The sequence below is a fragment of the Mucilaginibacter sp. L3T2-6 genome (genome assembly GCF_030519355.1).
Lineage (GTDB): Bacteria > Bacteroidota > Bacteroidia > Sphingobacteriales > Sphingobacteriaceae > Mucilaginibacter.
Genome location: NZ_JAUMKC010000001.1, coordinates 113,138 through 228,480, shown reverse-complemented (window position 1 = coordinate 228,480; position 115,343 = coordinate 113,138). Strand labels below are relative to the sequence as shown.

Here is a 115,343-nt window from a genome sequence, read left to right as displayed (position 1 = left end):
TATCAGGAGGCGGCACAGAGGCCCGGGGCACAAGCCTTATGGTCTGAAGCGCTATATTGTTCCCTTCCACGTCTACTTTTTGGTTGTAAGTAGCAAACCCTGGCGCCGCAATTACCAGATCATAATGACCCGGCCTGATATCTTTCAGGGCGAAGATTCCGTTTACAGGAGCCGCTTTGCTGCCAATGGTGGTATTGCTCAAAAATACCGCAGCCCCGGCCACAGGCTTATTTCCAGCCTGACTAACTACCTTACCGGTTATTGCGACCTGGCTGAAAACCGTAAACGGAAAAAAAACTATAAACAACAACAAGGCTTTGCCCATAAATTCAACATTATTGTAACGGCAAGCAATTGGCACCGCCTGCCCACAGTCAAACATCACCATCAACAGATAAGGGAGTAATAGTTAATAGCTTCTTCTCGCTGTACCCAAATTTAACTATATGCATTTGAATTAACAATTTAGGTAAGTTAATTTCCGGGGGGCGCCGGCTTATCATCACGCCCGGCACAGGTCAGTTAAATGGGTTGATTTTTAGAATTTAGGGCAACAGTACATAACCTAATTGTCCCAACTCCTCCAATGTTTTGGCTGGGTATGTCCGGCCATCTTTCAGCAGATAAACCTCGTCGCTTATATCAAGCAGATGATTGTACATATGGTCGGTTATCAGGAAGCCCTTGTTCCTTTTCTCTTCCAATAAAAATTGCTTTACATTTTCTATCTGGATGGGATTGAGATGGGTAAACGGCTCATCGAGCATGGCAAACAATGAGGAGGCTTTCACAATGATGTAAAGTTCAAGTGTTCGCCATTGCCCGCCGGATAATTGCTTTACTTTCAAATCATGCCGACCTTCAAATTCGGGAAAGCGGTTGTTCAACTCGTCAGTGCTTAGCCGGAAATCGCCCAACACCTGTTTCACTGTTAATTCCTTGGGGATGAAATTGAATTGAGGCAGGTACAGCAGCAGATCGGGCCGCTTATTAACTTTTCGCGTCACAACTCCATCAAACCTGACAGAGCTGATTGAAGATTTGAGCGAACCCAATATGATGTTCATTAAACATGTCTTACCCTGTCCGTTACGCCCCAGCAGGCCGGTTATCTTGCCGGTTTCGCATTTCAGATAAATATCACTCAAAATGCGGCGTGTGCCGAAATCAAGCTGAATACCGTCGGCTTCGAGCGTATGTATCATTTCTTATAATATGCGTAAACGTGTATTAATAGAACACCCCATAATATATAATTAAACACAGCGGCAGATATGCCTGTTATCAATTGCAGCAGTACGAATATCAGCCAAACCAAAAAATCAAATCCTGAGGTGGTAAGTACGAGCCTAAGTTTAGTGACGCCCAGGTTTTGATAATAGTACAGTTCGTTCTTTTTATAATAGATGGCTGTATAAAATATAAACATCATGCTGATTATTTTATACCAAAAAAAAACAAATACCAGCGATTGAGCATTTTTCCCCGCTAACCCCAATAAATATATACAGCTGAGCGTAACGAGAAAATTCGCTAAAAATATGTTGCCGTAAAACCTCGTGATCAGCTTGATTGTGCGTGTAAAGTACATCCCTGGTTACTTATATTTTAATCGTGTCTATTGTAAATAAGATATTACTATGAACACCAACCACAACCCGAAGTCAAAAAGCCCGATGGTGAACGCGAGCTTTTGCTTTGAAAGCCCAAGGTTTTGATAGTAGTATAACTCATTTCTCCGCGATGCCATGGCAAAAAAAATCATTAGCGCCAGGGTAATAATTTTTCCCCAGAAATAGGTACCGATTAGCTTATTGGCCTGGTCGCGGTGGGATGCAATGGCATAAACGCTGACTATCGTCACCAGAAAATTAACCGGGATTATACCTCGTGAAAAACGTTTGATCAGCTTTAAGTTGCGCATCGGTTGTGATAACGCAAATTCTGATAATAACTTATATTTTAGTTGAATTAATTTTCCTGTATAATGGTGCTTTCTTCAGCGGGGTGGCTGTCTCCGGTTTTCAGCTTCGACACCAGCCAAACCATCATCACTCCAAAAAAGGCAATGATGCCGAACGACCAGCGGATACTCGATGCATGTGCGATATAGCCCACAAACGGCGGAATCAGCAAAAAACCGGTATAACCCACGGTAGAAATTGAGGCTAACGCTGATGAGCTGCTCATGTTTTTTGATTTGCCGGCAAGGCTGAAAATCATAGGTACTACGCACGATACCCCCAGTCCGACCAGCACAAAACCCAGCATGGCTGTGACAGTAAAAGGGAGCAGCACAGCCGCCATCAATCCCGCGAAAATAAATATACCGCTAAATTTCAATACTGTTTTTATCCCGATGCGGGTTACCAGTTTATCGCCCATCAATCGCCCCGAAGTCATAGCCACCATATAGACCACAAAGGCTGCTGTTGCAGTCGCTTTTTCCGAGTGAACAGCTTTCTGAAAATAAATGGCACTCCAGTCGTACATGGCATTCTCGCAGGCCATGCTGGCAAAGCATATCAGCGAAAATTTAAGCAGGTATTTGTCGGGCAGCGAAAAAACCGGCCTTTTGCTTTGCACAATAGGTTTTTGGTCTATTGTATCCTTGATGAAATAAAGCGTAAGCACAAGCAGTGCGATGCTGGCAAATAAAAAATGGTAATGTATACCTACGCTGTAATATACCATCAGATAGCCTACTCCCGCTCCTGCAAAGCCAGCCAGGCTCCATACACCGTGGAACATGGCCATTATGGATTTGCTGTACAGCGCCTGCACAGCAACACCCTGGGTATTTATGGAAAGCGTCATAAGGTTGCGCGCCGAACCGAAACAAAACAACATCAACGCCAACTGCCAGGCGGAATTTGAGTAGCCTATTAATACGATGATAACGCATAACCACAACGAACCGAAAAGCATTACTGCCCTGCTGGTATACCGGGAAAGCAGTTTATCTGTTACAGGCATAGTAAGCATTAAACCAATGGGCATGGCAAATAATATAGTGCCTAACTGAGCCTCGTTTAAATTGAGTTGATGCTTAATAGTGGGGATGCGCGATGCCCAGGTGGAATAGCCAAAGCCGGAGATAAAATAGAAAATAGCGCACCCAATGCGCAATTGCAAAGGCGTTTTGGTAAGATTTTGCTGTCCGTCCACTTAGATATTTAGCGTTTGCTAAAATACTGTTTTGTGTCGGGATGAAAAATTTTGAAACTGCGGTGGCGTTGTAACGATGTAGTTATTGAGCAGCCAGCACCACGTCGTCAGGCTTTATCAGGCGTACTACCTGCACAAAGCGTCGCTTATAGGTCGAGTCCATTTCCGTTATTGTTACGCCATGTTCTTTGCCGGATGTGGAATGGATAAATTTAAAATCTTCTCCATTATTGCTTACAACAATGCCCACGTGGCCAATCCTGTGCTTATGCGTCGGACTGGTAAAAATGATGATATCACCCGGACGGGCATCTTCATAGCTCACCTTCTCTCCAACTCCCATAAACTCCGGCGAAGAACGCGGAACCTTGAAATTGAAATTTTTGAACACATAGTTTACAAAGCCGGAACAGTCGAAGCCTCGCTCAGGATCTGACGTTGCAGAGCGGTACCGGGTACCTATAAGCGTTTCTGCAAAATTCACAAGGCTATCAGCCGAAACGCTATCAGCAACGGCAGAATTATCGTATTGCACAATTGCACGCGGCTGCTCGTATGCAACCTCGCGGTGATGTTTTTTTGAAGATTTGCGCGCTTTAGTCGCCTTGCCTGACTTACCAGTTTTGGCGTTACGCGGCTTGCTTGCATATGCATTGCCTGCCATCAGGGCAGCCAGTAATAGGAGAGTAATCAGGGATAATTTTTGTCTCATATTTACGGCTGCAAGATATTAGAATTATCCTAAAGCCCGCAACATTTGTCAAAAAAATGTAAGCAAAACCCTGTTTAAAATCAAATAAGGTACACCGACGCTCAAAAAATAAGCACAACGCTACCACCAATAATCATCAAAGCCCCTATAGCCTGCTTCAAGCTAAGCGACTCTTTTAAAAATACCACAGCCAATACAATCGCCAGCGCCACGCTAAGTTTATCGATCGGCGCCACCAGCGAAACCTTGCCCAATTGCAACGCTTTAAAATAGCATATCCATGAAAGCCCGGTTGCGCAGCCTGACAATACCAGGAAGAACCAATTAATTTTATTAAGACCGCCTATAGCACTGGCGCTGCCCTTAAAAAATACGATTGCCCAGGCAATTAATAAGATAACTACCGTACGTATAGCAGTCGCCAAATCGGTGTCGACTCCTTTAATACCAACTTTTGCAAATATTGCAGTTAAAGCCGCAAACAGGGCCGAAAGTAAAGCATATATCCACCACATAATAAAACGATTAAGATTAACTGATAGGGCTAAAGTTAAGTGACAAACCTGTTTTAAAATTGAATAAGCGTAAAATTCCGCAATATTTACCATCCATTACAGTATCCTGCGGTTCTTATCAGGCATTTTAACCATTGAGTGGGCTGTAACTCCAAATTAATTCAGAATTATATTATAATTTAGCTAAAAATACCCTTATTGATATCTTAATGAGATTGCTTTTTGGCATAATTTTGAGTCTGCTTACGTGCTCCGTTTCTATGGGGCAAACGCAAACGCTCAATCACTTTCTTGAAATTGCCCAAAATAACAGCCCTTTATTGAAAGACCTGCGCAATCAGGTAACAGCTAATCAAATTGATAGCCTCCGCATCCGCGCCGGGCTTAAGCCACAGGTAAATCTGAACAGCACCGGGCTTTATGCACCCGTTGCCAGTGGTTACGGATACGCACCAGCTATCACCAATGAGCATACCCTAAATGCCCTTATGGGGATTAGCCAGGCTATCGTAGGTAAGAAAAATATCGATGCCCAATTGCAAGCCATTACGCTACAATCTCAATCGTTGAATAACACGGCGAAAATATCTGAGCAGGATCTGAAAAAACTAATAATCGGGCAATATCTAACAGCGTACGGCAGCCTGCAGCAGTTAAAATTTAACCAGGAGCTTATCGACCTGTTGAACAAAGAAGAAGCCCTGCTTAAACAACTGACGCGCAGCAACGTGTACCGCCAAAGCGATTACTTAACCTTTTTGGTAACATTAAAACAACAAGAGCTTACGCTCGCTCAGTCGCGTCTTCAATATAAAACCGACTACACTACCCTGAATTATCTTGCCGGTATTACCGATACGGCGACCAGTGAGCTGAGCGAGCCGGATATCCATCAAAACATTTTACCGAACGAGGCCAGCAGTATTTTTTTTGCCCAATACCGTATCGATAGCCTTAAACTCATTAACAGCCGTCAATTGGTTGATTTTAGCTATAAGCCTAAGGCAAGCATATTGGCAGACGGTGGCTACAATTCAGATTTTTCCAGCCAGGCGTATAAGAACTTTGGTGTAAGCGCGGGCTTTACTTTTACAATGCCGATTTATGACGGAGGGCAACGAAAGATGCAACACCGGAAGATTTCGCTGGAGGAACAAACCCGGCAGAGCTATAAGACATTTTTCGACAGCCAGTATAAACAACAGATCGCGCAATTAAAGCTGCAGATAAATGAAACAGAAAATCTGCTAAAAAAAGTAGATGAGCAGCTTAAATATTCTGAAAGCCTGATTAAGGTTGATAACAGGTTGCTTCAAACAGGCGACCTGCGCATTGCAGATTTAATACTCGCCATAAGCAACTACTTTACTATCCGAAACTTGCGCACGACCACCAATATCAATAAACTACAGCTGATTAACCAGCTCAACTATTGGAATAAATGATATGAAGCATACCCCTCTCAAATATTTTATGTATGGCCTCGCTGCCTTGCTCTTATCCTGTCATGACAAAGACAAAGGAGCCGATGACGAAGATACTAAGGTAGCCTCACAAACGCCTGTAACGGTTACTACGATCAGCGATAGTACGCTTACTGACTACATAGACCTGAGCGCCACATCAACGATCCTGCAAAAAAACTTTGTTAAATCAAACGCCAATGGGTACATCGAGCAGGTGAATACACAGCTTGGTCAAAATGTAAGCAAAGGCCAGTTGCTTTTCACTGTAAAAACGAAGGAAGCGCAGGCTATAGGCAATAGCATTAACGTGCTGGACACAGGTTTCAAATTCTCAGGAGTTAATCGCATTAAGGCGCCCGCCCCAGGATATATTTCGCAATTAAGCCATCAAAAAGGCGACTATGTGCAGGATGGAGAAGCACTGGCCACTATTAACGACCGCGGCAGTTTTGTTTTTTTAATGCAACTGCCATACGAACTGCGTCAATACGTAAAACAAGGACAGACAGTAGACCTAACGTTACCTGGCGGCACTGTGCTCCAGGCAATTGTAAGCTCTTTTATGCAGGCTGTCGACACCGTGGCGCAAACACAGGGCGTAGCGTTAAAGGTGAAGACGGCTCAGCAGATACCCGAAAATTTAATTGCCAAAGCCAGGATTGTAAAATCAGCCAAAACGAATACCCAGTCCCTGCCAAAAACGGCCATATTAACCAATGAGACACAGACCGAATTTTGGGTAATGAAGCTAATTAACCCGACAACTGCCATAAAAGTGCCGGTTAAGGAAGGGATACAGGCCGGAGACAGGGTGGAGATATTGTCGCCAACCTTCACCAAGAATGACAAGATCGTTGCTACGGGGAACTACGGCCTGCCGGACACTGCAAAAGTTAAAATTATAGCCCGATGAAGCCCATTAAGGAAACTTTTTTGCAGCACAGTAAGCCCGTAAGCCTGGTGCTCGTTATTATCCTGCTGGCTGGCATTTTCGCTTATTCAAAACTCCAGTCATCTTTATTTCCTGAGATCACCTTTCCGAAAATTAAAGTGATTGCCGAAGAAGGTCTGCAACCGGTAAATAAGATGATGGTTACGGTTACCAAACCCTTGGAGAATGCCATTAAGCAGGTGCCCGGACTGCAAAACGTTCGCAGTACTACCAGCCGCGGCAGCTGCGAGATATCGGCTTTTATGGACTGGAATGCTGACATTGACGTAAGCATGCAGAAAATACAGGCCAGTATCGACCAGGTAAAAAACGACCTCCCTGCCGATGTGAATATCACGGTGGCAAAAATGAACCCGTCGATATTGCCGGTAAGCGGTTATACGCTGGAAAGCCACAGCCGCGATCCGATAGAATTGAAGCAACTGGCTACTTATACTGTTAAACCGTTTCTGTCGCAGGTGGATGGCGTTTCCGAAATAAGGGTAATCGGCGGTAAAGCCAAAGAGTATTGGCTAACGCTGAATAAGCAGAAAATGAGCGCGCTGGGCCTAACGCCTGATATCATCAGCACCACATTGGGTACTACCAATTTTGTAAAATCAGAAGGGTACCTGTCTGACTATAAACGCATGTACCTTACGGTAACGGATGCCACCATTAACGCCAAAGATCAGCTGGAAAACCTGGTTATCAGCAATAACAAAAAACGTGTCGTACGCCTGAAGGACTTTGCCGATGTAGCCATACAGCCAGGCATTGAATATACCCGCATAAACGCCAACGGGCGTGACGGTGTTTTGATCGCCGTAATTAAGCAGCCGGATGCCAACCTGGTGTCGTTATCAGCTGACATGGACAGCAAAGTGGCTGAACTGCAAAAGATATTACCAAAGGATGTTACCATTAAACCGTACTATGAGCAAGCAGACTTTGTAAACGATTCTATAAAAAGTGTTAGCGACAGCCTTTGGATAGGCTTGCTGCTGGCGATTATCGTAGCAATTATTTTCCTCCGCTCAATTAAGGCCAGCGCAGTTATTTTGATAACCATACCAGTTACACTTTGCTTTAGTCTTGCAGTTATTTATAGCGTTGGATACACTTTAAATATCATGACCTTGGGAGCGATAGCGGCTGCTTTGGGCCTGATAATCGACGACGCGATAGTTGTGGTTGAGCAAATACATCGCACGCATGAAGAGCATCCGCGTGAACGGGCATTGAAGCTGATTAAAACCGCCATCGATTATTTATTTCCCGCCATGCTGGGTTCGTCTATCAGCACGATAGTAATATTTATCCCTTTTTTGCTGATGACCGGGGTTGCCGGGGCATACTTCCATGTGCTGACCAATACGATGATCATCACGCTGGCATGCTCATTTTTTGTAACCTGGATTGGCTTGCCTGTAATTTATGTATTGCTGAGCCGGCGCAAACCAAACAACACCGCGCAACAAAAAACCGGGGAACATCACATAAAGAAACAACGCTGGGTAAACTGGTTCATCCTGCGGCCATTAGTAAGCATCATTATCATTGTTGCTGCTGTATTGGCAATTATATTTGTTCCTCCTCTCCTGGAAACGGGTTTTTTGCCCGAAATGGATGAAGGCAGCATTGTGCTTGATTATACCTCCCCTCCAGGAACTTCCCTCGATGAAACCGATCGGATGTTGCGGCAAATTGAACAAATCATTGTAAAACAACCCGAGGTAGCGGCCTACTCCCGCCGTACCGGTACAGAAATGGGTTTTTTCATCACAGAGCCCAACAAGGGCGACTACCTCATCAGCCTGAAAAAAAGCCGCGATAAATCAACTGAAGAAGTTATCAGCGATTTGAGGAAGAAAATAGCGGCCAACCAACCTGCGTTAAGAATAGATTTCGGGCAGGTTATCGGCGATATGCTGGGCGATTTAATGACCTCCGTACAGCCTATCGAAATAAAGATATTTGGCGATAATCAGCAGCGGTTGCAAAGTCTCTCGAAGCAAGTGGCGGGCGTTGTAGAGGGCGTAAAAGGTACTGCGGACGTGTTCGACGGGATTGTCATTGCGGGTCCGTCCGTAAGCATCGACCCGCATTACAGCCAGCTTGCCCAATATAATATTACCCCGGCCAGCCTGCAATTTCAACTCCAAACAGCACTGGAGGGCAACATCATCGGCAATATGCTGGAGCGGGAACAGCTGTCGCCTATCCGCATGGTTTATCCGGGCAATCGCGCCCTGAACGTTACAGGCATCCAAAACCAAACTGTATTTGTACCAAGCGGTAAACTGATACCAATAAGTGAGCTTGCTAATGTGCAGCTCAAACCGGGTGAGGCGGAGATAAATCGTGAGAATCTGCAGTCTATCGGTATAGTAAGCGCCCGTTTGGAAGGGGCCGATCTGGGCAGTGTGATGCCGGCTATACAACGAAACATCGCCAAAAATGTAAGCCTGCCACAAGGCTACCATGTAGAATATGGAGGGGATTACGCCCAGCAGCAACAATCCTTCAAAGAACTATTAATCATACTTATAACAAGCAGCCTGCTAGTATTTGCTGTCATCCTGTTCCTGTTTAAACAGTTCAGAATAGCTTTTTTGATATTGATAGTAGCTGTACTTGGTATTGCAGGAAGTTTTCTTGCATTGTACATAACCCAAACGCCGCTAAATGTAGGCAGCTATACCGGTCTGATCATGATTGTCGGTATCATTGGCGAGAACGCCATCTTTACCTTTTTACAATTTAAAGAACGCGCGCTGGAGAATGCCGATAAAGGCGTTGAAAACGGCATAGATGAAGCCGTTGTATTTTCAATTTCCACCCGGCTAAGGCCAAAGTTAATGACAGCCATCGGAGCTATTATTGCCCTTATGCCGCTTGCTTTGGGCATTGGCGCCGGCGCACAATTGCACCAACCGTTGGCGATTGCTGTTATCGGTGGTTTTTTAGCCGCCCTGCCGCTGCTGCTAATTGTGTTACCAAGCCTCATGCGGATTCTTTACCGCAACGGCAGGTTTCACGAAAATACCAGGCATGAGCTGATTGAAGGCGCAGAAGGTTAGAGCTACATGGCACATGCGCAGATCGTGCGGCAGGAGATGGCAGGGATGACTTCGATCCATGACGCGCATGTGGTTGACACTTACGCGGGGAAGAATCGGTAAAATCAATCAATAAAAAAAACCGGCCACGGATAATACACGCAGCCGGCTCAAACTAAATTATATGCCGAAATGAATTATAATGCAGCGAAATTGCCTGTGGTATCTTTAGCCTGGTTGTTAATGCCTTTCTCTACTAACGTTGCATAAGCAAGGTTACCTGTATGGATGTTGGCCGGCAAATCGTACCTCAGCTCGCAGTCGTTCACATTACCCGAAAGATTTACTCTTGCATCATCATTCACAGTAACACAAGCCTGGAAAACATCCATATTCAATTTAGCCGATGCGTTGTTGAAAAGCTTTACGTCGAGCTCGATAGCTGAAAGTTTACCGAATGATCTAACCTGGGCATTGTCATAAGCTGAAAGGCTGCGCAGATCGTTGGCAGTAACCCACACTACCAGTTTTTCATTTTTATATGAGGAAATGCGGAGCGTACCGTTTTGGTTTTGCACCATCGCGCTCTCTTTATAGTAGCTGTTGTAAACTTTAACATTATCGGTATCACCGCCAGATACATACAGCTCAACATTGCCGTAAACTTCAATCTTATTGATAGCGCCGGTTTCCGTTAAAACGGTATAAGTTTGGTCGGTGTCCTGGGGTGCTGCTGAAGCGGTATTATTTATGCCGATTACTGTTGCCAGTAAGATTGCTGTGGTTAAAAATATAGTTTTCATTGTTGTAATATTTATGGTAAATTATTTTTGTTATTAATTTACTACCCTATGCCAAAATTAGCACCATATTTTTAACTTACTGATTATCAGTGATATAATTTTTAATTTGTTTTTAAAGTGTTCGATAGCGTACGCTGACTGCACGGTTGTGGCCATTAATTAGAGATCGCTGATTCAAGGATAAAGCTTAGGTTTTTATATAACAAAAAGCGCCCCGTATCTCACCCCGGGACGCCTTCAACTAAACCTCAGATCCCATGCTGATGGATCTAAGTTCTTTCCAGTAGCTAACATAGCCTTATCGCGTGATGCTTTCGCAGGGAACCAACACAGCCAACACCCTTAAAAGACCGAATCATCCCGTTAACTGTCACTGCCAACTACTACTTCTTATTTACTCGCTTCGCAAACTCTTTGCCGGGTTGGCAATTGCTGCTTTGATAGACTGAAAACTAATGGTAATAAGTGCGATCAGTATCGCAACAAGACCCGCCGCAATAAAAATCCACCATTGTACCGGAGGATGGTAAACGAACCCCTGCAGCCATTCGTGCATACCCCACCAGGCTATTGGCGAGGCGATGAGAATAGCTAACAAAACTAGCTTTACAAAGTCGAAGGATAAAAGGCGTGTGATGCCACTTACACTTGCGCCAAGCACTTTGCGGATGCCGATCTCCTTGCTGCGTTGCTCGGCCATAAACGCGGAGAGGGCAAACAAACCCAGGCAGGCGATGATAACGGCCAATATGGCAAACGTAGTAAAAATATCACCCATGCGCTGCACATCGGCATACATGGCGGCAAAGTTTTCATCCAGGAAAGTATAACGGATAGGCTGATTTGGCGCAAACTGTTTCCAGGTAGCGGTAATAGCCTGCAGGGCGCTTTTCATGTTCCCGCCTTGAACTTTTACGCTGACCATTGATGGGCTCAGCCCAAAGTGCAGCACCAGGGGCTTTATCCCCTCGTGCATCGAATCAAAATTAAAGTCCTCTACCACGCCTATTATGGTAGCCGCATCGCCTTCAGTAATGCGCACGCCTACCGGGCTTTCAAGGTTCAGCCGTTTAGCCATCGTTTGGTTAATGATGACCGTTTTGCCCTTAACATCGTCGGATCTATCGTAAGAAAAATTGCGCCCCTCCACCAATTTCATGCCGAGCGTTTTTAAATACGTATCATCTATCTGCCACAGTTCTCCATTTACGGCGGCATCGAGTTTTTCCCTGCCCTCTATATTAAAATCGTTGCCGTTACGTTTTGTACCTGCGTAAACAGGCAAGTAATCGCTGATGGACGCGCTTTTAACAGTAGCTAGTTTCAACAGCTCGTTCTTAAAGCTCACTACATTCGTGTCGCTCAATGTATTTGTTCCCTGCACAATTATTACCTGGTCTTTGTTAAAACCAATTTTCTGGTTCAATATATAATGCATCTGGTTATTGACAACCAAAGTGCCGATAATGAGCATAATAGATGCCGTAAACTGAAACACTACCAAACTGTTGCGCAATACCGGACTTTTGCTGCCGGTGCTGAGCGTACCCTTTAATACCTGCACAGGTCTGAACGCCGACAGGTAAAAGGCCGGGTACAAACCTGCTACAATACCTACAATAAAAGCGGAAAGAAGAATTACCGGCAACAGCCACCATTCGCCCCACGGCATGGTTAAGGTTTTAGATGCAAGCATGTTAAAATAGGGCAGTAACAGGCAAGCCAGCAATAAGCCGATGATAAATGAAATACTGCTATATAGCAGCGACTCAATTAAAAATTGCCTGATGAGCCCGCTACGGTCAGAACCTACCACCTTGCGCAAACCAACCTCTTTAGCCCTGTTTGCCGATTTGGCTGTAGCCAGGTTAACAAAGTTGATACAGGCAATAACCAGTATAAATGCAGCTACCCCTCCAAACAGCCATAGAAAACGGATGTCGCCATGCTGCAAACCATCTTTGATATCGTATGAGTATAAGTTTATGTCCTTGACCTGCTGCAAGACCATGTGATATTTAGCAGCCCGTTGCTCAGCATCCTTTGTGCCACCTTTCCTGATGCTGGGCGCAAAATAATTCTTTACCATATCCGCCGTTATCTTCTTTTCGAAAGCTTTAGCATCCACGCCGGGCTTTAAGCGCACATAGGTAGGATAATTAAAAGCACCCCAGTTATTCTGCTCGCCCTGCCAAAATTCCTGTCCGGTTAGGGTAATCCAAAAATCGTAACTCAAATGCGAGTTCGCAGGTAAATTTTCTATCACTCCTCCTATTGTAAAAGGCCTTTTTGTATCATTATTAAAATAGATTTGCTTACCTACCGGATTTTGGCCGGGAAAGTATCTTTCGGCTTTTTTCCTGGTTATAACCACGGTATTAGGGCTGGTTAACGCATGTGCGCGATCGCCGTAAACCATGGGAAATTGAAACAAGTTCAGTATGCTTTGGTCGGCAAAGGTAACGCCCTCTTCGTAACTGTTATCGGTTTTGCCGGCGGGCCGTACCTGGGCATTTCCGGCACCCATAAGGGTATTGGGCATCAGACGGCCTGCATATTCGATCTGCGGGAAATTACTTTTCAAGGTCCGGGCCAGCGGGGCCGGCCATTCCGGGCCTTTACCGGTAAAATTGGCATCCTTATAAACCAGTACCACCCGATAAATACGGTCGGCATCAGGATAAAATTTGTCATAACTCAGCTCATTGCGGATATACAATGCTATCAACAAACAGGCAGCGATACTGAATGCAAAGCCCCCGATCTTTATGGCTGCATACATCTTTTGTTTGCGGAATTGCCGTATGGCGATTTTTAAATAATTCTTAAACATAAGCCTGCGATTAAATTTCTTTTCCGACCATTTGGGGACGGTTTCATGAAACGAAATTATCGCAGCGCGGGGCGAATAAGGTCTCAATTCAGAAATTGGGAACTCTTTTTTAAGGTTATCTTTGAACTCTGCCGGCGTTTTACCGGTCATCTCGCGGAAGGTGCGGTTGAAAGTGGATTTGGAGTTAAAACCAGAGTCATAAGCGATGCCGAGCAGAGTCAAACGATCAAAAGCTTTGTCTTTCATTTTCCGGGTAACTTCCATGATGCGATATTCACTAATGAAATCGCTGAAGTTTTTGCCAAGGGCGATATTGATAATGCGCGACAATTCATAAGCGGGAATTTCCAATATTTCGGCCAGGGAACTTACGGTTAGTTCAGAATCCAGGTAAAGCTGTTCGTCCTGAACAACTTTTTTAAGCCAGGTTGCTTTTTGCTGGAGTTGTGCCGAGGGGGCCGGCTTTGATATGGCGGGCGAAACAATCTGTACTTCTGGTTCCGGTTTCAGAAACGCAGCAGCCCCAACCCGAATGAGCAATACCGCCGAAAGCAGGTACAAAAAACAATAAGTATGTAGCCTTGGCTCGTGGTGATAGTAAAAATAATTGATGGTGATATAGGATATCAATACCAGCCATAAAATGCTGAATACAGCCAACATCCGGCTGAGCCACGCTAATCCATACCGCGACTTATACCTCAAACTTCCTCTAAGTCGCTTTTGAAAACGCTGTATTAGCTTGCGGGACAGTTGGCAATAAATAAGAATTGAAATTGCCGCAAGGCAGTGCATTAACAGGTTCAATTGCGTAAAGGCAATTCTATCGTCGGTCACAATTCCGCTACTCTTCCCGGACTGTAATATAAAAGCCACCTGTTCAAGCAATAACGGGATAAAATTGAGCAGATGTTTCCAATTAAACTTATAGCCCGACCGGATTTTCTTTAATACATAAAAATAAATCAAGGGACCAACCACCAGCGAAAAATGCACCGGCAGCCTGCTCCAATGGGCAATGTGAGCGTTTAATCCGATATCGATACCCAGCGCCCAAATCATCCATAAAATAATGGCCATTAAAACGAGGCTGAGAAAGCGATTTGCCGCTAAATCTTTGTGTTTTGCAAATGCTAAAAGCAAGGCAAGGGTAAGCCCGGCGGCTATTGCTGCTGAGAGGATAAGGTCGATATATATGCTATTCGTATCCAAACAAATTGACTACACTGCTCGTCTTATTAATATGTTTCGTGCCGACATCGCTTATTTTTGTTTGCATTGCAACAACGGGTTGAACCCGTTGCTACAATACGCGCCGGGCCGATGGCCCTCTATTATTACAAGCCCCCAATTCTAATTGGCACGTCGCTTAAGACAATGTGGCAACAACAATTTTTTATCTCATTGAAAAAAGTAAAAATTAAATTTTAGAACGATGCTCCTGCATCATTTTTCATCATGGCAATATTTTAACATCTGACAGATTTTCAACTGTGGTATAAGGCTCACCACCAAGCTTAATAAGCCCGGCTATCTTCATAATTTTTCCTTTTTGATTTTCGTTAAGTATCTTCGACTTAGTCCAAATTTCTCTGGGAACAATAACACCTATCCCAACTTCAGTGCTATCCGTTACCAGGTAGAACGACATAGATGAAAGGTAGCCCGGCCCGGCTATTGATTTTATTTTACCGATTACAGTGACTTTTTTGCCAATATAATTATGGGCATCCTTTGCCTTTATTACCTCCTGTGCTAATGTTGCCGATGCAAACAGAATAACACCGAGGAATATCAAAACTATTTTTTTCATAATTTTAAAGTATCCCAATTCACTCTCCTCAACCTCCCCTCGCAAGCCATAGCTCATTCTGAGCGAAGACTTTTTACCGGGTTTGCCGTTGCCGATTTTATCGCATGTGAGCTAATCGTTAGCAGCGCAAACACAATCGCCAAAACACCCGAAATAACAAATGCCCATATACTCACATTTATCCGGTAGCTGAAGGCAGTAAGCCATTTATTCATCATAAACCAGGCTATTGGCGAGGCAATAACTATCGAAATAATCACAAGCTTCAAAAAATCACCGGTTAATAATTTCGCAATACCCGGTACACTTGCTCCCAACACTTTGCGGATGCCTATCTCTTTTGTCCGCCGCTCGGCAATAGAGGCCGCTAACCCAAACAGGCCAAGACATGCCACAAATATCGCCAGCAATGAAAATACGGTTGCAGTGCTGGCCGTATATTTTTCAGATGCGTACAGGTTTTGAATATGTGTATCCAGGAACTCGTAATCAAAGCTGGAATTGGGCATATCCTTTTTAAAGGTAGCCTGCACCTGTTGCATAAAATCTGGCAGGTTGCGCGTATTATACCGGATAAGTAAGGTGGTTGTCGTTTCGTTACTTTTGTTGGCAATGTAATACAAATAACCGCCTATCTCATTTTTCAGTGATTCGTAATTAAAATTCCTCAAAACGCCCGAAATGATGGCGCGGTGATGCATCTCGGTGTTAGCATACCTGCCTATAGCCTCCTGCGGTGTTTTATAGCCCAGGTATTTCCGCACGGCGTCATTAATCAGCAAATAGCAATTCGTGTCTTCCACGGCTAGCGTTCTCGGGATAGAGGTTCCTGCAAGCAAGCTTAGCTGCATTGTTTTTATAATAGAGCCGTCGGTTCTGCATGTCAGTACCGGGTAGCCGTTTTTATCATTTTCCAGTTTCCTGATGCTTTTTCCGCTTTCAATATCGCCTGGTATGGATTGCGAAGGCGATGCGCTTTCAACACTCGCCATGTTTCCCAAGTCGTTTATAAAAGCCGCAGACTGCTGTTTATTCTGCGCAGATTTGATAGAAACGGCGACAATACCTTTTGGATTATAACCCAAATCTTTGTCCCTGATGTAATTAATTTGCTGCAGAATGATGATAACTGAAATAATAAGTATAATGGATGAAGCGAATTGAAATACAACCAGCGCCTTCCGGATAAAGTCCGCAGCAGAATGTTTTAATTTCAGCTTATTCATTAATACCAGCGGTGAAATGCCTGAGATGGAGATCGCCGGGTAGCTGCCGGCCAGCAATGTCACTAATACCCACGTTGCCAGTAAGCTAAACAGTATGGGTGCCGTCAGCAATGCTGAAGCCTGCAGCCTGATACCGGTAATATTTTGAAAGAAAGGCTGTAAAATAAAGCATGCTCCATAGCCAATTACGATGGCAATTAAAGCGAGCAAGGCTGTTTCAATATAAAATAGCGTAAGCAGGTGGTGCCGTTCCGCACCTAATACCTTGTTAACCCCTACGCCTTTCGAGCGTTTTTCGGAGCGGGCGGTAGCAAGGTTCATATAATTGATACAGGCTATACCCAACACCAATAACGACAGGAACAACAAAGCCTTTACCGTGCCGATACTACCAATCCTTGCCGAAAATCCCGCCCGTATATCGGCAGAGTACAAATGAATATCTGCCAGGGGCTGCAGTATAAAGCCGGTAAAAAATTGGTCTTTTTTGGGGATATATTTGTCTACGAGCGCCGTGGCTTGCTTTTGCACTTGCGCTGCGTTGGCATCTGGCTGCAGCAGTAAATAAGTTTCATAGCTCGAATTACCCCAGTAAGCTTCTTTTCCCGCCCACGAATCCATGATGTTGTAAATCATGTCGCAATCGATGGTACTGTTTTCGGGCAGATCTTTGTAAACACCCGATACATGGAGGGTGCCCCGGTTGTCAATAACAATAAGCTTGCCTATAGCCGCCTCGTTACCAAAAAATCTTTGCTTCGCCGACTCGGAAATAATAACAGAGAATGGCTGATTAAAAGCTGTCCGTGCGTTTCCTTCGGTAAAGCTAAAATCAAATATTTTTAAAATAGCCGTGTCCGCCATGTACAACCCTTTCTCACTGAAATTCTTTTCAGCGGCTTTTAACGATGCCACAGCCCCGAAGCTGTATTTAAGCAGCCTGGTCATTGCCTTTACCTGCGGAATATCTTTCAGTAAAGTCGGCCCGGCGATACCGGGCAGTTGGGCCCAAACTTTGTAGTCGAACTGTGCGCCCGATTGCAGGTTGACACGGTAAATATCCTTCGAGTTTTTGTACATGCGGTCGAAGCTAAGCTCGTGCGAAGCGCATGCAAATAAGGTAATGCAAACGCAGATACCGATAGCCAGGCCGGCGATATTCAACGTTGCGAAAAGCCTGTTGGCCACAATATTTCGCCAGGCTGTTTTAAAATGGTTTTTGATCATATAGTTGCGGTTTAATTTGTTCTGAGACCATTCAGGGATGGTTTCATGGAACGAAATTACCGCCGGGGTATAGGCGTAGCGTCTCAAATGATAAGTTGGGCGCTCTTTTTTCAGGCCTTTTTTATATTCTGCCGGGCTTTTGCCGGTCATTTCTTTAAAAACGCGGTTAAAGGTCGATTTTGAATTAAACCCAGATTCAAATGCAATACCCAGCAGGGTGATATGATCATAGGCCGGGTCTTTTATTTTACTGCCCACCTCGCGGATCCGGTATTCATTTATAAAATCGTTGAAGTTTTTACCAAAAGCCGCATTCACTATTCGTGATAATTCATGGTGATGGATATCGAGTTTTTCAGCAAGCGAGTTTAAGGTTAATTCGGCATCCTCATAAAGCCGCTTCTTCTCTATAGTTTCGCGCAGCCAGGCGCCTTTTTGTATTAAGTCTGCCGATGGTAACGGCTTTACAGCTAGCGGTATAGCCACAGGCAGGTCTACTTCCCTGCGCAATAAGGCAGCAATGGCTATCCAGATCATTATTATTGCGGAAAGCAGGTAAAACAGGTAACCAGGCGATAAGAACGCCGAATGATAAAGAGAATTCGCTACAGTAAATGACAGCCAAAACAAGCATATCACTTTGTAACCTGACAGTAAGCGGTACAGCCAGCGCAATACATAACGCGACCTTTGGCTTACATAAGGCATCAGCTGCCGGTGAAAATTATTGATAAGGCGGCAAGACAAAACCAAATAAATTACAATCGAAATTAGCGCCACACACTGGATCACCGGATTCAAATGTTGGAAAACGATAGTTTTATAGGTATCTGTACCTGTCCTGATGCTCTCGTCAACCTGCAATCCAAAAACGCAAAGTTCAAATACCAGAGGGCTAAAATGCAGCAAGTCCTTCCAACGAATTTTATATTCCGGCCGGGTTATTTTTAGCACATAGAAATAGATAAGGGGGCCAAGTGCCAGGGAAAAATTCAGGGGCAGCCTGCTCCAATGTGTGTAGTATACTTTAAAGTTAATATCCATTCCCAGTACCCCAACCAGTCTTAAGATAACAACAGCCAGCGACAAGGAAAGAAAGCGGTTTGCGGCACGGTCGGCCCTGTTGGCGAACGCTAACAACGGCATAAATAACAACCCAATAGCCATAGCTCCGATCAGGATACAGTCATAGAGAGTAATATGGAATATATACGGGCCCAAGCTATGCAGAATGCCTTAAATTAGTTCTTTTTGCTGCTATAAGACGCATCAATAAGTATTGTTGTTGCAAAGTGCTCCGCAATTGCTAAAAACAGATTAAATGGTAATATGTTCATCAACTCTAACTATCGGCCCACAGCCCCTGGCACTATGTCATCTTATCAATCCATCCATCCCTAAATTTCTACAGATTTACCGTTGATTTTTGGCACTAAACAGAGCTATGAAAATGCGGTGATAAATAAACTAAATAATATATACCTTGAAAAAGATTATTTGTCAAAAGAGAAGTGACAATATATTTCTTTTAATGATAATAATTTACCATTAGGTTGAGTTTATTTATAATAAATCGTACTTTCGTAAAGAATAAAATTTACAATAAAATTATAATTGCGCATCATATTATTATCTTTACCCCTGATGCCCCCTAAAAAGATCTAAATGATAAAAAAAACTGATTTCGTTTATTCCCAAGAATCTGAACCACATCGTATCAGGACCAAAAAGATTTTAAAACAGTTTCCACAACTGCGTAACCTGATTGGAAAAAACCCATTAACATTTTTTGCTATACTTGGGCTCGTGGCATTCCAGGTTATACTAGCCTGGTTTGTACGCGACCAGTCATGGTGGTGGGTATTTGGAGCTGCGTACCTTTTGGGTGCGTTTGCCGACCACGCCCTGTTCGTAATGATACACGAGTGCACGCACAAGCTGCTCTTCAAAAACCCCAATGCCAACCGCTGGGCTTCCATGCTGGCTAATATGCCCCAAATTTTCCCAAGCGCTATCTCATTTGAGAAATATCATATCAAGCACCACGCCTTCCAGGGCATTCATGAGCTGGACGCAGACCTGCCTAACCGCTGGGAAGCAAAACTGATCAACAACTCTTTTTTTGGAAAAGCCTTATGGCTGCTATTTTTCCCGGTATTTCAAATTACCAGGGTATCGAGATTAAAAGAGATTGCCCCGGTTGACGGCTGGATTATTACAAACTTTGCGATACAAATTGCCTTTACTACCGCCATCTGGTATTTCATGGGCTTTCATGCCGTAGCATTTTTATTCCTAAGCTTTATGTTTTCCATCGGCCTGCATCCCCTTGGTGCCCGCTGGATACAGGAGCACTATCTGTCAATCAGCGAAGAACAGGAAACGTACAGCTATTATGGCGTGTTAAATACTGTAGCATTTAATGTAGGTTTCCATAACGAACACCACGATTTTCCATCAATACCATGGAATAAACTTCCGGAAATACGTAAAACTGCGCCCGAGTATTACGATACCCTGCACTATCATACTTCATGGACAAAATTATTTTTTAAATTTTTATTCGACCGTGAGATATCTTTGTTCAGCCGTATTGTACGCAAAGACCGCGGCCGTGTAGCGCTTACTGACGTATCGAAACCTGATACCGATTTGCTGGTGAAAGAAAAGGAAGCTGCAACGGTATAATAAGGTCAAAGTAACACTTAAATTATAAGACGCCCGGCCAAAACCGGGCGTCCTCGTTTGCAAAAAACTTTTCTAACTACTTGCTGTCCCGCTTCAAGGTCGTATGAAATTTCGTGCCGTTATAGTCGATATTCATACTAACCGAGTCTCCCTGCGCGTAATATCTGCCGCTGTGAGGAATTACTACACCATCGGTGTTGGTTACTTTGAAGGTGAAGTCGTCTCCTTTCAGGCTGCCTTCGTCAATATTAACCGTGTTTCCGTTCGATTCACCTGTGCCCGTCAGCTTTTCTCCGTCAACTTTAATATTATAAGTCAAAGTGATCTCCTGTCCATCAGGTGTAGTAATCTTACCAGACCATTTTCCATTAAGGCCCGCAAATACAGCGGCTATGCAAATTGCGAGGCTGCAAACCAATGCTGCGGTTATTGATAGTTTTCTTTTCATCGTGATTTCCTGTTTTTACGTATGCTGCTCGCAAAGTATTTATTTAACGCGTCTTAATATGGTATGAAATTTAGCGCCGCCATAATCCATATTCATACTAACCGAATCTCCTTCCGGGTAAAATTTGCCGGTATGTGGTATGATAATATTGTTGTTATTGGTTATGCTAAATGTAAAATCATTACCAGTAACCTTCCCATTCTCTATTGTTAAAGAATGCCCAAACGTTTCAGCCACCCCTGTGACTTTATCGCCTTCTATATTAATAGTATAAGTAACCTGTACATTCTGTCCGTCGGGAAGCTGGAGATTCCCCTGCCACTTACCAGATAAATCGCCCAGCAGTAAGGCTATTGCAAAACAGCTTGCGAGCGCGGTTGTTAACAATTTGGTGCGCATTTTTATTTTTTTAGATATGTGACGCATTTGTTTTTATAAAGGTTACAGTAATAAATTGAAGTAAGTCACACAAAGACCTGACGCTTGGCCTGCATCCGCATATCTCTAAAAAATGTCGTAAATTTGAATTATAACCTATGAAGTTCAGAAGCGCCCGGCATACAAAAGACTTAAACCGTATGATAGATTTTTACGGAAGAATATTAGGTTTAAAGGTATTGGGCGAGTTTAAGGACCATCATAATTACGACGGTGTTTTTTTGGGCATCCCCGGTTCAGACTGGCACCTTGAATTTACCACTTCGAATTTAACGCCCGTACATTATCCGGATGCTGATGACCTGCTGGTATTTTATGCGGAATCAGTTGAAGAATTCAATGCTATCAAGCAAAAATTCATTGCTAACCGGATACAGCCTGTTGCGCCGAAAAACCCCTACTGGCAAAATAACGGTATTACTTTTTTAGATCCGGATGGTTTCCGGATCGTACTATCCGTATTGAGGATTGTCCCTAAAAGACTTAAACCCTGATCGCCCCAAAACAATTTCGCTGATTTTTTCTTACTTCATAAAACTTTATTTATGAATAAAACAATCGGTATTGTACTCATTGTAATAGGCGCCGCCATGTTGATATGGTCGGGCTTTACGTACACCAAAAAGGAAAAAGTTGTTGACGCCGGCCCTTTACAGGTATCTGTCGATAAGAAAAAGTCTGTAAACTGGCCACCTTACGCGGGCGGAATATTATTACTAGGCGGAGTTATAATTGTAGCGACAGCTAAGAAAAGCTAAATTCAGCTGGCCTAAAAGCCAATGTCAATAAAAGCTTTCTGCTTTTAGCTATCTTCGCAATAATGATATTCGATTTCCGGTTAAAGGTGTTTTACACGGTGGCTACCCGGCTAAGCTTTACTAAGGCCGCCACAGAACTGTTTATTACCCAACCGGCGGTAACCAAACATATTAAGGAACTGGAGCAACAGCTTAATGTGCAGCTTTTTTATCGCAACGGCAACAATATCCTGCTTACGCCTGGCGGTAAAATTATGCTGCGCTATGCCGAACGCATATTCCAAACCTATACCGAACTGGAAACAGAGCTGGCGCAGTTGAACAACATAGAGGCCGGTACATTACATATCGGCGCCAGTACTACCGTCGCGCAGACGATATTACCCAAAATCCTGGCGCTTTTTAAAAAAAACTACCCCGCTGTAAATTTCACTTTTATCCAGGCAAATACAGATGTGATCACTCAGCAAGTGCTGGCCGAAAAAATAGATATTGCTATAGTTGAAGGAGCTGCCCACTATCCGCAAATTGCATACGCCCCGTTTGCCAAAGACGAAATTGTGTTGGTTACGCGAGCCAATAATCAGCTTTCCAAAAAAGCCGAGATAACGCCAAAGCAGCTGTTAAACATCCCCTTGATATTACGTGAGGCAGGTTCCGGCACACTGGATATTATTTTTAATGCTTTAAGTGATGCCGGCGTCAACCCGAAAGATCTACAGGTGGAGATACGCCTGGAAAGCAGCATCGCTATCAAACAATACCTGTTATATTCTGAAACCGCTACTTTCCTTTCCATTCAGTCTGTTATCAGCGAGCTGAAATATAACGAATTGAGCATCATTGATATCAAGGGCCTCGAAATATTCCGCACGTTCCAGTTCATACAGCTGCACGGAAAAAATTCAAAATTAATCGACCTTTTCAAAAGGTTCTGCCTGGCAACCTATAACTTAAAGTAATCAAAGATTACTATTTCTCATTAAATTTAGGTTATACTAATATCGACCTTTAGTTATTATTTCATTCTGATTATATGGAACCGATAACTACAGATATTTGCATTATAGGGGCCGGCCCGGTTGGCTTGTTCGCCGTTTTTGAAACCGGCTTACTAAAAATGCGTTGTCATTTAATAGATGTTTTGCCGCAGGTTGGCGGCCAGCTTTCTGAAATATATCCTCAAAAGCCTATTTACGATATCCCGGGCTTTCCCACCATTAATGCCCAGCAGCTGGTTGACGGCCTGATGGAGCAAATAGCGCCATTTAAGCCTACCTTTAGCCTTGGCGAGCGTGTAAACGAATTAGTGCAGCTTGACGATGGCAGCTTCGTAACTACTACTAACGATGGCACTGAAGTGATCAGCAAGGTGGTTGTAATTGCTGGCGGACTTGGCTGCTTTGAGCCACGTAAACCAGCTATCGACAGGTTAGAAGAATTTGAAGGAAAAGGCGTGGCCTACATGGTAAAAAATCCTGAAGCTTACCGCGGCCGCAAGGTTGTACTGGCCGGCGGCGGTGATTCTGCGCTGGACTGGACCATTTTCCTCGCTGATATCGCCGAACAGGTAACGCTCGTTCATCGCGGCGATACATTCCGCGGCGCGCCAGACAGTGCCGAAAAGGTGTTTGAACTCGCGAAACAGGGACGAATTAATTTGATACTGCAGGCTCACATTAAGGCCATAGGCGGGGAAGGCCACTTGCAATACGTGGAAATTGTGGACAGGGACAGCAAAACATCTGTAATAGAGGCCGACCACCTGATCCCGCTGTTCGGGCTTACCCCAAAGCTTGGGCCCATTGCCGACTGGGGACTGAATGTAGATAAGTCGGCCATTATGGTTGATACCTTTGATTATAGCACCAATGTTCCCGGTGTATATGCCATTGGCGACATAAATATTTATCCCGGCAAATTAAAACTCATACTCTGCGGCTTTCATGAAGCCGCCCTGATGGCTCAAAGTGCATTTAAGTATGTATACCCCGAGCAAAAATTGAGTTTTAAATATACGACAGTGTACGGGGTGACGGCATTTTAAGCTGAAAAAGGAGGCGAAAGGTAAAAGGACAAGGCGAAAGGTTTTAATGCTTTATCGACCAGCCTGTAGACGGTTGCATCGCGTCTCCCGCTACCAGGCAAACGAAAACCCCTGCACCACATATTGCTCTTCAGAGACGCAAGTATTATATCTCTACATAAAAATGAATCATGATTAATCTGACAATAGAAGACCGCGATGGCACCCGTCGGCCGGTTGAAATACCTGAAGATATAAATCTGAGCCTGATGGAAGTGCTGAAGGCATCAGACCACCACATACTGGCTACCTGTGGCGGCATGGCCCTATGTGCTACCTGCCATGTTCAGGTTGTAGAAGGCCCCGAAAAATATTTTCATCCCAGCGATCTGGAAATGGATTTACTGGACACATTACCAGATGCTTCCTTTGATAGCAGGCTGGCTTGTCAGCTACGGATAAATGAGGATATGGACGGTATGGTGTTTAGGATCAGAGGGGAGGAATGATGAGTTTGAAGTCTTTAGTCTTAAGTCAAAAACAATCAACTCAAGACTAAAGACTTTAGAGCTAAAAACTACCCCCACAAATTAGCCGGATAGGTGCCATTGGCTACCAGCTCCGAAATGCTTTTTTGTACGATAGGTTTATCTTCCTTATAGGTTACGCCGAACCATTTTGATGCAGTTGGAATTACTTTAAAAGATGCCTGCCCGCTTTTTATCAGGTTGTCGGCAACAATCGGTATAAAAAATTCTGATTTGGGATTTTCGGCATTTGCGGCAACAAATTCTTTAAACATCGGTTCGCTTTGTTTAAAAACGGCCGGTGTAAAGCCCCAAAAGTTCATGGAAACGCGGGTATCGCTGCTGAGCGGGTGTTCCCCGGTTGCATCTTTATAGGCAACGCTGCCATCTTCTTTAAAATAAACTTCGGTGCGCTCATTAATTTCAACCATGTTGCCGCTGTCATCCACTTTACAAACGCCACGAGATACGGTACCATAGTCGGATAAGGTTCTGTCAATCTGGTAACCAATCAGCGAATAAGTATCGTCGCTTACTTCGGTTGTCAGAAACTTCGCCATTTTCTCGAACGAATCATACCCGTAAAAGTCGTCGGCGTTGATAACGCAGAACGGTTCGTGTACCTGGTTACGTGCTGATAAAACCGCATGGGCCGTGCCCCATGGTTTAGCACGTTCTATCTCCTGCTCTATACCGAAGGGTTTTAAATCGAAGCTTTGGAAGACGTAATCAGTTTCTATACGGCCTTTTAGTTTCGGCTCGAAAATCGCTTTAAAATTATCCTGGAATTCTTCTTTAATGATAAAGCTTACTTTTCCGAATCCGGCCTTGATGGCGTCGTAGATTGAATAGTCGATAATAGTTTCGCCGTTAGGGCCAAAGCCGTCAACTTGCTTCATGCTGCCATAGCGGCTGGCCATACCTGCGGCCAATATTAGTAATGTAGGTTTCATAATTCTTTCGGGCACAATTTATAAATGTAAATATGACATTTTTATATTAACATTCCCGATAAATAATGCAGTAACCGGGTAAATGTTTTTCAACAGGCGTTAATTATTTTATATACCTGAAATCCTGGCCGGCTTTAATGTTCAATAAAGTTTCATAGATCAACCGGATTACGTTATCTACATCCTCTTTATGAATCATTTCCACGGTGGTGTGCATATAACGTAAAGGCAATGAAATTAAGGCTGAAGGCACACCATCATTAGAATAGGCAAACGCATCGGTATCAGTACCCGTTGAACGTGACGACGCCTGGCGCTGGAAGGGTATATTCGCCTTTTGTGCAGACTCGATCAGCAATTTATTGAGGTTGTTTTGAACCGCCGGAGCGTATGACACCACCGGACCTTTACCACAGGCAAGATCGCCCTGCGTGATTTTGTTGATCATGGGCGTCTGGGTATCATGGGTAACATCAGTTACTATCGCCACGTTCGGTTTGATATGATGAGCGATCATTTCGGCGCCGCGAAGACCGATTTCTTCCTGTACTGCGTTAACGATATACAGGCCGAACGGCAGTTTCTTTTTGTTTTCTTTTAATAAACGAGCTACTTCCGCAATCATAAAACCGCCCGCACGGTTATCCAGCGCACGGCCTACATAATAACGGTCATTAAGCACCATGAATTCATCCTCGTAAGTAATTACGCAGCCCACATGGATACCCAGCTTTTCAACTTCTTCCTTGGTGGTGCAGCCGCAATCCAAAAAGATGTTTTTTAAAGTCGGGGCTTCTTCCTTTTCGCCGGCGCTACGGGTGTGTATAGCAGGCCAGCCGAATACCGCTTTAACCACACCGTTATCGGTATGAATGTCTACACGTTTTGATGGCGCTATCTGGTGGTCTGAGCCACCGTTCCGGATAACATATATTAATCCATCATTAGTGATGTAGTTTACAAACCACGAAATTTCATCGGCATGGGCCTCGATAACCACTTTATACGGTGCATCTTTATTAATAATACCTACCGCGGTGCCGTAGTTATCAACGTAGTGTTCGTCGATGTATGGTTTGATATAATCAAGCCACATTTGCTGTCCTTTCCACTCAAAACCGGTGGGCGAAGGATTGTTTATATAGTTCCTGAAAAATTCGAGAGAAGCGTCATTTACAACAGCGATATGCTTTGGAGCATCGGCTGTTTCAGAAGTTTTTTTAGCCATATTATAATTAAATACCTCTGTTTGAACAGGGAAGGCAAATATAGTATTTAGTCGGGAAAGTCCGAAAGTCAGGTAAAGTCTGAATGGGACCGGATTAAACCCAACTCCTAACATTTATCAATTTCTTAACACAAGCTTTATATTACAACCTCACCTTTGCAGCGAGTAAATTTTTTCAATAATAAGGTCAGTTTAGTTAGTTAGATCAGCCCGTTTGAGCGACGGGCTGATTTTTTTGTTCCCGGGCGCTACTTTTTTATGAAGAATAGTTAAGCGCCCGTTTAAACTTTTCGCCGTTATTTGCATCCAATTAGATCATGAAGCTATTATCGCCGTTACTTGTCGTCTCCCTGTTATTCCTGGCCTCCTGCGAGACCCCGCTATATGTTTCTGTACCGGTTAAGTATACGCCGCGCTATTATTTTAACAAAGATACCACAACCATAGCCCTGGTTAACCAATTTGATGCAAATGCGCTAAAAATCGGAAATAAGAAAAAGCTGGCGGCCATTAAAGCGGGGGCCTACACTGCTATTAAATCAGCTGGTATTCAGTTAGAGCAGCTACAGCATGTTAAAACTATAAACCTGGCTGACTCAGCAGATTTGAAGCCCGATACCGGTTCGGTAAAGCTGATCGCCAAAAAATACAAGGCTGACTACGTACTGGTGCTGAAGAATTTCAGCGCCGGCATAGGAATAAGCGATATCAGCAACTCAACTACTTACTACGATACTAACGTCAGCGTAAATTTCCTTCTGTATGAGAGCAATGGGGTGTATTATAAAAAGCTAAACGGCGCGGCAAACGATCCCAAATCTGACGAGCCTTATAATGGTTTATTGGCGGCCATTATTTTTCAGCCTTCAGTCGGCCGGAATAAGGCGGCCATTAATGGAGCCACTGAACATGCCGTGCAAAATGCCCTGCAGGACTATTTCCCGTACACCATCACCAATAACAGGCCTTTATATAATGATGACTTTTTGATACCGGCAGTAAAGGAAATACTGGCGCAAAACTTTGATAAGGCCGACAGCCTGCTTCAACCATTTTTACAGGACAAGGATAAACACCGCGCCAGCAAAGCTGCTTATAACCTGGCGGTAGTTTATGAAGCCGAGGGAGATATTGATGCTGCTATGGACTTGGCGCAGCAATCATCCGATTTATATGTTAACCAGTTTGCTACGGCTATTCTGTATGACCTGAAGCGGGAGTGAGCGGTTTTTCCACTATTTCATAATCAATACCTCTCCGGGTGAAGAGGTTACCGGTTTGCTTAAAGCCCTGCTTCAGGTAAAAACCGGTTGCTTCCAGGCGGGCATTACACCAAATGCGTGTGCCTCCGTTTTCTTTTGCGTAATTAATAACATAAGCCACCAGTCTGCTGCCTATACCCGCGTGCTGCATATCGGCAGCCACGGCAAGCTTGCGGAATTGGAATTCAGTTCCGTCCTGGAATAACGAAACGACTCCAGCCAGCCTGTTATCCCTGAATGCACCAAAATGGATGCCGTCAATGTCTTCCGGCATCTCCATGTCGTGCCTCATAGCTGTAGGATACAGCAAATCCCGCCTTAATTGCCAGGTAGCTTCGGGCCTGATCTGCTCAATTGAGATTTCAGAATGATCTTCCATCTTGAAATAACTAATCTCTGGTCTTTTTAACCTCTAATTAACTATAACGGGATATTCCCATGTTTCTTCTTCGGGTTATTTACCACTTTATTTTCCAGCATTTTAAATGCGTGAATAAGCTTAATCCTTGTTTCCGCCGGCTCAATCACCTCATCTATAAAACCGCGCTCGGCAGCGCGATAAGGGTTAGCAAAGATGTCGGCATATTGTTGTTCTTTTTCGCGCCATTTGGCTTCCGGATCTGCTGCGGAGCTAATTTCTCTTTTAAAGATAATTTCCGCGGCGCCTTTCGCACCCATCACCGCAATTTCCGCAGATGGCCAGGCAAAGTTCATATCCGCTCCAATGTGCTTTGAGTTCATCACATCATAAGCGCCGCCATAGGCTTTACGGGTAATAACAGTAATACGCGGCACCGTAGCCTCGCAAAACGCATAAAGCAGTTTCGCACCGTTGGTAATAATGGCATTCCATTCCTGATCGGTGCCCGGTAAAAAGCCAGGGACATCCTCAAACACCAGCAGCGGGATATTAAAACTATCGCAAAAACGCACAAACCTCGCTCCCTTGGTCGATGAATGAATATCAAGCACACCTGCCAGGAATGCCGGCTGATTTGCTACAATACCAATGCTACGGCCGGCGAGCCGTGCAAAGCCCACTACTATATTTTCCGCGAAATCTTTGTGCACCTCCATGAAAGAGCCTTCGTCTATCACGTTATTAATGACGTCCCTGATATCATAAGGCTGCGAAGCATTTTCAGGCATGATGCTATTAAGCCCTTCTCTCGATTCGTTTTTTATTTCATAAGGCAATCGCGGCGCATTGTCCTCGCAATTTTGCGGCATGTAGCTTAACAGCCTTTTTATATTTTGTATGGCTTCAATCTCGTTAGCGCAGGCAAAATGCGTAACGCCCGATTTGGTGGCGTGGGTATCAGCGCCGCCGAGCTCCTCGCTGGTCACTATCTCGTGTGTAACGGTTTTTACCACATTGGGGCCGGTAACAAACATATAGCTGGTATGCTCTACCATCAGTATAAAATCGGTAATGGCAGGTGAATATACCGCACCGCCTGCACAAGGGCCGAGAATTGCCGATATCTGCGGTACTACGCCTGACGCCATCGTATTGCGGTAAAATATATCTGCATAGCCGCCCAGCGATACCACCCCTTCCTGTATGCGCGCGCCACCGGAATCGTTCAGACCGATAACGGGTGCGCCGTTCTTCATGGCAAGGTCCATTATTTTACAGATTTTCTCTGCATGTGTCTCTGAAAGGGAACCGCCAAATACAGTAAAATCCTGGGAGAAAACGTACACCAAACGCCCATTCACGGTTCCGTAGCCGGTTACTACGCCGTCGCCCGGGTATTTTTCCTTTTCCATGTCAAAATCAGTCGACCGGTGCGAAACCAGCATACCGATTTCCTGGAACGATCCCTCATCTAATAAAAAATGCAGACGCTCACGCGCTGTAAGCTTTCCTTTTTTATGCTGACTTTCGATGCGTGCCTGACCACCGCCCATAAGGGCCTCGCTACGCTTTTGATTTAATAAGTTGATCTTGCTATCCACAATTCAGATTTATGAACGCAATATGGGAATTTTAATTTTTGATTCCATCGATTTAAGTATGATTACACTGATTTTAGATCGCAGATGTTTGCTGATTTCGAGGATGACGCTGATTTAATACAGCAAGGCCATCCAAACGGTATCATTATATTCATCATTGAATCATAAAAAATAAAACTATTTTATGCCTGCCCGCTTTTATAGATAAACCCAACGCCATGAACCCATATCAGCAAAAATGGATTGATCTTTTAAAAGCGGCAAACATTCCCGGCTGGAAAATAGTGCCGCAAAATGAAAACATTTACGTCGAAATGCCGCATGTAACCGATCTGAAACTGATAAAGGACAACCTGCCATCGACATTAGCAGCTATGTCATAAGACATCAATGAACCGCACGAGCGACTGAAATTCTGTTTTCATAATGGTCACGAGAATTTTGAATATGTTTTAAATCCGGAAAAGAAAGATCTGGAAGGCGGGGATTGACGGCTATTCAGCAGCCCGTGTGTTAAATCAGCTAACCTGCACGCTCAAAATGGATGAATTATAGCTTAGCGCGTGTAGACAATATCACTACGCTCATGCCCATAATGGCGATAAACACGAAAGATGCCCTTAAAGTGGCCAACCCGGCTATGAACCCAATTACCGGCGGGCCAACCAGGAAGCCGATAAAGCCTATTGTAGAGACTGCAGCAAGTGCAACTCCCGCCGACATAGTCTTCGACCTGCCTGCAGCGCTGTAAACCATTGGCACTACCGATGACACACCAACGCCTACCAGCATAAAGCCAGCCATGGCTGTATATAAGTGAGGAAAGATAACAGCTATAAGCAAACCGGTCAGGGTTAATGAACCGCTTACCTGCAACGTACGTTTTAAACCGAAACGACCTGCAAATAAATCAGCTACGAACCTGCCGCTTGCCATGGTGAGCATAAATGCAGTAAAACCCGCACCCTGTAAAGCTATGGGGGCAACAACTACCTTTTTGAAGTAGATAACGCTCCAGTCGAACATAGCGCCCTCGCAGATCATGGAACAAAAAGCAATGCTGCCCAGCGTGAGCAACGGCATCATCTGCTTCAGACGTTCGCGAAGGGAGATACTGACCGCCTTTTTATCCCGGGGGGCTACTCCGGTATCATCAACCAGGTATCTGGAGGCAACAGCCACTCCGGTTGCCAGGATAACCAGCACGGTAATAAAATGACGAAAAGGATTGATATGGTTGGCAATCATCGCTGTGCCGATGCCCGCCCCGACAAAACCGGCCAGGCTCCAAAGACCATGGAACGATGCCATAATAGGCCGTTCATACATGCGTTCCGTGGCGACGGCCTGCGTGTTAACCGAGATATTGACCGCATTACTTGCAAAACCAAAACAAACCAGGCAGATTATCAATTGAAAAGTATTTTCTGCTAAACCAAGGCAGCTAAGGAATATGCCGTATACAACGATGGCGCTCAGCAGCACTTTTTTACTGCCTATTTTCGTAATGGCCCAACCTGAGAAAGGCAGGGATAACATCAATCCTACCGGTAAAGAAAACAATACTGCGCCCAGGGCAGCATCAGTTAAGCCCAAATTTTGCTGTACAGTTGCTATACGCGATGCCCAGCTGGAAAAGCATAATCCGGCCATAAAAAACAAAACTCCTACAGCTATGCGGAGGGTTCTGCGGGTATGGACAGGTTTTATACTTATCGTTTCAGCCATGTATTTAAACAATACTAAGTGTAAAATATACACTTAGTATTGTTAACACAAATGTAGGCTAATTTATAATGATTTAAAAGGTCAGTGATAATCTTTACTTAAATATTAAATAACAAGGCTGTAGCAGGTATATTATTTATTGATGTTGAACGACCCAAGGCAGTGAGTGTAGACTTTATTGCTGCTTTTATCAACCATATCGCAGCTAAAGGTGCCCTGGGTATTGGTTTCGCTTAGCGCTGTAACCTTTATTTTAGCCTGAGCGGTAAGGTCGATTTTAAAATTACCGGCTTCCATATCTGATAAATCAAAAGTTCCCGTGGTGGCAGATGGAAATACCAATATGCCTTTGTCTTCAGCCGTTTGGCCTTCAGCAGCCAGCGTTGTTTGTCCGTTGGCAAAGCCCGGCGTACCAACCGGGAGCACATTATAGGTAGCTGCATTGTTAAAAATGTAGGTAATATTGCCGATCTTAACCTGGATATTGCTGGCTGCGCCAATCGGAAGGCCATTGCCATCATTTCCCGGCTGCGTATTCCCGTTACTACCACTTTGTGCCCCCGATGGATAAACAGGCGCATCCAGTTTGCACGAGGCAATAGTGCAGGCTATAGAAAATGCAAAAAACAGCTTAAGGTAAAATGTTCTCATATGGTCGTATCAATTGTCCGGGTTAAGATTCCCCAATACGAATTTCGGACATCATAGGTTACATTCCGGAGGTTATTTGCAATCACCATCCGGCGTACACGACGGGCCCCCGATGATCTCTAACCGTGGTTTTTGATTTTCCTGCTGCCATTCGCCAAATGCCTTTGCCAGTGATTGTTCAAAGACCGGCACCGCCTGTGCGCCCGACACCGCATATTTATTATTCAGCACAAAAAACGGCACGCCCTGTACGCCCAGGTATTGCGCAGTATCAATATCATGCCGTACATCATCGGCATACGCGTCGCTGTTTAAAACATGCTCCACTTCGGCAGCATCAAGACCTATTTGTTTTCCCAGCTCCGCCAGCACTTTATTATCATCGATGTTTTTGCTATCGGTAAAATATGCTTTAAACAATGCCTCCTCAGCCTCAACACCCAGTCCGTGCTTTTTAGCCAGGTGGCTAAAGCGATGCGCCTTAAAGCTATTGGCCACTATAGCCTTATCCAAGTTATAAGTCAAACCGGCCTCCGCTGCCATTTTGGTAACATGGTCATTCATCTGGCGGGCATGATCTACGGTCCAGCCTTTCCGGTCGGCCAGGTATTGGTTTATGCTGATGTGGGGATCTGTCTCTAAATCCGGGTTAAGCTGAAAGCTTTTCCATTCTATCTCAATCTCGTTTTTGTGCTCAAAATGCTGCAACGCTTCTTCAAACCTGCGCTTGCCGATATAGCAGAACGGGCACATTACATCGCTCCAAATTTCAACTTTCATAGCTTTTGTTTTATAATAACAAAGTTAATTCGCTACTTTAACAACGGCGTAAGCCAAAAAGTAAACTTTGCTCAATTCATACACCGTACATGAAATTAACTTTTAAGCTTATCCCTGCCCTGTTTCTGTTTTTTGTTAGCCTGAGTGGATCTGCCCAGCAAAAATCCGCATCAACGAATGATAACCTGTACAGCGCCGGCTACGCATCCGCCTTTATTGGTGGATTATATGATGCCTGGTACCCCTATCAAGCCTTGCACCGGCACGGCGATTTCGGCCTGGGCGCTCCGGCAAAGCTGGATGGCGAGTTGATTATGCTGAATGGCAAGCTTTATAAAACCCAATATACCGGCAAAACCACTCCGGTTAGCGATGCTGACCAAACGCCGTACGCAGTTGTTTGCTTTTTCAAGGCTAAACAGTTTTTTAAGCCTGACCGGCAGTTAAATAAAGCAGCACTTTTTAAATATATGGATAGCGTGCTGACCAATCAAAATGGCATCTACGCCATTCACATCAGCGGCAATTTTAAATATTTAAAAACACGCGCCTTCCCTCCTGTTGAACAAAAGCCGTACCTGCCGCTGGCAGCTATGCTGGACAGGCAGCATTTTTTTGAGTTCAACACCATTAAGGGCGATTTAGTAGGTTACAAGCTTCCCGCCTTCATGGAAGGCCCGCATATCAGCGGTTATCATTTTCATTTTTTATCGGATGATAAGCAATCAGGCGGGCATATTATTGACTTGATTGCTAATAACATAACAATTGAAGTTGATACGCTGAGCAGCTATACCATGGAGTTGCCCCCAACAGCTGATTTTAATAATTTCGATTTTAAAAAGGACAGGAAGGAAGAGATTAAAAGTGTTGAGAACGGGAAGAAGCAGTGAACAGAACATTCAATTTTCGTCATTGCGTTCTTTAATCTTAGATGATCGGCCTTTGATATGATGGAAGTAAAGCCGGTATGCCTCTTGATACCTTTATATATTCTTTTATCTTTTCGCACCAACTTTACAAAGCCTGTTACAGAATAATAAAAATATACAAAAAAGCCTGCTCATCGCAGGCTCCCGTAATATTATCCGTAAACTATTTAAAATCCTCGGCTGTTACGCCTGTGTTCATCTTCACATCGGTTACAGTCATTTCAAAGGTCTGTTCCTGCCCGCCGGCTGATTGAGTGATCGTTTGTTTGTATGGCATAAGTACATTGCCCGCTTTCCGGTAATCACCAAGTTCAACAGTGGTATTTATCGTGTTAGCGCCCTGCACAGTTGAATTTTCAACCTTAACCAGCAATTTGCTTTTTACATCGTAATATTCTGTTGAAGTTTTGCCGGTCGGGTCGGTTACACTTACCTGGTAAGCATCAGCGCCATTAACTTTTTGTGTGCCTTTAACCGCCAGCTTGAATGCGGGATTGCTAAGGTAATCCAATTGTTCGGTCAGCTGGGTAAACGCTTTTTTCTTTGCTATTTCATCAGCGCCTAAGTCTTTTTTATTGGGGCCCTGTTGCTGGTAGCCTTTTTCGCCGTCGAACGCTTCTTTCATCACCACATTTCCACCCATGGTAATTGACATCGCTTCCTTGTTAGGTGCCATCTTCTTCTGTACCACATTAAGCTTCATGCCCTGCATGGCCATATCCATAGTTATCACCGCCGAAGTTATCTTTTTCAGTTCCGCCTCACCGCCAACAGCGCTAATGTAGCCTTTTACAATATCAGCAGCGCTTATTGCCGGAACTGCCGCGGCCGATGTATTTTCGGTTACCGGGTTAGCATACTTATCGTACATATGCACGGAATAACCGCTTTTCTTCAAGCCATCAAGCATTTGTGAAGCAGCGCCAACCACCACCACACGGGTATTATCATAATTGAAATACTTTTGGGCCACGCGAAGGATGTCGTCGGCGGTAACGGCGTTTACCTTTTGGAGGTAGGTTTTATAAAAGTCAGCAGGAAGGTTATTGATCAGAATATTACTGGCAAAAGTAGCCGTACGCGCCGGGTCTTCCAGCCCTAAGGCAAATGAGCCGTTATAAAGCGCCTTGGCAATATTCAGTTCCTCGTCTGATACTTTTTCGGTGCGTATGCGTTTTACTTCGTTCAGCATTTCGGTAACCGCACTATCTACCTTGGCATTACGTACCGAAGCCGAAGCATCAAAAGTCTCCTGGAACCGGCCGGTGCCTAATGAAGAATAAGAGCCATAGGTAAAACCATGCTTTTCGCGCAGATTCATAAACAACCTGCTTTCAGGGCCGCCACCCAAAATATAGCTGGCCAAAATAGCCGGGAAATAATCCGGGTTATTTTTCTTAAGGTCTACCAAATTAATAACGTTGATTTCTGACTGAACAGCGTTTGGCACATCAACCACATCAATTTCGGTTTTTGCAGGATTAGGAACTTCGGCAAGCTTTGGCAAGCTCAGCGCAGCGCCTTTCCAGTTGCCTAAAACTTCAGTTGCAAGCGCTTTGGCAGCCTCCGGCTTTATATCGCCAACAATGGTTAAATATCCGCGTGAAGGTGTAATATATTTAGCATAAGCATCTTTAACATCCTGCAGGGTAAGCGCCTGTATGCTTTCTTCCGTTTCAAATTCGCCATTAGGATGATTCTTACCGTAAGCAAGCGCGTTATTCACCCTGTTGGCTATAGCCGGCGCGCTTTTGGCTGAAGATTTTAAACCGGTAATGGTCTGGCTCTTCAGTTTATCGAACGACTCCTGGGTAAATGCGGGCTCTTTTAAAGCAGTTCCCATCAGGGTAAAGGCTTCTTTAAAATAGCGGGTGAGTGCCGAAGCATAGCCTCCGGTAGAGCTTAATCCTACATTAGCGCCAAGTTTTTCACTGGCTTCGTCAAACACCGCTTTAGGCATTGTTTTGGTGCCTTCATTCAGCATCTCGCCCATTAAATTTACAACACCGGCTTTACTGCCTTCCGTTATCGGGCCCGCGTCAATCAGGTACGTTGCCGATACTTTTGGTAAGGTGTGGTTTTCAACCACCAGCAAGGTGATGCCGTTGGGCAGGATATATTTTACCGGGTCTTTTATAGTTAAAACCGGTGCAGGCCCGGGTTTAGGCTGTTTGGTGCGATCTATAGTTTGTGCCTGCGCATATTGCATCAATAATGCCCCGGCAGCTATCATTATATATTTTTTCATGATTCTTTCGTGATATGGTTAATTATTGAGCTTTTCCTTTCCCGGGTAGATAATACAACACCAGGCGCTGATTTGGATTAAGATATTTGCGCGCGGCATCCCTTATCTCCTCCCTGGTGACCGACCGTATCTCGTCAAGTTCTTTATTTACATGACCTGTATCTTTATGATAGAAAGTATAACCGTTGCTCAAGCTTTCAGCAACGCCCAGCATCCGGGTATTTGCACTCACAAAATTATTCTCGAACTGGTTTTGAAGCTTTTGGTATTCCTCGGGACTGATCAGATCAGTTTGCAGCTTTTTAATTTCCTCGTCCATGTCAGGCAGCAGCGTGGCCGGATCAGCACCGCCATTTGGCAAAGCACCTAAAATGTACATGCCATAGTCTTCAAGTGCATAGTTAAAGGCCACCACCTGCAGCGCGTTCTTTTTCTCGTCTACCATTTTCTTATACATACGCGAACTAGCCCCGCCTGACAAAAGGGTTGATATCATCTGCATCACTCTTGAATCGTGCGTATCTCTTCCCGGCACGCGGAATGCCTCGATCATAAATGGCAATTGTGCATTTGCATCATAAGCCGTGTCGGTAATTTGTTTGGTAATGGGCTCTTCTTCTATCTTTTTGTAGATTACATCAGCGCCTTTGGGTATATCGCCGAAATAAGCTTTTACCAGGTCCTTTGTTTTTGCAATATCGATATCGCCGGCTATCGTGAGCACAGCATTGTTAGGAACATAATATTTTTTAAAGAAATCTTTGAACTCGTCCAGCTTTGCCGCGTCAAGATCCTTCATAGTGCCTATTACACCACGATGGTATGGATGTTTCGGAAACAGGTCGGCACTAATGGTGGTGATCAGGTTACCGTAAGGCCGGTTGTCAAAACTCTGGCGTTTTTCCTCCTTCACTACCTCATTCTGCGTTTTTACACCGATTTCGTTAATTACCGGGTGCATCATGCGCTCGCTTTCAAGCCACATGCCGGTTTCCAACTGATTTGAGGGGAATACCTCGTAGTAAAAGGTACGGTCCTGCGTGGTGTTGGCATTGTTTTGACCGCCGCTGGCCGATACTATTTTAAAAAACTGACCGCGCTTAATATTGTCGCTGCCTTCAAACAACAGGTGCTCAAAAAAGTGCGCAAACCCTGTACGGCCTTCCGCTTCGTTTTTTGAGCCAACATGATACATCACGCTCACCACAGCTACAGGCGCTTTCTTGTCCTGGTGCAGAACTACGTGCAGTCCGTTAGGAAGGTCGTATTCTGTAAATTCAACTTTTTGCGCGTTAACCCGCAAGCCAATCAGGGAAGCGACCGCGGACACAAAAAGAACTTTTTTCTTTAATTGCATAGTTAACATTGTTTATGACTAAAGTATTAATTGATTTCGGATTTAGGAATTTCGATTTCGGATTATTTCAAATTCGGATGCGGAATATTGATTTCGGAACTGGACGACTAGGTTTATGTTTGTTTGTATTCAGAGACCGGAATGCCGGTTTCTGAACTGTTTTGATTTTTCGTTTGGCGCTAACGCAGCCGGCTGGTCTCTGACTAACTAATCTCTAATCTTAATCCTTCCTTCACACTAAATTCGTTAATTTGCGTTATAATAGGCTTTAAAGATAGTGAATAACAGAGTTAATGAGCCGTTCCTTCAAAATAAAAATAATTGTGCCGCTGGCGATCGTGCTTTTTGCGGGCGCTTATGGCCATCATAAGCGGGTAGCGCGCGAAACAGACATCACCGGAAAGATGGAGAACAAACTGCTGGATGAAACATCGGGCATAGCCGCTTCGGGGATAGACCCGGCGATATATTATGTACATAACGACAGCGGCGATACCAGCCGTTTTTTTGCGATTACCGCCGATGGCAAGCTTAAATCTACCCTGTATTTTAAAGGTGATAAAAAGGCAAAACAAGGTGTTTTTGATTGTGAAGACATTGCTGTTGGCCCCGGTCCGGTTAAACGTAAAAGTTATGTTTATCTGGGTGATATCGGCGATAATGATGGTAAACGGCCATTTATTACAGTTTACCGTTTTGAAGAGAACGCCGGCTGGTTGAAAAATGAAGTAAATAACGTGGATGCTGTACCGCTTCACCTTAAATACCCGGACGGGCCAAAGGACGCCGAAACATTAATGGCAGACCCCACCGACAACTTATTATACATAGTTTCCAAAAGACAAGACTCCGTAACCGTATATACTGCACCGCTTAAGTACAAGGCGAACGATACGGTCACCCTGACTAAACGCTGTAAGCTTTTTTTCGCAGGGCTTAAATTATTTAAATGGATTACTGCCGGTGATATATCCAAAGATGGCAGCCAGGTAGTGCTGAAGAGTTACGAAAAGGTTTACTACTGGAAACGAAACGGTAATGAGCCCGTCTGGAAGACCATGCAGGCAAAGCCACAGATACCATTCTATGTCCCCGAAAAACAGGGCGAAGCAATTGGATTTACGGCTGATGGCAAAGGCTATTATACCACCAGCGAAGGTGTTTACGCGCCTATCTATTATTATAAGGTACCGTAGGTTAGAGATTGGGAAGAGTTTTTGACTTCGGACTAAAGACTTTGGACTCCGGACTCCTATTCTACCGTATTCGCATAGCTGCTTATATAATCACGTGGCGATACACCGGTAATGCTTTTGAAAACATAATTAAAATTGGTGATGCTATTAAAGCCACAACTGTAGGCGATGGTAGCAATGCTTTTGGCCTGGCCGTTTACCAGCATTTTGCAGGCCTCGTTTATCCGCACCTTGTTGATAAAATTCACCAGCGTATGCCGTGTGTGTTTTTTAAAATACCGGCAAAAGGCCGTTGGCGTAAGGTGCGCCTGTATGGCTACGTCTTCGAGTGTTAAAGGGCTGGCATAGTTTTGCATGATGTAGTTATATACGGATGCAATGCGCATGCCTTCAGGATCCGTCATGGAGAAAGCATAGCTGCCTGATGATAGCGGCTGCGGATTATGGACGGTGGTTATTACATTCAATAATTCAATAAAACGGTAAAGCTGCTCAGCGCCCGCAGCGTGCTGTATGGTAGTAATTTTTTTAACGATATCAGCATACATCGCGTCCGGAATTTTAAACCCACTTGGGTTTTGATGGATGAACGCCAGTACCGATTTCATTTCGGGCATCGCAAACAGAGCCGATAATGCTCCGGATGGATTAAAAAAAATGGTTATCGCCCTTACCTCTTTATCGCTTTCAGGCTCAAAGTAGGCAGGGTCGCTTTTGAACAGATGGGGCAGATTGGCGCCGATCATATAAATTTCGCCTTCGCGAAAAACATGCATATTGTTTCCGGCCAGCAGCGTGCCTTCTCCTTTTTGGATCCAGGTTATCTGTATTTCGGCATGGCGGTGCAGGTACGTGTAAAAATGAGGCAGCACTTCTTCCTGCACCATAATGGAATGGTCGTGCGGAACAGGAATGGTGAAGGGCAGTACTTTCATTTGGTAAATTTAGTGATTAAGTTGATTGGGTGAGCGGTTGATTGAGTTTAGCTTTTAATAGCTATATTTAAGCTATTAAATCCATCACATGACCGCCCGATTGAAAAAAGACATCCGCACGATTATTGAAGTGTCGCTCTTCTTGGTATGGATTTTTGCCATCTCGGCCATTTACAGTATTTCGTCGTGGTTTTTACTTATTTTCGGCATCATTGGAATTACTGCTGGGGTTTACCGGAGATTTTTCATGCGGTATCACAGAGATATTATAATGCTGCCAACCCAAAATGACGAATCATCAAAAATGGGCCTGGTCGCATTTGGCTTAATAGTATTATTTTTTTCTTCGGTGGGACATTTTGCATTCGACATGGAGATTTACCAGGTTGCAATCGGATTGGCCCTTGGCGGCGTGTTAATTTGGCTTGGCCTTCATGAATCGCCAAAGGGCTGGCTGGCTGTGCAGGGCAATATGATTGAAATGCAGGGTTTGCCAGAGCAGATTGATTCCAGGCTGTTAAAAGGGATTTCAATTTATAACGACCGCATTATCTTAACAAATATCTACAACGAACGGCAGCAAGGTTTGATGTTAAAGTTAACGCCAAAAACAGCACAAAACATCAAAGTATTCCTTGATAGTAAGATCGGAAGGGCGGATATATCAATAACCGATTATGTCTCAAACGCTTCGGTGCGAAATTGGAATAATTGTTGATTGTCTTATCGCAATTCAACTACAATTACCGCCTATGCCAACCCCAAAAATAGAACTTACCAAAGGCGACATCACCAAATTAGCTGTTGATGCCATTGTAAACGCGGCGAATACCTCGCTTATGGGAGGCGGCGGCGTTGACGGGGCCATACATCGTGCAGGCGGGCCAGCTATATTGGAGGAATGCCGCCAGATAGTTGCCCGTCAGGGCCGCTGCAATACCGGCGAGGCTGTGGTAACTACCGCAGGCAAAATGCCATCAAAACAAGTGATACATACCGTTGGCCCGGTTTGGAATAACGGTAAATATCACGAAGATGAAAAACTGACCAATTGCTATAAAAACTCCTTACAATTAGCCGTTGATAATGGTTGCAGGACTATCGCTTTTCCGAATATCAGCACCGGCATTTATCACTTTCCTAAAGAGCGGGCGGCAAAAATTGCGGTTGACACAGTAAAGCAATTTCTATCAAAAACGGACAAAATTGAGAAAGTGCTTTTTGTATGTTTTGATGAGGAGAATTACAAGCTATACGACGATTTGCTGAAGTAACACTCTGATTAAAAAATGTCATCCTATGTTTGTGCGGGGTATTTTAATTATACCTGTCCGGATCAAATAATCCCGCCTCTATCGCCGGCTTTTGCTCATTAAACGAATCAGCTATTATCTTACCCGTAGCAGGAGCCAGGCCCAAACCAATCATAGCGTGGCCGGTGGCAATAGCCAGGTTGTCGTATTTTTTGGTAACGCCTATGTAAGGTAAACCATCCGGTGAACATGGCCTGAAGCCAAACCAAACGTCCCTTTCATCAGGCACCGCCAGCTTGAACTCAGGGAAATATTTCGGAACCGATTCAACAATGCCCCGTACACGGTTCATGTTTACACGATCGTTGATCTTGCCGATCTCCATGGTGCCGCCAAAGCGAATGCCGCCGTTCATTGGTGTGATGGCTACGCGCGCCTCGCAAAGAATGGAAGGAACGGTCATCTTTTTAACGGGATTATTTACCATAAACGAGTAACCCTTTCCCGGCATTAACGGGATGCTCAAACCGGCAAGTTTTGCAATACCCGGCGACCATGAGCCTCCGGCGACAAGATACTTATCGCCAGTAAAGTCTTTGTCCCTGGTGCTTACCGAGCTTATCTTACCACCATCATGATTGATCCGGGTAACCTCTGTATGGCGATGTATGCGCACGCCGGCGTCTTCCAGGTATTTAACCAGGCCTTTCATCAGCTTATTTGGCGACATGTGCGAATCGCAATGATAATGTACCGCACCCAAAATATCCAGCTCTATCTCCGGCTGCAGCTTTCGTGTTTCTTCCGGGGTTAAATATTGTGCATCAAGGCCAAGGTTAGTGGCCTGCTCTATCATGTGCCGTTCTTCTTCCTCAACCTTTTGTGATTTAAAAAGCATCAGGATGCCATTATCTGTTAAATCGAAATTTAGACCTGAATCTTTTTCAAATTCATGATAGAGCTTGCTACTGTATAGCGAGATATCCCTTAGCCCCCCGGCCGAACGGTCCACGTGTTTTTTGGTGGCGCTCTTCATAAATTTTAAGCCCCAGCCAATCAAGTCTTTATTTAAAGATGGCTTTACGTAAAACGGGCTCTTGCTGTCAAACATCCACCTGATGCCCTGCTCTATCATGCCTGGCGATGCCAACGGCACAAAGTGACTGGGCGTAACCATACCCGCATTGCCGTGTGAACAGTTGTCGGTAAGGTCGCCCTGTTCAAGGATGTCCACTTCCCAGCCCGATTTGTGCAGGTAATACGCTGAGAACAGCCCTATTACCCCGCCGCCAATTATTATTGCTTTACTCATATTCTTTTACAATCATTACCCATTTTGTCGTTGCGAGCGAGGAACGAGTGCGGCAACCTCATCATCGTGCATAGCCGATTTGCATTTTAGAAACGCGTATCGACGAGATTGCTTCGTTCCTCGCAATGACAAAGTTTGTTTTTTTATTCCATTTCAAGTAAACTCACCCTTTTGTCATTGCGAGCGAGGAACGAGTGCGGCAATCTCGTCGATTTGCTTACCCATTTATGCATGTTTGCTATGCATAGCGAAGAGATTGCTTCGTTCCTCGCAATGACAAAGGTTGTTTTATCCATAGCCCCTCTTGTCATTGCGAGCGAGGAACGAGCGCGGCAACCTCGTCGATTTGCTTGCCCGTTATGCATGTTTGCTATGCATAGCGACGAGATTGCTTCGTTCCTCGCAATGACAAAGTTCCCTTTATCCATAGCCCCTCTTGTCATTGGAGCGAGGCAACCTCATCGACATAATTGCCCGCTATGCATGTTTGCTATGCATAACGAAGAGATTGCTTCGTTCCTCGCAATGACAAAGTTTGTTTTTTTATTCTATTTCAAGTAAACTCACCCACTTGTCATTGCGAGCGAGGAACGAGCGCGGCAAACTCGTCGATTTGCCTGCCCGTTGTGCGTGCTTGCTATGCATAGCGAAGAGATTGCTTCGTTCCTCGCAATGACAAAGTTTTTTAGTTTGTCTTATTAATCATACCAATCATCACTCAAATCCAGCCAACTAGGATTTGTAGACACAATCAAATCTATCTTTTTTTGCCTCGAACCACCTTTCAATTGTTTTTCGCGTACAATCGCATCATGTATCCATTGATATTCTTCATAATAAACTAATTTATTCAAATTGTACCTTGATGTAAATCCGTCAAAAGTTTTGTTTTTATGTTGCCAGATCCTTCCGGTTAAATCACTGGTTACCCCTATATAAAAAACAGTATTAGCCCTATTTGTTAAAATGTAAGTGCAATAATCATGTTTCTTAAGAGATGGCATGTTTAAATATTATTCGGTTAGTTCATTTTGTCATTGCGAGCGAGGAACGAGCGCGGCAACCTCGTCGCTTTACCTGCCTGTTATGCGTGCTTGCTATGGATGACGACGAGATTGCTTCGTTCCTCGCAATGACAAAGTTTCCTTTATCCATAGCCCGTCTTGTCATTGCGAGCGAGGAACGAGCGCGGCAACCTCGTCGATTTGCCTGCCTGTTATGCGTGCTTGCTATGGATGACGACGAGATTGCTTCGTTTCTCGCAATGACAAAGTTTGTTTTTTATTCTATTTCAATATAAACTCACCCACTTGTCATTGCGAGCGAGGAACGAGCGCGGCAACCTCGTCGACATACTTGCCCGCTATGCATGTTTGCTATGTATAGCGAAGAGATTGCTTCGTTCCTCGCAATGACAAAGTTTCCATTATCCATAGCCGCTCTTGTCATTGGAGCGCGGCAACCTCGTCGACCTACTTGCCCGTTATGCGTGCTTGCTATGGATGACGACAAAATTGCTTCATCCCTGGCAATGACAAAGTTTTTTAAATTATCTTCAACTATATCACCTGGAACCCAAACGCGTAGGGGTCATCGTCATCAATTTTGATGGTGTTATAGCCATACACCTTGGCCCAGCCTTCGATGCCGGGAATTATTGCCGGTTTATCCCCTATCATTACTTCGTCTTCAACAGTGCCGGTAAATTGGCTGCCGATAATGCTTTCGTGTATAAACTTATCGCCTTTTTTCAGCTTGCCTTTAGCGTGCCATTGCGCCATGCGGGCCGAGGTACCGGTGCCGCAGGGTGAGCGGTCAATCGCTTTATCGCCATAAAATACGGCATTACGGGCAGTAGCATCAGGCGAAAGGGTTTTACCGCCCCAAAGGATATGCGAACAGCCATTGATGGTCGGGTTTTGCGGATGTACGAATGTGTATTTTTCGTTTATCCGCTTGCGTAATACCCTGCTCCACGATATCAGCTGGTCAGCAGTATAGCTTTCCAGGCCGCTAAAGTTTGCCTGCGGGTCGACTATCGCGTAGTAATTGCCGCCGTAGCTTACGTCAACAGTAAGCATGCCTAAATCCGGGCATTCAACTTCAAGGTTTTCGGCGGCAAGGTATGAAGCAACGTTGGTTAGTTTTACTGACTTTACTTTATTGCCTTCCTGTTTGTATTCAATCAACACCAAGCCAGCAGGCGCTTCCATACGAATAATTCCAGGTGTTTTTGGTACGATCAAGCCTTCCTCAACTGCAATCGTAATAGTACCAATAGTGCCGTGACCGCACATAGGCAGGCAGCCGCTGGTTTCGATAAATAATACCGCAACATCGTTGGCGGGGTCGTGCGGCGGGTATAAAATACTCCCCGACATCATATCATGGCCCCTCGGCTCAAACATCAGGCCTTTGCGTATCCAGTCGTATTCCTTTAAAAAGTGCTGGCGCTTCTCGCTCATATTGTCGCCCTGCAAATTAGGGCCGCCACCAGCCACCAACCTTACCGGGTTACCGCACGTGTGAGCATCAATGCAGAAGAATGTCTTATTCATTATTAGTCTTAAGTCGGGAGTCTTAAGTCTTGAGTCTGAAATCGCTATTGACTAACGACTAAAGCCTTCGGACTATTTTTTCCATTCATTATTAAACAACCGCCAAATATTCAGCGGGTTGCTGGTTTTTAACTCGTCGGGCAGCAAGTCTTCGCTCCAGTTTTGCCAGCATACCGGGCGCACAAACCTTTTGATGGATGAGGTGCCCACCGATGTAAACCGGCTGTCGGATGTTGCCGGGAAAGGACCGCCATGCTGGATTGCATTACCAACCTCAACCCCTGTGGGCGGACCGTTTAGAATTACCCTGCCTGCAATATCGGCCAGTTTATCGGTGACGTTTTTATATCCGGCCAATTCATCGCCATCTGCATAAATGCTTGCGGTAAGCTGTCCATGCAGCGAGTTTACTACCTGCTCCAACTCCCCGCGGTTTTCGGCAACAATCAGCATAGAATACGGGCCGAAAACTTCCTCCTTAAATTTCTCATCCAACAGGAATTCAGCTGCACTGATTTCCGTTACTAGGGGCACACCCTGGTTGTTTTTGGTGGTGTCAACCTTTTCTGATTTTGCGATAATTTTAACTGCATCTTCAGCCAGCATATTGCCGGCTAATTTGTTGAAGTTAGCGCAGATACCTGGCGTGAGCATAGTTGACGACATAATTTCTTTAATTTCGCCGGCAAGCGCAGTTTTAAACTCTGCCAAACCTTCGCCGTTTATGGTGATCAATAAACCCGGTTGCGTACAAAACTGCCCGGCGTTATTGGTTATCGGGCCGGCCAATTTTGCCAGTTCTGCAGGACGATTTTTCAATGCCCCCGGCAATAATATCAGCGGATTAATGCTGCCCATTTCAGCAAAAACCGGGATAGGCTCATCACGCTCACGGGAGATTTTCACCAAAGCCATCCCCCCCTTAAGCGAGCCTGTAAAGGTTACTATTTTGGTTTTGGGATGTTTTACCAATGTTTCGCCAATGGCATAGCCATCATCGTACAATATCGAAAAAACACCTTCGGGCATAGCAGTCGCTTCCGCAGCCTTCCTGATTGCTTCAGCAACCAACGCACTTGTACCGGGATGGGCCGGATGGGCCTTAACCACTACCGGGCAACCGGCAGCCAATGCCGCGGCCGTATCGCCCCCTGCAACGGAAAACGCCAGCGGAAAATTACTTGCACCAAATACTACCGCCGGACCCAGCGGCACCATCATTTTACGGATATCCAGACGCGGCAAGGGTTGCCTGTCAGGAATCGCTGTATCGATTATTGCTTCCACCCACGAACCTTCCTCCAGTAAATCGGCAAACATTTTAAGCTGATTAGTGGTACGGGCACGCTCGCCCTGTAAACGGGGGACCGGCAAGCCGCTTTCTGCAGACGCACGCTCTAAAAGCGCGTCGCCTATAGCGATTATTTCATCAGCAATGCTGCGTAAAAACGCTGCTTTCTTTTTAGGGCCGATATTACGATAAGCAGTAAAGGCTTTATCGGCTAAATCCATTGCGTTGTTAGCTTCAGCTACGCTGGCTGCATAAAACTCGCCGGGCAAATCAACGCCATGCGCAGGATCGACCGCTTTAAATTTATTTCCGTTTCCGGGCCTGTAGCTATTGCCTATTAAGTTTCTTGTTTCCATAATAATGTATTATAAGTAGAAAAAATTGTCATTGCTGTAAGGAGGAACGACGAAGCAACTTCGTCATTTGCATAGTCGTCATGCATATCTGTTAAGCATGGTGACGAGGTCGCCTCGTTCCTTGCAATGACAAATTTTGTTAAAGCCGGTGAGTTTTTAACTCACCCCGGTCACATCCACCTCTGCTTCTACGCCCCAGCTACCCACTGGCAACTCCGGGCGATTCGCAATGGCCTTATCAATGATAGCCAGGATGCGTTTGCGTTCATCGCCAACCAATGGTAAACGCGGTGCGCGAACGGTTTCAGTACCCAGGCCGGTTTGTTTTTCGGCCAACTTTATATACTGAACCAGCTTGGGGTGAATATCCAATTCCAATACCGGTAAAAACCAGCGGTAAATAGCCAACGCTTCCTGGTGACGGCCCTGTTTCGCCAGGTTAAAGATCGCAACTGTTTCGCGTGGAAAGGCGTCAACCAAACCGGCGACCCAGCCGTCGGCGCCCATAAACAAGCTTTCCAATGCTAAGGTATCTACACCGCACAAAAGTTTAAAGCGATCGCCGAAACGGTTTATCATCCTTGTTACATTGCTCACGTCACGGGTGGACTCCTTCACCGCCTGGATGTTTTCGTATTGAGCCAGTTCTTCAAACATGTCCAATGTCACCTCGATCTTATAATCATAGGGGTTATTATAAATCATGATTGGCAGCGGGGTACTCCTGGCAACTGTTGCGAAATATTCCAATGTTTCGCGCTCATCTGCTTTGTAGCGCAACGGCGGCAACATCATTAAGCCATCGGCGCCATATTTCAGGGCGTTTTCGGCACATTTTAAGGCTGCCCTGGTAGTTTGCTCGGCAATGTTCAATATTACGTACGCGCGCTTATTTACCGTTTTTACGGTCTGCTTCAACAGCTCAATTTTTTCCTCGTCGGTTAAAACGCTTGCCTCGCCAAGCGAGCCGCCGATGATAATGCCCTTTGCGCCGGCTTCCAGCTGCGATTCGATATTTTTATCAAATGCGGCAAAATCCATTTCATCATTATCGTTGAATTTTGTGGTTACCGCCGGGAATACCCCTTTCCAGATTACGCTCATGTTGCCCCCTCTAAATCTCCCCCTAAAGGGAGGAGACTTGATTAAATTGTTAATATTTATGTTACTACTCTATTAATTACTTTTTAAAGCCCTCTCCCTTTAGGGGAGGGTTTGGGCGGGGCTGTTATCTGCTCAACCTCACCAGCATCACCCCGTGCGGCGCTACTTTTGCCGAGTAGGTGCTGCCGCTGCTGATGATGTACTTCTGCTGCCATACGTCGCGTATTTTGGTTAGCCCTTTAAAATCTTCATCGTCGCGGTTGAGGGTGATCGTTTGATACTTGTCTGACGTATTGAACAGTCCTACCGCTTTGCCGCCATCGGCCATTTCTTTTACCCATATTTGGTAATCGGCTGTTTTGGCAGCCTGGCGAGCACCTTTGCCCAGGGCATCCTGGTCAATAGCCAGCACTTCGTCATTGGTCAGCAGGTTTAATGTAAACCTGTCCAGTTTACCCATATCGCAGCCAATGAGCAGCGGCGACGAAATCAGGCACCAAAGGCTTATATGGGTGTACTGCTCATCAGGGGTAAGTCGCGTGTTGTGCTGGTTATCCCCCCAGCCCACTTTACCCACTACCAGCATATCAGGGTCGTTAAAGTGGCCGGGCTGCGCGTATGGCGCATCGGCAACCTGGTTAAAGCCAATGGTGCTCATGCTTTCCCAGGTGTCAGTAATGTCACCGGTTGACCGCCAGCTGTTACCGCCTACCTCGGCGCCCCATTTCCAGACCTCGCCCATACCATACTGGCAAAAACTAAACATAATATCGCGCGGAACCTTGTTTAGTGCTGCGCGCATTACCTGGTAAGGTTTTTTCATGTCGTCGAGGGTAGGGTTTTTGGCTGTCACTTCGCTGTATGAACACCAGTCGTATTTTAAATAATCAATACCCCAGTCGCCGTATGATTTTGCATCCTGCTCCTCATGCTGCCAGCTGCCAAGGTACCCGCCGCAAGTACGCGGGCCGGGCGAAGAATAAATCCCCATCTTTAAGCCAAGGCTATGTACAAAATCCGTCGTCGCCTTCATATCCGGGAACTTTTGGTTAGTCACTATCTGACCGTTTTCTGCACGCTTTTCAGCTTCCCATCCATCATCAATATTAATATAATTCCACCCATGGGCACTCAGCTTTTCAATCATGGTTTTGGCTGCCACACGTACCCTTTCATCGTTCACACTCAATCCAAACGCATTCCAGCTGTTCCAGCCCAAAGCGGGCGTAAGGCCTATTAAATCGCCGATTTTTATAGTCAGTTTTTTTGATTTTGTGCCCAGGCTATTTTTAACTGTAAGTGTTACCGGGTAATCTCCGGCCTGGCTTACAACGCCTGAAATAATGCCTGTAGCGGCATCCAGCTTTAACCCTTCAGGTAAGCCGTCGGCTGCATACGTTAATGGTTTTTGACCGCTGGCAGGTATTAAGTATAAAAACGGGTTACCCGGTCTTGCACCATAAACATCAGCGCCGTTAATCTTCGGTTTGGCGCTGGGGTATGGGGTTAATATGTATGGTGTGCCGTCGGTCTTAGTTACTGATTCGCCCGACTTTTCTTCCGTAAAAGTATAGCTTACTACATACGATTTTTTTTCGAGCCGTGCTATGGTGAACGTGTAATTAAACGGTTTGTGAGCCGTGAAATCCACCTGGTTGATCTTTTGGTATAGTACCGAACCATTTTCCGGGTCGGTTACCTTAAAGGCCAGCTTACCTTTATAATTATAATTACTGTTGGCCATCAGCTTTATGGTTTTGCTTAAGCTGTTGTTTTCGCCGAATGCAAATGCCGCGTCAGTATTGATCACAACCGGGTCCATCAAACCGGCCATGCTGAGTGTAAATTTATTGCCATACATGCCCCCGGCGCCGCCGGTATCGAATATACGTATCGCCAGCACATTGTCTTTATCCCAATGTATAGCGGGGTTATTTGCAGCAATGGTATACCTGCGCGGGCCGTAATTACCGTCTTTTATAGTACCTTTTTGACCGCCGTATTTAGCTATCAGCTGGCCATTAAGGTAAACTTCGTCGTTATCATCAACGTCGTTTAAAACTAAACGCAGGCTATCTTTTAAAAATGATTTTTGTTTTAATGATGACGGAATATTTAAATGCAGCCGATACCAGCCGAAGCCGTCAACGCCTTTATAACCCTGCGCTTCCCAGTCATGAGCCAGGTCGATTGGTTTCCAGTTGCTGTCATCAAAACCGGGTGCAGCCCAGTCCATCGAATCACCAATAGAGAATTTCCATCCTTTGTCGATAGCAATTTCCTGTGCTGAAGCATTAAAAATGAATGCCGCAGCCAGGCAGATAAGCAGTAATAGTTTTTTCATGCTGATGTAGTTTAACCGGCTCAAAAACACGCCGTCTGCAACAAACTTACGAAAATCAAAATTACGGGTTCCGTATTTTTTTATTGGATGTTTTTTAGCTGATTATAGCAATATATTAACTTATTATCCTTTCTATTTTATTCAATAAGGATAGGATAATGTCAAAATGCACATAAACTGGTATTAATAACCGTAGTGAGAGCATAATAATTCGGTTTATCGCAAAATAATCAAATGTGGAGATGTTAATAAATTATCAACAAGAATAAGTCAGTCTATTTAAAGTTAACACATACTTCACGATAACGTTCAATGCCGATCCTACTTTTGCCGCTATAAATTAAGCTCTTTAAATGAAACATCGAAACAAAAATTAAAGCTATGAAGACCAGGAAACTAATTTTTACTGCTTTGTTAATGTGCTGCTTTTTTACCGGTTTTGCCACCATTGAAGGCATGAATGGCAAATGGACAGGTATTTTAAAAACCGACCAGGGTGATGAATACCCGCTGCTATACAATTTTAAAATTGACGGTGATAAGCTGACCGGCACCGCCAAGACTCCGAAAGGCGATATGCCGATTGATGACGGCCAGGTAACCGGGAAAGATTTTTCCTTTGTAGTTGTGGTTAACAAGATGGAAATAGAACACAAAGGCAGATTTTACGGCGATTCGGTTGGTGTTGATCTGAGCCTGGGCGATGCAAAATCGCATGTAACGCTGTTAAAGGAAAAATAAAGGCTTCGGCCAACAAATTTACAGGTCGTTTTGCAGAGGCGTATCGCATACGCCCTTTTGCAACACGTATACACAAGACATGTTCATGATGACGACGAGGCGTATGCGATACGCTCCCTTTGATCATCATTTCAGAAAAACTTTCACTTTCACAAAATATTTTTATTAAGCCCTACGCCTTATTGATAAATAACATTAATTTTAAAGAGGCGTAATTCTCATTGATGGAACAATGGTATTTTATGCCTGCATTGTAACAGTTATATTACTAAAGCGTCTTACAAAAAACTGAATTATGAAAAAGAAGATCTTTACTACCACGGCATTAATATGCTGTTTTATGGTTTGCTTTGCTATCATTGCCGACATCAGCGGCAAATGGTCGGGCACACTTACTACTCCTGATGGGCAGGAAATTGCTGTAAGCTATGATTTCAAGGTTGATGGCGACAAGCTTACCGGCACTGCTGAATCGCCGGCCGGTTCTGTTACTGTTGACGACGGCAAAATTGACGGTGATAAGTTTTCGTTCAAGGTGAATGTATCCGGAACCGATTACCCTCACACGGGTAAAATTTATGCTGATTCATTAGCAATGGATATTGACTTTGGGGGACCTAAAGCACATTTTATAGTTAAGAAGGATAAATAAAGGGCCGAGCCAAGGCTCCCGACATAAAACACAACTCAAATAACTAAACCATGAAAAAGACGTTTATCACAACTGCGCTACTATTGTGCGTTATTGCAGCCTTTGCCTTTTTTGCCGACCTAACAGGTAAGTGGACAGGCACCCTGCATGCTCCGGACGGAAACGATTACCCTTTAAATTATACTTTTACTGTTGACGGCGATAAGCTTACCGGCTTTGGCGAAGGGCAGAACGGTAAAACCGATATTACCAACGGCAAAATCGCCGGCAACGATTTTTCTTTCAACATTGATGTAAACGGCGTTGATGTAAAAACCACCAATAAATTCTATCCTGAAGCCGATTCAGTGGGTATGGATATAGATTACCAGGGTTTTAAAATGCATGCTACGCTTATGCGCGCGAAATAACACACCATCACAATTAGTTAATAAAAAGCCCTGCCACAACCAGCAGGGTTTTTTTGTTGGAATAATCGTCAGCCTGATTATTGAGATTAAATACCCTGTAAGGGAAAAATATTGGCAGATACAAAATAGTAAGATTTTAGCGTGCCGTGGGTCAATGTCATTAAGCCAGGCTTTTAAGGAATAAAAATATCGAATGATGAAGGGAATAAACACGTGATGTTTCGTACCCACAGCACGTGTCACGGGGTTGTTATTTTTTCTGCCAATATTTGACTCCCCTGGAGTCAGGAAGCATGGATGTATAGGGCAGCAAGTCCCGTCCATCGACTTTATGGCATAACCGTACATTAATGCAGATATTTCTTCGCAATATCCGGGTAAACATTCATGTATTGGTTTGCATTGCCGTCTTTATCAAATATGCTTTCCCAGGTGCTGAGCGGCTCCCAGATAAAGCTGCCTAAAGCCTTGTCGCCAGGGGCGGTAAAGGCAATATCGTTTACTTCTTTCTTTAATTGCGAATATTCCGCCACCATTACCTGTTTGTGATAGCGCCTGGCGAGGTCGGCCATGTTGTTTTTAAGGTCGGTAAGTGTACCGTGCCATTTAGGGTAGTATGATAAGCCAATTACATCAAAAGGCACATTACGCTTTTGCATATTATCGAGGAAAAACCGCGATTCATCATTCTGACCGCCTAAAGCAATGTGCAGCATTACGGCGGTTTGCGGACTCACTGCCTTTACAGCTTTAAAGCCCTGATACAGTAACTGCGCCAGACTATCGAGATTGTTGATGGCAGCATCGGGCCAAACAATTCCATGATTAATTTCATTCCCCACCTGCACCATATCAGGCGCCGTGCCCTGGGCTTTTAATTGCTGCATTACATCAGCGGTATAAGTATACAAAGATTTCTTAAGAGTAGCGAAATCCTGTCCTACCCAGGCAGCGGGTTTGTTTTGCTGCTGCGGGTCGGCCCAGTAGTCGCTGTAATGAAAATCGAGCAGAAATTTCATGCCGGCAGCTTTTATGCGTTTGGCCATCTGTTTGGTGTGCTCCAGGTCGCAAAAGCCTTTATCCGGCGAATAACCTTTCGGGTTGGCGGGTGCATTGAATATGCGCAGGCGGATATAGTTAAATCCGTGGCCCTTCATGATTTGGATAGCGTCACCCGGTTTTCCGTTATCGGAGAATTTCGCTCCCCGGCTTTCCAATTCAGGTAAAAAAGAAATGTCAGCGCCTAAAATTTTCCCTTTTACTTTTTGCGGTACATATTTTTCAGCAGTTATAGCATGCGCAATACCCGGCTGCACGGTATGTATCTCGGTGGCCCCGGGGAACACGCTGTCGGCTTTTGCTTCAAATTTGATATGACCGAGGGTGCGCCCTGCACGAAATATCACCCGGCAGCTTCCGGTGAATTTTACTGAGCTTGTACTGTCTGTAAGTTTGTTTAGTGCAATTTGCTGTATGTTTGGCTTGTCGCTGGTAACACGCACTATCGAAGCATCACCCGTAACTTTAAAGGTGACGGGCAATCCGGCTTTTGGTAAAACATCGCCCTTGCTGTCAATCACTTTTACGGTTATCAGGGTTTCATCCTTGCCGTTGGCAATCATGGTAGTTTTGTAAGGCGTTACCTGAAGTTCCGAGGGCACTCCCGGCGGCTTAGGTTTAAATCGGCGGGCCTGGGCGGCGGCATTGCCAGTGGGTAATAAAGCAAGCAACACTGCAATGCGGAAAATATTTTTAACTTGATTTAGCATAGCGTATAATTGGCAGGCTAAAGATACCATGTAAAGTGTTCTATTGACAATTAAAATAAGTTCGTCGTGGATATTTTACAAAACAGGCTACTTAAACCTGCTAAAATGATAAGTATATGTAAACATTAAATACCGTTTTAATATCTGGTTTTGAACATCGGTTATGGTGTTAAGGCTTACATAATGTACCTGGCTAACATTCTGGTTCAGCAGGTCGTAGCAGGTGATGCCTATTTCAGCTTTGTCCTTTTGAATCCGGCGGCTAAGTGTCATGTTCAGCAAATTAGCGGTGCGCTGAAAGCCCGCCGGTGCAAGCGGCACATAATGGAATGTATATTCGGTTTTCCATGAAAAATGTTTGACCTCGGTTACGTTAAGCTGCAGAGTTGCCGTGTGTGTTGTATAACTTGTATGCGGATAGTTCACATCCTTATAATTAGTTACAGCATAGTCAACATCGTAATAGGGCCTTATTGACACCATCTTATTCCAATCCGCATACATACCCGCTCTCATTAATAGTTGTGTGGTATTCTGGAAGCCAGGCTGCCCGTTTACCAAGAAATAATTATTCCCGTAGATGACGGAACCTGTGCCGTCGATGCCAAAGTCCCATTTGCCCTGTCTTTTGAAACTTTTATAAAACGATGAATGCAAAGCGAGCTTTTTACTGCCCTCACCATTTACAGGTGTAGTAACTGTGCCGCCCACCGCATTCACAATCTGCTGGTTAATTATGGTATTTTGAGCGATAGAAAATTCTGCGCCGGCATTCAGGTTAAAACCTGCCTGATATTTATTATGCTGGAATGATAAAGAAAAATTGTCGATTTTGACCGGCTTTAAGTTTGGATTACCAATGAATTTATGCAACGGATCATAAATTACAGTAATTGGTTGCAAACTGCTGATGGACGGCTGCTGTACGGCCTTATTATATCCGAAGGTAAACGCCCTGATATGAATCTCGGCGGTTGGGAACAAATAGAAAAAATTTTGGTTCAGTTGGGGTAAACCCACACCAAAATCATTACCAATCTGTTGTGTGAGCATATTTACGCCAGCTTTTATCGATATATCCTCGGTAAAATTTACAGTGAATTGCGGGTTCAGACTCTCGCCCCACAAGTTGCGCGTAAGGGTATTGCTTTGGCTTTGTACAAATATTGTATAAAGGCCGGTCTTAAAATCCTCATCATAAGTCAGCAACTCCCCCTTGTTACGGTCGTGCAGGGCAATTATTCCAATATCGAAAGACACTTTTTTCGTGAACGGATCATGAAGGCCGGCGCTCACCACTTCTGAAACATCGTTATTGACATTTTTAATAGACCGCCGCAGCGTATCCGATGGGAAGCCGATCACATATGACATCAGATCGTTAGCGTTAAAGTCTATACTATGCTGGGGATGTACGCTGATGCTGTTACCGATATTGAGTGACAAGCCTTTTTTATTGAGTTTACGGTGATAGTTGAAATTATGATCGTAGGTAAACTCCGAAATATGCCCATCATCGCCGGCAAGCGTCGTATTTAATAAGGGCACAAAATTGTTAGAATTTCTGCCAAGGCTGGTGCTCTTGCTGCCGTTATAGTTATACTCGATATTGGGTACCCATTTTATTTCGGTCAATGAGTCGGGCTTCCACTCAAGCTGGCTGTAGAGCTTTTGGTTATGCTGCTTATGATATGAGGTATTGCTGTTGAGCGCGGTAAAAATAGTATCGCGTATGTTTTGCTGCGTTTTAGTTTGAGTGCCATTATCGATCCGGGTGTTATCAAAACGATATTCGGAGTGCAGATGCAGTTTTTTGCTCAAGTCCTTATCTATATCGAAATTACCTTTCACGCCTTTTTTAATGCCGTTGTTACTGTATGATACTGGCGCAAAGCCCCCATTATTGCCAAAGAAGAGCTGCGTTCCGCTCAGGTTATCGGCATCCAGCTTGCCGGATATTTGTACGTCGTTACTGAATTTTGCGGCAAAGCCTGAGGCAACATACCTATCCTGCGTACCACCGCCTGCACCCAGCGAGCTCAATACACCCTTCAGAAATTTATTCTTAAACTTTAGGTTGATGATCTTTTTTACCTGGTATGAGGGTGTTATGTGGTCGGGGTCGTCATCGCGGTCATCATAAACCTGTACCTTTGAAATGAGTTCGGCGGGAAGGTTGTCGGTAGCAATGGACGGATCATTAACAAAAAAACTACGCCCGTTCACTTTTATTTTCGATACCGCTTTACCATTTACGGTAATGCCGTCGCGGTTTATCTGCACCCCCGGAAGCTTCATAAGCAAATCTCTTACCATGGCATTGGGCCGCGTTTTAAAAGCCAGCGCGTCGAATTCCAGCGTGTCTTTCCTCATAATTACCGGTACACGTTCGCCTTTTACAACAACCTCTTGCAGCATCCTCGAGGACAGATACAAATTGCCCAGATTAATCAATTCTCCATTTTTAAAATCAATTTTTAGATGCAGCCCGCGATAGCCGACATGCGATATCAGCAGACGGGATGGCTCCTGTTTGATGTTATGAAGAACGAAGGTCCCGTTCTTATCAGTAACAGTATAGGAGACAAGCGAAGTATCGCTCAGCTTCAGTAATGAGACAGTGGCCAACTGTACCGGCTGACGGCTTACCGAATCAATAACGGTGGCTCTGATAGTGCCGCGGTTTTGGGACTTAGCCGCAACCGCCAGAACAATCAACAGGGGTAGTAAAAGTAATTTCCGCATTAAAAGGTAAGGTTAACTGTTTAGCATATCGAACGCTAACATAACCAAACGCTTTTATTAAAACTATATATATAGTTAATGTGATAGGAATATTACAAAGCAATAGTTCCCATGCCTTTGCCGGTCATTCGCACAAAGCCTTCGGCGGCTTTTACACCGGCTTCTCTTCCGCGGAAATCTTCCATGGCGGCATGACCGCAGGCATAAATTCCGGGAGGGTCCTGGCTGGTATGGCAGTAAACCGATTTTCTTTTTTGCTCCTGGGTTTCCGAATCTACATAATCTGTCGGCATAAAGATCAGCGTCTGTTCACCCGTGCATACCTCGAAAAAATAGAGGCTGAATTTACCGGAAGAACGTACCCATGTTTGTATGGTAAGCAGGCTGGCTACCTGGTGATCCTTATGAGCATCAGCCGGCCAATGGGTAAATACCACATCGGGCTTTTCGGCAGCCACCAGCTTTTGAAGGTGCTCAAGGGCGGCGTTATCTGCTACAGTACTGCCGTCGGTCTGTCCCGCGAAAACAGGCTTAGCATTCAATATTTTGCAGGCGTTCAGTGCTTCCTGCTTACGGATAGCCGCGGCTTCGTCGTGGCTTTTGCCGGGGATACCTGCCTCACCTGTAGTGAGGTAAATGATAGTAACCTTGTGGCCCATCGCCGCCAGTTTTGCCAGTGTTCCCCCGCAGCCGCTTTCGGGATCATCCGGATGTCCGCCCACACAGACAATTTTCTTTTTTGCGGTCCCTTGTGCCGGTTTGGCGGTTAACAGATCGGGCAGGGTTAGCAGGCTAAGGCCAGCAGCGGCGGTTTTTACAAATTGACGGCGGGTGTTGAGGTCCATGGTTTTATGTATTGCGTTTTCACGATGGGTGTTGCCCATCGCTGACTTATGTAACTCCTTCGGGGTATTTAATTCATTCTATCTAAATTTCTTTCTTTGAAAGGGAGCACTCCATCAGCGCAGGGCATCGCCCTGCATCAAATGGCGATGCGAATATTTATTCAAACACTACCGTTTTGTTGTGATATACAAATACCCTATCCTCAAAAACCAGCTTCAGCGCCCTGGCTAATACCGATGTTTCAATCTCCTTACCGGCCTTCACCATGTCTGCCGCCGTAAATGAATGTGTAACCGGGATGATTTGCTGCGCAATGATGGGGCCTTCGTCTAATTCATTAGACACAAAATGCGCCGTGGCGCCTATCAGTTTAACACCACGTTCATACGCCTGCCGGTAAGGATTGGCCCCAATAAATGCAGGTAAAAACGAATGATGGATGTTAATTACCCGGTTAGGAAACCTGGCAACCAGCATCGGCGAGAGTATCCTCATGAATTTAGCCAGTACAATGTAGTCAGGCCTGTACTGGTCTATGGTCCCGGCAATTTTTTCTTCAAATTCCGGCTTACTGATACCTTCATGCGAAATGCCATAAAAAGGCATATCAAAACGTCTGCAAATATCCTCCAATACATTATGGTTGCCAATTACGCACTGCACCGTAGCTCCTAATGTTCCAAAATAATTACGGATGAGTATATCAGCCAGGCAATGGTATTCTTTTGTCACCATAACCACCACTTTCTTGTCAGGCAGCGGGTTGATAAGGATAGTGGCATTGTCCGGCAATATCTTTCGCAGCTGTTTTTCAAGTGTATCCTCGTTCTCCCCTTTCGTAACCTCCAGGCGCATAAAGAACAGGTTGTCGGCCTGGTCTACATGCTCGCGCAACGAAACGATATTGAAAAGGTTTTTTGCTAATATGGCCGAAACAGATGCCACCAGCCCGGCCCTGTCGGTACATTGGATAACGATAATCATTTCAGGTAAATATAGGAGAAAGTCAGTAAAATTAATAAAGCCGGAGGATCAGGAACAAGCTTAAGTTAGTCTTTAGTTTAAACTGGCGTTTTCCTGGCGCAAAGCTGTAACAAATCAGTGTTTTAGCCGTCAATATATAAAAAGCTGTGTCAGCTTTTGGCTTTAAACTTTTAGCTTAAAAATGATCATGCGATACTTTCTTTGTTTCCTGTTTCCGCCGTTAGCTATATTAACTACCGGTAAAATCGGTGCGTTTATACTTAATATATTCCTAACCCTGTTTTTTTGGGTGCCGGGCATAATTCATGCAGTACTGGTTACTAACGAATATTATAACGAAAAACGCCACCGTCAGTTCATGCGCGTTGTACGGAGGGGCTATTAACCCATCTTTTTTACAAAAGGCGTCCCGTGGCAATAAATTGGCCAATTGGGTTGACAATCACAATGATAAATTGCTATTTTTACACCCGAGACCGTCAAACTGGCCTGATACAATTGAACAAGAACTTGTCCCGGTATATTTTTATACTGCTGGTATCCTTATTAGGTGTTAAGGATGCTGCCGGCTATATGCGTCAACCCATAGCCAACAAAGCCGACAGTGCCATCATCAGCCAGAAAAACCAGGAAATAAACCAGCTGCTTTTAAAACAGCAGGCTGCCGACAACGCCCGGCTCAAGAGCGAAGTTGCGCTTGCAAAGCGCCTGTTCTGGATACGAAATGTGATAGCGCTGTTTGTAATAGCCTTTATTGTAATAATTATCCGTAACAACCGGCAAAAAAACGCTCTGAACAAAGTACTGCAAAAACAAAATGAGGACATTGCCCTGCAAAAGGCCGAAATATTGCAGCAAAAAGAAACGCTCCACCAGTTAAACCAAACCAAAGACCAGCTATTTTCAATCATCAGCCACGACTTGCGCGCGCCCTTTGCCGCTATTTTACAGTCGATGGAAGGAATGAAAGCGGGAGATTTTTCGCCGGAAGAACAAAAAGAAGTGCTGAACGGATTTTATCAGCAGTTAAGCATGGTTACCATGATGGTAAATAATCTGCTGGCCTGGGCCGGCAACCAGCAGACCGGCAACAAAACCGAAACTGAAAAGTTGAATATAACAAGCGTTATCGATGAAATAGTCTCTGTATCAGGCTTTCTTGCCAAAAACAAACGCATCAACCTGGTGCACCACACCTGCCAGGGGGAAAAATACGTATCGGCAGATCTAAATCATGTTAAAATTATCTTCGGGAACCTGATAGGCAATGCGATAAAATTTACGCCCCACGGCGGTAGTATTGAAATATTTTATTCTGACGATGACGACTACCAGGCCATCCATGTAAAAGATAACGGCATCGGCATATTGCCCCAAAAAATGGAAAAGCTTTTCAAAGTTACGGGCAAAGGAATATCAGGCTTTGGCACCAACAATGAAGCAGGGGCGGGTATTGGATTAGGATTAATAAAACAGTTTGTAGATGTTAACAATGGAAAGCTGGAAGTGAAAAGCAAGCCCGGCGAAGGCGCTGAATTTATTGTTTACCTGGAGAAAGCAGCGTAACCTTGATCCAGGTTTCGGATCTTTAGCAAAAAGACAGCATTGCTGACAGAGTTGCGTCAGTAGTTACGAGGAAAATTTCGGTATATTTGACAGAAACCTTTCAGTTAATTGCTGGATAAGAGGTGTTGCTGAAAAATACTTTTCAAAAATATTTTACGGCGATTTAAACAGGCGAAACGACTAAATCAGACTTAAAACACCCTGTTTTTATTTGATTTAAGATACTGCGCCGCCTTTTTATACCGAACGACCATAGTGGTTTTAGCCCGTTCAGGAAGCTTTTTTGCAGATGGGCAAAACGGATTTTGCCTGTTTTTGGTCAATTTTATGTTACAGGCAAAACAGGTTTTGCCCATTTCCGGGGGCATTTTTGTTACGGGCAAAACGGCTTTTGCACCTCTACATTTTCGCCTTTTACTGCCAAATCTCATAAAATCTGAATTTAACTATGCAATCCGCAGCTATCCCGTTTCAAGTTATAGACTGGAAAAAAACCGAAAAAACAAACCATCCGGGCACTACCGGGATTGCCTTATGGCAAACCCTGCAATTCGGGGGCTTAAGGGTACGGATGGTGGAATATACCAAAGGTTACCTGGCCGACCACTGGTGCCAGAAAGGGCATATTGTTCATTGCCTTGAAGGAGGATTTACCACTGAGTTACAAACCGGTGAAAGTTTTAACCTTACTGAAGGAATGAGCTATATCGTGTCGGACGATTTAAGTTCCCATCGTTCCATTACCGAAAATGGGGTAAAACTGCTAATAATTGACGGAGATTTTCTGAAATGATTTAACTGGTTATAAAATCGATTAATACTGCTATTTTTAGCGAACCGATTTATTTAAACCATTTAATGAAACCTCACTACCCGATTTTAGACGGGCTGCGCGGAACTGCGGCTATCCTGGTTGTTATCTATCACTTACTGGAGGCTTATTTCGGCATACCGGTTAATCACCCAATGCATCATGGCTACCTGGCCGTCGATTTTTTCTTCATGCTTTCGGGTTTTGTGATAGGCTATGCGTATGATGATCGCTGGGCAAAGGGAATGACGGTATGGGAATTTTTTAAGATAAGACTGGTTAGGTTACACCCCCTGGTTATAGCAGGTGTTTTAATCGGGGCGATAGGTTTTTACTTCGATCCGTACACCAACGGCATGGCGCATACCAGCATTTTAAAACTGATAGGCGTTACGCTCATTAGTTTTACATTATTGCCGTCGCCGGATGTACGCGGCTGGGGCGAGACCCATCCCCTCGACGGGCCGTGCTGGTCGCTTTTGCAGGAGTACATTGCCAACGTGCTGTATGCTTTGGTTGGCCGCTTTATGAGCAAAAGCGCCTTATGGGTAGTTATCATTATCAGTGCAGGAGCGGTTGTTTACGCCGCCAATTATCACGGCGACTTAGGTACCGGCTGGGGGTATGATACCTTTTGGATTGCCGTTGTACGCATGGTATTCCCATTCTTTGCAGGCCTGCTATTATTCCGCACCGGAAAGCTTATCCGGATACCAATGGCTTATACCGTTTGCTCGGTCATCTTATTAATTTTGTTTTTTATACCAACCTATAGCTTTAATGGCTACTATGAGGCAGCTATTGTGATATTTGTATTCCCTGTCATTGTTTCTGCTGGCGCCGGGGGAAAAATAGACGGCAGGTGGGCAAAGCTTTGCAAATTTTCGGGGGCCATCTCCTATCCTATTTATATTTTGCATTATCCTTTCATATACATCTATACAGCCTGGATAGCCAATGAAAAACCGGCCCCATCGCAAATTGTCCCCGTTGCATGCGGGTTATTTGTGTTCTTTATCCTGCTGGCCTACGCCGGATTAAAACTATATGATGAACCGGTAAGAGAATGGCTGAAAAAACATTGGCTGAAACCGCGGATCCATGGATAAAAACTGGTAAAGATTTCGTTTGCCAGTAACCGTGTCGTCATATCCGTGCCGCGAAATATATCAACCATCGACTACAAACGATATCTGAGGACAAAATCGCCAGAGATTTATAATATTTTTTTAATTGTAAAAAACACACTTGTTTATCCTGAAATTAACCTTAATTTTAGCTGAACCAATTACAGTAAATTATGAGCTCCCGAAGAGATTTCCTGCAAAAATCTGCTATCGTTGCCGGCGGCAGTATTTTAACATCGGCATTAAACAATAGCGCTTTCGCCATTTTTAAACCCGGTATGCCGCCAAGCGACCAGCTAAATATCGGCGCTATCGGTATCAACGGCATGGGTTGGGCCGACACCACATCGGCACTAAAAATACCAGGCGTAAACCTGGTAGCTGTTTGCGATGTAGATAAAAATGTAATGGATAAACGCCTCGCCGATCTCGCCAAAACCGGTTATGACATTTCGAAAATTAAAAAATTTGATGATTACCGGGCCCTGCTGGACCAAAAAGATATCGACGCAGTTATTATTGGCACACCTGACCATTGGCATGCCATGATCATGATGCACGCTGTTGAAGCCGGCAAGGATGTGTACGTTGAAAAACCTGTGGGTAATTCTATTGGAGAATGCCGTGCGATGGTTGCCGCGCAGCAAAAATATAACAAAGTAGTGCAAGCAGGGCAATGGCAACGCAGCCAGCAGCATTTTAAAGACGCGGTTGACTTTGTGCAAAGCGGCCAGCTGGGTAACATACGTACGGTAAAAGTTTGGTGCTACCAGGGCTGGATGAAGCCCGGCGCTGTGGTACCTGACACCGCTCCGCCTGCCGGTGTAAACTATGCGGCGTGGCTCGGTCCGGCTAAAACAGTACCGTTCAACGCCAGCCGGTTTCATTTTAACTTTCGCTGGTTCTGGGATTATGCGGGTGGACTAATGACCGACTGGGGCGTGCATTTGCTCGATTATGGCTTGCTGGGGATGAAATCGCCCATACCAAAATCAGTGTCTGCTCTGGGTGGCCGGTTTGCCTATCCTGAATTAGCCGAAGAAACACCCGACACGCTAACCACGCTTTACGAGTTTGACGGCTTTAATATGGTTTGGGATTCAGCTATGGGCATCGATAACGGCTCATACAACCGCGACCACGGCATTGCCTATATTGGTAACAACGGCACGCTGATACTTAACCGCGGCGGATGGGAAGTGATAGAAGAGCGGCAAAGCGGCAATAAAGTAAGTAAGCCCTTTGTAGCCAAATCAGACGACGGGCTGGATAAACATTGGGAAAACTTTGTAAGCGTGGTAAAATCGCGCAAAATGGAAGACCTGCATTGCCCGATACAGGCCGGGGCTCATGTAGCCACTGTAGCCCAGATGGGGAATATAGCCTACCGCAGCGGCAAAAAACTGGAATGGAATGATGCCACCCACGAGTTTACGGATAAGGCGATTAATAAAGAATATTTGATGAAGGAATACCATAACGGGTATAAGCTGCCGAAAGTGTAGACTTATCCATTTTACCGTTGTCCGTTCAGCTCGTTCAGTTTCCTTCTTGTATCAGCAGTTTCCTGAAGTTTTAACGAATGCGTGTAAGCTTCAATAGCCTTTTGCTTCTGCCCTGTTCCTGAGTAGAAATCACCCAGGCTATCAAAAGCGTTTCCGCTTTGCGGGTATTCTTCGGTATTGCGTTTAAATAATTTATAGGCCTGTCCGGCATTTCCGGAGCCCCAGACACTATAGGCAAGGCTGTTTACAATATCTTCGGTCGGCTTTACCGTATAGCCAAAATGCGCCGATATGGTTTTAAAATGAGCGGTTAATACCGAATCCGGGTTAAGTTCCGGGTGACCGTTAAACTGGCTGGTGCGAAACTGGTAGTAGTTAAACAAATAACGCAGTGCATCATATTCTGCAATTAATTCAACAGTACCATGTCGCTCATCGGGATAAAACTTGGATGCCCACCGTAAGCCTGGAGGACGCGTTTTTCGCAGAGCGGCAACAAACGGAAGCACGGCACGAGGAATAAGGCTCATTTCGCTTTTGTCGTTCATTACAGAAACGGTATCTAATCCTGGCGGGATGTTGTTCGCGATAGCTACAAACAGCGATTTATTATTAAAACTGCGGTTGGGCAGTTCATTTTCACACTTTTTGATCCAGCGCTGATCGTCCCACCACAGGCTTGGGTCGATTGCGATATAGGCGTTGAAAAGGTTACCATGCGTCAAGAACGCGTTCATCACTGTTAATCCTCCTAAGGAATGGCCGCTGAAAATCCGGTAGGGCGCTGTGGGATATTTGGAATCAACATAGGGAATCAGCTCCTTCTGAATAAATCCAAGGAAGTTTTCGCCGCCGCCAGATGGATTTTTGTCTTTTACGGCCGTTGGCGTAAGATCCCGGTCGCGCACGGTATTGGTAATGCCGACAATGATCATATCGGGAATTACACCGGCCATCTGATTTACAATACCTACAGCCGAATAAAAATGAGATTCGCCGTCCAATATATACAATACCGGAAAACGCCCGCTTTTAGCGCCTTCGGGCACATGAATCAGCAATAAACGTTTCTCATTAAGGACCTTAGATTGAATTGTATCGACTGTGCCAATTACAATGCGGTTATCAGCCTTTTGGGCAATAGTTAAGAAACTAACTATGGACAGGCAGACCGTTAAAAATATCTTCTTCATGTTTACCAGGTCTTGATTTTTACGCCATCAACTTTTACCTTTCGATAAGGGTTATCGATAAATTCAGCGATCAATACATCTCCTTCCCTCGTGTTCAGCGCGGGGCCGTGGGTTTTATCGGTAAACAACACCCGCTGGCTGTTCGGCATGTAATGGCTGATTACATCGTTATAAAACGCAGGGCAATAAGGGTCAGTATCACCGGTCGACAGCAGCGCCGGTACATTGGAATATACCGGCATTTTAGCAACCGGACTAACGGGCTGCACCTTCCAGCAACTGCATATCGGGTGGTCTACATCGTTAAACCTGTACCCGGCAAGGTAAGGAAATATCTCGTCCTGCCTGTCAATCAGGGTTTGATTGGCATAATGTATTTGCTCTGAACAGTACATGGAGTACCGCATGCCCAGGGTGTTATCCTTACCGGAATTAAAAATCCCGTCAAAATAGGTCTTCATGCAATCATGCTGCTTGCCATCGATAATTTGGGTAATGTAATACGGTACATTTTTTAGCTGGCGGTTGTCCTGCAGGTTGTTCATCAAAAAATCTATCAGCTCGCTGCGATGGTATTTGATGGTGATGCTGTCCTTCGCGCCTTTTTCCAAATAGCGCAGGCTAAAATCCTTATTGCCGATATCCGTAAAATACCGGTGAAAGCGTTGGCGCAGGTTACTATACTGCCGCTTGGCGGCAGAGTCCCGCTCGCAATTGCTGAAAATCTTGTTAAAAGAGGCATCGATGCTAAACAAGGCATCCTCCTCATAATTAACAAAGCCAGGCAAAGCAGAATCCAGGACTATAGAACGGATATGCTGCGGGTAATTTCTCAATACAGTCAGCATCAGCCCGCCGCTGTAGGAAATACCGATGAGGTTAATTGAATCGATTTTTAATGCCCGTCGTAAATCCTCAATATCAGCGGCGTTTTCGGTTGTATTATAAGCCGACAAATCGTTGCCTTCCTCTACCAATTTTTTACGACAGGCTTTTACCGCTCCCAGCAATACACTGTTCAACGGCTGATTTTTACGATACGCTTCCTTAACGGCTTCACTGATCCCATCGCAGGATAAGCAAGGCTGCGCATAAGTTACCCCCCGCTGCTCAAAGGCAATGTAATCCCGGTTTTTACTAAACTGCCTGAAATTGATAAACCGCACGCCTCTTAATGAACTTGCTCCCGGACCGCCGGCGGTATATAGCACAGGGTCTTTATGTTTATTTGGATTGCTGCTCTCAACGTAAATAAAAGGCAGTTTAATGGTTTTGCCGTTCGGCTTATTTCTTTTCTCCGGGACTACAAGGTAAGCGCATCTTGTTTTCAGACTATCGTTTTTAAAGAGACAGTCGCATGGTTCAATTTTAGGTGTATATTCTGCTTTTTGTTGGGCCCGCAGGCTACCGGCGGCAAATAAAAGCAAACAGAGTACATATGATATGATAGACCTGGTCATAATTTAATTTTATTCCCAAAGTAAAAACATCCGGACCGACTGATCTAGTAAAAAACGGACAATATCAGAATGAAGACAACTTCCGCCCGGTAAACTTGACCACATCCTTATAAAAATGACTCATATCATAATAGCCAAAATCGTAAGGAGTAAACAATTCCCGTTGATTTACCCATGTGGTTAAGGCGGTTCGGGTGCGTATAATGGAGAAATAATTTTTTGGTGATAAGCCCACTACTTTATTAAAATAGCGGTTAATGGTTTTTGAGGTTACAAACATCCGTTCTGCAACCTGAGAAGTATTAAGTTGCATATCCGCGGCACCGTAATTTCCGATACAATCAGTTACGAATTTCAGGTAATAATCTTCCGTTTTATTTTTGTAGCTGCTCAGCAAAAATTGCTGCATCACCTCAAATCTTTCGGCAGCTGGCATAGGCTGCTTGATCTTTTGCAGGAAAGCCGGTGGTAATATTTCATTCAAATTAACCACTCGCCCCGCAATCTTCGGCTGACTGATACCCAATACGGCTTCGAGTCCGCCCGGCCGAAATTTGACGGTAAAAATATGGTCGTTAGCTTGTTTAAGTCTTTCAACTGTACCATCTCTCAATAACAAGACGTCGTCAGTTGATTTGATGACACGGGTTTCTTTCCCGGAAGCGAGGTAATAATAAGGTCCGAGGTTTATCCAAAATGTCGGGGTCCAGCTTGGGAACATTTTTACGCCGCTAAACTGCAGGGTCTTTTCGGCTCTGTTGATATTTTCATCTGTAACGGGCATCGATTCCGAAATAAATTCAACATGCCGGGCCAGTTCTTCGCAGGGTTGATAGAACTCATAAATTTTCCGGATGTCATTAAAAATTTCGACCATTTGAAGATAAGACGGAAAGAGGATACGATTAGTTACAAAAGAATATCCATGCTTATCTCATGTCCTACATCTCACATCTAGGAGGTATGATCGCAAACAATTTTCCACACTCCGTTTATCTTTCTAAACCAAAGGGTAAAGTAACCGCCGGGTGCGTCTTTTTCCCGTTTGAGATGCCAGGCGCCGAGTACGAAGGCGTTAGTTGGGTCGAGGATGTTTACCTTCATAATAGTGAAAGTAAGCTGCCCCATTGCGGCCTTGTTTGGATAGCTTTTCTTATAGCCTTCCAGCGTTTGCTTCCAGCCGTACGTAGGTGCAGTATGACCGATAAACGCCAGCGAATCTGACTGCCAATAGCCCTGCATATAGGTATCGATGTCGCCTTTATTCCAGGCAATGCGCTGGGTTTCGAGCACGTTCAGGATGGCTTGCTTGTCCTGCGCATGCAGGAAAAAGCAAGAGCCAAGAATCAGGAGACAAGACAGGAAGATTTTTTTCATAACCTTTTGAACTGCTTTTGAAGGATTACAGGATTAAATTAACAAACAAAAAATCAAATAAGCTATTATTACAAAAACCTTTTAGATTTGGCCTTTCAGCTTTAACCCCTCTATGAAACACATTCTTTGCTTCGGCGAAATTTTATGGGACACCTTTGGCGACGAAAAAGTTGCCGGCGGCGCCCCGATGAACGTTGCGCGTCACCTGGTGCAGCAGCATAACAACGTCTTGTTTGCATCCCGCGTAGGTAGGGATACTTCGGGCGACGGACTAGTAGAATTTCTTAAATCAAGCGGACTCTACAGCGACCTTATTCAAACCGATGAAACACTGCCTACCTGCGAGGTAACTGTGCAACTGGACGAGCATGGTTCCGCTACCTACATTATCCCGGAGCCGGTATCCTGGGATAACATCCAAATCGAAACACCGCTCGTCAGGGCAGCTGAGTCTGCCTCGGCAATTGTATATGGCAGCCTGGCCTGCCGCGGCGAGATCACTAAAAACACGCTGTTAGACCTGCTGCATGAAACGTCAGCACTAAAAATATTCGACGTAAATCTGCGCCCGCCCCATTATACACTCGAGACCATTGAAACACTGATAGCCCGGGCCGACGTGGTAAAGATGAACGAGGACGAGGCTGCTCTGCTCATCGGGGGCAGTAATGGAACCCTCAAGGAAAATATGATTGAATTTCAGAAAAAATACCATCCTAAAACCATTTGTGTAACACGTGGCGGTGAGGGCGCTATTGCCTGGCACGATCACGAGTTTTATGAGCACCCGGGTTGCCCTGTGAACGTGGTGGATACCGTTGGCGCCGGCGATTCATTTTTAGCCACTTTTGTTACCGGCCTTTTAAAAAATGAACCTATGCAGGGACTGATTGAAAAGGCGTGCAGGGTAGGCTCATTTGTTGCAGGCAAGCGCGGTGCAAACCCCGTTTATGATGATAGCATACTTGCAAGTTTGTAATAGCTGGCCAAAAACTACGTTTATAACTGTCGTTTAGCCAATGTCATATATCTGTCCAAAATGCGACCGGGAGCTGGTTAGTGAAAGCCAAAGTCACTATTGTGCTAAAGTAAGTCTGGATGATTTATTAAAAGGCAAAAGTGATGAGCTGTTACTGCTATTTGATAAGCTTTTGGCTGAAGTGGCCGACTGGCCGGATGTTCTGGTAGGTACAACACCTAACTGCATTACATTTGTGCACCGGCAAACTTTTTTTGTCATCCGCCCAATGCAAAAGCAACTGGACCTGAAATTTTATTCAGCCAAACCGATCGAAACTCCTCCGGTGATTAAAACCATCGCGACAGCAGGCAGGTATCAAAATAACATCAGGCTAAGTAATGTTAACGAACTAAGGCCGCAGCTTTTTGGGTGGATAAGGGATTCGTATGATTTATTGTGATTGCTGCTACAGGCTTAACGGCAGCAAAAAAAGGGAGCAGCTAACGCCACTCCCCACATATTTTACCTTTAAGCTTTATACTGAAATTAATAACGGTAATATTCCGGTTTAAACGGACCTTCAACAGTTACGCCGATGTATTCAGCCTGGTCCTGGTCCAATACTTCCAGTTCAACGCCGATTTTTGCCAGATGTAAACGGGCAACCTTTTCGTCAAGGTGTTTTGGCAGGGTGTAAACCTTGTTTTCGTATTTATCGCTGTTGGTCCACAGTTCAAGCTGAGCTAAAGTTTGGTTGGTGAACGAGTTGCTCATTACAAAGCTTGGGTGACCGGTTGCACATCCTAAGTTCACCAAACGGCCTTCCGCCAAAACAATTACGTCCTTACCTTCAATATTATATTTATCAACCTGCGGCTTGATTTCAATTTTGGTGTTGCCATAAGCGCCGTTTAACCAGGCCATGTCAATCTCATTATCAAAGTGACCGATGTTACAAACGATAGCTTTATCTTTTAAAGCACGGAAATGCTGTTCACGAACAATGTTTTTGTTGCCGGTTGCAGTAACCACAATATCAGCCTCGGCAATAGCGGTAGAAAGCTTTTTAACCTCAAAGCCTTCCATTGCAGCCTGCAAGGCACAGATAGGGTCGATCTCGGTAACAATAACACGAACACCTGCATTACGCAACGAGTCGGCAGAACCTTTTCCTACGTCGCCATAACCGCATACGACAGCTACTTTACCGGCCATCATTACGTCGGTAGCACGGCGAATAGCGTCAACCAATGATTCGCGGCAGCCGTATTTGTTATCAAATTTCGATTTGGTAACAGAGTCGTTTACGTTGATGGCAGGCATCGGAAGCGTTCCGGCTTTCATGCGCTCATATAAGCGGTGTACGCCGGTGGTAGTTTCTTCTGACAGGCCTTTAATGCCGGCAACCAGTTCAGGATATTTATCCAATACCATGTTGGTTAAATCGCCGCCGTCATCCAAGATCATGTTTAATGGCTGGCGGTCTTCGCCAAAGAAAAGAGTTTGCTCAATGCACCAGTCAAATTCTTCAGCATTCATACCTTTCCAGGCGTAAACTGAAGTACCGGCAGCAGCAATAGCAGCAGCGGCATGATCCTGGGTTGAGAATATATTACATGATGACCAGGTAACATCAGCACCCAGTTCTTTCAATGTTTCAATTAAAACGGCGGTCTGGATGGTCATGTGCAGACAGCCTGCAATGCGTGCGCCTGCAAGCGGTTTTGATGGACCATATTCTTTACGCAACGCCATTAAGCCCGGCATTTCAGCCTCGGCCAATTCTATTTCTTTGCGGCCCCACTGAGCCAGCGAAATATCTTTTACTTTGAATTTTACAAATTCGGTCTCTACTGATGACATAGCTTTTCCAAGTTTTTTGCCAAAGGTACGGCATCAGTTTTTTAAAATGAAATAAGGAGCCGTTGAGACGCCCGAAGTTGCCATAAGATAAGTGGAACAACAAAGAGTTAGAACCAGGAGTCGGGAATCAGGAAAAAATTCACTTCGGCAACGAACTACCAACCGCCATCTATAAACTATCCTACCTCAATAACCTTCTGCTCCTTTTTAGGCAATTTGTTAGCTGCCGCCAGCTTGTTATTCTGTGTCATAGACAGGCTGCCGTTATATACTGCGCCATTTTCAACCTGCAGGGTTTGGGTGCGGATCTCGCCGGTTACTTTGCCGGTAGCTTTTATCTCGAGGGAGTTGGTTTGGATATTTCCGTTAACTTCGCCATAAACCACCATTTCTTTGGTGATGACATTGCCTAATACCGAGCCCTTTTCGCCTAATATCAGTCCTTCGTCTACCATCACGTCGCCGGTTATTTGTCCGTCTATGCGGGCGTAAGCAGGCGCTTTAAGGTTTCCGTCTAAAATACAGCCTTCGCTTACTAATGTGGATATGGATTGAAGGTCAAGCGCGACCTTCTCTTTTTTTGAAAATAATGCCATGACTATACGCTTGATTAGTTATTAAGTGTTAAAAACTTAATAGGATTTATTGCCTTGCCGTTGTGGCGTACTTCGTAATGCAAATGGTTACCGGTTGAGTGCCCGGTTGACCCTATCTCGCCAATCTTCTGGCCGACTGTAACTTCCTGCCCTACCTTAACGCTGATGCGGGAAAGGTGGCCATACAGGGTTTCAAAATTGTTAGCATGTGCAATGCGTACACAATTGCCATAGCCGCCAAAACGGCCCGCAAAAATTACGCGGCCGGTAGCGGTGCATTTAGCATCATCGCCCCGCTCGCCCCTGAAATCGATACCCGGGTGGAACTCTGCGCTGGCCGTATTAAAAGGGTCGCTGCGATAACCAAAATAAGAAGTTAACGAACTTACCCGGGGATAACCCATAGGTGTAAAAGCAACGGTATGTACCAACCTGTTCAGGTATTCGTCATACATTGAATACGTTTCGGAATCAGTGAGTTTTGGGGCATCCGCTTCATTAGCGCCACCCACCGCTTTGGTGGAAAAACCTTTTAATCCGCGTTTTTTAAGATAGTTATTGATAGTTTGAAGCTTGGCTTCTATCGATTGTATATAACCTTGCGCCGTGGATGCTTTTTTAGCCTCTAAATCCGGCGGAGGGACTTCGCCTTTTAACTTGGTGAGCTGTGCAACCAAACGGTCTTTTTCTTCCTGTTGTTGCTGGTTTTGATGGCCAAGATATATTACGGTAAGCGTAAGAACGGTAATAATTGCCAGTACACCAAGTAAATAATGCTTGAATCTGTCGATGTGTTTTGTTTTAACCTGCAGCGTTTGTGAGCCTTCTTTGTTTTTGTTTACAATAATTACTGTACTTACGTCAGAGGGTTTCAATTTCATTGCATTCAATAATTAGGGATTGCAAGGTAAACAATAGGGGTAAAAAATCAAAATCACGCTTTTGTTAAGCTCTGGCTATTAAATTGTTAGTGTTTTAGCCGGGTTTTAATACTTTTTTGCTTACCATCGCCTGCATACTATTAACTCCGTTACCGTCAGTAAATTGTTATTATTAGCATTTTTAAGCTTTAACTGAAGGCGATTTATTATTTTTGCGTGAATCAAGAAAAAAAAAATGTATCCGGAATATTTAGTAGCCCCAATGCGGGAGGAATTGACAAGGGTTGGGTTTGAAGAGCTTAAAGATGCAGATGCAGTTACTAAAGCTATTGAAAGCGAAGGTACCGTATTTGTAATGGTGAACTCGGTTTGTGGCTGTGCCGCGGCAAACGCCCGCCCTGCTGCACGAATGGCAGTACAAAATGAAAAACATCCCGGCAAACTGGTAACCGTTTTTGCAGGGATGGAAACTGAAGCCGTTAACAAGGCCCGCAATTATATGCTGCCTTACCCGCCATCATCACCGGCCATGGCTTTGTTTAAAGACGGTAAGTTAGTACATATAATTGAGCGCCACCAGATTGAAGGCCGTCCTGCACAGATGATCGCCGATAATCTTATAGATGCATTTGACCAATATTGCTAATTCAGGTAAGGCTGAAAGGTAAAATCTGACGACTTCTGTCAGTAATAAAATACAAGGCCGAAAGACGTTTCTTCCGGCTTTTTGCCTTAGTTGCCGTTGTGGTATTTTTTAATCCTTAGGGGAAAAAGTAAACCCTTGACGTGTTAGTTTCAAGTTGTCAGGTAATATACCCAATAAGTCCGCCGGCAGTTATCAGTGACAGACGCGTTAATCATTGTTGGTCTGCCGAGGGACCACTATTCCCAACTCCCTACTCCGACTTAAGGCTCTTCACCGGGTTTTGCCAGGCGGCCTTTATACTTTGGTAACTTACAGTTAGCAACGTTATTAAAATTGCGCCTGCGGCCGTGGCAGCAAATATCCACCACGATATATCGGCGCGGTAGGTGTAATGCTGCAGCCAGCTCTTCATGCTATATAATGCCACCGGAACAGCGATTAAAAATGCTATAACTACCAGCACTATAAAATCTGCAGATAATAATTTCCACAAACCAAAAACCGTTGCACCAAGCACCTTGCGGATACCTAATTCTTTGGTGCGTTGTTCCGCGATAAACGATGCCATACCGAACAAGCCTAAGCAACTTATAAAAATAGCCAGTACTGCAAACACGGTTGCCAGCTTACCTATGCGTTCTTCGTTAGCGAACTTGTAGCCATACTCATCATCGGCAAACCTGTAAGCGAATGGAACAGAGGGTGAATAAACTTTGCTGATTTGCCCGATCCTGGCAAGTGCAGTATGCGTACTCACCTTAGGGTTGATGCGGATGATCACATCATCGAAGCCCTGGCGTAAAAGGTAAAATACTGTTTGCTTGGCCGGTTCGTAGGGCGATGCCATCACCATATCATTAGCTACGCCAATTACAGTTAAAGTTCGTTTGCCCACCTTTACCAGCTGACCCACCGGATTTTTAAGACCCATGTATTTTACTGCGGCTTCGTTCAGGATCACCGAGGTAGAGTCGTTAATATTACTCCGGTCGAAATCGCGCCCTTGTGTTAGTTTCCAGCCAGCCACTTTACCATATTCGCTGGTAATGGCAATGTTCGCAAAATCAGCTGCCAGTGAGGGATCTTTCCCCGGCCAGTTAATATCGCTGCGGGTATTGTTGATATCAGTTGTCGGGCTGCTTGAGCCAGCCACTTCAGACACCATGCCCGATGCCAGCAAATCTGTCCGGAAGGGGCTAAAGTTTTTATACAGATCATTGTTCGTAACCGGAATATCCACCAGGCCCGCCCTTGAATATCCCACAGGACGGTTTTTAGCAAACTGTATCTGCCTAAAAACTACAACGGTGCCTATTATTAATACTATAGATACCGTAAATTGAGTTACCACCAAAATTTTGCGTGGAAGTGTCGCCATTCTGCCCGCTTTAAATGCCCCCTTAAGCACTTTAACCGGCTGAAAAGACGACAGGTAAAAAGCAGGGTAGCTGCCTGCAATAATTCCGGTGAACAAGGTAAAGCCCGCGCCGGCAACCCAAAACAACGGGTTATCCCATAAGACCGTTATTTGCTTACCCGCAATATTATTAAAATACGGAAGAGCTATAACTACCAGCAGCAGCGACAAACCAAAAGCCAGTAAGGCAATCAGCATCGATTCGCAAAAAAACTGACTAACCAGTTGCCCTCGTAATGAACCTACTGCTTTGCGAATGCCTACTTCTTTCGACCGCTTTTCGCTGCGGGCAGTGCTTAAGTTCATAAAGTTGATACAGGCCAGCAGCAGAACGAACAACCCGATGGCGCCAAAAAGCCATACATAACCAATAGCCCCTCCAACGTTTACACCATTTTTAAATTGCGAGTACAGGTGCCACTTACTCATGGGCTGTAAAAATAACGCCGGCCTGGTTTTAACTACGCCCGGGCTTCCATTGTTTAAAACAATGTCTTTTATCCTGGCAGTTAGTCGTGCCATATCGGCATTACCGGCAATCTGAACGTACATAAACAGCGAATTGTCGCTCCAGTTAGCCGGGTCACGCCCAATCCAGTCATGATGAGTTATGTAGAATTCCCATGGCGCCATAAAAGTTATCCCGCCGAGCGTGGTATTGGCTGGCATATCGGCGTAAACGCCGGAGATGTTAAAAGTTGCTTTGTTATCCAGCTTTAAAGTTTTACCCATTGGATCGGCACTGCCGAACAGCGCCTTAGCTACCGAACTGGAAATGATCAGCGAAGATGGATTTTTCAACCCGTTCCAATTACCCTTAAGCATTTTCAGCGTCAGCATTTCAGGCGCATCCGAACCCATAAAACTGCCGGCAAACGAAACATTTTTTTCACCTGTACTGAGGGTATGGTTGTCATTCCACGACGCCATAACTATATGCTTAAAATCGCTTCCGTAGCTTTTACGCATTTCGGCTTCCAGCGGCAAAGCAATCGCCCGGCCGGTGTTTACCTCGCCGTTAAAGGTTTGGTTCAGCATCACCTGGGCAATCCGGTCATAGTTTTTGTGGTATTTATTAAATGACAATTCATCCCAAATCCATAAACCTATCATTATGGCCACGGCCATACCCACAGCCAGCCCGCCAATATTGATAATTGATGATGCTTTATTTTTAAGCATGCTTCTCCAGGCGATTTTTAAATAGTTCTTTATCATTAGTACGTAGTCTGCAATTCATTATTCTTAGCCGGAACCTGCCAATCATTCACCAGCAGTCACAACTGTAAACATAAAACACATGCCATTTATATAATAAATTAATTATCAAACATTTATAAATACCTTTTTCACCTCCATTGTTCGCATCCGAACACCTCCCGTGCGATTTCGGTGCTATTCGCTTATATTATTGGTAAAATAAATTCTATTTTGCCTGTAACTTATTTGAGCGGACGCCCATCATAGGTTTTGTTAGCAAAACTTTATAAATTAGCTTACAATTATAACTGACCATATTTATCCTGAATACCTATGATGAAGAACTTTTACTTTATCTTATTGCTGTTTATTGTTTCGCCCGCTCTGGCCCAGCGGACCTATCTTCAATGCGGTAAGCTGATTGACGGTGTTGCGAACAAAGCGCAAACGGGGGTTACCATTATTGTTGAAGGAAATACCATAACCGGTATACAAAAAGGCTATGTTACAGGGAACAGCGCCGATAAAGTCATCGACTTGAAAAATAAAACAGTTATGCCCGGCTTAATCGATTGCCATGTGCATCTTGAAAGCCAGGGCAGCAAAAACTCCATTGCCGAAGGCTTTATTTTAACCGACGCGGATATTGCCTACAAAGCTGCAGTTTACGCCAAACGCACGCTGATGGCGGGCTTTACTACTGTACGCGATTTAGGCGGCAGCGGCGTAAATATCAGTCTGCGCAAAGCGGTACAAAAGGGCGAAGTTGACGGGCCACGGATATTTACCGCAGGCAGGGCCATATCGGCCACCGGAGGGCACATGGACAATTCTGTGGGTTTCAGGGATGACGCCTTTAACCATAAAATGGGTCCTGATGACGGGGTTGCCGACGGCCGTGATGAATTGATAAAGTCCGTGCGTTTCCAGTTTAAGCGCGGATCGGATGTGATCAAGATTGCCTCAACCGGCGGCGTGCTTGACCTGAGCGAAAACAGCTCCGGCGCCGAATTTACGGTAGATGAAATAAAAGCAGTAGTGGAGACAGCAAAAGATTATGGCCTGCGTGTGGCCTGCCATGCCCATGGTGCCGAAGGCATTAAACGCGCAATACTCGGCGGCGTTACCTCTATCGAGCATGGCACCTTCATGAACGAAGAAGACTTTGAGCTGGCCAAAAAATACGGAACATATTTGGTGCCTACCATTATCGCCGGCAAGTCTGTTGCTGATTCTGCAAAAATACCGGGCTATTTTCCACCTGTCATCGCACGCAAGGCAATGGAGGTGGGCACCGTAATCCAGCAGACATTTGGTAAGGCCTATAAATCGGGAGTGAAAATTGCCTTTGGTACCGATGCCGGTGTATACGCACATGGCAAAAATGCCAAAGAGTTTGAATACATGGTTGAAGCCGGTATGCCGCCGATGGACGCCATTAAAGCCGCCACTACCAACGCCGCTGATCTGATTGGCATCAGCAATCAAGCGGGAAGTATTGAAAAGGGCAAACTGGCTGATATAGTAGCCGTTGACGGTGACCCGCTAGCTGACATTAAGACAATGCAGCACATGGCTTTCATTATGAAGGACGGGAAAGTTTACCTGCAGGAATAATAGCCTGCATAAGCAAACAAACCAGGTGCACCATATATTGTGTATCTGCAAAATGAATAAAAAATCCATATCAATAACAATTTATGAACTTTAAAAAGATTACTCCATTTATCCTCTCGGCCTTATTTGTGGGTCTTGCCGCAGACAGGCTAAATGCACAGACGGTACAGGCAGAAAGCCCGGCAATGAAAATTTACCGGGAAACCCCGCCAAAAATCAATGATCTGGTACACACTAAGCTCGACGTGCGCTTTGATTATAAAAAACGTTACCTGTATGGTAAGGAATGGGTTACCTTAAGGCCACACTTCTACCCTACCGACACCCTCAGACTTGATGCCAAAGGCATGGATCTAAAGACGATCGCTATTGTTAAGAATGGGAAAAATATTCCATTAAAGTTCAGGTACGACGATAGTCTGACAGTGGCGATACAACTGGATAAGGTTTATCATAACAACGAGAGCTACACCATCTACATTGATTACACGGCAAAACCTAATGAATTGCATGTAAAAGGCAGCGCAGCGATAAATGATGCCAAAGGCTTGTATTTCATCAATCCGGACGGTACCGAAAAAGATAAGCCAATCCAGATATGGACTCAGGGAGAAACCACAGGCTCATCCTGCTGGTTCCCAACCATCGACCTTTCAGAACAGAAGACTACCGACGAAATCAGCATGACAGTTTTGAACAAATATGTAACACTGTCAAACGGCAAGCTTGTTTCACAGAAGGTTAATAGCGACGGCACCCGCACTGATACCTGGAGACAGGATTTACCGCATTCGCCATACCTTTTTATGATGGCCGTTGGCGATTTTAAAATTTACAAAGATAAATGGCAGAATAAGGAAGTTAGTTACTACCTGGAGCCAAAATATGCGCCTTATGCCAAACAAATTTTCGGGATGACGCCTGAGCTGATTGAGTTTTATTCAAAAACGCTGGGTGTTGATTATCCCTGGGCTAAATATTCACAGATCGTTGTGCGCGACTATGTGAGCGGGGCGATGGAAAATACCTCGGCTACCTTGCATGGCGAGTACGTGCAGGAAACGCCGCGCGAGTTGATCGATGCTTACTATGACGCCGGCCGCAGCACCATCGCACACGAATTATTCCACCAGTGGTTCGGCGATTTGGTGACTGCTGAAAGCTGGAGTAATCTTACTGTAAACGAGTCATTTGCCGACTTTAGCGAAATGCTTTGGGCCGAGCATAAATACGGCCAGGATGAAGCTGATTCGCACAGCAACGACGCCATGCAGCAATACCTGAATTCGCCGGATGCAAAAACTAAAAACCTGGTGCGTTTCCATTACAACGATAAAGAGGACGTATTTGATGTGGTAACTTATCAGAAAGGCGGCCGCATTTTAAACATGCTGCGCAATTATTTAGGTAAAGAAGCTTTTTACAAAGGCCTGGGCTTATATCTTAAAACAAATGCTTACAAAGAAGGCGAACCTCAGCAACTGCGCCTGGCTCTTGAGCAGGTAAGCGGGCGCGACCTGAACTGGTTTTTTAACCAGTGGTATTATGGCGCCGGACATCCCGAGCTCAAAATAAGCTATAAATATGACGAGGCGACCAAAACCGAGACCGTTTATTTGGCGCAAACCCAGGATGGCCAAACCTTTAAACTGCCCATGGCTATTGACATTTACGCCGGTGGCAAAAAGAACAGGTATAAGGTTTGGATGAACGATAAGACAGATACCTTAAGCTTTCAAAGCAATGTAAAACCCGATTTGGTAAACGTTGATGCCGATAAGGTTTTATTGACTAAAAAAACTGACGACAAAACGCTTGATGAATTTGCTTTCCAATATTTTAATGCGCCGTTGTTTATGGATCGCCTGGAAGCCATAACTTTTGCCGGTGCGCACCAGGCAGATAAGGCAGGGCAAAAAGTGATACTTGCTGCCTTGAAAGACAAATACTATGGCCTTCGTATCAGGGCTATCCGTGCACTGAACATGAGTAACGACGATGTTCACAACGCAGCGTTGCCCATATTGACATCACTGGCGCAAACTGATGAAAACACCCTGGTTCGCGCGGCGGCCATTGCTAAACTGGGTGCATTAAAAGCATCTGGTAATTTGGCACTGTTCAGGCAGTCGCTAAGCAGCCAGTCGTATGCAGTGCAGGCGGCCGCTTTAAATGCAATAGGATTGCTCGAGCCTGCCGAATCGCTTAAAATTGCGAAAGGCTTTGAAAGCGACAACAGGGGCGCGTTAAGCCAGGCCATATTAAATACCTATGCACTTAACGGCACCGACGACCAATGGGACTATGTATACAAAAAATTCATGGACGCCCCGGCGCAAAATAAATTCCCGTTGGTACGCAGCTTCGCTGCATTTACCGGCAGGGTAACTAAGCCCGAAAATGCACAGGCTGGTATCACTGCTTTAAAAGATTTAGGTATTAAATATAAACAGTTTGGCGTAGGGCCGTTTATGACGGGTTTGCTGACCACCATTAAAGGCCAGCGCACTAAAATGAACGACGAAGCATCGGCAAAAGCAGCTGATGAAGCTGTAAAAGCTATAAACGATGCCAAATAGTTTTTAGTTGATTGGGGTTGATCAGCTTGAATTGAGCTGACGATGCTGGCCGGTTTAAATTGATCAATTTAATCTAACCCTGCTAACTTTCAAATCTGACCAGGGGAGCTTTTACAAAGCCTGTTATTGCAAGGGACAATCTCGCCGCGCAATAACGGGCTTTTTCTTTGTAATTCAATCAATACGGTTAATTTTCTCCGGGCCTGCGCCTGAAGTTACCTTTAGCACACAGCTACTGCATTTGTCATATTCTCATAACAATTCTGTCCAGCCCGCTTTTTTAAAAACTTTTGCAAAAAATAATCCGTTACTTTATATCAGAAAGGGCATTTTATGCGCGGATTTGAATTTTCGAAATTTCGACCCAATCAGCTACCTAAAGGCGGATTTGATGAACTGCTTAAGCTTTTCCTGGAGTTGCTTAATTATACCGCAGGCGATGCTGGCGAAGCATTGGCATGGATGAATGAGCTGGATAAGCAATACAACCTCACCAACGATGAGTATGGTATGGGCGATTTTATAGACGAACTGAAACAAAAAGGTTATTTAAGCGAGGATGGGGAAAAGGGAGATTTCAGGATCACTGCAAAAACAGAGCAAAGCATCCGGCAGTCCGCCCTGGAAGAAATATTCGGCAAACTGAAAAAATCCGGGAAAGGAAATCACCGGTCGCCGTTGTCCGGACAAGGCGATGAAAAAAACGCCGAGCGCCGTGAATTTGAATTTGGCGATAGCCTCGATCAGATCAATATGACGCAGTCTATCCACAACGCGCAGGTTAACCACGGCATCGGCGATTTTATGATGACCGAGCGGGACCTGGAAGTGGAGGAAATGGATTATAAAACACTTACCTCTACCGTGCTGATGATCGATATATCGCACTCGATGATATTGTATGGCGAGGACAGGATAACCCCGGCAAAGAAGGTGGCCATGGCGCTGGCGGAGTTGATCCGTACTAAATATCCGAAAGATACGCTTGACATTGTGGTATTCGGCAATGATGCCTGGCCGATTACATTGAAGGATCTTCCATACCTGCAGGTCGGCCCTTATCATACCAACACTTACGCTGGCCTGGAACTGGCTAATGATTTGCTGCGCCGGCGAAAAACGCACAACAAGCAGATCTTTATGATAACCGATGGCAAACCTACCTGCCTGAAAGAAGGAACAAAATATTATAAAAACAGCATCGGACTCGACCGTAAAGTGGTAAATAAAACGCTGAATATGGCAGCGCAATGCAAGCGCCTAAAAATCCCGATAACCACGTTTATGATTGCTAAAGACCCATACCTTCAGCAGTTTGTACGCAAGTTTACCGAAACCAATGGCGGCAAGGCATTCTATAGTTCGCTGAATGGTTTGGGCGAGTATATTTTTGAGGATTATATCCGTAACAGAAGAAAAACGGTAAGATGATTTGTTAGTTTGAAGATGGGCCGATTTGAAAATTTGAAGGTGCCAGTCCATTTTCAAATCTTCAAATTATCAAATCTTCAAATCGATAAATTTTCAAATTGAATAAATGAAAGTTGAGCGCATAAATCACCTGGTATTAACAGTTAAAGATATTGACCTTACCTGCAGTTTTTACAACGAGGTATTAGGTATGGAAGTTGAGGAGTTTACGCCGCGTAAAAAAGCGCTGAAATTTGGTGAGCAAAGTTTGATGCTGCATCAGAAAGGCAGGGGATTTGATTTGGAAGCTGACAAGCCCACGCCCGGCTCGATAGATATCAGCTTTATGGTGGCAGAATCCATAGACCAGATAAAGGCTGAACTGGAAGTTAAAGGCATACCGGTTGAAGGGATGTTTGAACGACGCAATGCCATGGGCAAAACCGCTTCCATTTATTTCCGCGACCCCGACAGGAATTTGATCGAGGTGAGCAATTTTATAGCATTATAGATAATGAATAAGAAAGATATAACTACCCTTGGACAACTAAAAAAGAGCGGTTACAAAAGCCGTTCGGTCAAGGACGAATTACGCGAAAATTTAATCAAGCAGCTGCAAAAGGGCGAGGGTGGCTTTGAAGGCATTGTGGGTTTCGAAGATACCGTAATTCCCGATTTGCAAACCGCTATCCTGTCGAGGCATAACATATTGCTGCTCGGCCTGCGCGGGCAGGCAAAAACACGTATAGCCCGCCTGCTGGTAAACCTGCTGGATGAGTGGATGCCCTACATACAAGGCTCTGAATTGTATGATGACCCGCTGAACCCGATATCCTGGTACGGACACCACGAAATATTGGCTAAAGGTGACGAAACGCCTATCGAGTGGGTTCACCGCTCAGAGCGCTATACCGAAAAACTGGCAACACCAGATGTCACCGTCGCCGACCTGATCGGGGATGTCGACCCGATAAAGGCTGCCACCATGAAGCTCACCTATTCTGATGAGCGTGTGATACATTTCGGGCTAATCCCCCGCGCGCATCGTGGCATATTCGTAATCAATGAATTGCCCGACCTACAGGCTCGTATACAGGTTTCTTTATTTAACATACTCCAGGAGCGAGATATACAAATCCGCGGCTTTAAACTACGCCTGCCGCTTGACATTCAGTTTGTATTTACCGCCAACCCTGAAGACTATACCAACCGCGGCTCAATTGTTACGCCACTGAAAGACCGGATCGAAAGCCAGATATTAACCCACTACCCACGCTCGGTGGAAATTTCCCGGAAAATCACCCAGCAGGAAGCAACACTCTCGCCGGAGCAACGTTCAAACGTCGAAGCAGATGGACTAGTGAAAGATTTGGTTGAACAGATAGCCTTTGAGGCCCGTAATTCTGAGTACATCGATAAAAAATCCGGCGTTTCCGCGCGCCTGACTATTTCGGCCTATGAAAATCTGATCAGCAACGCCGAGCGGCGCATGTTGATTAATAACGAGAAAAGCACGTTTGTACGCATCTCTGATTTTTTGGGTGTTATCCCGGCCATTACAGGCAAGATAGAATTGGTTTATGAAGGCGAGCTGGAAGGGCCGGGCAAGGTGGCCAACATCCTTATCGGCAAAGCCATCAAAACGCTTATGGTGCAATTCTTCCCTGATCCTGAAAAAGCCAAGAAAAGCAAGGCAGCTAACCCTTATGCCGAGATCATCAATTGGTTCGGCGACGGCAATAATCTTTCGTTAGTGGACGATCTTCCTCAACAGGATTATAAAAAGGCGCTTTATGCAGTTACAGGGTTAAAAGATTTGGTTAAGAAGTTCCATCCCCGTTTAAGCGAGAACCAGGATTTACTGCTGATGGAGTTTGTGCTACACGGCCTGTCAGAATTTTCGCAGTTGAACAAAGGATTCCTGGATAACGGTTTCGCATTCTCGGATATGTTTAATAGTTTGTTTAATTTGCAGCCCGATGACGACGACATCGATTTGGATGACGACCGTTATTAGCGCCTGCTTTTAAACTGATCATGACGGCATATTCCCTTCGTATAATATTCCTGGTAATTGCGCTTTTGCTGATTGACCTGTACGTACTAAACGGATTAAAGGGCATTAAAAAGTGGAAATTCACTCAAACCAGGAAATTTGTCCGCTTGTACTGGTTGTTTTCAGCCTTTTTGCTGGCCGATTTATTTTTCGTTGTATTTGTAAAAATGGGCGTTATGGGCAGGATACTCCTAATCACGTTCTTTTTTCTGATATTCTTGTTTAAAATAACCTATTTGCCGGTTTTGGTGATTGATGATGTACGCAGGATTATTATTTACATAAAAAACAGATTTGATAGTAAGGGCGTATTGAATACGCCCCCGCCTGCTGATCGTCTCCCTGATGACAAGGGAGCGCCAGATACGACCCTCCACGATAGTTCGCCAAATCATAATACAATACCCCGCTCTGAATTTTTAATGAAAGCAGGATTGCTGGCCGGTGCAATTCCATTGGCAGCTATCAAGGTAACCATGAAAAGCGGGTGCTATGACTATCATGTCATCCGCCAGGATATTTATCTTCCTAATCTGCCTAAAGCATTTGATGGAATCAGGTTAGGGCAGATATCAGACATACACTCAGGCAGCTTTTTTAACAAAAAAGCTGTGTTGGGCGGCGTAGAGATGCTGATGCGCGAGAAGGCCGATTTTATATTTTTTACCGGCGATTTGGTGAATGCTGTTACCAGTGAGGTAAAAGATTATCTGGATATTTTCAGCAAGGTAAAAGCCCCTCTTGGGGTGTATTCCTGTCTCGGCAACCATGATTATGGAGATTATGCCTGGTGGCCAAATGCACAGGCCAAACAAAAGAACCTCCAAGAGCTTATTGGCGCTCACAAAACCATGGGCTACGATTTGCTGATGAACGAGCATCGGCGTCTTAAGATAGGTAACGAAGAAATTGGCATCCTTGGCATTGAAAACTGGGGTGAATTAAGTCGTTTCCCGAAATACGGAAGAATGGATCTTGCAGTAAAAAACACAGACGATCTGCCCGTAAAATTGTTGTTATCGCACGACCCATCGCATTGGCGGGCTCAGGTTTTACCCGAATACCCCCAGATAGACATGATGTTTTCGGGGCATACGCACGGAATGCAGATGGGTGTAAGAACAGAGCGTTTCCAATGGAGCCCGGTTGAATACATTTATAACGAGTGGGCCGGCCATTACCAGCAAGGCAAACAGCAGCTATACGTAAACGTTGGATATGGTTTTTTAAACTTTGCAGGCAGGATTGGAATATTACCGGAGATTACGATATTTACATTAAAAGCCGGATCTCCGCCTCGGGTTAAGGAGTCCTAAATGTGGGGTCTAAAGTCGCAATAATTAATTGGACATTGGACTTATGACTCGTTACTATTGGCTTAGCACATACCTCTGAGAATGAAGAAAGCGTTTTATTCTGTTTTTGATTTTCTGCTCTTCAGTAATGTTTTTATGTCTCTTTGCGCAGTTGCGCAGGGTTTACTCACTTTCAATTTAATAGGCGCCAAAATCGTATTTCCTGTAATCGGCTTGCTGTTTACATCAACGCTTGGTATTTACAACTTCAGTATTCTGGCAACCAAGCCAGCCGATCCGCTTAATTCGCCATATAAACGTGTCCGCTGGTTTTACGCGCATTACAGGTTGATGGTAACATTTACCATTGTGTCGCTGCTATCACTCATCCCGTTGTTTGTGCTGCTGTCGATGGAGTCCCGCATATTGCTGATCTTTTTGAGCATCATCTCTTTTTTTTATAGTATTCCGATATTTACCGTAGGAGAACAAAAGTTCGGCCTGCGGCATATCCCATGGTTAAAACAGTTTATGATCTCGTTGGTGTGGACGATGAGCATTGTTCTGCTGCCCGTGCTGGAAGCACAGCATTACCATTTAACCATGGTATCCATGCGGGATATTACCATCCTTATAGCCAAGCGCTTTCTCTTTATCGCCGCACTTACCATCCCCTTTGATATCCGTGATTTATTTGACGACAGGAAAAGCGGTTTAAAAACGGTGCCATCGGTATTAGGCGAAAAAAATGCCTATATATTTTGCCAGGTGTTGTTAGCCGGTTATATTGTCCTGCTGGTCATGTTTAAGCATGCTATTGCCGACGCCAGTTTCTGGGGTCTCGTACTCTCAGTATTTCTGACAGGTTGGCTGATATTCAAATCTAAATGGGAAAAGAATGAGTATTATTACTTTTTCTACATGGATGGTGTGCTGATATTGCAGTATGTACTGGTGATTGCATTCAACAAGGCATGGGGATTGATTTAGCTATCGCTGCTCTTCTTCCGTAAATAATCGTTGCCAACCCCCATATCAACAAAAAGTCTTAACCCCCGTTTGATGTTAACAGTCACCACTCAAGTCACCCAACTACGGCAGGTAATTAGTATTATGTTGATGCAGATTAAGGTTTACAGGTACTTTACAGTTTTTAAGTGCAACCCTGGTCTTAAATTATTGATAATAAAACAGTTAAAGGTTTCGGGGTAATTTCACCTGAAACCGTTCTATTTCCTTTGAGACAAACGATTTTATATTTTATCACTGAATATATTAAGCCCATATTTGCAGCTTAAAATGTCTTTTGTTTCTCTTTTAATTGATACAAACGCTACAACAACACTTACTAAATGTCAGCCAGCTACAATAATTCTGCATGGTTTTACGACAGGCTTTCGCAGCTGGTTTATGGCCGGGCTCTGATAAATGCGCAGGTTTATTTGCTGCAATTTATTCCCGCAGGTGCCGGTGTATTGATTGTTGGCGGTGGTACGGGTTGGATATTGGAGGAATTAACCAAGTTGCATCCGTCAGGTCTTAAAATTACTTACGTTGAAGTAGCGGCCGATATGATGGCCCGCTCCAGGCAGAGAAATACCGGGCAAAATACAATGACCTTCATAAACGATGCCGTCGAAGATGTTTATCCAGGCACAAAATTCGATGTTGTGTTGACGCCTTTCCTGTTTGACAATTTTACTGCTGAAACTACCGGTAAGGTCTTCCGTCACCTGCATCAGTTGCTGAAACCGGGGGGAATGTGGCTAAACTGTGATTTTCAGCTTACCGGTAAATGGTGGCAGGCTGTTTTGTTGAAATCGATGTTTTTATTCTTCAGGCTGATTTGCGGGATCGAGGCATCTAAACTGCCGGACATACAAAATTTGTTTACAACCAATAGGTACCGGGTTATTGGCGGGAAATACTTCTACGGAGATTTTGTAGCGGCCAGGGCGTATCACCAGCCAGGTGCTTACGAAGTTCCGGCAACCTCTCCAGCATAAAACACCGTCCTAAAACCTGTAGTACGGCGATATCATCAAATAAACAATTACTCCGGTTATAGTAACGTATAACCAGATAGGAAAGGTCCATCTTACCAGCTTTTTATGTTTTGCTACCTGCATTTGTAAGCCGCGGTAAAAGCTTAGCAGAATGAGCGGCAAAACACCCGCCGCGAGTATGATATGCGATATTAAAATAGTAAGATAAATGGGGCGTAACGAACCTGCGGCAGCGGCTTCAATGGCCGATACTTTACCATCACCATCCAGGTCACCATAAACAATGTCCTTCTTCATCAGGTAATGAAACAGGATGTAGGAAACCAGGAAAATTGAAGATAAACAGAACGTAAGGATATTGATCCGTTTGTGAACGGTAATATTTCCCTGCTTTATAAAATATAATGATACTAAAAGCAGCACTGTACAGGTGCCATTGATGATGGCGTTAAGCTTGGGTAAAAAAGGCGTAAATGCAGGTATAACGTCCGGGCCGGGTATTACTTTCCGGTTCAATAATACTACTACGGCAAATACAAATACGGACACTGCTGCTACAAACCGGAATATAAATTTATCGTTCATGCTTATTTTTTTGAGTCGGGAACCGATGACCCGTAATCAAAACCGGGAAAATCTGGTTCGTTAACTTATTAATTTTTACTTTTTTATCTTGATTCTTAATTAATACAAAGGCGTATCGTTCTTTCTCAACTCATCCGAGATCAAAACCTTAATCTCGTCGTTAAGCCGGTCAACTTCTGCAGTCTGTGCCCCGGTATAGTAACCCCTTATCCGTTTCTCACCATCAATCAGCACTAACTTATCGCTATAAATAAAATCTTTCGGGCCGGCTTGTATTGCATCTACTAACAGACCCTTGCGCGCAAGGTTATATATGGTGGCGGTATCACCCGTGAGAAACAACCTCTTTGCTGACAAATGCTTAAAGGTGGACGCGTATTGCTTTAATCCGGCAATATCATCGTTTTTAGGATCTACAGTCACAGACACAAAATAGATCATCTTGTTTCTGCTATAGATTGAGTCCAGTGCATTGACGTTCTCGTTCATCAATTTGCAGACCGAAGGACAAGCGGTATAAAAAAAGTTAATAACGAAAATCTTATTGTTGAACGTGCTCAGATCTACCTTATTGCCATTCTGATCGGTCAGATTAAAGTCCGGCAGTTTATGGTAAATGGTGTCGGGAATATCTTTCCCTTTTACTTTATGTGTGGTTTTCGCAACCTGTTTTTCGCCGAATACGGGCAGAGGTTTATACCTGTTTTTGCCGCCAACGGTAAGTAAATAATATAAAAATCCTGGCACCGCTAAGACGAGCACCAGGATTATAATCTTTTTCGGAAGACTTGCTTTCTTCATTACAGCCTCAGGTCAATCCAATAGTGGCTCTCGTTTGTAAGTACCAGTATCAAACCGATGATGAAAAGTACAGGGACTACAATAGCCATTATCAACCCCATCTTTTCAAATTTCAGGTGCATAAAGAAGGCAACTATATAAAATGCCTTAAATAAAGTTAATACAATGTAAATAGGATTTATCCATTCTGCATGAGGGAATTTGGGAGCTATAACAAGCGCTACAAAAAACTCGATAGCAGTTATGCCTAACAGGATCCAGAAAACCTTCATGATCCTTTTTTTAGACATTCCCTCATGATCGCCGTGCTCAGCGTCAGCGTGGTGTGTAGTTGTCGTTTCTGATGACATATAAAATCGTTTTTAAAATTAAATCAAACTAAATAGAAAAAGGTAAATACAAACACCCAAACCAAGTCCACAAAGTGCCAGTAAAGACCAACCTTCTCTATCATTAAATAACTGCCGCGTTTGGCATAAGTGCCTATCATAACGTTGACAGTGATAATAATATTGATAACAACACCCGAGAATACGTGGAACCCGTGAAAGCCTGTAATTGTAAAGAACAGGTTTGCAAACTGGTGAGACGTAAGGTGTTCGGCATTCCCGATCTTCGTCACACCTTCAAAAAACTCCTTCAATGTCTCGTCATTGGGAATGCTTCCCCACCAGAAGCCTTCGCTATGCAGGTGTGTCCACTCCAAAGCCTGGCAACCCAGAAACATCAGGCCACCCACAATGGTTAATATCATCCATCTAACAACTTCTTTTTTTGAATTACGGTGACCAGCCTCAACCGCCAGTACCATTGTCACAGAACTTAAAATGAGTATCAAAGTCATCAAACCAACGAAAACCAGTGGTGCATCTTTCTCAATCAAACCGGGGAATGACTGGAAAACCTTAGAAGCCAATGGCCATGTTGAAGCGCTAAAACGCAACGCGCCGTAAGAGATTAATAATGAAGAAAAGGTAAATGCGTCCGAAAGGAGGAAAAACCACATCATCATCTTACCGTACTCCACGTTAAAAGGCGATCTGCCTCCCGACCATGGTGTCGATTTTACCTCATCAATCTGTTGTGTTACTGTTGTACTCATTTGTACGTAGATAAAAGTTTTAATTTTGGTTCAAAAGTAAAAAAACATACAGACAAATCCACATAATATCGAGAAAATGCCAAAAAATAGATGCCATCTCCATCTTAAATATATTCCTGACCTGGGGTATGTTTCTGTAAGTGGCTACTACTGTATTTAATAAAACCAGCAGTCCTGCTATAACGTGTAATAAATGCACACCGCTAAACACGTAAATGAAAGAGCGGGCCGCATTTGGGTTCGAAAAAAATATGCGGTCTTCAAAGGTAAGCACGTACCACGCATATATCTGTATGGCAAAAAATGCTATTCCCAAAAAAATCGTAAGCCATAAAAACAGCCGCTGCTTATCAACCTGCAGGCCTTTGGCAGCGCGCTTGGCCATTAAAAGGGTTATACTGCTTAAGGCTATAACGGCCGTGCTGTACCTGAAAGCCCCGGGGAGTATTACCTGTAATCCATGCCCACGGCCGCCCACATAAACTATAAAGCCGCTCATAAACCCCATAAAAAGTAAAATGGACGTGAATATGAATATCCACATATTGAACTTTTTTGCACCGAGGTTTAACCTGTCTTCCTGTTGCTGTATCTGCGCCATCATCATTTCACTTTTCCTATAAAATCAAACAAAAACATTAACTGCACAACCGGCAGATAAAAAAAAGAACCGTACATCAGCTTTTTTGCCGATGCTATTTGCAGGTCCTTTGAAAGTTTAAAAGCCAAATATAAGAACACTATGCCGCATACCAGTGATACCCCCCCAACATAGTAACCCCCATACCCATAATACGTCGGCAGCAAACTTACAGGTATCAAAATAAGGGTGGAGATAAAAGCAAACACAGCGCTTGTTAAATCCCTTTTACCCGAGGGAAGCAACCTGAAACCGGCCAGCTTATAATCATCGTCCAATACCCAGGCAATAGCCCAAAAATGCGGAAACTGCCAGATAAACTGTATGCCGAATAATATTAACGCTATTTCGTCAATTTTTGGATGAGCAGCAACATAGCCGATAAGCGGCGGTAAAGCACCGGGTATTGCTCCCACGAATACAGCTACGGGCGATTTTCGTTTTAGCGGCGTATAAGCAAAAGCATATAGCAAAACCGAAAAAACCGACAAGTAACCTGCAGTAGGATTAAGCTTCCCAAGTAATATGGTACCTGCTATGCCCATAAAAAGGCCGAGTACCAATCCTTGCCCGGTAGTCATTCTTCCGGCAGGCATAGGCCTGTCCTTAGTACGCTTCATTAATTTATCGAGGTCTTTTTCGATAATTTCATTAAAACAATTAGCAGCTGCTGTAACCAAAAAACCACCTATTATAAGTTTTACCCAATTGCCCCAGTTATATTCGCCGTTAACTTTACTCCCTATTAAAAAGGAAATAGATGCCGAAAAAACTACCAGGAAAGTGAGCCGCATTTTAACCAGCTTCGAAAAATCCTTCCAGCTCATGCGTGCAGTCCCCCTTTTACCGAACGGTATAAATTCAGCATTAAATAAACCTGGGCACTAAATACCAATGTAGCGAGCAATAGATGAATTGCCTGCGCGTATGGCGGCAAAGCCCAATATGACAAGATGATACCCGTAACTATTTGCAGCATGATCATCAGGAACGTAAAGCTCATAATTTGCTGCTGAATAGAATGACGGTTGAATGTGCGGCGCACTAAAGCGTATAATACCACATTTATCACCAACACCAATATAGCCACATCCCGGTGCTGTGTAAAAATAGAACCTGCGTTAGCAATCCAATTATCGCGGTAGCCGCCCTGAAAATGTTCTGCAACAGCGTCAATTTTCTCACGAACCTCGCTGCCGAAAGCAATTTGCATTACGCTTACTATCAACGCCAGAAGTGTAACAATATGCACCAGTGGATTCGTGCTTAATTTCGGCCGCCCATCAACCTTTGCCAGATGATAAGTGACGATACTTAATGCGATGATCACAAGCGCAAGCACCATGTGTACCGTCACAATCCATGAAACAAGATTGGTTGAAACTACTATAGAGCCCAGCCAGGCCTGGAAACCGATTAAAACCACGTTCAACACTGCAAGAAAAGGTATAAGCTTGTTTTCCTTACGGTAACTGAACGCAAAAATTGCGGTCAGCACACAGAAAATGCCCGTGATCTCGCCTATAAGGCGGTTAACGTATTCCGTCCAGGTTTTGGCGGCGTTAAATTCCTCCGGAACCAAAATAGACTTATCTTCGCGGATACGTTTTGCAAGGTCGCTGTAACCAAACACATCCAGGGTATGCGCAAACCGCTGATTTTTAGCAACGTTTCCTGCTACGTATTTGCTCTTATAATCCTTTGGTAATTCGGAACTATTGGTAGGCGGTATATATCTGCCAAAACATTTCGGCCAGTCAGGGCATCCCATTCCTGAACCTGTACTACGTACAACCCCGCCCGCAAGAATTAAAATAAACAGCAGAATTATGGTAGCAAGATTAATCCTTTGGAACCGTGTTTTTGACCTGGATGTCCTCATTTATTAGTCTTAAGCCCTAAGTCAATACTCACATGTCTTAGGTAGAAGGTATTACAGAATATAGTGCCATTTTTAAGTCATAAGTCCTGAACCGTAAGCCTTGAGGCCTGAACTGGTGGTGTTCAAATCTCATAACTTAAGGATCAGGACTTAGGACAACAGGCTTTATTTTACCGCTACATTAGCCTTTTGAGCATCAACCCATTTGGCGTGCTCTTCTAAACCAGCCGGATTGTCTTCAAAATCATGAGGTAAGTTTGAGCTCATGGTTTGAGAGAAAGGAACGTTTTGCGGTATAAAATCTTCGTCGTGACCAGGCTTGCTGTAGTCATAAGCCCAACGATAAACGGTAGGGATTTCGCCATGCCAGTTACCGTGGATGTGCTCAATCGGAGCTGTCCATTCAAGGGTATTAGCATTCCATGGATTCTGAACGGTTTTCTTACCCCAGAAGATAGAATGTATAAAGTTGTAAGCAAAAGCAAGCTGTGCTATACCGGCCATAATAGCCGCCCAGGTAATAAATACGTTAACTGTCAGCCAGCGCTTCATCGATTCAAACTCAGTGAAGGCATAATAACGGCGCGGTACACCATCCAGACCCATAAAGTGCATCGGGAAGAATACCAGGTAGGCGCCGATGAAAGTTAACCAAAAGTGCAGGTAACCTAAACGCTCGTCCATCATGCGGCGATACATTTTAGGGAACCAATGGTAAACGCCGGCAAGCATACCGAAAATAGCCGCCGAACCCATCACAAGGTGGAAGTGGGCAACTACGAAGTATGTATCGTGCAGGTTGATATCCAAAGCCGCATTACCCAGGAAGATACCTGTTAAACCGCCAGAAATAAAGAATGATACCATGCCGATAGCGAAAAGCATGGCCGGAGTGAAGCGGATATTCCCCCGCCACAGCGTAGCCAGCCAGTTGAACGTTTTAACCGCAGACGGCACGGCAATAATAAGCGTCGTTATCATGAATACACCGCCCAGGAACGGATTCATACCTGTAACGAACATGTGGTGTCCCCAAACAATGAATGATAACACAGAAATACCTATCAGCGAGTAAACCATCGCATGGTAACCGAATATCGGCTTACGTGAGTTTACTGCCAGCACTTCTGATGAAAGACCCATTGCAGGCATGATAATAATGTATACTTCGGGGTGACCCAGGAACCAGAATAAGTGCTGAAACAAGATCGGGCTACCGCCCTCGTAAGGCTGAACCTGTCCGTTTAATACGATATCTGAAAGGTAGAAGCTGGTACCAAAGCTGCGGTCGAAAATTAACAACACAACACCGGCCACCAACACAGGGAATGACAATACACCTAAAACTGCTGTTAGGAACAAAGCCCAAACAGTAAGCGGCATTTTCCAAAGGTCCATACCTTTGGTGCGCATGTTTAATACAGTACTGATGTAATTGATACCGCCCATTAGCTGCGAAGCAATAAATAACACCATACTGATGAGCCAAAGCGTCATACCCATACCTGAACCAGGCATAGCTTTCGGCAAGGCAGAGAGCGGCGGGTAAATTGTCCAGCCACCGCTTGCAGGGCCCTTCTCAACCAGGAATGAAGACAACATGACAATACTTGCGGCAAAGAAGAACCAGTATGAAAGCATATTCACAAATGGCGATGCCATGTCACGTGCGCCCACCTGAAGAGGGATTAATAAGTTTGCGAACGTACCGCTTAACCCTGCTGTTAACACAAAGAATACCATGATGGTACCGTGGATGGTTACCAGCGACATGTAAAAGTCGGCACTGATGCGGCCATTAGGCGCAAAATGGCCTAAAAGTGTTGTAAGAAACGGAAACGTTTTATCCGGATAAGCAAGCTGGATCCTGAAAAGGATTGACAAAACCATGGCAAAGAACGCCATAATAATACCTGTTACAAGAAACTGCTTGGCAATGTATTTATGATCCTGGCTAAATACGTAGGTATTTAGAAACGTTGCCTTATGGTGGTGTTCGTGACCTTCTTCGTGATGTACTACTCCGTGATCGTGAACTGCTAATGTTGACATAATCGTTACTCTTATAATATTATTTGTTTAACGCTAACGTGTTTGATACTGCCTTTACAGAATTTGCCGGTGTTGCTGCGTCAGCAAAATGAAGTTCCTTACGCAACTGATCATTCAGGTAGGGCTTTTGCCTTGCAATCCAGCTCTGGTATTCGGCCTGCGATACAACGCGTACTACACGCTGCATGTTCCAGTGGCCTGCACCACATATTTTGTTGCAATAAAGCAGGTATTCAAACTTAGGGTCATCTAATTTTTTGCGCATTTCTTCGGTAGTAATGGTAGGTGTAAACCTGAAGAAAGTAGGTAAACCAGGTACAGCGTTAAGCTGCACGCGGAAGTGCGGCATGTAAACGCTGTGAATTACGTCCTGTGCATGAATGTTTATCCTTACCACGCGGTTAACAGGTAACACAAGTGTATCTGCAGACTGATCATCCATACTGCGGCGGTCTTTAAAATCAACACCCAAAACGTTGTTAGGCGTGCTCAACTTAAAATTTACAGGGCCCAGCTTACCATCAGCGCCCGGATACCGGATTTCCCATGCAAACTGGTGACCGGTGACGTCCACGTTTAAATCACCTTTTTGCTCGGTACTGTTCATTACCTTTTGCCAGGTAAAAAAGCCAAACACAACCAATATGGTCAATACAATCGCAGGAATGATAGTCCAAATTTTTTCGATAGTATTGTTGTGCGGCAGAAAGTGCGCCTTACGTTTGGCCGAATTGCGATAGAAGAACGCAAAGCCGAACAGGCATATCTGGGTAATAAAGAATACAATCAGTGTAAGTATCGTAGTAGTAGTGAACATGGAATCAATCAGGCCACCGTGCGCAGAACCTGGTTGCGGCAGCGTCATACCACCCTGTACGATTAAAGACCAGCTAGCGCCATAAAGCCCGGCGATAAGGAAGATCGCGCAGCAAACGCCCATAATCGTATTCCAGTTAATTCCCCTTTTGCCCTGCATTTTTTGGGTAAGGTCGTAAACCTTTAAAATCTTACCCACAATGCCAACGCAAACTGCTCCTACTAAAATTAATAAAACATTATAGGCCACACCTGTCCACATAGCGCCTTTATCAACCGCGGTTGCATTACCTTCGGCAGATGTTTGCGCCATCAGCTGATTTGTGCCAAACAGCACGAACGCCGCGAAAAACGCTTGTGTTTTTTTAGAATTTATTAGTTGTTTGAATCCCATTTTAATGGTTGTTTGGTATTCTTTTTATTAAAGTACAAAAATAACAATTATTATATGTGGTGATGAAGACTTTCCTGCAGCAACGGGTGCTTTTTAGGAACAAGCGACTTAAATTTACTTAAGGCACTGCCAAACATCCAAACCATAAACCCTGCTGCACCTACAAATATGGCAAAATCAACGAGGATCATCGGCGAGTACCACTCTCCCACGCCCTTCACACCTATGGTTCCCGGCATAATCATCTGCCAGTAATCAAGCCAGTGACCGCATATCAATATGATACAGGCAACCTTCAAAAGCTCTGTTTTACGTTTCGAGTCGCGAGACATCAGCACCAGCAATGGCGTAAGGAAGTTTACAATTATGTTTAACCAGAACCAAGGCTTAAATTGCGGTTCCCACCTCCTGTAAAAATATGCAGCCTCCTCAGGAATGTTTGCATACCAGGTTAACAGGAACTGACCAAACCACAGGTAAGTCCAGAAAATAGAGAAGCCAAACATTAACTGACCAAGGTTATGCAGGTGATCTTCAGTTACCCATTGCATATAACCGGCCTTGCGTAATAATATTATCGCCAATGTGATAACTGACAAACCGCTCACCCAAAGTGCAGCAAAGTTGTACCAGCCAAACATGGTTGAAAACCAGTGCGCCTCTAAGCTCATGATGGTGTCAAAAGCAAACAAGGGAACAGTAAAACCAAATATCACCAGGAACAACACCGAAACCTTAAAACTCTTTTTGTAGTTGAACATGCCGCCAAGTTCGTCCTCGTTATTTGAATATTTAACCAGCATACGGCCAAGCAACGTATAGCTGCCCAGATATATCACAAGGCGGATTAAAAAGAACGGTATATTTAAGTATCCCGATTTAGCTGTAATTATTGCATCGTAATTTTCGCTGTGTGAATCTGTAACACCCTTAAGCGCCCATAACTTATATAGGTATGGAATAGCAGTGCTTTTACCTTCTTCGTTCAGGCCAGGATGAGTAACAAACAGGCCGGCGCCGATAACCAAAAGTAAAATTACGCCCGCAACTGGCAAAACCTTAGCCAGGGCCTGCGGAACGCGCAGAACTGAAGCAGACCAGCCTGCCTGTGCCACGTATTGTACTGCGCAAAAGAAAATGCCGCAAATACAAACGCACGACATGTAATAACCGTTAAGCAATAAATTTGCAAAAGCGCGTTCGCCATTTGTAAAAAAAGCTGCAAGCAGTCCGATCACACCAATAACGATCATGATCAGGCTCCAGGATTTGGCCCTGCCTTTAAATTCGAATTGCTCGTCGAAACTATGAGAAGTATTCATTAATGATTGCTTATAAAGTTTGTAAATGGTGAACGTACATAATTACTTGCCAGCGTTCTTTAGGGTCGAGCTGCGAAGCGTATGAACCCATTGCGTTTACACCATAAGTAATAGTATGATAAATTTTACCGTCTGTCAGATCTTTCATATTACCGCCACGCGATGACTGACCGGTTGAGTATGATGGCGGCGGCGGGAAGCCATGGGCAACCACTAAACCATCGCCTTTGCCGGTTTTGCCGTGGCAGGGTGAGCAAAAATGCTCAAACAACATTTTGCCTTCGGTATAATTTGCCTGTGTTTGAGGTAAAGTACTCTTTACTTCAACACCGGCTTGTTCGTATCCTTCTTTTGTATTCGGATAATCAAATCTCACAAAGCCCACAGGGGTAGTACCGGCAGGGGGCAACTGTGCAGTTTTGCCATCTTTAAAATTGTCGTTCTTTTGGTCGGGGTCGTATGCAATGTGCTCATACATATTGGGAGCGTATTCCCATCCGGTACTCCTCTTGTTATTGCACGATGAAACAATCACCGTAACAGCAATAGCAATAGCCGTTATGCCCAATATTCTATTTTTATTCATAGCTAACATATTTTCTGTCGTTATGCTTAACTTCTACTGCTCCTGCTTCTTTTAATAAATTCGTGATATCCTCGTGCGGAATATTGCCTTTAGCGTCAATGGCAATAACAAACCTGTCATCAGTTGCCCTTAAATCCATTACCCTCGGCGTACGGCCCGGGAAAAGATGCGTGGCGAAGAAAAAGGTCAGCGTCATACCAAATGCTGTAAACAATACTGTCCATTCGAAAGTGATTGGCACAAAGTCAGGGATGGCAAACGCCGGTTTACCGCCAATATCCATCGGCCAGTCATGCACCAGCATGTAATAAGCCATACTGAATATAGTGGTACCACCAAGGCAGCCGAACAAAAAAGCTGCATAACCTAAACGCGAATCCTTAATACCCAGTTTACGCTCGATACCGTGAATAGGCATCGGGGTGTAAACATCATAAATCGGAACACTATTTTTTTGCAAAGTATCAATCCCGTGCATCAGCTCATCAGGATCTGCAAACAGGCCTAAAATATATTTCGTTTTGCTCATCTTCTTAGTTATTTATAATCGTTAATGTCAACGCTGTCAAACGAGGTTAACGACTCTTTATAAAACTGAACCTCTTCCTGCTCAACATGGCCGCCTTTAATAAGCTTCAGCTTAGCCTGCTCGCTCGAGCTCTTCAATATCAGTTTCACTTCGGCCATTGCGATTGACGGCAATACACGGATGAACAACAGGAACATCGTAAAGAATAAACCGATTGAACCAACGAATACGCTCATATCAACCCAGGTTGGGTAAAACATCGCCCAGCTTGATGGTACAAAGTCGCGGTGTAACGATACAACGATGATTACAAACCTTTCGAACCACATACCGATGTTTACTACAATAGACAATACCCATGAAATTGGGATGTTGGTACGGATCTTTTTAAACCACATTAACTGGGTCATCAGTACGTTACAACCATACATCATACAGCCTGCCCACCAGTATGGACCAATAAACCTGTTTAAGAAGGTATATTGTTCGTATTCACCGGCTGAGTAGTAAGCAATAAAGAACTCGGTTAAGTAAGCCACACCTACAATTGAACCCGTTAAAAGGATGATTTTATTCATCGCTTCAATATGGAACATGGTGATGTAGTTTTCAAGGCCCAATACTTTACGTGTTACCAGTAACAGCGTTTGTACCATGGCGAAACCTGAGAATATCGCACCCGCAACGAAGTATGGCGGGAATATTGTAGTGTGCCAGCCCGGTTCCAGCGATGTGGCAAAGTCCATGGATACGATGGTGTGTACCGAAAGTACCAGCGGGGTTGATATACCTGCCAGAATCAAACACACAGTTTCGAAACGCTGCCAGGTTTTTACTGAACCGGTCCAGCCGAATGAAGCAACTGAATATATTTTTCTGCGGATACCTGTTGCGCGGTCGCGTATGGTAGCTAAGTCAGGTAATAAACCTGTATACCAGAATACTAATGATACCGAGAAATAAGTCGAAATCGCGAATACGTCCCAAACCAGCGGCGAGTTAAAGTTAACCCATAACGAACCGAATTGGTTTGGCAGCGGCAACGGCCAGTATGCTAACCACGGACGCCCCATGTGCGATACCACGTATGTTGCGGCACAAATTACCGCGAATATCGTCATCGCCTCTGCCGAGCGGTTAATAGAGTTACGCCAGTTTTGACGGAACAGCAACAAGATTGCAGAGATAAGCGTACCGGCGTGACCAATACCTACCCACCACACGAAACCGGTGATATCCCAGGCCCAGCCTATTGTTTTATTAAGACCCCATGAGCCTATACCGTACCAAAATGTATAGCTTACTGCAAAAACCCAAAGGCAGGCGCCTAACGAAGCAACGGAAAAACCAATCCACCATGCTTTGCCGGGCATATTTTCAACAGGGCGCAATACATCATTGGTAATTTGGGCGTACGTGATGTCTTTTCCCGTAATTAACGGTTCCCTGATTATCGATTCACTATGAGATGCCATATCTTATTTTCTCTCTCTTGTATAATTTAAGCCTCAGTTTCTGATATATTTCTAATTTTTGTCTGGTAACCAACACCCGGCTTCACGTTAAGCTCTTCCAGAACGTAATATGTTCTTTCGCTTCTAAGTGCTTTTGAAACTTCTGATTCCGGATCGTTTTGGTTACCAAAAATGATGGCATTAGCCGAGCATGTTTGCTGACAGGCCATTTTGATCTCACCGTCCCTCAGCGGGCGTTTTTCAATTTTAGCTTTCAGCTTACCTGCCTGTATACGCTGTATACACATTGAGCATTTCTCCATCACACCGCGGAAGCGTGTTACCACATCAGGGTTAAGCACTAACTGAGTATGCTCATTGTTCAGGTAGTTGTCAAAACGAGAGTCATTCCAGTAATTAAACCAGTTAAAGCGGCGAACTTTGTATGGACAGTTGTTTGCACAGTAACGTGTACCAACGCAACGGTTATAAGCCATGTGGTTCAGGCCTTCGCTCGAGTGTACGGTAGCCAGTACCGGGCAAACAGTCTCGCAAGGCGCATGCTCGCAATGCTGGCAAAGCATCGGCTGGTAAACAACCTTTACATTGTCCAGGTCATCTTCTTTCAAGCGGGAAATATCGTGCTCGCGGGTAACGCCGCCATCACCTTTATCGTCAAAGCTGTAGTAACGGTCGATACGTATCCAGTGCATCTCGCGGCGGCGGCGAACCTCGTCTTTACCTACAATCGGCACGTTGTTTTCAGCGCTGCAAGCTACAACGCAGGCGCCGCAACCGGTACAGGCGTTCAGGTCGATAGCCATTACCCAATCGTATTTAGGCTTATCTTCGCGCCAGTTTTGCCAGAATAGATCCGGCTTATATTCTTTGTGGCCTTCACCGTTACCGGTTCCGGCAGCAGGATTCTTTTTGTATTCTACGAAAGTTGCCTCTTTAATGATGCTGTTACGGCCTTCGATAGAGTGGTGTGTTTGCGTTTGAGCCAGCGGCGAGTTATCACCAGTAGCAGCAATAGAAACTACAGCGTTTGTCTGGATAGTTTTGTTAAGCAGGCTGGTGAAAGGGAAAGCGTTTTTACCAACGTTTGTACCTACCGGGCCGCTAACAGTACGCCCGTAACCAACGGCTACAGATATAGTGCCCCTTGCCTGGCCTGGCTGTACCAGCACAGGCAGGCTTATTGAATAGCCATTGCCGTTATCAATCTTAATTACATCACCATCCTGCAGGCCTTTTGCTTTCATATCTGCAGCAGACATAGCCGCAAAGTTGTCCCAGGTAACTTTCGATACCGGGTCGGGCAACTCCTGTAACCATGGGTTGTTGGCGCGTTTACCGTCGCGCATTGCAGGGCTTTGGTAAAGCGACAATTCCATTTTATCATTTCCAGCCGCCAATTTAGCGCTGTGCTCTGATATAGTCTGGGCAACCGCTCCAAGGCTTAATGAGAACGAATATGAACCGGCAGCCTTAGGTGCTTCTTTTACGAAAGCCGTCTGCAGCAATTGCTCCCATCCTTTCTGGCCTGATAAACCGCCTTTTGCAAGCAGGTTGGTATCCCAGTTATTGCGTACGTAAGTGTAATAATCTTTTGCAGGGTTATCGCTCCACTTCATCAGTGTCTGCTCAGCCTGGCGGGTATCATAAACCGGGTTGATAGCCGGCTGCATGATGGTGTAGTACCCTGATATTGCATTATCATCACCCCATGATTCAAGGTAATGATGGTTTGGAGCAACAACATTACAAACTGCGGCTGTTTCATCCGGGCCCGATGCAAACGATACTTTCAGGCGAACTTTCTTCAAGCCTGAAACTACAGCTTTGCTGTTATAGTAATCGTAAACAGGGTTAGCATTCAGGAAAAACACGGCGTCAACAGCGCCTGCATTCATGTCACCAACCAAAGCGTCGAAGTCAGCATCATTACCTGCGTATTGTAATGACGGGTTATCTAAATCGATTGTGGTACCGTAGCTGCCCAACAGGGAGTTGATAGCATTTACCAGTATTTGCGTAGCCACATCATTTGCGCCTGCAACAACCAATGCCTTGCCTTTTGCAGCAACCAGTTCCTTAGCAGCAATGGCTATTGCATTTTGTGCAGCAGGGCTGTTTAGTTTCGGTCCGGCCAGTGTGGTACCAGACACAGCATTGTATAAAGCTATCAGCGCAGCGCCTTCTTCAGATGGTTTGATCGGGATCCTTACGTCGGCGTTTGAACCGGTAAGGCTTAACCCAGCTTCAAACTGGATGTGACGAGACATTTTCTTCTCTTCCAGAGATTTGCTGTTCCTGTTCGAAACGTACTGGCGGGTGAATTCCTCAGGAGAAATCCATGTGCCCAGGAAATCAGCAGCAAAACTCACAATAACATCCGCCTTATCAAAATTATAATGAGGCAATACTGCCTTGCCAAAGCTATTCTGATTGGCCTGGATGATGCCGGTGTAAGATACGGCGTCGTAATTAATGTGTTTGGTAGCCGGGAATTGCTTGATAAAATCGGCAATAACCCCTAAAGTTGACGGACTTGTTACTGTTGATGAAACAATAGCGATCTTTTTGCCGCCTGCTTTAATGGCTAAAAGCTCACGTACAACAAAATCATCTATCTGGGCCCAGCCTGTTTGTGAACCATCTTTCAATGGCGACTGGAATCGGTTTACATCATATAAGTCAAGCACTGATGCCTGTGCCTGTGCACTTGCGCCGCCTTTTGCTATAATATCATTTGGATGGCCCTCAATTTTGATTGGGCGGCCCTCACGGGTTTTCACTAAGATAGCCTGTCCATCGTATGTAGATACATAGTAGTTAGGCACGCCTGGAGTAACTTCTTCCGGCTTTATTAAATAGGGCATCGACTTATGCACCGGCACCGGCTGGCAAGCAGCAAGCGTAACAGCACCAACACCAAAGCCAAGGGCTTTTAAAAAGTCGCGGCGGGGGGTGCGGCCTGTCAAACCGCCACCGGTTAAAACTTCTTCGATAGGAATAGGCTCCGCAAATTCGTTCTTGTTTAATTCAACAAATTCCGGGGTTTTGTTCAGCTCTTCTAAACCTTTCCAGTATTTTTTATTGCTATCCATTTAAGCTATATAAACTGTAATGCTATACGTTTTACTAAATATTAATAATGGCATTTACCGCACTCAATACCACCCATTAATGCGGCGGTTGGCGTTTTACCGTCTTTAAGCAGCTTGTGCACCTGCTCTAAGTTTGTATAGTAGGCGTTGTCTTTGTAATCAACGGCAGTACGCTTATGGCACTGAATACACCATTTCATAGTAAGAGGTGAGTATTGATAAACCTCTTTCATAGTCTGCACAGGGCCGTGGCAGGTCTGGCATTTAATCTTGCCAACCTTAACGTGCTGAGAGTGGTTGAAGTAGGCCAGGTCCGGCAGGTTGTGGATACGGATCCATTGCATCGGGCGCGACTTGGTGCTATCGTATTTCTGTGTTTTAGGATCGTAGCCCAAAGCATCATAAATCTTATGTATTTCCGGCGACTCTGTTTTAACAGTTTTGTGGCAGTTCATACAAACATTTAATGAAGGGATCGACGCATTCTTTGATTTATAAGCGCCTGAGTGGCAGTACTGGCAATCGATCTGCATGGCGCCGGCATGTAAATCATGCGGGAATTTAATAGGCTGCACAGGTTGGTAGCCCTGGTGAACGTTGGTAGTCCACATTCCGATGAATCCCCATACACCTACAAATAAAGTGCCGCATATCAGCACAAAGAATACAAACTTCTTATTCCGGGCCAGCTTTTTCAGCCAGGCTAACTTATCAACCTGCTCAACGGCTTCGCCTTCTGCAGTTTCAACAAGCAGGGCGCCCTGATTTTTAACCAGCATGCGCTCAAGGGTTGCAATTACCCTGTTTAACACCAGTATGATGATAAACGCGATAACAATAACGCCTAAAAGAGAGAAGATTAAGATTTTGCTCGGGCCTTTTTCTTCAGCAGGAGCCCCGGTGGCAGTACCCGGTGCAGGAGCAGCAGATTTTGCCTTCCAGTCAGCTCTGATGTAAGCTAATATATTGGCAACATCCCCATCGCTTAAATCAGCAAAAATGGTCATGTTTTTCTGCTGATATTGATTGAAAATAGCAACAGCCTTAGGATTTTTTGCGGCGATCAGGGCCTGGTTGTTCTGAATCCACTTCGTCAGGTATTTGTCGTCGGTCTCTTCAGTTACCAGCTTACCCAAAGCCGGACCAACTACTTCTGATTCAACTTTGTGACACGCAGTACACTTAGACTTAAACAGGGCCTCGCCCTTTGCGGCATCGCCCTGCGCGTGTGCCTGCGTACCTAAAAAGGCGAAACAGGCAACCAGTAAAACCGACCGTGAGAATTGTTTAAAAATCAATGAGAAACTCCTCATAAAGCGTATTTATACTAAATAATTTTATTGTTAAAGATTGATATTCACAGAGAAATGTATGTATAACCCGATTTTTTCAAGCACAAAAGTAAAATTTATTACAGTATCAGTGACAAATAAATGACACCAATATCTAATTTATATCAATTCTAAATAAGTAATAATTATGCGTAAAATCGCCGGAAAAGGCTAAATATGGTGGGTAAAGGCGGCCTTTTATTAAGAACTTATTAATCAAAAACTTACACCGGGGTACGGAAATACATGGTGTTTTTAATAAGCAATACTATTAACCGCACAACATTTCGAAAAACCAGTCGTTGCCGACGACGCGACTAATGCCTATACAAAACTTCTTAATGGTAAAGTTGTTAAACAGCCTTTCTAAATAGTAACCATGTAAGCCTATTAACGCCTACCCGCTACCTCTGGGTTTTTGTGCTGCTGACTTTTGCAGGTGTATATATAAGGTATCGATTTAAGAAACATGTAGCTGTGGCAAAAGGATAATAGCCTAAATATTCTCAAAAGATTTACATGGCAGCCCGGCAGCATCGAATATTCTGTGTTGCCGGGCTTGTCTATCCTGATTTTCCTTCTAAGAAAACCATTTTCAACCGGCGGTTGTTAAATAGTTGAATCAATTTATATAACCATGGACAACAAATCAAAAACCGGAAGCCCTGACAGGGACAGGATAAACGTAAACGAGGATTACGAGCTGCAATACTGGTCGAAAAAGTTTAACGTAACCGGCGACGAACTAAAAGCAGCGGTTAAAGCGGCAGGCACATCGGCGAAAGCGGTTGGGGATTATTTGAAAAAGAAGTAAATTAATACCGCCATGAGCAGCCTGGAGAAATATAAAGAGAAGCGCGACTTCACCAAAACTGCTGAGCCAAAGGCCGGCAAAAGCAAGGACAAGGACAAGCTGACTTTTGTAGTGCAAAAGCACGATGCCTCGCATTTGCATTACGACTTCAGGCTGGAAATGGACGGCGTACTGAAGAGCTGGGCGGTTCCGAAAGGTCCATCAACCGATCCGAAGACGAAACGCCTTGCCATGATGGTGGAAGATCATCCCTATGATTACCGAAAGTTTGAAGGAATCATTCCGGAAGGAGAGTACGGGGGCGGAACAGTGATTGTGTGGGATGAAGGCACCTATGAGCCCATTGAGGAAGTAAAAGGCAAAAAGGAACAGGAAAAGATATTGCTAAGGCAACTAAAATCAGGCGACCTTAAAATAAGGCTGCACGGCGAAAAACTGCACGGCGAATACGCCATGGTAAAAACCCACGGCATGGGAGATAATGCATGGCTGCTGATTAAACATAAAGACGACTACGCTTCCGCAAAAGATATCACCCAACTTGACAAATCAGTAATCTCAGGCAAAACCATAGCCGATATGGAAAAAACCGGTGATAAGGTATGGCAGAACGGTCACGCGGAAGATATAAAAGAAGAAAAGGCAAAAACGAAAAAAAAAAGCCCGGCGGCGGCTGAGGAAGTGGTGGGTAGCGACCCCGATGTTCCGGTGGAGGATACGGGTGGGGCCGATGTTACGGCGCTTATTAAGTTAGCACCGAAAAGCCCGATGCCCAGGAACATCAAACCCATGAAGGCGACCCTGGTAGATGAACCTTTCGACGATCCTGAGTGGCTGTACGAAGTGAAATGGGACGGTTACCGGGCACTGGCCTTTATTAATAAAGGCGATATTGAGCTTGTATCACGCAACAATCTGTCTTTCAGCAAATATTACCCAATAATAGGGTTACTGGAGAACTGGAAAGTAAATGCTGTTATTGACGGCGAAATACTGGTATTGAATGATAAGGGCATTTCCGATTTCGGGGCGTTGCAAAACTGGCGCAGCGAGGCTGACGGTCATTTGGTGTATTACGTTTTCGATATCCTTTGGTACGAAGGTAAAAACCTGACAGGACTGCCCCTGCGAGACAGGGTCTCGATCTTAAAAGAGGTGTTGCCGACTGATAATGACAGTCTTCGCCAGAGTAAGGTATTCGAAGCAAACGGCATCGAATTTTTTAAGGCAGCTGAAAAGATTGGTCTTGAAGGTATTATCGCTAAAAAAGCCACCAGCGCCTACACTTCTGACCTCCGCTCACGCGAGTGGCTGAAAATTAAGGTTCACAGGCGGCAGGAGGTTGTTATTGCCGGCTTCACTAAAAACGAAGGGACAAGCAAGCCTTTCAGTGCGCTCGCAATGGGCGTATATGATAACGGCGTACTGCGTTACGTAGGTAAAGTAGGTACGGGCTTTAATGACAAGATGCAAAAAGAGATGATGGCCCGGTTCAAGCCGCTTATTACCGATAAAAGCCCTTTTGACGTGGAGCCGGATGTAGATAAACCATCCCGTTTCCGGCCGAAAAGATTAGGCGCTAAACCGACCTGGCTTAAGCCCGAATTGGTAGGCGAAGTCGCCTTTGCAGAGATAACCGGTGATGGTGTTTTCCGGCAGGCATCGTTTAAAGGTATGCGAAATGACAAAAAAGCAAAGGAGGTAATTTTGGAAACGCCGAAAGATACTACCGAAACCGTTGAGGAAGCAGATGAGCATTCTTCGCCACCAGCAAAAAAAACGCACAACAGCGCTATCAAGCCGCCAAAAGACAAATCGCGCAAAACCCTGCTAAACCCAACCGATGAAACGCAGGTACGTAAAATATGCGGCCATGATTTGAAGTTTACTCACCTGAGCAAAGTTTATTGGCCGGAAGACGGCGTAACCAAGCGCGATATGTTCAACTACTATTACCAGGTGGCTGAATATATTCTCCCGTATTTAAAGGACAGGCCGATGTCGCTCAACCGGTTCCCGAATGGCATACACGGGCCAAGCTTTTACCAGAAAGATGTAAAAGGCAAAGCGCCAGACTGGATAACCAAAACCTTCCCTTACACAACAAGCGAAGGCGAAGAAAAAGAATACCTGGTAGGCAGCGATGAGGCCGTACTGCTCTGGATGGCATCGTTAGGTTGCATCGAAATGAACCCGTGGTTCAGCCGCATACAATCTCCGGATAACCCGGACTATTGCGTTATTGACCTTGACCCTGATAAAAACACCTTCGACCAGGTTATTGAGGCAGCGCAGGCCGTGAGAACCGTGCTGGATACCCTGGATGTGCCTTCGTATTGTAAAACATCCGGATCAACAGGTATGCATATATATATACCGTTAGGCGCAAAGTACGATTACGACCAATCGCAGATGTTTGCACGGATCATTGTAAACATAGTTCATAAACAAATACCCGGCTATACAAGCCTGGAACGTATGGTAGCCAACCGCAAAGGCAAAATGTACCTTGACTTTCTGCAAAACCGGCCGGGAGCGACTATTGCCGGCCCTTACTCGTTGCGGCCAAAGCCAGGGGCTACTGTATCAATGCCGCTATCGTGGGATGAAGTAAAGCCCGGGTTAACGATGAAGGATTTTACTATTTTTAATTCCATCGACCGCCTTAAAGAAACCGGCGATTTGTTTAAAGGTGTGCTGGGTAAAGGTATCGATCTGGAAAAGGTGATCAAAAAGGCCAGGGAAGCCTTTTAAGTGAAAGCCGAAGGTAAAAGGTAAAAGGCGAAAGGTTAAGGATGTACGGAACTTATTCAATGCGCTTATCGGAATAGTCTTATACCTCCTCCGTTATAAGCCGCCGACATAAACCCGGCATTGCAAAATATATTTAGCCGGTTTAAATAAATAACAAATTGAGTTCGCTTTTTTTTAGCCAAAGCGATTATATTTGCGGCAAATATTAAACATAAATCGAATGAACTCTACAGAAAACGCTAACGCAGAAGGTCACTATAAATTAATGGTAGTTGCAATTGCAATAGGCCTGCTTGGCGTATACCTGCGTTTTGCTGAATTCCCCTGGAACAATGCAGTTTCTAATATTATCCTGATCATCGGCGTATTGATCGCGCTGAAGTCAGTGTTTGCGATATTAAAGTAAGTTTCAAAAAGCAATAAACATTGTCATTGCGAGGAGGTACGACGAAGCAACCTCGTCGCAATGCACGTTTGTGGTACACAGTGGCAATGTTGCCCTTCTTCGCTCGCAAATTTGGAAATCATCCTGACTGCCAGCTGCCAACTCAATACCGCCAACTTATTCTACTTTCCTCTGTACTTCGATTCGTTTAATATTTTTTGGGCATCAGGGTCGGCCATTAGCTCAGCAAGGGTAACTTTGGGGTGTTTTTCCATATACTGCCGTACAATTTGCCACCCTGTCCATATTCCAAGCTTTGGCGCCGACTCATTTTTTTCGCCCAAGCCGGGTGTAAAAGGCGCTTCGCTCACATATTTTTGAATCTTCTGGTAATCGCTTTCGTACAGCAGGTTTTCATCCAAAATAAACGCCCATATCTTATCCTTATATTGCTCGCACCATTGCAGCTGCGCACCTGTATACCTTATTTTGGTAGTATCGCCAACATCGGGCAGCACCTGGTCCATAAAGTACATGATCTTGCCGTTATAGATCATTTTTGACAATAAGCTTTTATTGCTATCCGGCTCCGGAAACATATCCTCGCGGGCAATACCCTCAACAACTCTCGGTGTTATGTTTTCCTTATTAAAAAAACGCGACAAATAATGCGGATAGGCATTAGTAAGTGCAGGGTAAAACCGCGAGTTAGCGCCTAAAAACAAATCCAGGCCTATGCCTGCATAGCCGTTTCCGATAACCGTTTGCGCCTCAAAGCCGGAATAATAGCTGTAAACTTTTGGCAGCTGCTTTTTGGGGAAATAATATTTAATGCGGCGAAAGGCATCAGTTAATTCATCATTTTGTTTATCGAGCCCATCCTTGAAAACTGAATCCACATCGTGTTTTAAGTCGTTATAGGCCTGGTTGGCAAACACCTGCCGTAATAATTTAAAATAACCCGTATCACGCAGGTTGATATTCCGGTCCTGCAGCATCAAACCTATAAAGTCGTTGTAAAAGATGCCGTATTTATGCTGAAGGTAAGCTACTTGTGTCGCCATCGGCTTAATCCGCAACTCGTCGAACTCCTGGTCGAAGCGTTCTATTTTAACGTCGACGTGGATATTGCTCACATCGGCTTTTTTATTGCTTTTACACGCACTAATGACAGCGATAAGTAAAAAAAATAAATAAAGATGCTTTTTGGAGTTTAAAACGGTCATTGTTTGTGCTTTGGGCAAAAATAATTTTTATTTGCATTTAATATGCAAACAGCGGCAATTAACCGTTTGTTATCTATCTCACCAGCACTCAATTTAAATGAAAATAGCGTTAGCACAGCTTAATTATCACGTCGGCAACTTTGAATCAAACACGGCTAAAATCATCGACAACATTAAAAAAGCCCGTAACGAAGGCGCTGACCTTGTAGTATTTGCCGAGTTATGCGTTTGTGGCTATCCATCGCGCGATTTTTTAGAGTTTAAAGAATTTATCGACCTCTGCGAATCTGCAGCGCAAATAATAGCAAAAGAGTGCCTGGGCATAGCCTGCATAATCGGCCTGCCTACGCCAAACCACCGGCCCGAAGGAAAAGATTTAAATAATTCGGCTTATTTTATCGAGGACGGAAAGGTAAAGGCTATAGTTAACAAAGCGCTGCTGCCCAACTATGACATTTTTGATGAATACCGTTATTTTGAACCGGCTACCGAGTTTAGATGCATCGAGTTTAAAGGACATCGTATTGCGCTTACCATTTGCGAAGACTTGTGGAATACCATAGAAAACCCGCTGTATGTTACCCGGCCGATGGATATATTGATACAGCAGCAGCCGGATGTGATGATCAATATAGCGGCATCGCCATTCGCTTATAACCACGACGAGGAACGTATAGCAATATTAAGCGATAATGCAAAACGTTATCAATTGCCGCTGCTGTATGTAAATCATGTCGGCGCACAAACCGAGCTGATATTCGACGGCGGTTCGCTGGTTTTTGAAGGCACAGGCAGGCTGATTGATGAAATGCCGTATTTTGAAGAAAGCCTGGCCTATTATACGCTGGGCGACAAGAGCGACATCAGCTTTGAACACCCAACCACCATGAAGCCACAGCGCGACAGCGACATCGAGCAGATACACCAGGGGCTGGTGTTAGGTATTCGTGATTACTTTCATAAATCCGGCTTTAAACAGGCAACGTTGGGCTTGTCCGGCGGTATTGATTCCGCCGTGGTATGCGCCCTCGCAGCCGAAGCGCTGGGACCTAAGAATGTAATGGCGGTATTGCTTCCTTCCCATTTTTCGAGCGACCACTCCATTAAAGACGCACAGGATTTGGTTGACAACCTGGGCTGCATGAGCCAGGTTGTGCCGATAGCTAACATTACTGATGCATTTGAGGCGACTTTAAAACCACAGTTTGAAGGCTTGCCGTTTAATATTGCAGAAGAAAATATACAATCGCGAAGCCGTGCAGTGCTGCTAATGGCCATGTGTAATAAGTTTGGCTATATCCTGCTCAACACCTCCAACAAAAGCGAGGCAGCTGTGGGCTATGGAACGCTTTATGGCGATATGTGCGGCGGAATTTCTGTTATCGGCGACGTGTATAAAACGCAGGTATTCGAGCTGGCTAAGCACATCAATAAAGACCGGGAGATCATACCACTCAACTCTATCACTAAACCACCTTCAGCAGAACTGCGTCCGGGCCAGAAAGACACCGACTCGCTGCCTGAATATGATATTTTAGATAAAATATTGCAGGTTTACATCGAAGAGCGCCGTTCATCGGCCGAAATTATCAAAATGGGCTATGATGAAGCAACCGTGCGCCGGGTAATTAAACTGGTAAACACGGCAGAACACAAACGCTACCAAACCCCGCCGATACTAAGGGTGTCGCCAAAAGCTTTCGGTATGGGCAGAAGGATGCCGATAGTTGGGAAGTATTTGGTGTAGGGCGGTTGATAGTTCATAGCAAAACCGTTTATTTACGAATTGCTGCCACGAGTTTAGCGATAGCGTGGCTCGTGTTATAACATGGCTGTAGCGTTCCAGACTGCGGGCTACGTCCTTAGGACTAAACCCGCGGCAGCGATTTTTGATAAGTGGCACTAAAAAGCCTTTTGCCTTTCAGCTTTTACCTTTCCCCTTTATTTTCCCTATCTTACCGTCTCAACCACATCGCCATGTTAAAAAACTACTTCAAAACCTCGTTCAAGTATTTTTTAAATAATAAGGCCTTTTCGGTAATCAATATCATCGGTTTAAGCACCGGTATTTGTGTGTGCTTTTTTGCTTTGCTGTATGTGCAGTTTGAAATGAGCAGGGATAGCTATAATACACAGGCTGATAACATTTACCGGCTGGTTACTGATGTGCATACGCCTGCCGGCATTAATTATGAGAGTACGCCCGGGCCAATGGCGGCCGCTATACAATCTGCCTTTCCCGAGGTAAAGATTGCCACGAGGGTATTTATGGATGATATGATCCTGCAGAGCACGCCCGGCAATGCAGCCAAAGAGGAAGTAGCTTATGTGGATTCGACTGTTTTTAAGGTTTTTAGCTGGAAGTTGCTGCGCGGAGATGCCAGTCACTTATTTGATGCACCACGTAACGTTGTGCTGACAGAAACCGCTGCAAAACATTACTTTGGCAATGCCGATCCGCTGGGTAAAACCATGATGATCAATGGCAAAACGCAAGCGGCGGTAACGGGTATTATGCAGGATATTCCTTACAATTCGCATTTGCGCGTGAACATGCTCTTCTCCATGAGCACCCTGACCGATCCGCAATCAAGCTGGAACAAAAACTGGAAACGCTTTGGCTTTTATACCTACCTGCTGCTAAAGCCTAATACCGACCCGGCAAAGCTTAGCGCCAAGTTTCCGGCTTTTGTGAAAGCAAACATCGATGTGCCGGTGAAATATGTGTTATCGATAGAGCCACTAAAAAAAGTTTACCTGTATGGCAAACCGCGCGGGCACCGCACCGGGGCTTCGGAGAGCGGCAGCATCAATAATATTTATGTATTTTCTATCGTAGCAGTGTTTGTACTTTTTATTGCCTGCTTCAATTTCATTAATCTTACTACGGCCTTTTCGCTCAAACGGGCAAGGGAGGTCGGCGTACGGAAAGTGCTTGGCGCGTCCAAAAAACAATTGATCGCACAATTTTTTATCGATGCCCTGCTGCTTTGTCTGCTGTCATTTGTGATAGCGCTGGTATTAGCTGTCGTGCTGCTGCCGGTGTTTAACAGGTTAACAAATACAGTTATCGCCGGCAGTATTTTTAACAACTTAAAATACATTGGCTGGATGCTGGGCATTGCGATAACCGTAGGCTTTATTTCGGGCATTTACCCGGCCCTGTTTCTGTCAGGCTTTAAACCCATCAGCAGTCTTAAAGGACAATTTGCTTCCGGCGCCGGCGGTACGTCGCTGCGCAAAACGCTGGTGGTAGCGCAGTTCGCTATCTCTACCGTGTTGATTATCTCTACTATTGTGGTTTACAAGCAGCTCGACTTTATGCAGAACCAGCAGCTGGGTTTTAATAAAGCACACAGGCTGGTGATAGACTACCAATTTGACGAGCGCATACAGGAGCATCGCGGCCTCGTGAAACAAATGCTCGGCGGCATACCGGGCGTTAACAGCATCTCTTATTCATCCGGTGTGCCCGGCACCGCCAACAATAAGTTCCAGACGGCCATTATGGATACAAACAACGAATACCAGGACTTTTTAAGCGACGTGTATTATTTAGACACCGATTTCCTTAAGCAGTATGGCATCAGCGTTATCGCGGGTCGCGGCTTTAACAAACCATTGGCCTCAGACTCCAACGCAATGCTGATCAACGAAGCCATGCTCGCTAAACTGAATTATAAAACGCCGGCCGAAGCTATCGGAAAATCATTCAAGCAGTTAAACGACCAGGGAACTATTGTGGGCGTGGTGAAAGATTTTCATTATCATTCATCGCAGGAAGTGGTCGCGCCGTTAGCCATCAGGGCACGGACTTCATTCTTTACAGACCTAACGCTCGATATCACTTCGGCCCACATGCAGCAAACCGTTGCTGAAATTGAAAAACGGTGGGAGCAACTGGCGCCAGGTTTGCCGCTGATTTACTTTTTTGCGGACGAGGCTTATAACAAACAGTTTATCGCCCAGCAGCAGTTCGGCAACCTGTTCGTCTGCTTTTCAGTTTTGGCGATATTAATATCCTGTCTTGGCTTGCTGGGCTTGTCAGCCTTCAGCATGGCGCAGCGCAGAAAGGAAATTGGCGTACGCAAAGTTTTGGGCGCATCTACCGCAGGGATAGCGGCATTGCTTTCAAAAGATTTCGTGAAGCTGGTATTTATTTCATTACTTATTGCCTCTCCCGTCGCCTGGATAGCTATGCACAGCTGGCTGCAGGGATTTGCCTATCGAATACAGGTATCGTGGTGGATGTTTGTTGTATCGGGGGCATCGGCGTTACTTATTGCTTTGGCAACGGTGAGCTTTCAATCGGTGAAGGCGGCGCTGGCTAACCCGGTGAAAAGTCTTCGCTCAGAGTGAGGCTGAAAATTGTCATTGCGAGGAACGAAGCAATCTCCCCGCACAGCTACAATGCATAAAATCGATGAGGTTGCTTCGCTCGTTCCTCGCTCGCAATAACAGAATTTTAATTTTGAAATCGAACTTCCTGAATCCGGATAAATTTACTCTCCTGTAAATCTCAATCCAATCCCCGCTCTTGCCGCATCGAGCATACTGATCATTTGCCTCGACATTTCATAAGTAATTATATCGCTTTCTTTTTTGCCTGACTTTATTAACCCACAGAAATGCGCTATCTCATAATTCAATCCGCCCGCCTCAAAAGGTTCATCGATTTCAACAATACGCCCATCCAGGTAATCGATAGTGGCGCGCTGTGGGTTCCACCAATTTTTGTGGATGGTAACATGGCCGGCAGTTCCGCAGATTAACGCATCGCCCTTGCCATGTAAATCAAAGCCGGTATATAATTGCGCGTATCCGTTTTCGTGCCTCGTTTGAAACATGGTGAACATATCAACACCGGTTTCCCCGAAGCGGCCCATGGTTTGCACCTCCGCTACCTTACCCAAAAAATCTACCGCCAAAAAGGCCTCATACGGCCCAATGCCCATAATGGCGCCGCCAGCCAGCTCATAGCTGTAATTAGGATGTCCTGGCGGACAGTCAGCCACAGCAGAGCCCGCGCGAACATATCCAACCGGGCCTATCGGGTCAGTTTTAAGATACTCTTTCAGCTTAACATATAAAGGAAAAAATGGCGGCTTCATCGCCTCCATAAACAGCAATCCGGTTGCCTGTGCAGCATCAATTATCCTGTTTAATGAAGAAAGGTTTAGTGCAGCAGGTTTTTCGCACAGTACATGCTTGCCGGCAGTAAAGGCGAGGTGGCAGTAGTGCTCATGACTATCAGGAAGGGTAGCGATGTAAACTACATCGATGTCGCTTGATAATAGCTCTTCAATTGTTTGACAGGGGCTGCCCCCATGTATCGCTGCAAATTCAATCACAGATTCCGCACGGCGCGACCATAATGCAACGAGCTCGCAGCCGGAGACGGCTTTAAGTCCCTGCATAAAGCGGTGCGCAATACGACCGCAGCCAATGATGCCGAATCTGAGCATTAGTCCTGAGTCTTAAGTCAACAGCCCTGAGCCGTTAGATGACTTTAGACTATCGACTCAGGACTCTGGACTGATTTTATTGATACTGGATATAAATCGGATTGGGTTTTTTCTTCAACACTTCCTCGGGTGTTAGCATGTGATGGGGCGCTTTCTTCAAGTCGTTTTTGTAGAAAAGCTTAAACCCTGTGAATTGAACCGGCTCACCTTTGATAAAGTAGCGCCAGGTACCTTCCTTTAGATCAGGTTCACCCCAACCGTCCATGTTCATTACCAGCTGCACTTCCGGATGTAATTTGATATGCTGATAGTTGGTCACCATCTTCTTGGTAAAGCGGTGAACGATCAAAATTTTCGGAGGCAGATGATATTTTTTAACCAGGCTGGTCAAATAGCCCGATACATAGTTGATGTCATCAGCATCATAAGTACCAATCTTTCTTCCTGGCTTGCTGCCATCTTTCATAGAGAACTCAGGGTCCATCCCGAAGTGTACCTGTGGCATTGCAAGATATTTCTCTAACAAAGGCAATTCAGCACGAATGTTGCTCAATGCCACCTGCACATCTAAAAACACGATAGCATGCGCTTTCTTAGCCAGGCTCAATACCGTGTCAATTTGCTTGAAAGGCATGCGGTAACGGTATTTACCGTCTTTACCAGGATCACCCTGTGCAACAACTGCAATGTAGTGTAAAGCAGGTTGCACCGGCGTTTTAGGATCGGCCTTTTGCCAGTTTTTAACCTCGCCCTTTAATTTAGCAAGCATGTCATTCGGAGGAAGCTCACCTAAAATTCCCATTTTCTTCGAGTAAAGGTTACCATAAAAAGCAACTACCCTTTTAAACGGAAGTATAGCCCCCGGAAGCGGGTATGGTGTGTTTTTTACAGGCCATTTGCCGGTAGTATCACCATTTGCCAAACGTTTCATTAATGAATCATACAATTTTTTGTCGATTGGCGGGTAGCTTACGGTTGCGGGAATGGTATCTTCCGCGGCAGCCGCTGCAGCAGTTTTTTTTGCAGTATCCTTTGCAGATGCTCCTGTTGTTTTATCAGATTTTGATGCAGGCTGATTGCATTCAGAAAACAACAGCACAACACTAAACAGAATTGCAGCAGGCAGAAGAATGTGTTTAAATTTCATGTTTTAACAGGATTTTTATTTTAGCAGGGGATTTTGCAAAGTAACGCCTTTTTTGCCGCGAATATGGAGATTTTTATTAACATTTCAACGGTGAAAAATGACTGGTGAATGGTGAGTTGTGAATGGTTTAATGCCGGTCTTCAAGTACTGACCATTCCCGGTCCGCTGCTCACTTTTGTCCTTTAAAAAACTTACCGAATACCCCAAGGGGCAATTTTGAGCCGGCGGTTGCCTGTAAATAAAGCTCGCCCGTTTCCAGGTTTTGCACTTGCGGGAAAGCGCTCTTTACAAGATTCTCGATAATCACGGACGAAAAGCCCAGAGAATAGGTGTTCAGGATCAGGAAATGTTCATCGGGGTCGAGCAACTGGATAACATCCCTCATCATCTCATTGATATTATCTTCCAGCTTCCATTTTTCGCCATTGGGACCATGGCCATAAGCGGGCGGATCTAATATAATGCCGTGGTATTTCTTGCCGCGTTTTAATTCCCGCTTAACAAACTTAAGCGCGTCCTCAACTACCCAGCGCATGTTGTTAAGGCCAGACAGTTCCTGGTTTTCATTAGCCCAGGTAACCACTTGTTTAATTGAGTCAACGTGCGTGGTATCTGCGCCGGCCGCACGTGCAATCAGCGAAGCTCCGCCGGTATAAGCGAAGAGGTTGAGTACCCTCGGCTGGGGCGTTTTAAACTTTTTTATGCTTTGGCTGATATAGTCCCAGTTCACTGCCTGCTCGGGGAAGATGCCGACATGTTTAAATGAAGTTAGCCCAAGCCTGAATTTTATGGCTGTTTCCTGATTTTTGTATTCAATGTACCAGCGGTCGGGGATATTTTGATTTTTCTTTACCCAGTCGCCGGATGTTGCCGACCGGCCCTTAAACCTGATATGGTGCAGGCGCTGCCATTCTGCCTCGCTTAATCCCTTGCTCCATACTGCTTGTGGCTCCGGGCGTATCAATATAAAGTTACCAAAACGCTCCAGCTTCTCAAAATCACCGCAGTCAATCAGTTCGTAGTCTTTCCAATAGGTTGGGGTGAGAAGTTCTATCATTTTTAGTGGCAGTTTTAACTGAGCGGTTGGCAGTAATCAATTCAATAATGGTCAATCTCCCAAAAGCTTATTTCCGCAAATATA

98 protein-coding genes and 1 pseudogene (1 of these 99 cut by a window edge) are annotated in these 115,343 nt (G+C 44.7%); 39 read left to right on the top strand and 60 right to left on the bottom strand.

Going from position 1 to position 115,343, the window contains the following annotated elements:
* The 7 genes from Q3W13_RS01125 to Q3W13_RS01095 form a co-directional block, all read right to left on the bottom strand.
* Positions 1–325 carry the start of a carboxypeptidase regulatory-like domain-containing protein gene (locus Q3W13_RS01125; protein ID WP_302860670.1) on the bottom strand. The gene continues 3,323 nt to the left of window position 1, outside the view, so the window shows 325 of its 3,648 coding nt (coding positions 1–325); it begins with the start codon at positions 323–325; its stop codon lies beyond the left edge, outside the window.
* A gap of 220 nt (positions 326–545) precedes the next feature.
* Entirely contained in the window at positions 546–1,205 is a 660-nt protein-coding gene (locus Q3W13_RS01120) for an ATP-binding cassette domain-containing protein (RefSeq protein ID WP_302860669.1), read from the bottom strand.
* Entirely contained in the window at positions 1,202–1,432 is a 231-nt protein-coding gene (locus Q3W13_RS01115; protein ID WP_302860667.1) for a hypothetical protein, read from the bottom strand. Before Q3W13_RS01115 ends, Q3W13_RS01120 begins: the two co-directional genes overlap by 4 nt.
* Positions 1,433–1,618: 186 nt before the next feature.
* A complete protein-coding gene (locus Q3W13_RS01110; protein ID WP_302860665.1) occupies positions 1,619–1,924 on the bottom strand; it encodes a hypothetical protein in 306 nt (101 codons plus the stop codon).
* 47 nt (positions 1,925–1,971) lie between these two features.
* Positions 1,972–3,168 carry an MFS transporter gene (locus Q3W13_RS01105; protein WP_302860663.1) on the bottom strand — a complete coding sequence of 399 codons (1,197 nt, stop codon included), beginning with the start codon at positions 3,166–3,168 and terminating at the stop codon, positions 1,972–1,974.
* Between the two features lie 82 nt (positions 3,169–3,250).
* Positions 3,251–3,880 (bottom strand): C40 family peptidase, encoded by a 630-nt coding sequence (locus Q3W13_RS01100; RefSeq protein ID WP_302860662.1) that lies wholly within the window; start codon positions 3,878–3,880, stop codon positions 3,251–3,253.
* Between the two features lie 101 nt (positions 3,881–3,981).
* Positions 3,982–4,395: an EamA family transporter gene (locus Q3W13_RS01095; RefSeq protein WP_302860660.1), complete on the bottom strand. Its 414-nt coding sequence runs from the start codon at positions 4,393–4,395 to the stop codon at positions 3,982–3,984.
* Positions 4,396–4,604: 209 nt separating this feature from the next.
* Here Q3W13_RS01095 and Q3W13_RS01090 point away from each other — a divergent pair, with 209 nt between their 5' ends.
* From Q3W13_RS01090 to Q3W13_RS01080, 3 genes are read left to right on the top strand one after another with little or no spacing between them, the layout of a single operon-like run.
* Positions 4,605–5,840 (top strand): TolC family protein, encoded by a 1,236-nt coding sequence (locus tag Q3W13_RS01090; RefSeq protein WP_302860658.1) that lies wholly within the window; start codon positions 4,605–4,607, stop codon positions 5,838–5,840.
* Position 5,841: 1 nt separating this feature from the next.
* On the top strand, positions 5,842–6,774 hold the full coding sequence (locus tag Q3W13_RS01085; RefSeq protein ID WP_302860657.1) for an efflux RND transporter periplasmic adaptor subunit: 933 nt from the start codon (positions 5,842–5,844) through the stop codon (positions 6,772–6,774).
* Entirely contained in the window at positions 6,771–9,875 is a 3,105-nt protein-coding gene (locus tag Q3W13_RS01080; RefSeq protein ID WP_302860655.1) for an efflux RND transporter permease subunit, read from the top strand. Before Q3W13_RS01085 ends, Q3W13_RS01080 begins: the two co-directional genes overlap by 4 nt.
* Before the next feature lie 176 nt (positions 9,876–10,051).
* Here the strand turns inward: Q3W13_RS01080 and Q3W13_RS01075 are convergent, their stop codons facing one another.
* The 4 genes from Q3W13_RS01075 to Q3W13_RS01060 form a co-directional block, all read right to left on the bottom strand.
* The gene (locus Q3W13_RS01075) at positions 10,052–10,657 is read right to left on the bottom strand and encodes a DUF2807 domain-containing protein (RefSeq protein WP_302860654.1); all 606 of its coding nucleotides are present in this window, start codon (positions 10,655–10,657) and stop codon (positions 10,052–10,054) included.
* A 394-nt stretch (positions 10,658–11,051) separates the two neighbouring features.
* Positions 11,052–14,702: an ABC transporter permease gene (locus Q3W13_RS01070; RefSeq protein WP_302860653.1), complete on the bottom strand. Its 3,651-nt coding sequence runs from the start codon at positions 14,700–14,702 to the stop codon at positions 11,052–11,054.
* Positions 14,703–14,946: 244 nt separating this feature from the next.
* Complete coding sequence (locus Q3W13_RS01065) at positions 14,947–15,303, bottom strand: hypothetical protein (protein ID WP_302860651.1); 357 nt, start codon at positions 15,301–15,303, stop codon at positions 14,947–14,949.
* Positions 15,304–15,356: 53 nt separating this feature from the next.
* Positions 15,357–18,923, bottom strand: a complete 3,567-nt coding sequence (locus tag Q3W13_RS01060; RefSeq protein WP_302860649.1) for an FtsX-like permease family protein — start codon at positions 18,921–18,923, stop codon at positions 15,357–15,359.
* A gap of 498 nt (positions 18,924–19,421) precedes the next feature.
* On the opposite strand from Q3W13_RS01060, the gene Q3W13_RS01055 reads away from it, so the two are divergent.
* Complete coding sequence (locus Q3W13_RS01055; RefSeq protein ID WP_302860648.1) at positions 19,422–20,444, top strand: fatty acid desaturase; 1,023 nt, start codon at positions 19,422–19,424, stop codon at positions 20,442–20,444.
* Positions 20,445–20,520: 76 nt separating this feature from the next.
* Here the strand turns inward: Q3W13_RS01055 and Q3W13_RS01050 are convergent, their stop codons facing one another.
* Both Q3W13_RS01050 and Q3W13_RS01045 read right to left on the bottom strand, forming a co-directional pair.
* A complete protein-coding gene (locus Q3W13_RS01050) occupies positions 20,521–20,892 on the bottom strand; it encodes a hypothetical protein (RefSeq protein ID WP_302860647.1) in 372 nt (123 codons plus the stop codon).
* A gap of 39 nt (positions 20,893–20,931) precedes the next feature.
* Positions 20,932–21,291, bottom strand: coding sequence for a hypothetical protein (locus tag Q3W13_RS01045; RefSeq protein WP_302860645.1), 360 nt, complete (start codon positions 21,289–21,291; stop codon positions 20,932–20,934).
* Between the two features lie 137 nt (positions 21,292–21,428).
* Between Q3W13_RS01045 and Q3W13_RS01040 the strand changes: the two genes are divergently transcribed.
* From Q3W13_RS01040 to Q3W13_RS01020, 5 genes are all read left to right on the top strand, one after another.
* The gene (locus Q3W13_RS01040) at positions 21,429–21,824 is read left to right on the top strand and encodes a VOC family protein (protein ID WP_302860643.1); all 396 of its coding nucleotides are present in this window, start codon (positions 21,429–21,431) and stop codon (positions 21,822–21,824) included.
* Between the two features lie 51 nt (positions 21,825–21,875).
* Complete coding sequence (locus Q3W13_RS01035) at positions 21,876–22,088, top strand: hypothetical protein (protein ID WP_302860641.1); 213 nt, start codon at positions 21,876–21,878, stop codon at positions 22,086–22,088.
* Between the two features lie 62 nt (positions 22,089–22,150).
* Positions 22,151–23,050 carry a LysR substrate-binding domain-containing protein gene (locus Q3W13_RS01030; protein WP_302860639.1) on the top strand — a complete coding sequence of 300 codons (900 nt, stop codon included), beginning with the start codon at positions 22,151–22,153 and terminating at the stop codon, positions 23,048–23,050.
* Positions 23,051–23,124: 74 nt separating this feature from the next.
* Positions 23,125–24,135, top strand: a complete 1,011-nt coding sequence (locus Q3W13_RS01025) for an NAD(P)/FAD-dependent oxidoreductase (RefSeq protein WP_302860637.1) — start codon at positions 23,125–23,127, stop codon at positions 24,133–24,135.
* 170 nt (positions 24,136–24,305) lie between these two features.
* Positions 24,306–24,623, top strand: coding sequence for a 2Fe-2S iron-sulfur cluster-binding protein (locus tag Q3W13_RS01020; RefSeq protein WP_302860635.1), 318 nt, complete (start codon positions 24,306–24,308; stop codon positions 24,621–24,623).
* Positions 24,624–24,691: 68 nt separating this feature from the next.
* Here Q3W13_RS01020 and Q3W13_RS01015 read toward each other — a convergent pair whose 3' ends face one another.
* Both Q3W13_RS01015 and Q3W13_RS01010 read right to left on the bottom strand, forming a co-directional pair.
* Positions 24,692–25,594 carry a sugar phosphate nucleotidyltransferase gene (locus tag Q3W13_RS01015; protein ID WP_302860633.1) on the bottom strand — a complete coding sequence of 301 codons (903 nt, stop codon included), beginning with the start codon at positions 25,592–25,594 and terminating at the stop codon, positions 24,692–24,694.
* Between the two features lie 103 nt (positions 25,595–25,697).
* Positions 25,698–26,822 carry a M42 family metallopeptidase gene (locus Q3W13_RS01010; RefSeq protein ID WP_302860632.1) on the bottom strand — a complete coding sequence of 375 codons (1,125 nt, stop codon included), beginning with the start codon at positions 26,820–26,822 and terminating at the stop codon, positions 25,698–25,700.
* Positions 26,823–27,139: 317 nt separating this feature from the next.
* Between Q3W13_RS01010 and Q3W13_RS01005 the strand changes: the two genes are divergently transcribed.
* The gene (locus Q3W13_RS01005) at positions 27,140–28,045 is read left to right on the top strand and encodes a DUF6340 family protein (protein WP_302860631.1); all 906 of its coding nucleotides are present in this window, start codon (positions 27,140–27,142) and stop codon (positions 28,043–28,045) included.
* Here Q3W13_RS01005 and Q3W13_RS01000 read toward each other — a convergent pair.
* Both Q3W13_RS01000 and Q3W13_RS00995 read right to left on the bottom strand, forming a co-directional pair.
* Entirely contained in the window at positions 28,017–28,463 is a 447-nt protein-coding gene (locus Q3W13_RS01000; protein ID WP_302860629.1) for a GNAT family N-acetyltransferase, read from the bottom strand. The two genes, Q3W13_RS01005 and Q3W13_RS01000, sit on opposite strands and share 29 nt — an antisense overlap.
* Before the next feature lie 41 nt (positions 28,464–28,504).
* Positions 28,505–29,998 (bottom strand): acyl-CoA carboxylase subunit beta, encoded by a 1,494-nt coding sequence (locus Q3W13_RS00995; RefSeq protein WP_368077614.1) that lies wholly within the window; start codon positions 29,996–29,998, stop codon positions 28,505–28,507.
* 266 nt (positions 29,999–30,264) lie between these two features.
* Here Q3W13_RS00995 and Q3W13_RS00990 point away from each other — a divergent pair, with 266 nt between their 5' ends.
* Complete coding sequence (locus Q3W13_RS00990; protein WP_302860625.1) at positions 30,265–30,429, top strand: hypothetical protein; 165 nt, start codon at positions 30,265–30,267, stop codon at positions 30,427–30,429.
* Positions 30,430–30,595: 166 nt separating this feature from the next.
* Here the strand turns inward: Q3W13_RS00990 and Q3W13_RS00985 are convergent, their stop codons facing one another.
* From Q3W13_RS00985 to Q3W13_RS00975, 3 genes are all read right to left on the bottom strand, one after another.
* Positions 30,596–31,774 (bottom strand): MFS transporter, encoded by a 1,179-nt coding sequence (locus Q3W13_RS00985; protein WP_302860624.1) that lies wholly within the window; start codon positions 31,772–31,774, stop codon positions 30,596–30,598.
* 132 nt (positions 31,775–31,906) lie between these two features.
* The gene (locus Q3W13_RS00980) at positions 31,907–32,425 is read right to left on the bottom strand and encodes a hypothetical protein (protein ID WP_302860622.1); all 519 of its coding nucleotides are present in this window, start codon (positions 32,423–32,425) and stop codon (positions 31,907–31,909) included.
* 72 nt (positions 32,426–32,497) lie between these two features.
* Positions 32,498–33,205, bottom strand: a complete 708-nt coding sequence (locus tag Q3W13_RS00975; protein ID WP_302860619.1) for a DsbA family oxidoreductase — start codon at positions 33,203–33,205, stop codon at positions 32,498–32,500.
* An 89-nt stretch (positions 33,206–33,294) separates the two neighbouring features.
* Between Q3W13_RS00975 and budA the strand changes: the two genes are divergently transcribed.
* Positions 33,295–34,098, top strand: a complete 804-nt coding sequence (gene budA, locus Q3W13_RS00970; protein WP_302860618.1) for an acetolactate decarboxylase — start codon at positions 33,295–33,297, stop codon at positions 34,096–34,098.
* Positions 34,099–34,300: 202 nt separating this feature from the next.
* Here budA and Q3W13_RS00965 read toward each other — a convergent pair whose 3' ends face one another.
* Both Q3W13_RS00965 and Q3W13_RS00960 read right to left on the bottom strand, forming a co-directional pair.
* Positions 34,301–36,385, bottom strand: coding sequence for a pitrilysin family protein (locus Q3W13_RS00965; RefSeq protein ID WP_302860617.1), 2,085 nt, complete (start codon positions 36,383–36,385; stop codon positions 34,301–34,303).
* A 22-nt stretch (positions 36,386–36,407) separates the two neighbouring features.
* Complete coding sequence (locus Q3W13_RS00960; protein ID WP_302860616.1) at positions 36,408–37,742, bottom strand: pitrilysin family protein; 1,335 nt, start codon at positions 37,740–37,742, stop codon at positions 36,408–36,410.
* A gap of 293 nt (positions 37,743–38,035) precedes the next feature.
* On the opposite strand from Q3W13_RS00960, the gene Q3W13_RS00955 reads away from it, so the two are divergent.
* The gene (locus Q3W13_RS00955; protein WP_302860615.1) at positions 38,036–38,938 is read left to right on the top strand and encodes a hypothetical protein; all 903 of its coding nucleotides are present in this window, start codon (positions 38,036–38,038) and stop codon (positions 38,936–38,938) included.
* A 56-nt stretch (positions 38,939–38,994) separates the two neighbouring features.
* On the opposite strand, the gene Q3W13_RS00950 is transcribed toward Q3W13_RS00955, so the two are convergent.
* The gene (locus Q3W13_RS00950) at positions 38,995–39,873 is read right to left on the bottom strand and encodes an AraC family transcriptional regulator (RefSeq protein WP_302860613.1); all 879 of its coding nucleotides are present in this window, start codon (positions 39,871–39,873) and stop codon (positions 38,995–38,997) included.
* 88 nt (positions 39,874–39,961) lie between these two features.
* Here Q3W13_RS00950 and Q3W13_RS00945 point away from each other — a divergent pair, with 88 nt between their 5' ends.
* Together Q3W13_RS00945 and Q3W13_RS00940 are read left to right on the top strand one after the other, a co-directional pair.
* A complete protein-coding gene (locus Q3W13_RS00945) occupies positions 39,962–40,591 on the top strand; it encodes a hypothetical protein (RefSeq protein WP_302860612.1) in 630 nt (209 codons plus the stop codon).
* A 34-nt stretch (positions 40,592–40,625) separates the two neighbouring features.
* Entirely contained in the window at positions 40,626–41,147 is a 522-nt protein-coding gene (locus Q3W13_RS00940; RefSeq protein ID WP_302860610.1) for an O-acetyl-ADP-ribose deacetylase, read from the top strand.
* 43 nt (positions 41,148–41,190) lie between these two features.
* Here the strand turns inward: Q3W13_RS00940 and Q3W13_RS00935 are convergent, their stop codons facing one another.
* The 6 genes from Q3W13_RS00935 to Q3W13_RS00910 all read right to left on the bottom strand — a co-directional run bounded on the left by Q3W13_RS00935 (position 41,191) and on the right by Q3W13_RS00910 (position 50,091).
* On the bottom strand, positions 41,191–42,438 hold the full coding sequence (locus tag Q3W13_RS00935) for an FAD-binding oxidoreductase (protein WP_302860608.1): 1,248 nt from the start codon (positions 42,436–42,438) through the stop codon (positions 41,191–41,193).
* Between the two features lie 698 nt (positions 42,439–43,136).
* On the bottom strand, positions 43,137–43,442 hold the full coding sequence (locus Q3W13_RS00930) for a GIY-YIG nuclease family protein (RefSeq protein WP_302860606.1): 306 nt from the start codon (positions 43,440–43,442) through the stop codon (positions 43,137–43,139).
* A 555-nt stretch (positions 43,443–43,997) separates the two neighbouring features.
* Positions 43,998–44,996, bottom strand: a complete 999-nt coding sequence (locus Q3W13_RS00925; protein WP_302860604.1) for a 4-hydroxyproline epimerase — start codon at positions 44,994–44,996, stop codon at positions 43,998–44,000.
* A gap of 72 nt (positions 44,997–45,068) precedes the next feature.
* Positions 45,069–46,643 carry an aldehyde dehydrogenase (NADP(+)) gene (locus Q3W13_RS00920; RefSeq protein WP_302860603.1) on the bottom strand — a complete coding sequence of 525 codons (1,575 nt, stop codon included), beginning with the start codon at positions 46,641–46,643 and terminating at the stop codon, positions 45,069–45,071.
* Positions 46,644–46,799: 156 nt separating this feature from the next.
* The gene (locus Q3W13_RS00915) at positions 46,800–47,747 is read right to left on the bottom strand and encodes a dihydrodipicolinate synthase family protein (protein ID WP_302860602.1); all 948 of its coding nucleotides are present in this window, start codon (positions 47,745–47,747) and stop codon (positions 46,800–46,802) included.
* A 124-nt stretch (positions 47,748–47,871) separates the two neighbouring features.
* A complete protein-coding gene (locus tag Q3W13_RS00910; RefSeq protein ID WP_302860601.1) occupies positions 47,872–50,091 on the bottom strand; it encodes a putative Ig domain-containing protein in 2,220 nt (739 codons plus the stop codon).
* Positions 50,092–50,472: 381 nt separating this feature from the next.
* On the opposite strand from Q3W13_RS00910, the gene Q3W13_RS00905 reads away from it, so the two are divergent.
* From Q3W13_RS00905 to Q3W13_RS00895, 3 genes are all read left to right on the top strand, one after another.
* The gene (locus Q3W13_RS00905) at positions 50,473–50,832 is read left to right on the top strand and encodes a hypothetical protein (RefSeq protein WP_302860599.1); all 360 of its coding nucleotides are present in this window, start codon (positions 50,473–50,475) and stop codon (positions 50,830–50,832) included.
* 295 nt (positions 50,833–51,127) lie between these two features.
* On the top strand, positions 51,128–51,484 hold the full coding sequence (locus tag Q3W13_RS00900) for a hypothetical protein (RefSeq protein ID WP_302860597.1): 357 nt from the start codon (positions 51,128–51,130) through the stop codon (positions 51,482–51,484).
* Positions 51,485–51,534: 50 nt separating this feature from the next.
* The gene (locus Q3W13_RS00895; RefSeq protein ID WP_302860596.1) at positions 51,535–51,894 is read left to right on the top strand and encodes a hypothetical protein; all 360 of its coding nucleotides are present in this window, start codon (positions 51,535–51,537) and stop codon (positions 51,892–51,894) included.
* 347 nt (positions 51,895–52,241) lie between these two features.
* Here the strand turns inward: Q3W13_RS00895 and Q3W13_RS00890 are convergent, their stop codons facing one another.
* The 4 genes from Q3W13_RS00890 to purU all read right to left on the bottom strand — a co-directional run bounded on the left by Q3W13_RS00890 (position 52,242) and on the right by purU (position 58,238).
* Positions 52,242–53,663 carry a glycosyl hydrolase 53 family protein gene (locus tag Q3W13_RS00890; protein ID WP_302860594.1) on the bottom strand — a complete coding sequence of 474 codons (1,422 nt, stop codon included), beginning with the start codon at positions 53,661–53,663 and terminating at the stop codon, positions 52,242–52,244.
* Between the two features lie 87 nt (positions 53,664–53,750).
* Positions 53,751–56,408 carry an outer membrane beta-barrel protein gene (locus Q3W13_RS00885; protein ID WP_302860591.1) on the bottom strand — a complete coding sequence of 886 codons (2,658 nt, stop codon included), beginning with the start codon at positions 56,406–56,408 and terminating at the stop codon, positions 53,751–53,753.
* A 92-nt stretch (positions 56,409–56,500) separates the two neighbouring features.
* Positions 56,501–57,253 (bottom strand): PIG-L deacetylase family protein, encoded by a 753-nt coding sequence (locus Q3W13_RS00880; protein WP_302860590.1) that lies wholly within the window; start codon positions 57,251–57,253, stop codon positions 56,501–56,503.
* A gap of 157 nt (positions 57,254–57,410) precedes the next feature.
* A complete protein-coding gene (gene purU / locus Q3W13_RS00875; protein ID WP_302860588.1) occupies positions 57,411–58,238 on the bottom strand; it encodes a formyltetrahydrofolate deformylase in 828 nt (275 codons plus the stop codon).
* Positions 58,239–58,419: 181 nt separating this feature from the next.
* Between purU and Q3W13_RS00870 the strand changes: the two are divergent.
* The 5 genes and pseudogenes from Q3W13_RS00870 to Q3W13_RS00850 form a co-directional block, all read left to right on the top strand.
* Positions 58,420–58,557, top strand: a pseudogene (locus tag Q3W13_RS00870) (YqaE/Pmp3 family membrane protein); the annotation flags it as partial.
* Between the two features lie 179 nt (positions 58,558–58,736).
* Positions 58,737–59,804 (top strand): sensor histidine kinase KdpD, encoded by a 1,068-nt coding sequence (locus Q3W13_RS00865; RefSeq protein ID WP_302860585.1) that lies wholly within the window; start codon positions 58,737–58,739, stop codon positions 59,802–59,804.
* A 448-nt stretch (positions 59,805–60,252) separates the two neighbouring features.
* Positions 60,253–60,597, top strand: a complete 345-nt coding sequence (locus Q3W13_RS00860) for a DHCW motif cupin fold protein (RefSeq protein WP_302860583.1) — start codon at positions 60,253–60,255, stop codon at positions 60,595–60,597.
* 65 nt (positions 60,598–60,662) lie between these two features.
* Positions 60,663–61,724: an acyltransferase gene (locus Q3W13_RS00855; protein WP_302860582.1), complete on the top strand. Its 1,062-nt coding sequence runs from the start codon at positions 60,663–60,665 to the stop codon at positions 61,722–61,724.
* A gap of 191 nt (positions 61,725–61,915) precedes the next feature.
* On the top strand, positions 61,916–63,247 hold the full coding sequence (locus tag Q3W13_RS00850) for a Gfo/Idh/MocA family protein (protein WP_302860580.1): 1,332 nt from the start codon (positions 61,916–61,918) through the stop codon (positions 63,245–63,247).
* An 11-nt stretch (positions 63,248–63,258) separates the two neighbouring features.
* Here Q3W13_RS00850 and Q3W13_RS00845 read toward each other — a convergent pair whose 3' ends face one another.
* The 4 genes from Q3W13_RS00845 to Q3W13_RS00830 form a co-directional block, all read right to left on the bottom strand.
* Positions 63,259–64,440, bottom strand: coding sequence for an alpha/beta hydrolase-fold protein (locus Q3W13_RS00845; RefSeq protein ID WP_302860579.1), 1,182 nt, complete (start codon positions 64,438–64,440; stop codon positions 63,259–63,261).
* A 2-nt stretch (positions 64,441–64,442) separates the two neighbouring features.
* Positions 64,443–65,900, bottom strand: a complete 1,458-nt coding sequence (locus Q3W13_RS00840; protein ID WP_302860578.1) for an alpha/beta fold hydrolase — start codon at positions 65,898–65,900, stop codon at positions 64,443–64,445.
* 64 nt (positions 65,901–65,964) lie between these two features.
* Positions 65,965–66,777 carry an AraC family transcriptional regulator gene (locus tag Q3W13_RS00835; RefSeq protein WP_302860575.1) on the bottom strand — a complete coding sequence of 271 codons (813 nt, stop codon included), beginning with the start codon at positions 66,775–66,777 and terminating at the stop codon, positions 65,965–65,967.
* A gap of 77 nt (positions 66,778–66,854) precedes the next feature.
* The gene (locus Q3W13_RS00830; RefSeq protein WP_302860573.1) at positions 66,855–67,277 is read right to left on the bottom strand and encodes a nuclear transport factor 2 family protein; all 423 of its coding nucleotides are present in this window, start codon (positions 67,275–67,277) and stop codon (positions 66,855–66,857) included.
* 112 nt (positions 67,278–67,389) lie between these two features.
* Between Q3W13_RS00830 and Q3W13_RS00825 the strand changes: the two genes are divergently transcribed.
* Positions 67,390–68,256 (top strand): carbohydrate kinase, encoded by an 867-nt coding sequence (locus Q3W13_RS00825; protein WP_302860571.1) that lies wholly within the window; start codon positions 67,390–67,392, stop codon positions 68,254–68,256.
* Positions 68,257–68,296: 40 nt separating this feature from the next.
* On the top strand, positions 68,297–68,698 hold the full coding sequence (locus tag Q3W13_RS00820; protein ID WP_302860570.1) for a DUF5655 domain-containing protein: 402 nt from the start codon (positions 68,297–68,299) through the stop codon (positions 68,696–68,698).
* A gap of 86 nt (positions 68,699–68,784) precedes the next feature.
* Here Q3W13_RS00820 and ahcY read toward each other — a convergent pair whose 3' ends face one another.
* From ahcY to Q3W13_RS00805, 3 genes are all read right to left on the bottom strand, one after another.
* On the bottom strand, positions 68,785–70,101 hold the full coding sequence (gene ahcY, locus Q3W13_RS00815) for an adenosylhomocysteinase (RefSeq protein WP_302860568.1): 1,317 nt from the start codon (positions 70,099–70,101) through the stop codon (positions 68,785–68,787).
* A 176-nt stretch (positions 70,102–70,277) separates the two neighbouring features.
* Entirely contained in the window at positions 70,278–70,697 is a 420-nt protein-coding gene (locus tag Q3W13_RS00810; RefSeq protein ID WP_302860567.1) for a polymer-forming cytoskeletal protein, read from the bottom strand.
* A 14-nt stretch (positions 70,698–70,711) separates the two neighbouring features.
* Positions 70,712–71,578, bottom strand: a complete 867-nt coding sequence (locus tag Q3W13_RS00805; protein WP_302860566.1) for a M23 family metallopeptidase — start codon at positions 71,576–71,578, stop codon at positions 70,712–70,714.
* Between the two features lie 235 nt (positions 71,579–71,813).
* Here Q3W13_RS00805 and Q3W13_RS00800 point away from each other — a divergent pair, with 235 nt between their 5' ends.
* Complete coding sequence (locus Q3W13_RS00800; protein WP_302860564.1) at positions 71,814–72,224, top strand: BrxA/BrxB family bacilliredoxin; 411 nt, start codon at positions 71,814–71,816, stop codon at positions 72,222–72,224.
* 250 nt (positions 72,225–72,474) lie between these two features.
* Here Q3W13_RS00800 and Q3W13_RS00795 read toward each other — a convergent pair whose 3' ends face one another.
* Positions 72,475–74,859, bottom strand: a complete 2,385-nt coding sequence (locus Q3W13_RS00795) for an ABC transporter permease (RefSeq protein WP_302860562.1) — start codon at positions 74,857–74,859, stop codon at positions 72,475–72,477.
* Positions 74,860–75,174: 315 nt separating this feature from the next.
* Between Q3W13_RS00795 and Q3W13_RS00790 the strand changes: the two genes are divergently transcribed.
* The 8 genes from Q3W13_RS00790 to Q3W13_RS00755 all read left to right on the top strand — a co-directional run bounded on the left by Q3W13_RS00790 (position 75,175) and on the right by Q3W13_RS00755 (position 85,804).
* Complete coding sequence (locus tag Q3W13_RS00790; protein ID WP_302860560.1) at positions 75,175–76,458, top strand: amidohydrolase family protein; 1,284 nt, start codon at positions 75,175–75,177, stop codon at positions 76,456–76,458.
* 83 nt (positions 76,459–76,541) lie between these two features.
* Positions 76,542–79,037 carry a M1 family aminopeptidase gene (locus Q3W13_RS00785; protein ID WP_302860559.1) on the top strand — a complete coding sequence of 832 codons (2,496 nt, stop codon included), beginning with the start codon at positions 76,542–76,544 and terminating at the stop codon, positions 79,035–79,037.
* Between the two features lie 333 nt (positions 79,038–79,370).
* Entirely contained in the window at positions 79,371–80,468 is a 1,098-nt protein-coding gene (locus Q3W13_RS00780; protein WP_302860557.1) for a VWA domain-containing protein, read from the top strand.
* Between the two features lie 106 nt (positions 80,469–80,574).
* Complete coding sequence (locus Q3W13_RS00775; protein WP_302860555.1) at positions 80,575–80,958, top strand: VOC family protein; 384 nt, start codon at positions 80,575–80,577, stop codon at positions 80,956–80,958.
* Between the two features lie 3 nt (positions 80,959–80,961).
* Positions 80,962–82,464 carry a sigma 54-interacting transcriptional regulator gene (locus Q3W13_RS00770; protein ID WP_302860553.1) on the top strand — a complete coding sequence of 501 codons (1,503 nt, stop codon included), beginning with the start codon at positions 80,962–80,964 and terminating at the stop codon, positions 82,462–82,464.
* 20 nt (positions 82,465–82,484) lie between these two features.
* Positions 82,485–83,819, top strand: coding sequence for a metallophosphoesterase (locus Q3W13_RS00765; RefSeq protein WP_302860551.1), 1,335 nt, complete (start codon positions 82,485–82,487; stop codon positions 83,817–83,819).
* An 81-nt stretch (positions 83,820–83,900) separates the two neighbouring features.
* Positions 83,901–84,788, top strand: a complete 888-nt coding sequence (locus Q3W13_RS00760; protein WP_302860550.1) for a UbiA family prenyltransferase — start codon at positions 83,901–83,903, stop codon at positions 84,786–84,788.
* Between the two features lie 362 nt (positions 84,789–85,150).
* Positions 85,151–85,804, top strand: a complete 654-nt coding sequence (locus Q3W13_RS00755) for a bifunctional 2-polyprenyl-6-hydroxyphenol methylase/3-demethylubiquinol 3-O-methyltransferase UbiG (protein ID WP_302860548.1) — start codon at positions 85,151–85,153, stop codon at positions 85,802–85,804.
* 9 nt (positions 85,805–85,813) lie between these two features.
* Here the strand turns inward: Q3W13_RS00755 and Q3W13_RS00750 are convergent, their stop codons facing one another.
* From Q3W13_RS00750 to Q3W13_RS00680, 15 genes are all read right to left on the bottom strand, one after another.
* A complete protein-coding gene (locus Q3W13_RS00750; RefSeq protein ID WP_302860547.1) occupies positions 85,814–86,389 on the bottom strand; it encodes a DUF420 domain-containing protein in 576 nt (191 codons plus the stop codon).
* A 99-nt stretch (positions 86,390–86,488) separates the two neighbouring features.
* Positions 86,489–87,190 (bottom strand): SCO family protein, encoded by a 702-nt coding sequence (locus Q3W13_RS00745; protein ID WP_302860546.1) that lies wholly within the window; start codon positions 87,188–87,190, stop codon positions 86,489–86,491.
* Positions 87,190–87,540, bottom strand: coding sequence for a cytochrome C oxidase subunit IV family protein (locus Q3W13_RS00740; protein WP_302860544.1), 351 nt, complete (start codon positions 87,538–87,540; stop codon positions 87,190–87,192). The genes Q3W13_RS00745 and Q3W13_RS00740 overlap by 1 nt, the downstream gene beginning before the upstream one ends.
* Before the next feature lie 23 nt (positions 87,541–87,563).
* Entirely contained in the window at positions 87,564–88,292 is a 729-nt protein-coding gene (locus tag Q3W13_RS00735; protein ID WP_302860542.1) for a cytochrome c oxidase subunit 3, read from the bottom strand.
* 19 nt (positions 88,293–88,311) lie between these two features.
* A complete protein-coding gene (locus Q3W13_RS00730) occupies positions 88,312–88,899 on the bottom strand; it encodes a cytochrome c oxidase subunit 3 (RefSeq protein WP_302860541.1) in 588 nt (195 codons plus the stop codon).
* On the bottom strand, positions 88,896–89,759 hold the full coding sequence (gene cyoE / locus Q3W13_RS00725) for a heme o synthase (protein WP_302860539.1): 864 nt from the start codon (positions 89,757–89,759) through the stop codon (positions 88,896–88,898). Before cyoE ends, Q3W13_RS00730 begins: the two co-directional genes overlap by 4 nt.
* The gene (locus tag Q3W13_RS00720) at positions 89,756–90,814 is read right to left on the bottom strand and encodes a heme A synthase (RefSeq protein WP_302860537.1); all 1,059 of its coding nucleotides are present in this window, start codon (positions 90,812–90,814) and stop codon (positions 89,756–89,758) included. Before Q3W13_RS00720 ends, cyoE begins: the two co-directional genes overlap by 4 nt.
* Positions 90,815–90,979: 165 nt before the next feature.
* Positions 90,980–92,866, bottom strand: coding sequence for a cbb3-type cytochrome c oxidase subunit I (locus tag Q3W13_RS00715; protein WP_302860535.1), 1,887 nt, complete (start codon positions 92,864–92,866; stop codon positions 90,980–90,982).
* A gap of 19 nt (positions 92,867–92,885) precedes the next feature.
* Entirely contained in the window at positions 92,886–94,076 is a 1,191-nt protein-coding gene (locus tag Q3W13_RS00710) for a cytochrome c oxidase subunit II (RefSeq protein WP_302860533.1), read from the bottom strand.
* A 50-nt stretch (positions 94,077–94,126) separates the two neighbouring features.
* Complete coding sequence (locus Q3W13_RS00705) at positions 94,127–95,398, bottom strand: quinol:cytochrome C oxidoreductase (protein WP_302860531.1); 1,272 nt, start codon at positions 95,396–95,398, stop codon at positions 94,127–94,129.
* Between the two features lie 10 nt (positions 95,399–95,408).
* The gene (locus tag Q3W13_RS00700; protein ID WP_302860528.1) at positions 95,409–95,993 is read right to left on the bottom strand and encodes a cytochrome c; all 585 of its coding nucleotides are present in this window, start codon (positions 95,991–95,993) and stop codon (positions 95,409–95,411) included.
* Entirely contained in the window at positions 95,977–96,513 is a 537-nt protein-coding gene (locus Q3W13_RS00695; protein ID WP_302860525.1) for a DUF3341 domain-containing protein, read from the bottom strand. The genes Q3W13_RS00700 and Q3W13_RS00695 overlap by 17 nt, the downstream gene beginning before the upstream one ends.
* 8 nt (positions 96,514–96,521) lie before the next feature.
* Entirely contained in the window at positions 96,522–97,988 is a 1,467-nt protein-coding gene (gene nrfD / locus Q3W13_RS00690) for an NrfD/PsrC family molybdoenzyme membrane anchor subunit (RefSeq protein WP_302860524.1), read from the bottom strand.
* 26 nt (positions 97,989–98,014) lie between these two features.
* Positions 98,015–101,080, bottom strand: a complete 3,066-nt coding sequence (locus tag Q3W13_RS00685; RefSeq protein WP_302860522.1) for a TAT-variant-translocated molybdopterin oxidoreductase — start codon at positions 101,078–101,080, stop codon at positions 98,015–98,017.
* Between the two features lie 41 nt (positions 101,081–101,121).
* Positions 101,122–102,393, bottom strand: coding sequence for a c-type cytochrome (locus Q3W13_RS00680; protein WP_302860521.1), 1,272 nt, complete (start codon positions 102,391–102,393; stop codon positions 101,122–101,124).
* 655 nt (positions 102,394–103,048) lie between these two features.
* On the opposite strand from Q3W13_RS00680, the gene Q3W13_RS00675 reads away from it, so the two are divergent.
* The 3 genes from Q3W13_RS00675 (at position 103,049) to Q3W13_RS00665 (ending at position 106,385) form a co-directional block, all read left to right on the top strand.
* Positions 103,049–103,225 carry a DUF3606 domain-containing protein gene (locus Q3W13_RS00675; protein ID WP_302860519.1) on the top strand — a complete coding sequence of 59 codons (177 nt, stop codon included), beginning with the start codon at positions 103,049–103,051 and terminating at the stop codon, positions 103,223–103,225.
* 12 nt (positions 103,226–103,237) lie between these two features.
* Positions 103,238–105,979 carry a DNA ligase D gene (gene ligD, locus Q3W13_RS00670; RefSeq protein ID WP_302860517.1) on the top strand — a complete coding sequence of 914 codons (2,742 nt, stop codon included), beginning with the start codon at positions 103,238–103,240 and terminating at the stop codon, positions 105,977–105,979.
* 220 nt (positions 105,980–106,199) lie between these two features.
* Positions 106,200–106,385 carry a hypothetical protein gene (locus Q3W13_RS00665; protein WP_302860516.1) on the top strand — a complete coding sequence of 62 codons (186 nt, stop codon included), beginning with the start codon at positions 106,200–106,202 and terminating at the stop codon, positions 106,383–106,385.
* Between the two features lie 161 nt (positions 106,386–106,546).
* Here Q3W13_RS00665 and gldB read toward each other — a convergent pair whose 3' ends face one another.
* Positions 106,547–107,590 (bottom strand): gliding motility lipoprotein GldB, encoded by a 1,044-nt coding sequence (gldB, locus tag Q3W13_RS00660; protein WP_302860515.1) that lies wholly within the window; start codon positions 107,588–107,590, stop codon positions 106,547–106,549.
* Positions 107,591–107,687: 97 nt separating this feature from the next.
* On the opposite strand from gldB, the gene Q3W13_RS00655 reads away from it, so the two are divergent.
* Entirely contained in the window at positions 107,688–109,337 is a 1,650-nt protein-coding gene (locus tag Q3W13_RS00655) for an NAD+ synthase (protein WP_302860514.1), read from the top strand.
* A gap of 230 nt (positions 109,338–109,567) precedes the next feature.
* Entirely contained in the window at positions 109,568–111,949 is a 2,382-nt protein-coding gene (locus tag Q3W13_RS00650) for an ABC transporter permease (protein WP_302860513.1), read from the top strand.
* Between the two features lie 143 nt (positions 111,950–112,092).
* Here the strand turns inward: Q3W13_RS00650 and Q3W13_RS00645 are convergent, their stop codons facing one another.
* The 3 genes from Q3W13_RS00645 to Q3W13_RS00635 form a co-directional block, all read right to left on the bottom strand.
* Positions 112,093–113,055: a Gfo/Idh/MocA family protein gene (locus tag Q3W13_RS00645; protein WP_302860512.1), complete on the bottom strand. Its 963-nt coding sequence runs from the start codon at positions 113,053–113,055 to the stop codon at positions 112,093–112,095.
* 76 nt (positions 113,056–113,131) lie between these two features.
* Entirely contained in the window at positions 113,132–114,202 is a 1,071-nt protein-coding gene (locus tag Q3W13_RS00640) for a hypothetical protein (protein ID WP_302860511.1), read from the bottom strand.
* 169 nt (positions 114,203–114,371) lie between these two features.
* The gene (locus Q3W13_RS00635; RefSeq protein WP_302860510.1) at positions 114,372–115,259 is read right to left on the bottom strand and encodes a class I SAM-dependent methyltransferase; all 888 of its coding nucleotides are present in this window, start codon (positions 115,257–115,259) and stop codon (positions 114,372–114,374) included.
* Between the last annotated feature and the right edge of the window lie 84 nt (positions 115,260–115,343).

Bases quoted from the DNA above. Each gene is read 5' to 3' on its own strand.
- Q3W13_RS01120 (WP_302860669.1), bottom strand. From the start codon at position 1,205: ATGATACATACGCTCGAAGCCGACGGTATTCAGCTTGATTTCGGCACA.
- Q3W13_RS01115 (WP_302860667.1), bottom strand. From the start codon at position 1,432: ATGATGTTTATATTTTATACAGCCATCTATTATAAAAAGAACGAACTG.
- Q3W13_RS01110 (WP_302860665.1), bottom strand. From the start codon at position 1,924: ATGCGCAACTTAAAGCTGATCAAACGTTTTTCACGAGGTATAATCCCG.
- Q3W13_RS01100 (WP_302860662.1), bottom strand. From the start codon at position 3,880: ATGAGACAAAAATTATCCCTGATTACTCTCCTATTACTGGCTGCCCTG.
- Q3W13_RS01095 (WP_302860660.1), bottom strand. From the start codon at position 4,395: ATGTGGTGGATATATGCTTTACTTTCGGCCCTGTTTGCGGCTTTAACT.
- Q3W13_RS01090 (WP_302860658.1), top strand. From the start codon at position 4,605: ATGAGATTGCTTTTTGGCATAATTTTGAGTCTGCTTACGTGCTCCGTT.
- Q3W13_RS01085 (WP_302860657.1), top strand. From the start codon at position 5,842: ATGAAGCATACCCCTCTCAAATATTTTATGTATGGCCTCGCTGCCTTG.
- Q3W13_RS01080 (WP_302860655.1), top strand. From the start codon at position 6,771: ATGAAGCCCATTAAGGAAACTTTTTTGCAGCACAGTAAGCCCGTAAGC.
- Q3W13_RS01075 (WP_302860654.1), bottom strand. From the start codon at position 10,657: ATGAAAACTATATTTTTAACCACAGCAATCTTACTGGCAACAGTAATC.
- Q3W13_RS01065 (WP_302860651.1), bottom strand. From the start codon at position 15,303: ATGAAAAAAATAGTTTTGATATTCCTCGGTGTTATTCTGTTTGCATCG.
- Q3W13_RS01060 (WP_302860649.1), bottom strand. From the start codon at position 18,923: ATGGCTATTGGGTTGTTATTTATGCCGTTGTTAGCGTTCGCCAACAGG.
- Q3W13_RS01055 (WP_302860648.1), top strand. From the start codon at position 19,422: ATGATAAAAAAAACTGATTTCGTTTATTCCCAAGAATCTGAACCACAT.
- Q3W13_RS01050 (WP_302860647.1), bottom strand. From the start codon at position 20,892: ATGAAAAGAAAACTATCAATAACCGCAGCATTGGTTTGCAGCCTCGCA.
- Q3W13_RS01045 (WP_302860645.1), bottom strand. From the start codon at position 21,291: ATGCGCACCAAATTGTTAACAACCGCGCTCGCAAGCTGTTTTGCAATA.
- Q3W13_RS01040 (WP_302860643.1), top strand. From the start codon at position 21,429: ATGAAGTTCAGAAGCGCCCGGCATACAAAAGACTTAAACCGTATGATA.
- Q3W13_RS01035 (WP_302860641.1), top strand. From the start codon at position 21,876: ATGAATAAAACAATCGGTATTGTACTCATTGTAATAGGCGCCGCCATG.
- Q3W13_RS01030 (WP_302860639.1), top strand. From the start codon at position 22,151: ATGATATTCGATTTCCGGTTAAAGGTGTTTTACACGGTGGCTACCCGG.
- Q3W13_RS01025 (WP_302860637.1), top strand. From the start codon at position 23,125: ATGGAACCGATAACTACAGATATTTGCATTATAGGGGCCGGCCCGGTT.
- Q3W13_RS01020 (WP_302860635.1), top strand. From the start codon at position 24,306: ATGATTAATCTGACAATAGAAGACCGCGATGGCACCCGTCGGCCGGTT.
- Q3W13_RS01015 (WP_302860633.1), bottom strand. From the start codon at position 25,594: ATGAAACCTACATTACTAATATTGGCCGCAGGTATGGCCAGCCGCTAT.
- Q3W13_RS01010 (WP_302860632.1), bottom strand. From the start codon at position 26,822: ATGGCTAAAAAAACTTCTGAAACAGCCGATGCTCCAAAGCATATCGCT.
- Q3W13_RS01005 (WP_302860631.1), top strand. From the start codon at position 27,140: ATGAAGCTATTATCGCCGTTACTTGTCGTCTCCCTGTTATTCCTGGCC.
- Q3W13_RS01000 (WP_302860629.1), bottom strand. From the start codon at position 28,463: ATGGAAGATCATTCTGAAATCTCAATTGAGCAGATCAGGCCCGAAGCT.
- Q3W13_RS00995 (WP_368077614.1), bottom strand. From the start codon at position 29,998: ATGGGCGGTGGTCAGGCACGCATCGAAAGTCAGCATAAAAAAGGAAAG.
- Q3W13_RS00990 (WP_302860625.1), top strand. From the start codon at position 30,265: ATGAACCCATATCAGCAAAAATGGATTGATCTTTTAAAAGCGGCAAAC.
- Q3W13_RS00985 (WP_302860624.1), bottom strand. From the start codon at position 31,774: ATGGCTGAAACGATAAGTATAAAACCTGTCCATACCCGCAGAACCCTC.
- Q3W13_RS00980 (WP_302860622.1), bottom strand. From the start codon at position 32,425: ATGAGAACATTTTACCTTAAGCTGTTTTTTGCATTTTCTATAGCCTGC.
- Q3W13_RS00975 (WP_302860619.1), bottom strand. From the start codon at position 33,205: ATGAAAGTTGAAATTTGGAGCGATGTAATGTGCCCGTTCTGCTATATC.
- budA (WP_302860618.1), top strand. From the start codon at position 33,295: ATGAAATTAACTTTTAAGCTTATCCCTGCCCTGTTTCTGTTTTTTGTT.
- Q3W13_RS00965 (WP_302860617.1), bottom strand. From the start codon at position 36,385: ATGAAAAAATATATAATGATAGCTGCCGGGGCATTATTGATGCAATAT.
- Q3W13_RS00960 (WP_302860616.1), bottom strand. From the start codon at position 37,742: ATGCAATTAAAGAAAAAAGTTCTTTTTGTGTCCGCGGTCGCTTCCCTG.
- Q3W13_RS00955 (WP_302860615.1), top strand. From the start codon at position 38,036: ATGAGCCGTTCCTTCAAAATAAAAATAATTGTGCCGCTGGCGATCGTG.
- Q3W13_RS00950 (WP_302860613.1), bottom strand. From the start codon at position 39,873: ATGAAAGTACTGCCCTTCACCATTCCTGTTCCGCACGACCATTCCATT.
- Q3W13_RS00945 (WP_302860612.1), top strand. From the start codon at position 39,962: ATGACCGCCCGATTGAAAAAAGACATCCGCACGATTATTGAAGTGTCG.
- Q3W13_RS00940 (WP_302860610.1), top strand. From the start codon at position 40,626: ATGCCAACCCCAAAAATAGAACTTACCAAAGGCGACATCACCAAATTA.
- Q3W13_RS00935 (WP_302860608.1), bottom strand. From the start codon at position 42,438: ATGAGTAAAGCAATAATAATTGGCGGCGGGGTAATAGGGCTGTTCTCA.
- Q3W13_RS00930 (WP_302860606.1), bottom strand. From the start codon at position 43,442: ATGCCATCTCTTAAGAAACATGATTATTGCACTTACATTTTAACAAAT.
- Q3W13_RS00925 (WP_302860604.1), bottom strand. From the start codon at position 44,996: ATGAATAAGACATTCTTCTGCATTGATGCTCACACGTGCGGTAACCCG.
- Q3W13_RS00920 (WP_302860603.1), bottom strand. From the start codon at position 46,643: ATGGAAACAAGAAACTTAATAGGCAATAGCTACAGGCCCGGAAACGGA.
- Q3W13_RS00915 (WP_302860602.1), bottom strand. From the start codon at position 47,747: ATGAGCGTAATCTGGAAAGGGGTATTCCCGGCGGTAACCACAAAATTC.
- Q3W13_RS00910 (WP_302860601.1), bottom strand. From the start codon at position 50,091: ATGAAAAAACTATTACTGCTTATCTGCCTGGCTGCGGCATTCATTTTT.
- Q3W13_RS00905 (WP_302860599.1), top strand. From the start codon at position 50,473: ATGAAGACCAGGAAACTAATTTTTACTGCTTTGTTAATGTGCTGCTTT.
- Q3W13_RS00900 (WP_302860597.1), top strand. From the start codon at position 51,128: ATGAAAAAGAAGATCTTTACTACCACGGCATTAATATGCTGTTTTATG.
- Q3W13_RS00895 (WP_302860596.1), top strand. From the start codon at position 51,535: ATGAAAAAGACGTTTATCACAACTGCGCTACTATTGTGCGTTATTGCA.
- Q3W13_RS00890 (WP_302860594.1), bottom strand. From the start codon at position 53,663: ATGCTAAATCAAGTTAAAAATATTTTCCGCATTGCAGTGTTGCTTGCT.
- Q3W13_RS00885 (WP_302860591.1), bottom strand. From the start codon at position 56,408: ATGCGGAAATTACTTTTACTACCCCTGTTGATTGTTCTGGCGGTTGCG.
- Q3W13_RS00880 (WP_302860590.1), bottom strand. From the start codon at position 57,253: ATGGACCTCAACACCCGCCGTCAATTTGTAAAAACCGCCGCTGCTGGC.
- purU (WP_302860588.1), bottom strand. From the start codon at position 58,238: ATGATTATCGTTATCCAATGTACCGACAGGGCCGGGCTGGTGGCATCT.
- Q3W13_RS00860 (WP_302860583.1), top strand. From the start codon at position 60,253: ATGCAATCCGCAGCTATCCCGTTTCAAGTTATAGACTGGAAAAAAACC.
- Q3W13_RS00855 (WP_302860582.1), top strand. From the start codon at position 60,663: ATGAAACCTCACTACCCGATTTTAGACGGGCTGCGCGGAACTGCGGCT.
- Q3W13_RS00850 (WP_302860580.1), top strand. From the start codon at position 61,916: ATGAGCTCCCGAAGAGATTTCCTGCAAAAATCTGCTATCGTTGCCGGC.
- Q3W13_RS00845 (WP_302860579.1), bottom strand. From the start codon at position 64,440: ATGAAGAAGATATTTTTAACGGTCTGCCTGTCCATAGTTAGTTTCTTA.
- Q3W13_RS00840 (WP_302860578.1), bottom strand. From the start codon at position 65,900: ATGACCAGGTCTATCATATCATATGTACTCTGTTTGCTTTTATTTGCC.
- Q3W13_RS00835 (WP_302860575.1), bottom strand. From the start codon at position 66,777: ATGGTCGAAATTTTTAATGACATCCGGAAAATTTATGAGTTCTATCAA.
- Q3W13_RS00830 (WP_302860573.1), bottom strand. From the start codon at position 67,277: ATGAAAAAAATCTTCCTGTCTTGTCTCCTGATTCTTGGCTCTTGCTTT.
- Q3W13_RS00825 (WP_302860571.1), top strand. From the start codon at position 67,390: ATGAAACACATTCTTTGCTTCGGCGAAATTTTATGGGACACCTTTGGC.
- Q3W13_RS00820 (WP_302860570.1), top strand. From the start codon at position 68,297: ATGTCATATATCTGTCCAAAATGCGACCGGGAGCTGGTTAGTGAAAGC.
- ahcY (WP_302860568.1), bottom strand. From the start codon at position 70,101: ATGTCATCAGTAGAGACCGAATTTGTAAAATTCAAAGTAAAAGATATT.
- Q3W13_RS00810 (WP_302860567.1), bottom strand. From the start codon at position 70,697: ATGGCATTATTTTCAAAAAAAGAGAAGGTCGCGCTTGACCTTCAATCC.
- Q3W13_RS00805 (WP_302860566.1), bottom strand. From the start codon at position 71,578: ATGAAATTGAAACCCTCTGACGTAAGTACAGTAATTATTGTAAACAAA.
- Q3W13_RS00800 (WP_302860564.1), top strand. From the start codon at position 71,814: ATGTATCCGGAATATTTAGTAGCCCCAATGCGGGAGGAATTGACAAGG.
- Q3W13_RS00795 (WP_302860562.1), bottom strand. From the start codon at position 74,859: ATGATAAAGAACTATTTAAAAATCGCCTGGAGAAGCATGCTTAAAAAT.
- Q3W13_RS00790 (WP_302860560.1), top strand. From the start codon at position 75,175: ATGATGAAGAACTTTTACTTTATCTTATTGCTGTTTATTGTTTCGCCC.
- Q3W13_RS00785 (WP_302860559.1), top strand. From the start codon at position 76,542: ATGAACTTTAAAAAGATTACTCCATTTATCCTCTCGGCCTTATTTGTG.
- Q3W13_RS00780 (WP_302860557.1), top strand. From the start codon at position 79,371: ATGCGCGGATTTGAATTTTCGAAATTTCGACCCAATCAGCTACCTAAA.
- Q3W13_RS00775 (WP_302860555.1), top strand. From the start codon at position 80,575: ATGAAAGTTGAGCGCATAAATCACCTGGTATTAACAGTTAAAGATATT.
- Q3W13_RS00770 (WP_302860553.1), top strand. From the start codon at position 80,962: ATGAATAAGAAAGATATAACTACCCTTGGACAACTAAAAAAGAGCGGT.
- Q3W13_RS00765 (WP_302860551.1), top strand. From the start codon at position 82,485: ATGACGGCATATTCCCTTCGTATAATATTCCTGGTAATTGCGCTTTTG.
- Q3W13_RS00760 (WP_302860550.1), top strand. From the start codon at position 83,901: ATGAAGAAAGCGTTTTATTCTGTTTTTGATTTTCTGCTCTTCAGTAAT.
- Q3W13_RS00755 (WP_302860548.1), top strand. From the start codon at position 85,151: ATGTCAGCCAGCTACAATAATTCTGCATGGTTTTACGACAGGCTTTCG.
- Q3W13_RS00750 (WP_302860547.1), bottom strand. From the start codon at position 86,389: ATGAACGATAAATTTATATTCCGGTTTGTAGCAGCAGTGTCCGTATTT.
- Q3W13_RS00745 (WP_302860546.1), bottom strand. From the start codon at position 87,190: ATGAAGAAAGCAAGTCTTCCGAAAAAGATTATAATCCTGGTGCTCGTC.
- Q3W13_RS00740 (WP_302860544.1), bottom strand. From the start codon at position 87,540: ATGTCATCAGAAACGACAACTACACACCACGCTGACGCTGAGCACGGC.
- Q3W13_RS00735 (WP_302860542.1), bottom strand. From the start codon at position 88,292: ATGAGTACAACAGTAACACAACAGATTGATGAGGTAAAATCGACACCA.
- Q3W13_RS00730 (WP_302860541.1), bottom strand. From the start codon at position 88,899: ATGATGATGGCGCAGATACAGCAACAGGAAGACAGGTTAAACCTCGGT.
- cyoE (WP_302860539.1), bottom strand. From the start codon at position 89,759: ATGAGCTGGAAGGATTTTTCGAAGCTGGTTAAAATGCGGCTCACTTTC.
- Q3W13_RS00720 (WP_302860537.1), bottom strand. From the start codon at position 90,814: ATGAGGACATCCAGGTCAAAAACACGGTTCCAAAGGATTAATCTTGCT.
- Q3W13_RS00715 (WP_302860535.1), bottom strand. From the start codon at position 92,866: ATGTCAACATTAGCAGTTCACGATCACGGAGTAGTACATCACGAAGAA.
- Q3W13_RS00710 (WP_302860533.1), bottom strand. From the start codon at position 94,076: ATGGGATTCAAACAACTAATAAATTCTAAAAAAACACAAGCGTTTTTC.
- Q3W13_RS00705 (WP_302860531.1), bottom strand. From the start codon at position 95,398: ATGAATACTTCTCATAGTTTCGACGAGCAATTCGAATTTAAAGGCAGG.
- Q3W13_RS00700 (WP_302860528.1), bottom strand. From the start codon at position 95,993: ATGTTAGCTATGAATAAAAATAGAATATTGGGCATAACGGCTATTGCT.
- Q3W13_RS00695 (WP_302860525.1), bottom strand. From the start codon at position 96,513: ATGAGCAAAACGAAATATATTTTAGGCCTGTTTGCAGATCCTGATGAG.
- nrfD (WP_302860524.1), bottom strand. From the start codon at position 97,988: ATGGCATCTCATAGTGAATCGATAATCAGGGAACCGTTAATTACGGGA.
- Q3W13_RS00685 (WP_302860522.1), bottom strand. From the start codon at position 101,080: ATGGATAGCAATAAAAAATACTGGAAAGGTTTAGAAGAGCTGAACAAA.
- Q3W13_RS00680 (WP_302860521.1), bottom strand. From the start codon at position 102,393: ATGAGGAGTTTCTCATTGATTTTTAAACAATTCTCACGGTCGGTTTTA.
- Q3W13_RS00675 (WP_302860519.1), top strand. From the start codon at position 103,049: ATGGACAACAAATCAAAAACCGGAAGCCCTGACAGGGACAGGATAAAC.
- ligD (WP_302860517.1), top strand. From the start codon at position 103,238: ATGAGCAGCCTGGAGAAATATAAAGAGAAGCGCGACTTCACCAAAACT.
- Q3W13_RS00665 (WP_302860516.1), top strand. From the start codon at position 106,200: ATGAACTCTACAGAAAACGCTAACGCAGAAGGTCACTATAAATTAATG.
- gldB (WP_302860515.1), bottom strand. From the start codon at position 107,590: ATGACCGTTTTAAACTCCAAAAAGCATCTTTATTTATTTTTTTTACTT.
- Q3W13_RS00655 (WP_302860514.1), top strand. From the start codon at position 107,688: ATGAAAATAGCGTTAGCACAGCTTAATTATCACGTCGGCAACTTTGAA.
- Q3W13_RS00650 (WP_302860513.1), top strand. From the start codon at position 109,568: ATGTTAAAAAACTACTTCAAAACCTCGTTCAAGTATTTTTTAAATAAT.
- Q3W13_RS00645 (WP_302860512.1), bottom strand. From the start codon at position 113,055: ATGCTCAGATTCGGCATCATTGGCTGCGGTCGTATTGCGCACCGCTTT.
- Q3W13_RS00640 (WP_302860511.1), bottom strand. From the start codon at position 114,202: ATGAAATTTAAACACATTCTTCTGCCTGCTGCAATTCTGTTTAGTGTT.
- Q3W13_RS00635 (WP_302860510.1), bottom strand. From the start codon at position 115,259: ATGATAGAACTTCTCACCCCAACCTATTGGAAAGACTACGAACTGATT.